The sequence below is a fragment of the Hominisplanchenecus murintestinalis genome, from assembly GCF_943193015.1.
GTDB lineage: Bacteria > Bacillota > Clostridia > Lachnospirales > Lachnospiraceae > Hominisplanchenecus_A > Hominisplanchenecus_A murintestinalis.
Genome location: NZ_CALPCM010000001.1, coordinates 57,672 through 173,014, shown reverse-complemented (window position 1 = coordinate 173,014; position 115,343 = coordinate 57,672). Strand labels below are relative to the sequence as shown.

Here is a 115,343-nt window from a genome sequence, read left to right as displayed (position 1 = left end):
ACTCCACAAAATCAGGCACTTCGAAAACCCCTGTGCTCACCGGAGTAATCTCCCGTACAGCGTCCCGCTCACCGGAAACCGGAGACGGCACAGAACTCCTTTTCTGGATGCTGTTATTCACAGGTTCGCTGCTTGGAGCAAGCATTCTGCTGGTCTCCAGAAAACGGAAAACTGTCTGAGATTTAAAATCCAGGGAATCTGCATCTTGCAGACCACCCTGGATTTTATTTTTTATGGTATAGGTTTTTGAGGGAATCTCTGATATAATAGGAAAAGCATCTATGTAAAGCAGTATTTTTATAAATGAAAGGAACAACATGAGAAAATTGACTTTGAATGATGAAATATTACTGCAAATCGAAAAGCCCGCCCGTTACATCGGCAATGAAGTAAATTCCGTGATGAAAGACCCTTCCAAAGTAGACGTGCGCTTCGCGATGTGCTTTCCCGACGTATATGAAATCGGTATGTCGCATCTGGGGATACAGATTATTTATGATATGCTAAACAGGCGTGATGATATCTGGTGTGAGAGAGTATATTCTCCCTGGACAGATTTGGACAAACTCATGCGCAAAAAGAAGATTCCCCTGTTTGCCCTGGAATCCCAAAGTCCCATCACAGACTTTGATTTTCTGGGAATTACCATTCAATACGAAATGTGTTACACCAACATTTTGCAGGTTCTGGACTTGAGCGGGATTCCACTGTTGGCAAAAGAGCGGGACGAAGACGCGCCCATTGTTATTGGAGGCGGCCCATGTACCTACAACCCGGAACCTCTGGCTGACTTCTTTGATATTTTCTATATCGGAGAAGGAGAGACTGTTTATTTTGATTTGATTGATTTATATAAGGAATATAAGCAGAAAAGACTTGGCAGGAAAGCATTCCTGCATGAAGCTGCAAAGATTCCGGGAATCTATGTGCCGTCCATGTACCGGGTTTCCTACAAAGAGGATGGAACCATCGCCTCCTTTGAACCTATTTATGAAGATATCCCTGCACGGATTGAAAAGCAAATTGTTATGGAACTGACAGATACCTATTACCCGGAAGCTCCGGTGGTTCCTTTTATCAAGGCCACACAGGACAGAGTCGTTCTGGAAATTCAGCGCGGCTGTATCCGGGGATGCCGTTTCTGCCAGGCGGGAATGATTTACCGCCCCCTGCGTGAGAAAGATTTGCCGGTATTAAAAAACTTTGCACGGAACATGCTGAAAAATACGGGACATGAAGAAATTTCCCTCAGTTCTTTAAGTTCCAGTGACTATTCAAATTTAGAAGGCATCGTAAATTTCCTAATTGATGAATTTAAAGGTCAGGGCATCAATGTTTCGCTGCCGTCCCTGCGCATTGACGCCTTTTCCCTGGATGTGATGAGCAAGGTGCAGGACGTGCGCAAAAGCAGCCTGACCTTTGCACCGGAAGCCGGCTCTCAGAGACTGCGCGACGTCATCAACAAAGGACTAACCGAAGAAGTTATCTTAAACGGAGCCGGACAGGCATTTGAAGGCGGCTGGAATCGGGTAAAACTATACTTTATGCTGGGGCTTCCCACAGAGACAGAAGAGGATATGAAAGATATCGCGCGCCTGGCAGACAAAGTTGCCAGACGCTATTATGAAATCCCAAAAGAGCAGCGGAACGGCAAGTGCCAGATTACGGTAAGCACATCCTTTTTTATTCCTAAACCGTTTACGCCTTTCCAGTGGGCGCCTATGAATACAAAAGAAGACTTTCTCGGAAAAGCGAAAGTTGTTAATCAGGAAGTAAAAGAACAGTTGAACAAAAAAAGTATCAAATACAATTGGCATGAAGCCGATGTATCCGTGCTGGAGGGCGTGCTTGCAAGAGGCGACCGGAAAATTGGGAAAGTTATCCTGCGCGCTTATAAAAAAGGTTCCCTATATGATGCATGGGGTGAAAATTTTGATAACGAATTGTGGATGTCTTCCTTTGCAGAAGCAGGAATAGACCCTGATTTCTATGCGATGAGAAACCGGGACAAATCTGAAATCCTGCCCTGGGATTTTATTGACTGCGGCGTGACAAAGAAGTTTCTGTGGAATGAATGGGAGCGCGCGCAAAAAGGACAGATAACCCCAAACTGCCGTATGGGATGCTCCGGATGCGGCGCAAAATCTTACGGAGGTGGTGTGTGCTATGAAGATTAGAATAAAATTTTCCAAACACGGCGTTATGAAATTTATCGGCCATCTGGATATTATGCGCTATTTCCAGAAAGCTATCCGCAGGGCAGAGATTCCGATCCGTTTTACGGAAGGTTTCAGCCCCCATATGGTGATGTCATTTGCATCCCCCCTTGGCGTAGGATTGACCAGCGACGGAGAATATATGGATATCGAGGTAAATGAGACAATTTCTTCTAAGGAAGCCGTCAGGCGTCTGAACCAGGTTATGGTTGAAGGAATGCAGGTATTGAGTTACCGGAAAATTCCAGAAGGAAAAGCAAGCAATGCGATGTCGCTGGTAGCGTTCGCCGACTATACCGTCACATTCCGCGAAGGAAAAGAACCATGTACCGGCTGGAAAGAACGGCTGTCTGAATTTGCATCCCTTCCAGCTATCTTAATCCTGAAAAAAAGCAAAAAAAGCGAAAAAGAAGTAGATATCCGTCCAATGATTCAGGAACTCCACCTACAGGAAAACGGGAAAATTTTCATGCGTTTGTCCTCAGGCAGCGCCAGTAACTTAAAGCCAGAACTGGTAATGGAAGCTTTCTCTGCTTATCTTGGTGCCGAGCAGGAACCTTATAGCCTTCTGGTCAACCGTATAGACCTGTACGATGAACATATGATATCGCTGGAAGAACTGGGGGAAGAAATTGGAGAGTAAACTGATTGTAGTCAAAAAAGACCGCCGGATTTTTACGGCTCTGACAGAAAACGGGAAAGTATGCGCCCTGTCCTGTTATGGAGAAGAAGAGCAGCCCCTTCTCGGAAATATTTATATCGGGCGGGTGCAAAAAGTAGTCAAGAATATTGGAGCGGCTTTTATTGAGATTGAAAAAGGGTTCCCGTGTTATTATCCGCTGAACGACTGCGAAACGCCTGTTTATACAAAAAAAATCAATTCTCCCTCCATGACGGCGGGAGATGAGGTACTGGTTCAGGTCAACCGCGAAGCTCACAAAACAAAGCCGCCTTCACTCACCACAAACCTGAATTTCACTGGAAAATACCTAGTGCTTACCACTGGAGCGCTGCGCATCGGAGTTTCTGCAAAATTAGACGGTGAAACAAGAACCCGTTTAAAAACACTGATTAGCGAAATTGCTGGGGGAAAATATGGATTCATCGTCCGCACAAATGCAAAAGACGCCCGGGAAAATGAAGTTTTGAAAGAAGCAGATTACCTGATTTCTCTCTGTGAAGATACAATAGAAAAGGCAAAATACCGGAGCGCCTTCACCCAAATCTATCAAACAGCCTCTCCCTGGCTTTCCCAGCTCCGCGACACTTATGGAAGCGGACTGTCCATTGTGACAGACGATGAAAAGCTGTATGGACAAATGCACGAGTATCTACAGACTATGCAGCCGGAAGATTTGCCGAGGCTTTCCATGTACAAGGACAAGCTGCTGCCACTCTCCAAACTTTACTGCCTGGAAAAAGCGCTGAAAGATGCCCTGAGCGAACATGTATGGCTGAAATCCGGCGCTTACCTTGTAATTCAGCCTACAGAAGCCCTGACTGTTATTGACGTAAATACCGGCAAATACGAAAGTAAAAAGAAGAAGCAGGACGCCTTTTTGAAAATAAATCTTGAAGCCGCACAGGAAATTGCAAGACAACTGCGGCTCCGGAATCTGTCAGGAATCATTGTCGTGGACTTTATCAATATGAATGCCGCAGAAGATAAAGAAACGCTGATGCAGACGCTAAAGGAATTCCTGCGCCATGATCCGGTAAAAACCGTTCTGGTAGACATGACTGCTTTAAACCTGGTAGAAATTACCCGAAAAAAAGTGCGAAAATCCCTGGCAGAGCAGGTAGGGATAAAAAAGCAAAATCAGTAGTTGACGCAATTTGGAGAATATGCTAGAATACAAAAGATGCCGCTTAAAGAGGTTTAAGCGCTATGCCCATAGGAGGATAGCCACCGTATTTAGCGAGTAATGATAATAGGAGGTGCCATATGTACGCAATTATTGCAACAGGTGGTAAACAGTACAAAGTAGCCGAAGGCGATATCATTAACGTAGAAAAGCTTGGAGTGGAAGCAGGTGAGACTGTAACATTCGACCAGGTACTTGCAGTGAGCAATGACGGACTGAAAGTCGGCGCTGATGTAGCCGGCGCAACAGTAACTGCCAGCGTGGTTAAGAACGCTAAGGCAAAAAAAGTAATTGTTTACAAGTACAAGAGAAAAACCGGATATCACAAGAAAAACGGTCACAGGCAGCAGTACACCCAGGTTAAGATTGAAAAAATTAACGGTTAATCTATATGATTACCATTGAGATTCATAAAATCGAAAACCAATACAGCGGGTTTCTTTCTAGCGGACATGCCGGGTATGCAGATGACGGATACGATATCATCTGTGCGGCAGTATCTGTACTTACTGTAAATACCATCAATTCCATTGAGACATTTACCGGCGATCCTTTTTCTGTCCGACAGGAGGACGGGCTGGTGGAGTTAGTTCTGGAGGGGACGGTTTCAGAGAAAACTTCGCTGCTTCTGGATTCTATGATTCTGGGTTTGCAGGAAATTCAAAACAGTTACGGTAATGAGTATATTGAACTGATATTCAAGGAGGTGTAGACAATGATGACAATGAACCTTCAGATTTTTGCCCATAAAAAGGGTGTTGGTTCTACAAAGAACGGCAGAGATTCTGAGTCAAAAAGATTAGGAGCAAAGAGAGCTGACGGACAGTTCGTAAAGGCTGGAAATATTCTTTACAGGCAGCGCGGAACAAAGATTCATCCGGGCGTTAATGTTGGACGCGGCGGCGATGATACTTTATATGCTTTAGTTGACGGCGTTGTAAGATTCCAGAGAAAAGGAAGAGATAAGAAACAGGTTTCTATCGTTCCGGTTTCAGAGTAAGCAGATGCGGCTTCAAATCAATTTGGTTTGAAGCCCTTTTATATAGAAGGAGATTATGTATGTTTGCAGACAGAGCCAAAATCTTTATCCGCTCAGGAAAAGGCGGAGACGGCCATGTAAGCTTCCGGCGGGAGCTGTACGTTCCGGCAGGCGGTCCTGACGGCGGAGACGGCGGAAAAGGCGGAGATATTATCTTTGAAGTGGATAAAGGCATGACGACTCTCGCTGATTACCGGCACCGCGGAAAATTTTGTGCCGGCGACGGTGAACCGGGAAACAAGAAACGCTGCCACGGAAAAAACGGCAATGACCTGATTCTGAAAGTGCCTGAAGGAACAATAATCAAAGAATCAGAATCAGGCAAAGTAATTGCAGATATGTCCGGCGGGAATAGCCGCCAGGTCATCCTAAGGGGTGGAAGAGGCGGCCAGGGAAACATGCATTATGCTACAGCAACGATGCAGGCGCCCAAATATGCCCAGCCAGGCCAAAGCGCCCGGGAGCTCTGGGTAAACCTGGAGCTGAAAGTGATTGCGGATGTAGGGCTTGTAGGATTTCCGAATGTAGGAAAATCCACCTTGCTTTCCCGTGTAACAAATGCACAGCCCAAAATCGCGAACTACCATTTTACAACCCTTAACCCGAATCTGGGCGTTGTAGACTTGGAGGGGGGAAGGGGATTTATCATTGCAGATATCCCCGGACTGATTGAAGGCGCTTCCGAAGGCGTCGGACTGGGACACGAATTTCTCCGCCACATCGAACGTACCAGGGTCATCATCCACATGGTAGATGCAGCATCCACCGAAGGCCGTGACCCTGTTGACGACATTTATAAAATTAACGAAGAGCTGCGGGCATACAATCCTGAAATCGCCGAACGTCCACAGGTCATTGCCGCCAACAAAATTGATGCTCTTTATGTTGGAGACGAGGATCCGATTCAGCGTATCCGGGATGAGTTTGAGCCAAAGGGAGTAAAAGTATTCGCCATTTCCGCCGTCAGCGGCAAAGGACTAAAAGAACTTTTATACCAGGTACGGGAAATTTTGGACAATCTCCCACAGGAAACAGTAGTATTCGAGCAAGAATTCTTTCCGGAAGATATGGCAATCGACAGTAATCTGCCTTATACGGTAGAAAAATCAACCGAAGAAGAGAATACTTATATTGTCGAGGGGCCCAAGATAGAAAAAATGCTGGGTTATACAAATCTTGATTCTGAAAAAGGCTTTGCTTTTTTCCAGAAATTCTTAAAAGAAACAGGAATCCTGGATGAGCTGGAAACAGCAGGCATTCAGGAAGGCGACACTGTCCGCATGTACGGACTGGCGTTTGATTATTATAAGTAAGATAGAAACGAGGGAAAAACATGACAAGCAAACAGAGAGCCTATCTGAAAAGCCTGGCAATGACTATGGAACCCATTTTTCAGATTGGAAAAGGAAGTCTGACTCCGGAAATTACACACGCAATTTCCGAAGCACTGGAAGCCCGGGAACTGATTAAACTAAACGTACTAAAAAACTGTCTGGATGATCCTAAAGCATTGGCTGAAATAGTAGCTGAACGCACCCGTTCCCAGGTTGTACAAGTTATCGGCAAGAAAATTGTCCTATACAAACCCGGCAAAGGGGACAAGAAAAAAATCATGCTGCCACTGTAAAGTGAGGAAAAATTATGAGTAAAGATTCCCGCAGAAGAGTAGGAATTATGGGAGGCACTTTTGACCCCATCCATATCGGACATCTGATATTGGGAGAAAATGCCTATCAGCAGTTTGGACTGGACTGCGTGCTGTTTATGCCTTCCGGTAACCCGCCCCACAAAAAAGAGCGGAACGGGCGGGCTTCTACGCAGGAGAGGATTGACATGGTAGCGCTGGCTATCGCAGACAATCCTCATTTTGTCCTGTCATTAGAAGAAACCCATGAGAACGGCTACACTTATACAAGAGAAACCCTGGCGCGCCTTACCCGTGAAAATCCTGACACAGATTACTATTTTATTATGGGAGCAGATTCCCTTTTTGCATTTGAGAGCTGGAAAGAGCCGCAGGGAATCTGCGACTTATGTACAATTTTAGTTGCTGTGCGGAATGACGTAAGAACAAAAGACATGGATTCCCAGATTGCATATCTTACAGAAAAATACCACGGACAAATACAAAAACTGGATACGCCCAACATCGAAATTTCTTCCGAAGCTCTCCGGGAGCATATCAGCCAGCGGCGTTCCCTTAGATATTATATGCCAAGCGATGTGGCAAAATATATTTATACTCATCATCTTTACAGCTCATAAATGCGCATATCTTTGCATAAGCCACGCAAAATACTTTCGTATGGATGATATCAGACCATATGCCAAAGCTTTAGGAGGTAAGATATGGGGCGCTACCATTTAAAAAAAATACAGCACAAATTGAAAAAAAAATTAGATGAGGACCGTTATGAACATACGCTGGGGGTACGCTACACCTGCGCTGCTCTGGCGATGCGTTACGGATATGACATGGAAAAAGCACAGACTGCAGGTCTTCTTCATGACTGTGCAAAGTGTGTTTCCGATACAAAAAAGATAAAAATCTGCCAACAAAACAGTATCTCCATTAGCAAGTCAGAGGAGGACAACCCATTTTTGCTCCATGCAAAAGTAGGAGCATACCTTGCCCGTGAGAAATATGGAGTGGCAGAAGAGGAGATTCTGGACGCCATTGCTTTCCATACCACTGGGCGGGCTGACATGGCTCTTTTGGAAAAAATCGTATATATTGCGGATTATATAGAACCCCATAGGAACACGGCGCCGAACCTTGAAGAAATCCGTACCCTGGCATTCCAAAATATTGACCAGGCCATGTATGTAATACTGAGGGATACCCTGGATTACTTAGAAAAAAAAGGAAAAGGTATTGATCCCATGACACAGACTGCCTATGAATACTTTACCAACGTAATAACAAACTGTAAGTTTTCGGAATCTATGCCCAAAGAATAGGAGGATGCATATGAATTCAAAAGAAATGGCAAAGCTGGTTTGCCATGCATTAGAAGAAAAAAAAGCAGAAGATATCAAAGTTATCAATATTGAAGAAGTCTCTGTGTTGGCAGATTACTTTATCATCGCCAGCGGAACCAATTACAATCAAGTACAAGCCATGGCTGACAATGTAGAAGAACTTCTCGGAAAAGCCGATGTCACACCGAAGCAAATCGAAGGCTACCAGACAGCAAACTGGATTCTTATGGATTACCGTGATGTCATCGTACACATATTTGATGAAGAAAACCGTCTTTTTTACGATTTAGAAAGAATCTGGAGGGATGGGAAAAATATTGCAGTAGAAGCGCTGGCAGAATAAGAACACAGCACCGTGTTAAAAATTTGAGGTAGAATTTATGACGGCACAGGTATCAAAGATTGTTGAAAACGACTTTAGAAAGCGATTAGAACGTGTTCTGTACTTAATAGAATCTTATGGTATTCGATACTCGGAAATAGGTGTTTTTGGCAGTTACGCAAGGAATGACTATGTTGCTGCCAGTGATATTGATCTCTGTATTATTACTGATTACAGACCGGGGCTAAAAGTCAGCGGCTCCCTCAGAGAAGATGCTGAAGAATTGAATGTCGATATTGTTTGGATAACACCAGACAGTTTTCAGAACAGTGACAGCCGCTTTATGACAAATATCCGTAAAGATTACAGGAGGGTTGCGTGAGATGAAAAATGACTATTACGATGTAGCCATCAATGACCTGCTATATTTGCAGGTAACGCTGAACACCCCTTATTACAATAACATTGCGGTAAATGCCCAGCAAGTTGCTGAAAAGATGTTGAAATCCGTTGCGGAGCGAGTATGTGTTGGCGTGGAAAAACTTATGCACACCCACAATCTCAGAGCGCTCTATACAGAGATTCATAAAATCGAACCTGATTTTATTTTGGACAAAGGCAGCCTGTCTATGTTGAAAGATTTGTATTTTGACGCGAAATATCCTGGAGACAATTTTGTCACAGTTACACGAGAAGAGTGTGATGAGTGTCTGGAAATCATGTATGCCGTAATAGATGCTGTCCATTCTTTAAGAGCCAAATATAATTTGCCTTGCCAAGAAGTAGAAGAGAGATATATTTGTCAAAGCACATATTTGGATGAACAACAAAAAACAGGAGGCTTATGACGTGTTAAAAAAATATTTTATAGTTTTTCTGATATCAATGGTTCCGCTGATTGAGCTGCGCGGCGCAATCCCTTATGCAACTGGATTTGGTCTGCCTTTGGCGCAGTCCTATGTGATTGCAGTCATTGCAAACATGCTTCCTGTACCGATTATTTTCCTTTTTGCACGCAAGGTTCTGGAATGGGGAGCGGACAAGCCAATTATAGGAAAATTCTTTCGTTTCTGTCTGGAAAAAGGACATAAAGGCGGAGAGAAGCTTAAAGCAAAAGCTGGAAAGGGACTTCCAATCGCACTGTTGCTTTTTGTAGGAATCCCACTGCCCGGAACAGGCGCCTGGACAGGAACTCTTGCTGCCAGCCTGCTGGATATGGACTTTAAGACAAGTATCATCGCTGTTATGTGCGGCGTGCTGCTTGCAGGAATTATCATGGCAGCTGCCAGCGCCGGATTATTCGGGGCCATAGGCGCTGTATTTTCATAAAGGTGAGAGAGAAGCGCAATACTCATATAAAAGTAAAAAATTTAAGGAGGCTGAATGAAACAGCCTCCTATTTTTGCAGAAAACTCTAAATCAAAAAACGGAATACGCCGATGACCTTTCCCAATACGTCCATATGGTCTACGATGATAGGCTCCATCGTATCATTCTCCGGCTGTAAACGATAATGCCCGTCTTCTTTATAATAAGTCTTTACGGTAGCAGAATCATCAATCAAAGCAACAACCATATCGCCGTTTTCAGCCGTTTTCTGACATTTGACAAGCAGCCTGTCGTTTTCAAAAATACCTGCATTAACCATGCTGTCACCTTTCACTTTCAGCATAAACGCATCTGTGTCAGGGATAAATTCTGCCGGGATAGGAAAATAACTTTCAATATTTTCTTCAGCCAAAATCGGCTGTCCGGCGGCAACACGCCCCAAAACCGGGACATTTACCATCTCTCTCCGCAGCATATTGAAATTATCATCCAGTATTTCAATCGCCCGGGGCTTTGACGGATCACGCCGAATATAACCGTTTTTTTCTAATGTCTCCAGATGAGAATGTACGGAAGACGTTGATTTCAATCCTACGGCTTCGCAAATATCGCGGACTGCCGGCGGAAAACCCCTATTAATAATTTCACTCTTAATATATTCCAGGATTTCTTCCTGTTTCTTTGAAATTTTACCATTTCCCATAATCTTACCAAGCTTTCTTAATCTTATAAAAAGCCTTTTCCTTTCTTTGTTGTTTCTTTCCGTAAGCGTTTTATACCAGGCAACTCTGCCAAAAGTAAAATTTAAAAACTTTATTTTCTATTATGATAACACATCTTAATTAAAATTGCAAACAGAAGTTCAGAAAATTTGTTCGCATTTTTGCTTGACAAACGCGTGTTTGTACGTTATAATAAATCAAACGAAAGTTCGGAACAAATATTCTATAAAAAATTTAAACATAGAAATTGAATTCGAACTGTATAGATTGGGGAGGTACTCACAAATGAATGAGAGAAGAATACGGCAATTAGAAAGAAGAAAAGAGAGAAGAAAACGAAAAATACTTTTTGCGGCAGTTATGACAGGCGTCTTTCTTTTAGGGCTTGCCTGCGGCAGATGTATTGTCAGTGCATCCAAACCGCAGCGAACCAGCTATAAACATTACAAAATTATAAGAATAGCTGCAAATGAAACCCTGTGGGACATCGCAAATATTTATATGAGCGAAGAATACGGAAGCGTCTATGAATATATCCGGGAAGTAAAGGAAATCAATTCCATCAACGGCTGCAATATCCTTTATGGGCAGCGTCTCCTTGTCCCTTATTATTCCACAGAAACCGAATTGCCGAATACCTGACGAAATTATCCAAAGATACTCTGGTCTGTCCATTATTTTTCTGCTATACTTGATTTATAGAAAGAGCTGTATTTGACAGCTCTTCATAAATCAAGTCCATATGAAAGGAATACTTTATGCGCCAGGAAAAATTTAAAATGGAACGCCCCAACTTAGTTCAGCCGGGGCAAAAAATCGAAATTACAGAAATCCAGACAAATATGAATTACAGCTATATCATTGAACCCGCCGTCGCTATGTCCGGATGTTTTAAAGGAAACAACCGTATCAAGTCCAAAGAGGGCACGATTGTCAGCATTGAAGACACGCCCCGTGGATTCATTGTCACTGCTGAATTTGAAGAATAAACCCGACAAGAGCAGCAAGCCATCTTTTCTTATGTCTGATATATCTATTCCAGAAACACATGTTTTTCGAATAGATTGGCTTCATCTGTTTCATATTTGGACATTTTCCACAGATTTTTTATCTGTGGCTGCAGTACCTCAAATTCCCACAGCTTTTCACTGTTGGCATAGCTATATGGATCATTGACTTTTATCTTTCCGTCTTTACAGCCTACAAGTACAATAAAATGTCCATTATCAGTAAAGTCGCCGGGGCCTACGCTGCATATGATTGGATTTCCCTCCATTAAAGTTTCGGTGACAGTTTCTTCATTTAATGAAATCGTCTGTCCCTGTACCCCAAATTCTTTGCCGCCTTCCGTAATAAAGCTCCAAATGGTATTCCCATCATCGGTCAGATAACCGTGTTCCTCACTATAGACAGCCAGCGTATATGGTGTAACTGTAGTATTTCCGGTCAGCCCTGCGATAACCATTGCCATACATGTGGGACCGCATCCGCTTGTGGCCACAATATTTTCGCCATACTGACCATAGCCCCAACGTTCATCCCACTGAATCAACAGAGGGATTTCCCCTGGTTTGATATCCTTATCCAAATCCAATTGGCTTGTATACACATGTCCTCTTTTTTCCAGGTAATCATATACAAAATCCACGGTTTCCATATTTTTATCCATCATTCCAAGAATCTTCTCAGGATAACGATATCTATTCGCTAAAACTTCATTTCTCTTTTCTTCGGATGTTTTTTCCAAAACCTCTGTTTCCGGCACGGCTTGTGTTTCCATTCGTTTACTTTCGGAAGCTTCCGTTTCCTCTGTATATTCTGACTGTTCCGTATCCTGTAAAACGTTCGTTTCTGACTCTTTAGATATTTCTGCAAGCTGCTCCGAATCCGCATAACTCTCTGCAAAAGCATCCGTTTCTGCTACTGCTGCATGTTCTATAATCTCCTGTGTACAGATCAGGGCTACACAAATAACGCCTGCTGTTATCACAATGCACTGCAGCATCAATACTATTTTTTTTAATTTTTTATTTTTTCGTCTATTATTCGTCCTCATGTCGACATTATACCACTAATTTCGCAGAATCACAATTACAACAAAATTTTGCATCCTTCTGCTTTTTTTGTTATACTAGTATAAAGTACCAAATCAGCCTCAAAAACAATGCTATCAGGAGAATTTATTATGGGAAAAGACATCACATATCATGAACAGACAGACATGGAAAATACACTGAAACTGAGAGATATCCTGCAAACTCTTCCGGCTTTTTGCAGAAACTACTTCCGCGCAATGGAACCTACTACTTCTACCAGTACGCGGATTGCCTATGCCTACGATATCCGGGTGTTTTTCCGCTTTTTAATGGAAAATAATCCCCTATTAAAAGGAAAGGATATTACTGCATTAAACATCGGCATCCTGGAACAGCTCGGCGCCGAAGATATTGAGGAATATCAAGAATACCTAAAACTATATGAATCAAAGGATAAACATTTGACAAATGGAGAACGGGGACTGAAACGAAAAATGTCAGCGCTCCGCAGTTTTTATGCTTATTACTATAAACATCAGTTTATCACCAGCAATCCCACTCTCTTGGTGGATATGCCAAAGCTCCACGACAAAACAATCGTCCGTCTGGATGTGGATGAATCTGCGGCACTCTTGGACTATATTGAACATTGCGGGGATCACCTTACAGGACAGAAAAAAATTTACTGGGAAAAGACCAAACTCCGTGATTTGGCTATCGTTACGCTTCTGCTCGGAACCGGAATCCGCGTATCTGAATGTGTAGGGCTGGATATACAAGATGTTGACTTTAAGAATAATGGAATCCGTGTTGTCCGCAAAGGCGGAAATGAAATGATTGTTTACTTTGGCGATGAGGTGGAAGAAGCCCTAAAAAACTACATGGAAGCACGCAGTAATATCACTCCTGTTGTCGGAAATGAAAATGCTCTTTTCTATTCCACCCAAAGAAAGCGCATTGGAGTAAAAGCTGTAGAAAACCTTGTAAAAAAATACGCCCGTGAAATCACTACCACAAAAAAGATAACTCCCCACAAATTGCGCAGCACTTACGGCACAACACTCTATAAAGAGACAGGAGATATATATCTGGTGGCAGATGTCCTCGGGCATAAAGACGTCAACACTACAAAGAAACATTATGCTGCTATGGATGAAGAGCGCAGACGGAAAGCTGCCTCTGCCGTCAAACTGCGAGGTATCTAAACTTTGGGCGTGTTTGATAATTTATTCCTGTAAATGCCGGCCTGCATCTGCAAAGATCTATTTTCAAACACGCCCTGTACCAATCAAACACTTATACTTCCCTTAGCTTCTCTCACCAGCCGGCTGGTTCCCAGCCTTTCAGCTCCAAGTTCAATAAATTTTTCTGCATCGGCGAAAGATGAAATCCCTCCTGCCGCTTTTACTTTTTTTTCATCTGCTGTATATTTCCGCAGCAGCGCCACATCTTCCGGCATCGCGCCATTTGTAGAAAATCCAGTAGATGTTTTGATATAATCCGCATCCGTTTCTGACACCACCTTGCACAAAGCGATTTTCTCATCTTCTGTAAGCAGGCAAGTTTCGATTATGACCTTTAGTACACGTTCTCCACATGCCTCCTTCACTGCCTGGATTTCCTCTTTTATCCGGCCATACTGCCCTTCTTTCACCCATCCCAGGTTAATGACCATGTCAAGTTCCTGCGCGCCGTTTTTGACGGCTTCCCGAGCCTCTAAAACCTTCACGGCTGTGGTATGATATCCTGTCGGAAACCCAATAACTGTGCAGACTGCCAATCGTCCTCTAAGATACTCAGCTGCCTGCTTCACAAATGTTGGAGGGATACATACAGAAGCAGTATGAAATTCCACCGCATCATCACACAGTTTTTTTATCTGTGCCCAAGTCGCTGCCGGTGATAACAGCGTATGGTCTACCTTGCTCAAAATATACGTTTGCTCCATCTTATTTTCTCCTTATTTCTCTTAGCAAAGCTCTTCTAAGCAAGAATTTCCTATCGTCCCCTCTGGCATCGGAACTTCGAAATTCTCTGCTGCTGTCGCCCCTATACGGGCAAAATCCGGGCTTTCCGGCAGCATGCCTGCCCTCGTCATAGACGGCGACCACGCTAAAAACGGTACTTTTTCTCTGGTATGGTCAGTTCCCGTATGAACAGGATCATTCCCATGATCAGCTGTCAGTATCAGCAAATCCTCCTCACAAAGCGCAGCCAAAAGCAATGCAAGCTTCTCATCGAAACGCTCCAGTTCACAGGCATAGCCTTCCGGGTTTCTTCTGTGTCCCCACAGCGCATCAAAATCCACCAGATTCGTAAAACAGATTCCCTCAAACTCTCTGGAAGCAAGCTCTATCGTTTGCTCCATACCCTGTACGGAACTTTTTGACTTATATGCTTCTGTAATGCCCTCTCCGCCAAAAATGTCATTGATTTTTCCAACAGAAATCACATCCAGCCCTGCATCCTTAAGAGCATTTAAAACAGTTCTCCCAAAAGGCTTCAGCGCATAATCATGCCTGTTTGCCGTTCTCTTAAACTCACCCTTTTTCTTTCCCACATAAGGTCTTGCAATTACCCTTCCTACCATCCACTCCGGCTTCATAGTCAAATCTCTGGCAGCCTCACAGTATCTGTAAAGTGTTTCCACCCCCATGATATCCTCATTCCCGCAAATCTGCAGGACTGAATCTGCAGAAGTATAGACAATCAGATGTCCTTTCTCTATCTCTTCCTCTCCCAGTTCCTCCAGGATTTCTGTACCGCTCGCACTTTTGTTTCCAATGATTTTCCGTCCCGTAAATTTTTCTAATTCTGTAATCAGCTCTTTCGGAAAACCATTAGGAAAGGTGAGGAAAGGTACTGTCGTATTCAGCCCCATCATTTCCCAATGCCCTGTCATCGTGTCCTTGCCGCAGCTGGTCTCCTGCATAAGTCCATAATATCCCACAGGGCTTTTGCATGGTTCCATGCCCTCCAACGCCGTCAGGTTAGCAATTCCCAATTTCCAGAGATTAGGAATGTTCAGCGCCTTCTTTTTCTGATATCTGTATGACGCGATATGCCCTAAAGTATTTACGCCGGCATCCCCGTATTCTGCTGCATCCGGCATCGCACCGACTCCCAGTGAATCCAGTACCACTACAAAAATTCTTTTATATTTTCTCATGAAATATCACCTTTCCCAAATCCCTGGGGAAGAATTTCTCCCAAGGTATACTCTTTATACTCCAGATTTTCTTTTCCCAGAAGAATCCGAAAGGTTTCCGGAGCACAGAATTCTGCCATAACCTGGCGGCACACCCCACAAGGGGCACAGAAGTTATCTGCCGTTTCTCCGGCCTTTCCACCCACGATTGCAATCGCGGAAAATTCCGTAACACCTTCACTCACCGCCTTGAAAAATGCAGTTCTTTCTGCACAGTTTGAAGGGGAAAATGCTGCATTTTCAATATTGCATCCCGTGTATACCTTTCCGGAACAAGACAACAAAGCCGCTCCCACTTGAAAGCCGGAATATGGAGAATAAGAAAACCTCCTTGCCTCTAATGCTATTTTTATCAATTTTTGTTCTGTCATCTGCCACCTCAAATCCCAAGACAAGTTTACATAATTATATTATGTAAACTTGTCTCCATGAAACACTATTTATCCGAATCCAGCACAATTGTAAATGGTCCGTCATTGCAGAGCTCTATTTTCATCTCCGCTCCAAACCGCCCAGTCTCCACTACAGCAACCCGCTTCCTGCATTCTGTAATCATATACTCATACAGTTCCTCAGCCAAGGCCGGCGGCGCCGCCTCAGTAAAACTTGGCCGATTTCCCTTTTTACAATTTGCATACAGTGTAAATTGTGATACCAGAAGCAGTTCTCCCTTTACATCTGCGAGTGACAAATTTGTCTTTCCTTCACTATCCTCAAAAATCCGCAGTCCAATCATTTTTTTCATAAGGGCATCTGCCTGTATCCGGCTGTCCGCCTGCCCGACTCCAATCAAGACTAAAAATCCCTTTCCGATTTTTCCTACTGTCTCTCCCTCTACCGTAACGCACGCATGAGTCACCCTCTGAATTACAAGCTTCATTTCTTTTCCTCTCTTAATGCAACATAATCTTTCAGCAGCCGCACAGTGCCGTCAATTCCCAACACACTGCTATTTACACTCAGGCTATAACCTGAAACATCTCCCCATCTTTTGTCAGAATAATAATTATAGTAGCTCGCACGCTTCTTGTCTGTCTTAATAATCATTTCTTTTGCTTTAGCGCTGCTTACCTGATATTCTGACGCAATCCTAGCTACCTTGCACTCCATATCGCCATGAATAAATACCGAAACCAAATTCGGAAAATCTGCCAATGCATAGTCTGCACAGCGCCCTACAATGACGCAGGCTCCTTCTTCTGCAATTTTCCTAATTGCATTAAACTGCGCCAGAAAAATTTTATGGTTAATCGGCATGTCAGTAAATGCTGAAGACGTATAGCCTCCGGAATAAGTGTCCATCACAAGAGAATAAAGAAAGCTGTTCGTAGGCTTTTCATCGTGGTTCTCAAAGAGCTCCCTACACAACCCACTTTCCTTTGCCGCTCGTTCTAAAAGTTCCTTATCATAACATTTTACTCCAAGCTCAGCCGCCAGTTTTTCACCGATTTCACGTCCGCCGCTTCCATACTGTCTTCCAATTGTGATCACTGTTTTACATGCCATACATTTCACGTCCTTCCTATATTTCTTATTGCTTAAAATATAGCAATAGTATACAACAAAACGCCGAAAAAGTATATGGTTTTCGTAAAAATATACTACAAAGCAGATTTCCTAATGCCGCAGCTTATTCAGCATCCCTTCAAAATATTCCGGCAGGGGCGCCTCAAACTCCATATATTCATGAGTATGCGGATGTACAAAACCCAAAACCTGTGCATGCAGCGTCTGTCCCTGCAGCTTATATGGACTGGCAGACGGGCCGTACACCTCATCCCCCAACAGCGGATGCCCTATGCCTGCCATATGAACCCGTATCTGATGTGTCCGCCCTGTTTCAAGCTGGCATTCAATATAGGTAAATTTGCCCAAACGCTCCAATACCCGGTAATGAGTCACTGCATTTTTTCCATTCTTATGGTTCACCGACATTTTCTTCCTGTCAATCGGATGACGCCCAATTGGTGCATCCACAGTTCCTTCATCTTCTTTAAAACCTCCATAAACAATCGCTCTGTATTTTCGTGTAATCGAATGTTCCTTCAGCTGCTCGGCGAGACAGCTATGGGCAAAATCATTTTTACATACCACCAGGGAACCTGTAGTGTCCATATCTATCCGATGAACAATTCCCGGACGCAGCACCCCATTAATTCCTGACAGTTTTCCGGCGCAGTGATACATCAGTGCATTAACCAATGTACCGCTGTAATGGCCGGCACTCGGATGTACAACCATTCCCTTGGGCTTATCCACTACCAATAAGTCCTCATCTTCATAAAGAATCGACAATGGGATATTTTCAGGGCAGACATCCGGCTCCTCCATATCAGGAATTTCTACAGTAATAGATTCGCCGGAAACCACCTTATAATTTGCCCTCACAGATTTTCCCTGCACCAAAACCCGCCCTTCCTTCACAAGCTTTTGAAGGTAAGAGCGGGACTGTCCATCCAATATATCAGCCAGGAACCTGTCAATCCTCTGTCCGGAAATGCTCTCCGGCACACAAATATCTATCTTTTCCATCGCATCACCAAATGCCGCAGTTTTCCTGCGGAGCTCATAATTCTTTATAATAACATAAAAACAATATCAGAAAACAGCCCATAGAGACTGTGACATAAATATCCGCTACGTTGAAAATAGGAAAATCTATCAAAGAGAAATAAAAGAAATCCACTACAAACCCCCGGAACATCCTGTCAATCGCATTTCCTATTGCACCTGCGCTGATAAATACGGCAATCAGCCGCAAAGGCAGATACCGCCCGCTTCCCGGCATACGGTAATAAAAGTAAGCGGCAGCTCCCAATACTACGGCGACACATATCAAAAACAGCCACTGCTGATTCTGCATCAGCCCAAAGGCCGCGCCTCTGTTTTCCAGATACTGCAGCTCAAATATGCCCTTTATCCATATAATAGACGGCTGCCCTTTCAATTCTGCAATCGCCCATAATTTCGTCAGCTGGTCAATAACCGTCAATACTATAACCCCTGCAATTCCGGCGGTTATCTGCTTCATGGTAACTCTGCTTTTTTCCATATCAAACCTCGATTTCTCCAGTATAGCGACTTCCTATGCCCACTAGTCCATTATATGGCAGTCTGCGTTTATGTAATTAACAGCGTCAAGTATTTCTTCGTCTGTCACCGTCTTATCAATAAATGCGTGGCCAATCCCTTTCAGCAGTATAAACTTAATTTTTCCTGCCTCCATCTTTTTATCAGATTTTGTAACTTCAAGAATTTTATTCGTATCAATCCCATCAAAAGAAATCGGAAGATTAAATCCCACATTCATATCACGTATTTCAAAAAATTCTTCCGCACTCAACAGCTCCCGTTTATATGAAATATAAGATGCCGCCACATATCCAAGCGCTACGCACTGCCCGTGCAGCATCTTAAAATCCATCAACTTTTCAATCGCGTGTCCGATTGTATGACCAAAATTTAAAAGCGCCCTGTCACCTTTTTCCGTGGGGTCTTTCTCCACAACTTCTCTCTTAATTTCACAGCTTGCCGAAATCATTTTCTTTAATACATCAGACTTTCTCTCACTGATTTCTGACATATGCTCAATTACCCACTCATAATAATCAGCGTCTTTTATAAGGCCATGTTTCAGAATCTCACCCATACCGCAGAAAAACTGCTCATCGTTCAAAGTATTCAAAGCAGTGATATTCATGTACACCAATTTAGGCTGGCAGAATGCTCCCACCATATTTTTATAACCATCAAAATCCACGCCTGTCTTTCCACCAATACTACTGTCCACCTGAGAAAGCAGCGTAGTCGGCACCTGGATAAACTCTATCCCTCTTAGATAAGTAGCAGCCGCATAGCCCGTTAAATCACCTACGACTCCTCCCCCCAAAGCTACCAGCATATCGTTTCTGTCAAAACCATTTTCAATTAGTTTCCGGTACAGAAGCTTTACCGTATCCAGAGTTTTATGCTCCTCACCCGCCGGAAAAACAAAGCGTGCCACCTTAGAACACCTGTCGTTAAGCAACTCTGCCACTTCATCTCCATACCGCGCATTCACGGTACTGTCACTTACAATACACAGTCTCTTATCCTGTACTCCCAGCATTTCCAGATACTCCGGAAGCTTCGCGAAGGATTCCTCCAGATAAATATGATAAATTGTCTCATTGTCTTTTTTTACAGGAATACACATCCGCTCTTTCCCTTTGCCCATGACTGCCTCCAATTCATCTTCACCTATAGATTACACATATTTCTCAATCTCAACATAACAGCGTCCCTTTTTCGTTTGGGCCGTCATTCCCAAGTAGCGGAACTTTCCCATTCCTCTGGCTGAAATAATATCGTTTTCCTTTAAATTATATCCATTAGATACTACCATTTTTCCATTGACGAACACTTTTCCCCCTTCAATCAGCCCAACCAGGCTGCTTCGGGAAGCACGGAACGCAAGCGCAAGCACACTGTCAAGCCGAACAGATGCCACCGTTCCCCTGAGAATTTCTGTTTTCGGCTGAAATGTGAAGCTTTCCTGAAAAACTTCACGGCATATTACTGATGTGTGGCGTATCCGGGTCAACTCACTTGAAATAAATCCGGCCATCTTCTCTGTACAGAATAAATAAGCGCCGTCCTCTTCCACCAATATATCTCCCAGTTTCAAACGTTCAATTCCCAGATTCAACACAGCGCCGAGATAATCCCTGTGGTTCAGAGCATCTGCAAATTTTCTGTTTAATGGACTGATTTTCAAACAGGAAATCGGGTAAGAAATACCGCCATTCTGCCATGAATCTGTCTTCTCTTCATAATAAAGAGCATCAGGAATAAACGCTGCTATCTGACGCTCTGCTGTTTCATAGCCGCCAAAAACTCCCCACTGTACATGAGAAAGTTTCCGAACCGTCTTATGAAAAATATTTAATTCATTCAAATTCATAAAATCTGAAAAAACAGGTATTCCTCTCCTGAATGCAGCATTTGCCAAATCCAGGAGATGTTTTTGAAAAATTTCTTCTGTCTTGTCCATAAATTTAATAACTTGAGCGTATCGCCGGAGCATCAAACGCCCCATTCAGAATCTGATTAAAATCTCCTGAAATATCTACTGAGGAAGGCGTGATAACAAAAATATAGTTGCTGATTTTCTGGAGGCTTCCGTCAACTGCATAACAGGAACCGGATACAAAATCAATAATACGCTGAGCAGTATCTCCGTCCATACCTTCCATGTTCAGCACAATCGTGGAATTTGCAAGCAAAGTCTCTGTAATTGCCCCCGCATCCTTGAATTCATTTGGCTTAATTACACATACTTCCATGCCACTGTTTCTTTTGGGGCGCATAGGTGAAATTTTGCTGTTTGTTGGAGCTGAGATGCCGGACTGCTTTGGCTGACGTGTTTTGGATTTCATTTTTCGCTGCACATCTGCGTCAAAATCGTCGAAATCATCAAAATCGTCCTCTTTTTGCTTTTTCAACTTACGTCTCTTGACCGGACGTTCCTCCTCATAATCATCGTCTATTTCATCATCCAGGAAATCCTCGTCATCATAATCATCCTCGTCATTCAACCTCATAGCATTTAAAAATCTGTCAAGTACTCCCATTCTTATCTCCTATCTATTGCTTATAATTTCGTTCACCAAAGATTCCGGTTCCAACCCGTACCATCGTGGCGCCCTCTTCAATGGCTACCTGATAATCACCTGTCATGCCCATACTCAGATTGCACATAGTTACATTATCAATGTTTTTGCTTTTTATGTCAACATATAAATTTCTTAATTTTCTAAAAAATATCCTGTTTTCTTCGGCATTTTCCACAAAGGGGGCAATTGTCATCAGCCCTTCCACACGGATATTCGGAAGAGCCGATATCTTCTCAATAAATGCGAGCGTGTCTTCCTCATATATGCCAAACTTTGATTCTTCCCTGGCAATATTTACTTCCACCAGCACCGGCATCACAATCCCGCGCTTTCCTGCTTCCAGGCTGACTGCCTCTGCAAGCCTTTCTGAATCTACCGAATGAATCATACATGCCTTATCAATGATATATTTGATTTTATTCCGCTGAAGATGCCCTATCATATGCCAGCGTATATCTGTTGGCAGCGTCTCCTGCTTCTCCCTCAGCTCCTGGGGCTTATTTTCCCCAAAGTCACGGCTGCCTGCCGCATATGCCTCCTCCAGCATACTTATGGGCTTTGTCTTGCTGACAGAAATCAGAGTTACATCCTCACGTTTTCTTCCGCTCCTGCTACATGCGGCACATATATTTCTTTCAACCTCTTCCAGATTCTGCTTAATCATCCTATTACCTCGCTATAATATCCTGGTCGTTTACTGTTGATGCGTCCAGTGCAATATGGTCATATTCTGAGAGTCCAAAAGTCGCACCTTCCTCTATAATGCAGTATTCTTCATTCTTATCCAGTATCGTAATCTCACGGAATACAGCATATCCTTTGTTAATATTATAAACACCCTCCAGCGTCTCGCTGTCGCTAATCGTATAGATTGGTTTCTCATCTGCCAAAATAACATCTCCATCCGAAACCTGTGTACTGTCTATCAGAAAATATGCTTTCTCATCTTTATATACCGTCGCAGTAACATATTTTGGAGCCTTCGAACCATCCTTTTTTTCTATCTGTTTTACGATGCTGATTTCCTTTGGTTTTTCCCCGTCATACGTGGCAAATTCTTTCGGTATTTTATAGAACGTCTTATTTGCTATCGCTGAATTCGGAATCTTCAAGCCTGTCGTCCGGTCAAGCAAAAGTTCAATTTCCAGAAAACGCTCCCCGGAATATCGTATTAACGATGTTTCCATATCAATTTTTCCGAAACTGCCGTCATTATTGTGAAGAATGCTAAAGTCTCCGCTAAAAATAGTACCATCCTTCAAAAAACGGAAACGGATGGATTTCCTTCCGTCAAGCTCGCTTTCCATCTCCTTGTTCACTGGAAAAAGCAACGACCATTTTTCATCCGTCAAAAGCTTGTAAAGACAATCTCCGTTGGATACAGTGCCATTTACCCGGAAATTTGTTTTCTGATAAGCCATCTGGTCAAAGTCTGCCTGTTTTACACTTTCAGCCTGCATGTTTTCATAGCCATCCATAGAATAAACCACAATCCCTTCCTGCGGGGCAGTGTACAAATTTTCTATCCCCCAGGCTTCCGGGTCGGAGAGACTGCTCACATTGGCAAGCTCCAGAATGCTGCTTTCCACATCTGATCTGAAATTGTAAACTGCCTGATAGGATACAGAATCATAGTTCATGGCAAACGTAGACATCTGACTGCGAAGCTTTAATATCATCTCAGGATTATCTCCTGTCAATCCTGCCTCCATATTCTTCACAATATCCCTTTGCTTTCCCGACACATCAACGGAACAGACGCCGTTTCCCATTCCAACTTTCTGACCTTCCCGCGCATAATAGCTGACCGTTCCGCTCTGGCTTGCCTTCACAAGCACTTCTGATTTCAAAGTGAGCGCTGTATAACGGTAATTTCCTGTCAGAGGTCCTGCTGTTACTTCATAGGCTGTCACATGCTCTGTCTGCAGATACAGCACAAGGCAGATAACCATATAAACAAAAAGGACGCCAAACATAATCGTGCCTATATTAAAAAAGGAATATTTTTTGTGTTTCGAAATCTTACTTTTTTTATCCTTCACCAAAGCAAAACCTCCTTTTCCCAATTATTCTAACACGAACAGAACTCTGGGACAAGTGAAAAGTTCGTGGTATAAAAACACCAAAAGCGGTAAAAATAGGATTATTACATGACAAGGAGGCATTAGAAATGGACAGTAGAGGAATCGATTATACTTGTCTGACACTCATAATCATTGGCGCTGTTAACTGGGGACTCATTGGCTTCTTCAAATTCGACCTGGTTGCTTTTCTGTTCGGGGACATGAGCTGGTTATCCCGAATTGTCTATGGCCTGGTAGGTGTCGCAGGACTTTATATGCTCAGCACTTACGGCCGTATCGGCAAAATGGGTACGGAATAATATCCTGCTGTTTTGTTACAGGGCAAAGGTTCTTATACGAAAAGCGCAGCACGGTCTTGCATATACAATGCCGCGCTGCGCTTTTTGTTCTGTGGTATGTATTACAACGAAACGATAACTTTTGATTTAGCTGTCTCTGGCAGTTCTGATGCGTCCAAAGAAATACCTAAAACAAAAGTAACGGAATATTTATCTCCTATCTCTTCTAACCGTGCCAGCGCTGCTTCAATATCACAATCCTCAAGCTTCGCAATCTTTAAGAAATTGTCAAGGTACATCTGCTCCAAATCATGATCCTGTGAAATCAGTCCGCAGATAAATCCCATAAATTCATCACCATTCTGAAGGTCGAATTCAGAGACGTCAATCAAACGGATCTTATTGTTCAACTCATACATGTGCTTACTGCTCTTATCAAGGTAAACAATGTTTCCATGTGCAGCCTTAATCTCTGCGTTTACCTTATCCAGTAACTGTTTCGTTTTTCCCTTGCCCTGTCTGCCTGCTATAATCTGTATCATTGTAATCTCCTCCTTTAGTCTTCTCGACACAAGTATTATGGTAAAATTATAATATATTATTCGAAAAAACACAACCTCTAATTGTTACTTTTAGACAATAATTCATTCATTTCTTCATAAAGGGTATCCTTCGATTCCGATTTCAGGATGATTGAGATAAACGGATCACCATATTTATTCTGGCTGTACAGGCAGAGACACGCCCCTGCCTCATCTGTCGTTCCTGTCTTTCCTCCGGAAACCATTACATCCGAGGGAGGAACTGCTTCATTTATAAAATAATGATTCGTGGATTCCCACATGACTCCCTTTTCTTCCCCTGCTGCGTCCGTATATTCAGCATAATAAGTATGCTGCCCAATGATATCCCGGAATTCTTCATATTTTAGCGCCTCATGAAACATCAGGTATATATCATAAGCTGTTGTATAATGATTCTCGTCCTGAAGTCCATGCGGATTTACAAAATGTGTGCCTGACGCGCCAATGTCTGCTGCCTCCTGATTCATCATTTCCACGAACTTCTCCACACTCCCGGCAATGTGTACGGCAATCGTCATCGCCGCATCATTTCCTGAATTAATCATTAATCCATACACAAGCTGGCGCAGGGTAAAGTGATCCCCCACATGGATTTCACATACAGAAGAACCAAATTCAATATTCTTGCATTCCTCGCCTACTGTAACCATTTCATCCAGATTGCCATACTTCAAGGCCACCAGAGTCGTCATAATCTTCGTAATGCTTGCAGGATATCTCTTCGCATGAAGCTCTTTCGCATAAATCACTTCATGTTCGGCCTCGTTAAACAGAGCTGCTGATTCTGCCGGCGCCTCAAATCCTTCCAGAGGCACATCGACCGCAGACACACATAAGTCACTTGCAAAAGACTCTGCCCTGCCATTTTCCTGCGTCATCTTACCGATGCCAAATATAGAGCTTGTCTTATCATACGCCATATCCAGAGAAATATCACGAATACGGAAAAACAACAGATATATGACAGCTATCAATACAACAATCAGAAACGCCACCAATATCAAAAACCTGCGTGCCGCTCTTTGTTCTTTCTCTCTTTGATTCATATTGGTTTCCTTATCTATACATTTCTCGCCATTCCAAATCGCCTCTTTCCAGAGACTTCACCATCAATTCTGCCGTAGCCAGATTCGTAGCCAACGGAATATTATACATATCGCAAAGACGCACCGTATGCATAATATCCGGCTCATGAGACTTTGGCTGCAGCGGATCCCGCAGGAAAATCACCAAATCCAGCTGATTATGCTCAATCTGCGCCCTCATTTGCTGTTCTCCCCCCAAATGCCCTACCAGGAATTTATGGATATTCAGATTTGTAACCTCCTCTACCAGCCTTCCCGTAGTCCCGGTTGCATATAACTCATGCCGGCACAAAATTCCCCGGTAAGCAATACAGAAATTCTGCATCAGCTTCTTTTTTGCATCATGTGCAATCAGTCCTATATTCATATTGAACCCCCCATCAATATTTTTTCATTTGAAGCCCCACATTCAATACCATCCCTATACCAATACAAAAACTTACTAATGAAGTAAGACCGTAGCTCACAAACGGAAGCGCTATTCCTGTATTCGGCAGCAACCCTGTGGCCACCCCAATATTGATTCCTGTTTGGAAAAATATCTGTGCCGCCAATCCACAGCAAAGCAGCATCCCGGCTAAATCCCTTGCTTTTTTGCCTATGCGTACACACTCAATCGCAATAATTAACTCCAGAATAATAATGATACAGCATCCTAAAAAACCTAATTCCTCTCCCGCCACTGCAAAAATAAAATCCGTCTGCGGCTCTGCAATAAAATTGCCGTTTTTCACTGAAGATACCACATTATTATTCAAACCTTTCCCATAAAGCTGCCCGGAACCGATAGCTATCTGGGAATTCAACTGCTGCAGCGCTGTATCAATATATTCCGGGTCTGTAGGACGCAGCCACGCCATAATTCTGTCATGCTGATAGCCCTTCAGAATTGTCTGATCCGGCTGCAGGATTAAACTGAAAAAAAGAATCACAAGCGGAACCGCTACTGCTATAATACCACCAATTATTTTATAACTCAACCCTCCAATAAAAATCATTGCACAAAACACCATCATAATGCTGATTGTTGTGGACAAGTCCGGCTGTTCCATAATAAGCACAAGCGGAATTCCAAGGCAAATTAAAGAAAACAGAATGATTTTCACCGTACTGATTTTTTCCTCATACTTTGAGAAAAGTTTCGCAAAAAACACAATCAAGACAATCTTCATGACATCGGAAGGCTGGAACCTGAAAAATCCTATATCAATCCAGCGCGTCGCACCATTTACATTTGTTCCGACCAGAAGAACCAGAACAAGCATACCTGTTCCAAGGACATAATAAATCCAGTAGAAATTCATCAGCCAGGAATAATCAATCAGAGATGCCGTAACCATCAGCACTAATCCGATTCCCAATCCGAAAATCTGCTTTTTCTGCACAGAATCCTGCGCACTGCCGATTACCATAATCCCAAGTACGGAAATCGCCGCCACCCAAAGAATGAGCCTGAATTTATAGTCCTTTAATTTGTATTGTCTTAACATGTTTTACACCTCGTCCTGACTCTCTCGAAATGTCCAATCGTATCTTTACTTTCATATGATCCAATTCTATGTATTTTGAAAGAACCTGCGATATGTCCTTCTTTATCCTGTCAGTAGTTTCCGGACTGCAGCACAGCCTGTCAGCAAGGATAACACCTTTCAGCCGCTCCCTGGCAATGCTCCCGGAGTTCTTCTTAAAAAATACACGGAAATCTCTCACTGTCCCATCCCTCTCAATTCTTTCTAAACAAACCTGTCATTCTGGAAAAAAAGGTTTCCGGTTTGCTCAATTCCATGAGGGGGACGGCCTCCCCGATGATTCGTCTGCTGATATTCAGAAACGCCTGGCCTGCACGGGTTTCTTCCCCCGCCAGGGGCTCTCCCTGGTTTGTAGAAATCACTACCCCTTCATCATCAGGCACGGCGCCAATTAAGTTTGCCGCCAGGATTTCCACTACATCATCTACAGACATCATATCGCCGCGGCGGATCATATCCATACGGAGACGGTTAATCAAAAGCTCTATCTTCTTAATTTCATTTGATTCCAGAAGCCCAATGATGCGGTCAGCATCACGGATAGCAGATACTTCCGGTGTTGTCACTACAATCGCTCTGTCAGCTCCGGCTATCGCATTTTTAAACCCCTGTTCAATCCCTGCCGGACAGTCAAGCAGGATATAATCAAAATGCTCTCTCAGCTCATCCGTAAGTTTTTTCATTTGCTCTGGGGTCACCGCCGTTTTATCGCGCGTCTGCGCCGACGGCAGCAGATAAAGGTTCGGAAAACGCTTGTCCCGAATTAATGCCTGTTTCTTCCGGCAGTTCCCTTCTATCACGTCCACCAAATTGTAGACGATTCTGTTTTCCAGTCCCATGACTACATCCAGGTTTCTAAGCCCGATATCGGTGTCAATCATGACTACCTTATGATTCAGCTTCGCCAGCCCTGTGCCGATATTCGCTGTGGCCGTTGTCTTGCCGACTCCGCCCTTGCCGGATGTCACTACGATTACTTCACTCATACTCTTATCCTCCTAAACCAGCGGCGTTCCCGGCGCCGCCTAAATCATTTCCGCAAAATCATTGCACGCTGTCTGATGTATTTTCTTCCTCCTCGGAAATGTCATTTAGAGTATCTCTGGAAATCTGCTTTACGTAAATGTGATTATCCTTTATGTATGCAATCTTAGGATCCATGCTGTATTCGCACGTATCCACGCGTTTCACGATCGCACTCCTTGCGATTTTATCTGCGATGCGTACCTGAATCGGTTTCATGACCAGGGCTGCCACTATGCACCCTCTGTCACCGCTCGCACCGGCGTATACATTGCCGCGGCAGGAACCGAGCACAATAATATTTCCTTTTGAAATTACATTGGCTCCGGGGTTTACATCCCCCAGAATTATCACACTGTGCTCCGTCTCCAGCACCTGCCCGGCGCGGAGGGTTCCGCGGTGAAACATCCCGTCACCCTCCTCTTGTTTTTCCTCTGCCAATTCTACTGCCTGCCGATAGTATTCCTCATGCTCCGGGATCTCATCTACAATACACAAAATATGGATGCCGGAATTGTTTACAATCGTATCTACTACCATCTTTTCCTGAGGCTTTGTCATCACCCTGCCCCGGAAGCTGACTGCCATCTTGGCATTTTTAAAAAAATTTGCGGATTCTTTAAATTTATCTGCAAGATCCAGCAACAGCTCATCAAAGGGGATTTTATCATCCAGTATGACAATAAGCCCATATTTATTGCTTTTTATGATTACCGTATTCCGGTTCATACTGTATGCCTCCAAACTCATTAATCCTGCACGGTATTATCCTCTGCCACTATTGTAGCGCTTCCTGTAATAATATCATTCTCCTCTTCAAGATTAAAGCGGTATTTCATAATATCTTTTGCTACCAACGCGGCATTCCGCGAAGTGTAGCCGTTCGTAATACGAATTGCCATCGCTATCTCCGGATTGTTGCACGGCGCATAGGAAATAAACAGCGCATGGTTTGCCTTATCCTCCCTCTGCTGCGCAGTCCCCGTCTTGCCCGCCATATCAAAATCGCCATACTCCTTGTTCATTTCCTTTATGGCAGAGCTGTTATTAACCACATCCCGCATCCCTCGATGAATCGTATCCCACAGCTCTGTGGGCAGCTCCAGTCGGTTGTGTACCACGGGCTCTGGCTCATCCAACGTCTTGCCAGAAGAATCTGTTACTTTTTGAAGCAGTGTCAAATCATAGCAGGTTCCGCTGTTCGCCAGAGTCGTCACATACCTCGCAATCTGGGATGTTGTATACGCCTGGTTCGACTGCCCCATCGCCGAACGGGTGGTATCTGCTGTCGCCATACGCGGCGCTATCTCGTCAATTTCAATCCCTGACTTTGCGTCAAATCCGTACATAGCGGCATATTTAGACAACCTCTCCATACCTTTGGCGTCGCTGTATTTCTCTTCTTCGTTGTCCGTTTTACCCAGCAGATAGCCAACTGTATTAAAATAGTAGTTACAGGATTCCTTGATAGCGTCTGACATTGCCAGTGGGCCGTGGGTACTAGGCGCTGACGGGGAATAAATCCAACAGTTGATCGGCGGATTTTCAGGAATCAAATCAAACTTTCCCTCGCAGTTCACATAGTCGTATAGCCCGATTACTCCCTCCTGGTATCCGGCGGTTGCCGATACCAGCTTGAACGTGGAACCGGGAGCCGTTTGCTCCTGCGTCGCCTTATTGTAAAACGGGCTGGACAAATCTGTGTTCAGCTTGTTATAGTAATCTGAATCCATATCGTTTGCCAGACGGTTATTATCATACCCCGGATACGTCACACACGCAAGAACATCTCCATTATCAGGATCCGTAATCACCACTGAACCGGAACACGGTTCCAGTGCGAGCTGTCCCGGCGTAATTTCCAGATTCAGTATTTTGGAACGAATAAAATCATAGGCGCTTATACCACCGGAAGACAGCTGATTGTAACTTTCATCATCCTGCTCCAGCACTCCCTGGTCATAAAGCAAAAGACACACATCTGCGCCGCTTAAGCTTCCTTCCATAATCATGTATTTATATATTTTTCGGCTGAACGTATCATCTTCAGACAGCTGTTCTTCAATAAAATCTGCCAGGGCATTGTTGGTTTCAGTGATATCCATATATTCACTGTCCACATCAAGTCCTGAAACATCCAGCCATCCTGCGGATATCGCATAGTCTAGATATTCCTGCATACTGATAGATTCATCTGTCGTCCACGCTTTATAGGTTTCATCATTTTTATCAATTTTATCCGCATCCAGAATTCCGGTACTTTGCGTCAGAAAATCATTTACAATATAGGACATATACGCCTGCCACTGCTCGTCCTCCATAACTTCGTCATAATCCTTATACGGCCTGGGATTTGCTGTGGTAAGCTGTTCTCTGATTTCCCGGAACACGGCCTTCTGTTTTGAGAGAAACGCCTGGTATACATTCTTCTCATTTTGCGTAGCATCGTCTGACGCCAGATGCTTGGCATCCAGCACATTATTCTCAAACAGAGCATAATATGCGTCATAAACGGCAATACGGATATCATCGCTGGAGTTTGTCCATTCGGTATTGAACTGCTTTTCATCAATCATATTCGCATAAACAATACCCGCAATGTACTGTTCCAGTATCTTATAAGCTGCAATCTGAAGCTCTCTGTCAATTGTAATATAAATATCATTTCCGGCCTGGGGAGCAACTTTTGAATCCTTCATCAGTACCTTTCCCATATTGTCCACGTACATCGTCTCCGATCCGTCTATGCCTTGAAGTTGGGACTCAAAAGACTTCTCCAGTCCTGATTTCCCCACTATGTCCGTATATTTATATATTTCATTGTCTTTATTCAGCGCTTCCATCTCTTCCAGGGATATCTGTCCCGTATATCCTATCAGCGGAGCGAAATACAGGCTGTCATTGTAAATGCGCAGGGAGTCCTCCACCACATCCACACCTTCATAGACATCTTTATTTTCCATAATAATGGACATTGTGCGCTCATTGATATCTTTTGCAAGGGTAGTGGACATATATTTTTGATAGCTGTTTGCCGCCACTTTACTCCGCATGATTGCCAGTTTCAAAATGGTTTCCTTACTCATCTCTGACTGCCGGGGAAGCTTTGCCTCTATAAGCTCCTCATCTGTATAATCAGGATTCAGAATGCCGTACATCTTCTCGCCGCACATATCTTCCATCATCTTATCGGGCGTGGCATTCTTCTGCTCATCATCCAGATCCTCAACATATGCCTCTCCATAGATGTCAGCTTTGAAACGCAGCAGATTTACGCCTTCACGCGTAAATTCATATTCATCGTTTTTGTTCAGGCGAATACCAAAATCCATCAGAATACTGTTTCCATTATCTTCTATTACACGCAGGATTCCATACATGCTGCTGTTCAGCGCTAGATTCTTGTCACGTTGTCTGCTATAGCTGCCATTATCTTCAAAAGTCACGGAGTACGCCAGCTTATTATATGCTAATGGATATCCGTTTCTATCGTATATTTCTCCACGTGTACTCTTTATCGTTCTTTCCTTTTTAATCTTCATGGTAAAGTCGGTCAAATAGCTTTCACCTTTAACAATCTGCAGATGAAAAAGCCTCTGTACCAGCGCAAATGCCAAGAGACAGAATACAAAAACAAGAATGGTTCCTCTCGACTCTCCCACCTTCGCAAGCTTTTTTCCCATAAATTTAAACAAGACTATCAACACTCCTTTGTTCTGCTTTCTCCAGTTTACGGTTCAACGCCAGCAGCAGACGATAGCAAAGCATCGTCAATATTGCAGTATAGATAACGCCGGGAATAATAACACGTCCCAGGTAGAAAAAGAAATCTGTCCGTCCCCGCAAAAGGAACCGGAATACATACTCCAGTATATGAAACGCCAAATCGCTGGCACAGACCAGGATAATGGGCATCTTGATATCATCATCATAAAAAATACGGAAACTAAATCCGTTAATATACCCTGTATACGTATAAAGCAGGGTATACACTCCAAGAATTCCCCCGCCAAAAAACACATCTGTGAGAATTCCACTCAAAAAACCAACGAACATCCCTTCCCTTTTTCCCCTCATCAGTGCAAAAGATACTGTGAACACCAGCATCAGGTTCGGCGTAACGGAAGCGAGGGATATCGTTTGGAGCAGCGTTGACTGCAAGAGAAATGCCGCCAAAACCAACACGAACATTACGATTCTTCTCTTCAATTTGCTGCCGCCTCCCCTCTTTTACTCTTCGTTTTGAGATTCACTTTCTGTTCCTGTTCCGCTTTCACTCTGAGAAGTATCCGGCGTAGCCGCGCCTTCCGTGTCAGCCTGGGCATCCAGGGACACTTTTGCATCGTCAATCTCTTTCAGTTCCTTAATTACAAGCACCTCATGGAGATGCCTGAAATCTACCATCGGCGTTATCGTTCCTGACTTTGTCAGATTATTAGAATCCATTCCCACATCACTGATATAACCAATCAGTATTCCCGGCAGGAATCTGTCGCTCACATCGGATGTCACGACTTTATCCCCCACTTTAACCCTGTCAGACTCATCTGTCAGCTTCACCAAGTTAATCTTTCCTTCATCTATCAGGCGCAAATCGCCAGCTATAATGCAGTTATCAGAAGTGGAGGTTACAGTTCCGGTAACGTTACTGTAATCATCAATAATAGAGCGCACCGTCGCCCAGTTTGGTCCCGTCTCTGTAATAATGCCCACCAGTCCTCCCTCTGTGATAACATTTTGGTTTACCAGAATCCCATCCTTAGACCCTTTATCAATCGTAAATACATTGAACCAGTTCCCGGTATCCTTTGCGATAATCCTGGCTCCTATTTTTTCATAATCATCATACTGCTGATCCAGCTCAAACAGTGCCTGCAGGCGGCTCAGCTCTTCCTTATCCTGTAAAAGCTGGCTGTTCTCTGCAGTCAGTGCGTCTACTTTTTCCTGCAATTCTTTGTTTTCAGCTACCAGGTCTGTAGAACTTTGAAAATATGCACTTTTATCCGTAATCCAGTTTCCCACTTCATTCAACCCATTCTGCACAGGTGTAATCACATATCCGGCTATATAGCGCAGCGGTCCTGTCGCTGCGTCCGTCACAAAACTCAAGACAATCAAAACCAGGCAGAATGCTGTAATCCCAGCCAGAATATATTTGCTTTTTAATGAATCATTGAACTTTTTCATGAAATTCCCTCTTTGCCATCCCTATTTGGTATTTTCGTCCCGCTACAGCTCCCTCAGCGGAAAGGCAAGCTTTCCGAGCTGCGGGTCATTCATAATCCGAACCAGCCCCCTGACAGTCGAAGCTGTCGGCTGCGGCACCTGATAAGTCGCTATTTCCAAATAACGTCCTGCATATTCCGCAAAATTTGGTATCTGTGACACACCTCCTGTCAAATATACCCCATTCCTCTGGATATCCGCTGCCAACTGGGGTGGGGTGCGCTCCAGGGTAATCTTTACGGCATCAACAATCTCTTTCAAAGAATCTGCAATTGCGTCATTTACATCCGCAGATGTAACAAGCACCGGAACCGGAAGCCCTGTTACGGTATGAATACCGTACACTTTCATCTGCTTTGGCACGCCATGAAGCAAATACGCCAGATTATTCTTCAGGATTTCTGAGGTTCTGCGCCCGATGCTCAAATCGCACCGACGGCGCACAATATTCCGTATATCTTCATCAAGCCGGTAACCGCCTATGCCAAGCCGTTTCCCCACAATAACTTTTCCTTCAGAAACAACACTGATATCTGTGGCAGACGCCCCGATATTTACCACTACGTTTCCCATAGGATGAAGCACCGGCATCCCGATCCCCGCCGCATCTGCCAATCCATTCTCAATAAGCGCCACGCGCTTTGAGCGGATACCTCCGGTCAAAAGCTGCTGAAATGCCATCCTTTCCAATTCACTGATACCAACAGGAACTGTCATAAGGATATCCGGATACTTTGTCACCGGATTTGTGTAACGTTTCAGCAAACGGTTCAGCACAATCCCCATATTCCTGACGTCTGCAATGCCCCCATTCTTCATAGGGCTCCCTGCTTCCACGCTCACCGGAGCCTTCTCATACATCTCAAAAGCTTTCAGACCGATAGCAATTACATGTGCTTTGTCCCGAACCGCAATCATATTTTTTTCATGTACATATTTTTTTTCATTTTTATCGCAGATTTTGATGGTATCTGTCCCCAAATCAACTCCGCAAATCTTCCGAAACAGCATATACATCCCTCTATTCAGCTTTCCAGGATACTGCTCTCCCGGAAACTCATGTATTTTCTATCCCCGATAATCACGTGATCCAGCAATTCAACTCCAAGAAACGCCCCTGCTTCCCTTACTCTTTCTGTAAACGCCAAATCTTCTCTGCTTGGTGTGGGATCGCCGCTTGGATGATTGTGTACCAGCACAATAGAAACTGCATGGTAATGCAGCGCTTGAATAAATATCTCTCGCGGTGAAACGGCAGAGGCATTGACTGTGCCTTTGGAAATAATCTGTTCCCCCAGAAGACGGTTCTTCGTATTCAAAAGCATAAGCGCCACCTGTTCCTGGTCGCTGTGCCGAAAATCTTCCATATAATAAGCGGCAATCGTGGACGGTTCATTAAAATGCAGCGCCTTTTCCGCTTTCTGCTTGGCAAGCCTCCTGGACAGCTCCAGCATACACTGAATCTGCACTGCCTTCACTTTCCCAACCCCACTGTGTTTCATTAAATCCGGAATGGTCAGCCTGTGAAGCCCTAAAATTCCTTCTTCTCCGGGAGTAGAAGATAAGAGACGCTTTGCAAGTTCAAGAGCCGGAAGCCCTTGCGCCCCTGTCCGCAGGATAACGCTTAAAAGTTCTGCGTCTGTAAGCATCTCTGCGCCATAAGCCATGCATTTTTCGTAAGGCTTGTCCATAACCGGAAGCTCTTTCATCGTATACTTATTATTCATAAATGTGCTTTTTTCAAACCCTCTCCCGTCTGAAAACTCAACTGCGCACTATAAACATGGTACATTCTAACACAAAATCCCCTTAATGTATACATGATTAATCTTAAATTTTTGTGTACTGATTCATAATCAATGCCGTCCCCGCATATCTGTGAATTTTCAAACACGCTCTAAACTACAGACGGCGCATATCTCCGCATCACAGCCTCAGCTACCTTTATGCCATCCATGGCAGCCGAAGTAATCCCTCCGGCATACCCGGCACCCTCGCCGCAAGGATAAATTCCTGCAACGCTGCCCTGCAGCTCTTCATTCCGCGGTATCTTTACAGGAGATGAAGTCCGGCTCTCCACCCCTGAGAGAACAGCATCTTTCCTGTCAAATCCGCGGATAATCTGTCCGCATCCCAGGATTCCCTCTTTTAAGGATTCATATAGTTCCTGCGGAAAACAAGACTTTAAATCCGCATATACAAATTCCCCTTTAATACCGGGTTCCACCTCTCCTGCCGCTCTGCTGGCAATACCCTGGCAGAAATCACCCAGAAGCTGTACGGGAACCTTCCCGTCCCCCGCCCGGTAAGCGGCCTCTTCCAGCTTTCTCTGAAAATGCATTCCCGCCAGCACATCCTTCCCTCCATAATCTGCAGGATTTACCGTTACGACCATAGCGCTGTTCGCATTTGCGCCGCCGCGGTCATGGTAGCTCATGCCGTTCACTGCCAGCATTCCCTGCTCTGAGGATGCATTCACTACATATCCGCCCGGACACATACAGAAAGAATAGCACCCTCTGCCATTCTCCAGCCGTCTGGTAAGTTTATAGTCTGCTGCCGGAAGTACATTCCCCCGCTCCCTCCCATACTGGGAAAAGTCAATCATATTCTGCGGATGCTCAATACGCACGCCAACTGCAAAGGATTTTGCTTCCATAGCCACAGCTTTCCGGTTCAACATCTCAAAAGTATCCCTGGCGCTGTGTCCAATCGCCAGCACCAGTACGTCACAGGGAATCCAGATTCCATGATTAATTTCCACTGCCGAAACCCCGCCCTTTTCTATTTGTATATCTGTCATCCTGCTTCGGAAATGCACATCCCCGCCCAATGCAAGAATCTCCTCCCTGATATTTTTCACTACATCCCGAAGGATATCCGTACCAATATGCGGTTTATTCAGCCACAAAATTTCTTCCGGGGCGCCGGCTCCCACAAAACTCTCCAGCACATAGCGGTTCCTGCCCGTAGAATCTTTCACTGCTGTATTCAGCTTTCCGTCTGAAAATGTCCCTGCGCCTCCTTCCCCAAACTGAACATTCGATGTTTCGTCAAGTATCCCTGTCTTCCAGAAAAATTCCACTTTTTTCTGCCTCTCCTCTACACAGTCTCCCCGTTCCAAAATCACCGGGCAGTATCCTGCCCTCGCCAGGGCCAGACCGCAAAAAAGCCCCGCAGGGCCTGTACCAATGATAACAGGGCGCCGTGAAAGGCGGCAGCTTCCCTGCTTCGGAAAATGATATTCCTTCTTTTCTGCTTTCTGGATATTCGCAGCTTTCGCACGCCTGAGCACGCTTTCCTGTCCTTTCACTTTCACGTCTACTGTATAGACAAATTTAATTTGAGGCTTTTTTCTGGCGTCAACAGACTGCTTGACAAGCTCCCAGGAAATAAGGTCACTCTGTTTTATCTTTAATACCTTTAAAATTTCCTGCTCCAAATCCCCCTGCGTATGGGGAACATTTACCTTCAACTGCCCGATTCGAATCATACTTTCCTCCCTGCACTGCTTCCTGCTATATGCCCGCTCGCCCATGCCCACTGTAGATTATATCCCCCGCACGCCCCGTCTACATCCAGCAGCTCCCCCGCCAGATATAACCCCGGAAATATTTTGGATTCTAATGTTTCTGCACAAATTTCCTCTGCCGGAACGCCGCCTGCGCATACTTGCGCCATCTCAAATGACTTTGTCCCCATCACTTCCAGCGTCAGGTTTTTAATAAACGAAACTGCATTTTCGCAAAAATTCTCTCTGTTTTTCCCATACAATTTCAAAAATGCCCGGATAATCTTTTCCTTCCATACCCCCGCCAGCAGTTCTGCCGCCGATTTCTCCGGGAAACAAGCACTTTTTTGTTCCATCAGCTCTTTAATCTCTGTTCGGCTATACTCTGGCATCATGTCCACATGCAAGCGCACATTCTTCTGTTCACCTAAAGCTTCCGCTGCAAACCGGCTAAGCTGGAATACCACAATTCCAGATACTCCATAGTCTGTCCACTGCAGCTCCCCGGAATCCTGATACACGGTTTTTCCATCAATTTCCAAGGCAAGCTTCACATAGTTTCTGGTTCCTGAAAGCATACGCGGAATACTTCCCCGGACTTTCAGCGGAACAAGCGCCGGATAAACCGGGCGCAGGCTATGCCCGCATTTCCTGGCCAGCTCATAACCGCTTCCGTCAGAACCAGTCTGCGGCGCTGCCATTCCTCCGGCACACAGGATTACATCATCACATACATATTTCCACGCAGCCGTGTGTACAGCAAAGCCTTCCTCTGTCTGACGGATTTCCGTCACCCGCTCCTTATATTTCATTTTAACCTTTAAACGCCGGATTTCCTGCATCAGAACCTCCAGCACACTTCCCGCCTGGTCTGTATAAGGATAAATATATCCATCCCGTTCCCGCGTCAAAAGCCCCAGTCCATGAAAAAATTCCAGGGTTTTTTCTGCCGGAAACTTCCTCAGAACCCGGCTCACAAAATCTTCTTCTGCTCCCCGGTATGTGTTCTTTTCCGGCGCTTTCCTATTCGTAAGGTTGCACCTGCCGTTTCCGGTAACCAGTAACTTTTTGCCCGGCTTTTCCATCTGTTCCAGTACAGTCACAGCAGCGCCCTGCCGTGCCGCAGTAATGGCTGCCATCAGTCCCGAAGCCCCTGCGCCTACGATAATGACTCTTTTCATAATCATTTTCTTTCCTTTTTACAGTTCTTTCACTACCCCTGCATCCAGCAGATTCTGCAGCGATTTCAGAATCCCCAGCTTCGCATGATACCATGTCAGACCGCCCTGGAAATACACTGCATAAGGCGGTTTTATCGGACCGTCGGCTGAAAGCTCAATCGAAGAACCCTGCACGAACGCGCCCGCTGCCATAATAACATCACTATCATATCCCGGCATCGCCCACGGTTCGGGAGTCACATAACTGTCTACCGGAGCCGCTGCCTGGATTCCTTTACAAAATTCTACTACGCCCTCAGGACTTCCAAATGTTACCGCCTGGATAATATCGTGCCGGCTCTCGCTTCCATTCGGCACCACTTCAAATCCCAGCCTTTCATAGATATTCGCCGCAAATACTGCGCCCTTTAATGCTCCTGCAACCACTGTAGGAGCCAGGAAAAGCCCCTGGTAAAAGGACTGCATCACCCCCAGGGATGCTCCCACCTCACGCCCCAGTCCGGGAGATGTCAAACGATACGCCGCATTTTCAATGCATTCTTCCGTTCCTGCAATATATCCGCCAATGGGCGCCAGCCCGCCGCCCGGATTCTTAATTAAAGAACCCACTACCATATCAGCCCCCATATCCGAGGGCTCCTTGATCTCCACAAACTCCCCATAACAATTGTCCACCATACAGAGGATATCCTTACGTATACTCTTTACAAAAGCAACAGCTTTGCCGATTCTCTCCACCGAAAGTGTCGGGCGCGTCTGATACCCCTTCGAGCGTTGAATCGCTACCAGTTTCGTTTTCGGTGTGACTGCACGGCGGATTTCCTCAAAATCAAAGTTTCCGTCCCCCCGCAAGTCTACCTGGCGGTACGTAATGCCGTACTCTGCCAGCGACCCTTTGGACGGCCGGATACCAATAACTTCTTCTAATGTATCATAAGGCTTTCCTGATATAGATAAAAGTTCATCTCCTGGTCTTAGATTTGACATGAGCGCCAGAGCGAGCGCATGGGTTCCGCAAGTAATCTGCGGCCGCACCAGCGCTGCCTCCGTATGGAACACAGCTGCATACACTTCCTCCAGCTTGTCACGTCCTAAATCATTATAACCATATCCGCTGCTGCTGTTAAAGCACTCTGCCCCTACCCTGCACTCCTGCATAGCTCCAATGACCTTTAGCTGGTTGTATTCCGCTACAGCGTCAATTTCCCAAAACCGTGTTTTTAATTCTTCTTCTATTTTCTGCCCAAAATCCAATACCGCTTCGCTGATTCCCAGCCTGCGGTAGCTATTCTCCAATATATCCATTGCCATCTTTGTCCAAAATCCCTCGTTCTTTCAGGACTTGTACCATCCTTTCTAAGATTTCTTTATCATCATATGCAAACGCCTCTTTGTCAATCCTGCAGACGTCCCGCTCCCTCCGGAACCAGGTAAGCTGCCGCTTGGCAAAGTGGCGGGTATCTCTTTTTAAAATATACACAGCCTCTTCAAGCGTACATTCCCCATCCAGATAACTCAGGATTTCTTTATATCCCAGCCCCTGCATGGAAACCATGTCTCTTGTATACCCCTTTTCCTTTAACGCCTTTACTTCATCAACCAATCCGTCCGCAAGCATCCTGTCTACCCTCGCGTCAATCTTCTGATACAGCCTGTCCCTCCTGTCATCCAACACAAAGTACGCAAACTGATACGGTGATTCCTTCTGTCGTTCCTTTGCATTATGCTCTGAAATCGGTTCCCCGGTCTCATGAAAATATTCCAGCGCGCGGATTACCCGTTTTACATTATTCGCATGAATCTGCCGGGCAGACGCGGCGTCCACTTCCGCCAGCATCCGGTGCAGGTATTCATTCCCCTTATCCTTTGCCAGCGCTTCCAGCTCTCTCCGAAACCCATTGTCCTCACCGTTTTCCGTAAAATCAATATCATAGAGCACAGCCTGGATATAGAATCCGGTTCCTCCCACCAGAATAGGAATCCTGCCTCTCCCATAAATTTCTTTGATGCACCTGTCTGCATACGCTTTGAACTTCACGACATGGAACTCTTCATCCGGCTCCAATATATCCACCAGATGGTGAGGGACTCCCCCCATCTCATCCGGCATAATCTTGGCCGAACCGATATCCATATGCTTATAGACCTGCATAGAATCCGCAGAAATGATTTCCCCACCCACCAGCTTCGCCAGCCGTATCGATAGTTCTGTTTTTCCCACCGCCGTGGGCCCGGTCAATACAATTAATGGCTTTTTCATATCACACAATTCTCTTAAACTTTTTCTCCATTTCATATTTTGTCATAGAAATAATGGTAGGCCTTCCGTGTGGGCAGTTGTAAGGATTCTCTAATCTCAGCAGCTCATCAATCAGGGCGTCCGCCTCTGCCGCAGACATCTGATGATTTCCCTTCACCGCCGCCTTGCAGGACATGGACGCAATCTTTTCATTAATCATCTCCGCCTGCACACGCCCTGGCTGCTCCGCCATGCCGTCCAGCATCTCCAAAAATAACTCTCTCTGCGCGATTCCATACAGATTCGCCGGAACTGCACTCACAGCATATTCCCTCCCGCCAAAAGGCGAAATTTCAAATCCCAGCCGCGTAAAATGCTCCATGTAACGTTTCAGCAGTTCTTCCTCCTGCATACTCAACGTCAGAATCATAGGCGGGGAAAGCTGCTGGGAAGTAAACTCCTTATTCTCCAGATTTTTCATCGTCCTCTCATACAGCACCTTTTCATGGGCGGCGTGCTGATCAATGATATAAAGCTTTTCATTGAATTCTACCAGCCAATAAGTACCGAATACCTGTCCAATCAAGCGGTGCTCACGTGCGCTTTCCTGTGAGAGAAATTTCAGTTCCATCTGCCGTCCCGCCGGCTGTGCATGTGCCGCTTCCTCTTTTCGTTCTCCTGTATCCGGCGCTTTCACAGGCTCAGCTTCTGCTCTCCCCTCCTGCGCCGTCCCCGGAATCTCCGCCGAAACCCTTGCCAGTGTCCCGGGCTTTTTCTCCGTAAGATAAGGCTTCATCATCTGCTCTGGAGACGTACCCTGCCCGGCCGAACCATATTTCATAAACGCATCTATTTCCTTTGGCGTCGGCAGCACGCCCTTCTTTTCTCCATCATAAAGGGAACGCTCTTCACGTATCTGTTCCCGCCTGTTTTTCTCAAAAGGCTCGGGAATAGCGGATGGCTTCTTCATCTGCGGTACATCTGTTTTTCTCTTTTCATCTTTGACAGATACCTCCGGAATCATTTCCCGGTGGGAAAGCCCTTGTTTTACCGCATGGTACACCATCTGATACATCTTCTGCCCGTCGGCAAAACGCAGTTCCATCTTTGTAGGATGGACATTAATATCCAGGATTCTCCCATCAACTGTAAACTGCAGCGCTGTAAACGGATATTTATGCTGCATCATAAATGTCTTATAGCCGTCCTCAATTGCCTTGGCGATAATACTGCTTTTGATATAACGCCCATTGATAAAATAATTCTCATAATTTCTGTTTCCCCTGGAGATGACAGGTTTTCCGATAAATCCATCAATAGAAACATCCTCATCCTCCACATGGATTTCTACCAGATTGGCCGCAATATCCCTTCCGTAAATACCATAGATAATGTCCTTCAGGTTCGTATTCCCCGACGTATGCAGCTTCGTCTGATTGCTATTTATAAATTTAAATGCAATCTCCGGATGGGACAGCGCCATACGCTCCATCAAATCGCTGATGTACCCCGCCTCGGTCATAGGGCTCTTCAAAAATTTCTTTCTCGCCGGAGTGTTATAAAAAATATTCCGTACCAGAAACGTCGTCCCCTCCGGCGCGCCAATCTCATCCATCCCTTTTTCCGTACCGCCCTCAATGAGGTACCTGCATCCCATCAGGTTCCCTGCCGTTTTCGTAATCAGCTCTACCTGACACACAGCGGCAATACTGGAGAGCGCTTCCCCCCGGAAGCCCAGTGAGGCCACATTTAGCAAGTCCTCTACCTTAGAAATTTTGCTGGTAGCATGGCGCAGGAAAGCCAGCGGAACCTGAGATGTTTCGATTCCCTCCCCGTTATCCGTGATTCGGATGAAAGAAATGCCTCCTTCTTTGATTTCTACCGTAATGGCATTTGCCCCCGCGTCAATCGCATTTTCCACGAGCTCTTTCACAATGGAAGCTGGGCGTTCTATGACCTCGCCCGCTGCAATTTTATCAATGGTATTCTGGTCTAAAACTGCGATATTTTTCATCTTCCCCACCTGTTTTTCAGTTTCTGCTGTAAACGGTAAATTGTATTTAACGCGTCAAGCGGCGTCATATTTCCCACATCAATTTCACTTAATTCTTTCATAATGTCCTCTTCGCGCACAGTCTCAAACAAGGACATCTGCGCCACATCCACCTGGTCATATTTCTTCTGCTTCTTCGGTTTCTTCTTTTCTCCGTACTCTGCTTTAATTTCGCTGACTTTATCTGTGATATCCGCATTGCTCAGCTCCTCAGCCAATTCCTTGGCACGCTCAATCACCGTATCCGGGACTCCCGCCAGCTTCGCTACCTGGATACCGTAGCTCTTATCCGCGCCTCCCTTTACGATTTTCCGCAGGAATACAATGTCATCACCTTTTTCTTTCACAGCAATGCAGTAATTATGAACAGCGTCTATCTTTCCCTCCAGCTCAGTCAGCTCGTGGTAATGGGTCGCAAACAGGGTCTTTGCTCCCAGAAGCTTCGGATTGCTGATATGCTCTACCACTGCCCAGGCAATGCTCAAACCGTCAAAGGTGCTGGTTCCCCTTCCAATTTCATCCAAAATCAGCAGACTGTTCCGGGTAGCGTTCCGAAGGATATTCGCCACTTCCGTCATTTCCACCATAAAAGTACTCTGGCCGGAAGCCAAATCATCCGACGCGCCCACACGGGTAAAAATCCTGTCTACAATTCCAACCTTTCCGCTGTCTGCCGGGATAAAGCTTCCAAGCTGCGCCATCAGCACAATAAGCGCGGTTTGGCGCATATAGGTAGATTTTCCAGCCATATTCGGCCCTGTGATAATAGATATCCGGTTGCTTCCATTATCCAGATAAGTGTCGTTGGAAATAAACATATCATTGTTTATCATTTTTTCTACCACCGGATGACGGCCGCCTTTAATGTCAATCATACCCTTTTCATTCATATCAGGCCGCACGTAATGATTATGCTCCGCCACCAGGGATAGGGACGCAAATACGTCCGTCTGCGCAATCGCCTTTGCCGTCTGCTGAATCCGCACCACTTCTTTCGCAATCGTATCGCGGATTTCACAGAACATATCATACTCCATCGAAAACAGCTTGTCCTCCGCGCCCAGAATCATATCTTCCAGCTCTTTTAGCTCCGGCGTAATATAACGTTCCGCATTCGTCAGCGTCTGCTTCCGTGTATAGCGTTCCGGCACCAAATCCTTAAAAGAATTTGTCACTTCAAGATAGTATCCAAATACTTTGTTATATTTGATTTTCAGGTTCTTGATTCCTGTCGAATCCCTCTCCTTTGCCTCAAGCTCTGCCAGCCAGGTTTTACCTTCCGTTTTGGAATTCCGCAGCTTGTCAATCTCCTCGCTGTACCCGGTTTTGATAATGCCGCCTTCTTTGATGGCAATCGGCGGCTCCTCCGTAATCGATGCGTCAATCAAGTGAAAAATGTCCTCCAGCGCATCCAGCTGTTCCTCTATCTCCAGCAGAAGCTCTGATCGAAACCCTTTCAAAATATACTTAATATGCGGAAGCATTTCCAGGGAACTTTTAAATGCAATCAAATCCCTGGGATTTGCCGATTTATAACTGATTTTGCTGATTAAACGCTCCAAATCATACACTGGGTTCAAATATTCCCTGATTTCTTCCCGACAGATGGCATTTCCATTTAACTCCTCCACGGCGTCCAGCCTGCGGTTAATTTCCTTTTTGTCAATCAAAGGCTGTTCAATAAAACTGCGCAGCATTCTCGCACCCATAGCGGTCTTTGTCTTATCCAGCACCCACATCAGAGAGCCTCTTTTCTGCTTTTCCCGCAGAGTTTCGCACAGTTCCAGGTTTCTTCTCGTGGAGCTGTCAAGAATCATGTATTTTCCAGTCACATAGGGAGTCAGCCGCGTCAGGTTTGACAAAGAACTTTTCTGAGTTTCAAGAAGATACTGCAAAAGGGCTCCCGCCGCAATCACACCGCAGTTATAATCCCCAAGCCCCAGCCCCGCCAGAGTCTTTACCTCAAAATGCTCCATCAGGGCACGCCTGCACAAATCATCGTCAAAATACCAGGATTCCAGGGAATACACGGTAATCCCCATCCGGGACTTCATATCCTCCACATCTATACCGCTCACATAAAACGGCTCATTGCAGATAATCTCTGCGGGAGAAAACTTCGTAATCTCATCCATAAGCTTTCTGGAACTGTCAAGCTCCGTCATAAAATAATCTCCTGTGGTAATATCTGAGACTGACACTCCATAGCGGTCTGCCATGTAGACAATACACATAATATAATTATTTTTCGTCTCATCCAATGCCTGAGTATTCAGGTTTGTACCCGGCGTAACGATACGTATAACTTCCCGCTTCACAATCCCTTTCGCCTGTTTTGGATCCTCCACCTGTTCACAAATAGCCACCTTATATCCTTTGGATACCAGCTTATTCAGATATCCTTCCACTGCATGATAGGGTATCCCGCACATGGGCGCCCGTTCTGCCTGCCCGCAATCCTTCCCGGTGAGGGTAATTTCCAGCTCCCGTGACGCCGTAACTGCATCGTCGAAAAACATCTCATAAAAATCTCCCAGCCGATAGAAAAGAATGCAATCCTTATACTGCTCCTTTGTGCTCATGTATTGCTGCATCATCGGCGTCAAACGTGCCGCATCTACTCTCATCTTTTCCCCTTTCTGATGCACTTGCCGCGTCATCTTTCCTCTAAACCGTATATTATTTATAGCTCCCCATATAATAAAACCCTTTGCTTTCTTCCAGTTTTACATCTATAATCTTCCCGATGAGATTTTCCGTTCCCGGAAAATGTACCAGCAGGTTATTGCTAAGCCTCCCTGTCAGCAAACGGCTGTCCTGCTCGTTTACCTGCTCCACCAGCACCGGCATCGTCTGCCCTTCAAAACGGCTGCTGGTTCTCTTCGAAATCTCCTGTACCTTCTGCAGCAGCGTGTCAAACCGCTCTTTTACCACATCCTCAGGCACCTGATTCTCCATGACCGCTGCCGGAGTGCCCGTCCGTTTCGAATAAATAAAAGTAAACGCGCTGTCATATCGTACTTTCCGCACAACATCCAGCGTCTCCCGAAAGTCCTCTTCTGTCTCCCCCGGAAATCCTACAATAATATCCGTCGTCAAAGAAATGTCGGGGATTGCATTCCGCAGTTTTTCAACTAAAGCCAAGTACTGTTCCTTCGTGTATCGACGATTCATAATCTTTAACAGACGGCTGCTTCCCGACTGGAGCGGAAGATGCATATGGCGGCATATCTTTTCGGAGTTTTTCATAACTTCAATCAACTCGTCTGAAAGATCCTTCGGATGAGAAGTCATAAAGCGGATGCGCTCTAATCCCTCTATCTTTTCTACTTCCTGCAAAAGCTCTGCAAAGCTTATGGGATGCTCCAGATTTTTTCCATAAGAATTCACATTCTGCCCAAGGAGCATGACCTCTACCACTCCGTCCTGCACAAGCCGCCGGATTTCCTGCAGGATATCTTCCGGTTTCCTGCTGCGTTCCCTCCCCCTCACATACGGAACGATACAGTAGCTGCAGAAATTGTTACAGCCGTACATAATATTCACCCCGGATTTAAAGAAAAATTTCCTGTCAGCCGGAAGTTCCTCAACAATCTTATCCGTCTCTTTCCAGATATCAATAATCATCCTGTCTGATTCCAGACTGGATGCCAGCAGCTCCGCAAATTTATATATGTTATGGGTGCCGAAAACCAAATCCACGAACCGATAACTCTTTTGCAGCTTCTCCACCACAGACAGTTCCTGCATCATGCAGCCGCACAGGGCGATTTTCATATGGGGATTTTTTTTCTTAATGGTATTCAGAAATCCCAGCCGCCCGTATACCTTTTGGTTTGCATTATCCCTGACCGTGCAGGTATTGTAGAGAACAAGCTCCGCATGCTCATCTTCTGTCATCTCATATCCAATTTTCTCCAAAATACCGATAAGCTTCTCACTGTCCCGGGCATTCATCTGACACCCGAAGGTATGTACACTGGCAGAAGGCAGCCGTCCGTTTTCCTCAAAAAAACGCTTCGTATACTGACGGCATTCCGCCATAAAATAATATTGCCTGGCGGGTTCCTCCAACGGCGGTTCCTGCCTTAAATCTATCTTATCTAAATTTATCTCATTATACATTTTCCCGGCCTTTTCCTTTCTGTCATACGAATACTTTTAAGAACCGCCCCCATTGTAACACTTTGCTGATAGAAAAGCAATTCCCAAAAAGCAAGCGCAAAAAGAGGGCGATGGAGCTTCTGCTTTCCACCGCCCGTATAACTATCTGCGTTTAAACTATAACAGTTCAGCCTTCGGCTTCCTGTTACCTTATACTAATAAATTCAGCATTGTCCCTACCGCATAATAATTGCCAAGGTTGTACGCACCACTTCTTGCAAACCTTGCAAAATCCAGGAAAGACTCTGACATCGTCGAATTGGATGAAACTGCTCCTGAAGAACTTGCATTTCCCTTTCCAGTGCCAGAGCTTCCGGAAACACCTGCAATCTTATCGACCGGTGTGTCAAGGATAGCCGTTGCCTTTGTGCCGACACGCTCAGCCAATCCATACTGACCGCCTAAAAGATTCTTTGTCTCCTCATAATCCTTGTCTAAGGATTCCGTAAGTTTCTTCTCATCCAGCTGCATCTTTCCGTACTTGTCGATACTGATCCCCATAGCTTTCAGGGTCTTTTCTGACGGCACTGCCCGCTCAAAAGCTGCCAGATGAGAAGCTACAGTCGAACTACGGTTAGAATTGCTTGACAGATAAGATTTTGTCTCATTGTACTGATTTACAAAATCCTTTACTGAGGAAATGATATTGCTCTTTTCCTTTTCCATTGCCGCTGTTGCTTTCTCATAAGCCGCGTTATCGCCTGACTCCAACGCTTCTTCTGCATCTGCACGAACTGCCTCATACCTGGAAAAAACGCTGTCCGCACTGCCAACCTGCAGTTTTGAAGCCGCTGCTTCCATATCTTCCAACGTTGACCGATATCCCATCAGGAATGTTGTTGTGCTGCTGGCACTGCTTGTTGTCTTGTTTGCAGAACTGCCGGAAGAAAGATTCTTCACTGTTTCCTTCGCCTGATAGGAGGCAGTTTTGTACGTACTGGAATTATTGATGAGTGTGCTTTGATAATCATAAGCCCTGCTGCTTGATACTCCACTGATACCCATAAAAACATCTCCTTTCTGGTATAGCAATACCTAATTTCATATTACATAGAATATATCGGCAGTTTTTACCAGAATAATAAGCTGATAGAAAAATTCACCGGGACAAATCTTTATCCGTCAGTTGCCTCATAAATCTTTCTGCATGCGAACTGTCCCCACCGTACACTCCAAACCCTCGGAAATATGCACTCTCGGAACCCAGCCCAGCTCTCTCAGCATGGATGCGTCCAACATCGCCCTGGTTGCCGTAGAATAGCCCAGTTTCTCCTTTTCATCCGGAATCCGGAAAACCACCTCCGTGCCGGCAATCCGCGCCAGACAGCCCGCCAAATCTTTCAGCATAATATCAGAATCCTCATCCGCCACATTATACGCTTTTCCCGTCTGTCCCAAAAGCATCGTATACAAAACCGCTGAAATGGTATCCGTCACAAATGTATAAGAGTATTTTTGTGTTCCTTCACTCTTTAGTATAATATCTTCTCCGTCCGCCGCCTTCCTGATAAACTGGGAAATTGCTTTTGAATCAGAGGACAACATCGTAGGTCCGTAAACGCGGCTGAGCCTCGGTATCGTAAATGCCAGCCCATGTGTATGACAATAAGCATTGCACAGTGTCTCACCCAGCCGTTTACTCTCCGGATAACCTGCCCGAAGCGTATTGCAGTCCAGATAGCCCAGATAACCCTCCGAAAATTTATCCGTATCGCCCCTGTTTTCCCCATAAATTTCCACGGATGAGACAAAACAGAACTGCCTCGCATGATGGGAAACCGCATAATCCAGCAGATTTTTCGTACCGATAACATTCGAAACAATCGTCCCGATCGAATCTTCCGAATACTGCAGCGGATGTGTATTGCTTGCCGCATGGATGACGTAATCCACTGCGCCGCATTCCGGAATCCCATCGTTTACATCACAAGCCGCATAACCAAAGCATTCTTCTTTCCAATATTCCGCAAAGCGTTCTTCTGCCCTGTGCGGATTCCTGCTCAACGCAATAATATCCACCGGCTTCTCAAGCGTCTTATTCAAAAGCATCAAAAAATCAATCAGGCATTTTCCGATCATTCCCGTAGCTCCTGAAACCATCACTGTCCTGCCCTGCAGCTTCTCCCTGATAAATTCCTGTCCCGCCAGATACTGCAGCTCTCTTTCATAAAGTCCCCAGACGTTTTCCTTTTCTACACCGCTCAATTTACTTCTCACTTTCTCCATACTTTATCATCAATAATCCTTGTATAGCTCTGTATGATTTTAATCACTTTCATTGATACATTATCGTCTGCATAATCCGGCACTTCAGTCTCACACGGCTCCATATCCACCGCAATCTCTACCGCCTGCAAGATAGACTCTTCCTTGATGCCTCCTATCACAAAACACCCTTTATCTAAAGCCTCCGGCCTTTCTGTCGAGGTTCGGATGCATACTGCCGGAAAACGGCTCACCGCAGCTTCCTCCGGCATTGTCCCACTGTCTGACACAACACAGAAAGCATTTCGCATCAATTTGCTGTAATCCGTAAAACTGAAAGGCGGCATCTTTTTTACCAGAGGATGAAATTCAAAATGGTTCTTCGACATGATATTCGCACTTCTGGGATGCACTGAATAAATCACAGGCATCTGATACTTTTCCGCAAGGCTGTTCACTGCGCTCATCAGGCTCATAAAGTGCTGCTCATTGTCCATATTTTCTTCCCTGTGCGCGGACAGGACAATGTACTTCCCTTTCTTCATCCGGAGCTGCTCCAAAATCCTGCTGCCTTCAATCTCGCTCTCATGGGCGCAGATAATCTCCTTCATAGGTGAGCCTGTCACATACACATGCTCCTTCTTTACACCCTCGGCAATCAGATGCCTCCTGGCGTGTTCCGTATAAGGAAGGTTAACATCTGAAATATGGTCAACAATCCTCCTGTTGGTTTCTTCCGGAAGATTTTCATCAAAGCACCTGTTTCCCGCTTCCATATGGAAAATGGGTATCTTAAGCCTCTTAGCTGAAATCGCCGTAAGCGCCGAGTTCGTATCCCCCAAGATAAGCAGTGCGTCCGGTTTTTCTTTCCGCATCACCTCATAAGATTTCGCTATGATATTTCCCAGCGTTTCCCCCAGATGTTCTCCTACGACTCCCAGGTAAAAATCCGGTTTCCGAATTCCCAAATCCTCATAAAAAATCTCATTCAGCCTGTCGTCATAATTCTGTCCTGTGTGTACAAACACATGCTCAAAATATTTATCCGCCTTTTTTATAATCTCAGACAGGCGGATAAGCTCCGGCCTTGTGCCGACAATTGTCATTACTTTTAGTTTCTTCATGCTCTTCTCCTCCTTTTATTCTCAACAATGAATACATTGTCTCTTTTCCTATCCGATCCAGGTTCTGTTTTTTGCCGAACCGATCAGCACTTGTTTTCCCTGGAATGCAAATCCATATTTGCGCATACGCTCCTCGGGAATGCCTTTCGCTGTAAGCGCAGCTTCATATCTCTTCTGTTCAATCTGCAGCAGCGCCGCATTCACAGTATCTTGCAGCCCTGCTTCTTTCGCGGGCTGATGTACCTTGAATTCCAGAATAAATGCATCATCATCCTGATAAAGCGGCTCCAACATCACATCATACCGTCCGAAACCGCTTTCCCGATTCGACGTCAGCACATATCTGTCGGACAGTTCCACCATCAACCCCAGTACAAAACCGTGGTAAAAGCGCTCCGGCTCCTGGAAAGACGGATTTTTCCCGGTGTCAAAAGAGCTGAACGTTTCCAGCGCTACTCTATTTATATATTCATTCATCGCATCCACATCATCCAACAGCAGCGCCTTAATGAAATCATTATAGCTGTCCCCATACTCCGTAAACCAGTCCTGGACCATCGTTTCAAACATAACGCGCACTTCCCTGTTGGTAATTGCCAGGTAATAAGAAAACCTTCCCGTACGCTCCAAAAATTCCGTTTTCACTACTTTCAGATAACCGCCGGCTAGCAGCAGGCTCCAGATGGCGCTTTCCCTTCCTGTCAAATGATTGTAAACAATCTGTTCCTCTATCTGCGTTTTCAGAATCCCTCCCTGCAGCAGCCGTTCGAACTCCAGCTTTACATTTTTATTCCCCTCACGCAGCAGCTTCCCCACCAGGCTGTTCGAGCTGGTATTCGCCCAGTAAGCGGCGATTTTCTTCTTATCAAGGTAATTCAAAATCGACCACGGATTATAGATATCCTTACAGCTCCCAAACGTAAAGCCGTCATACCAGTTTTTCACTTCCTGCCTTTTCTCAGATAGTCCGAATTCATCCAGGGATGCAAAGACTTCCTCTTCCGTAAACCCGAAACTATCCCCATACTTCTCCGAAGTCGTCGTTACCACCTCCAGGTTATTCAAATCCGAAAAGACAGACTCCTTGCTGACCCTGGTAATGCCCGTCATTACAGCGCCTTCCAGATACGGGTTCGTCTTGAACGTTGCATTAAAAAAGCCTCTCATAAAAGATATCAGCTCATCCCAATATCCATTTACATAAGCTTCCTGCATGGGCGTATCATATTCGTCCAGCAAAAGAATTACCTTTTTTCCATAATAATTATGGAGATAACCCGACAATGCTTTCAATGTATAAGTCGCTTCATTGTCCTCCATATCTACAGAGATATGCCTGAAATCTTCTTTCTCACTTTCATTCAGGCTATTCCCTTCCAGCAGGAAGTCAAATCTGTTGTAAAGACTTTTAATAATCCGGCAGATTTTTTTCCGCGTCTGCTCAAAAGATGTCTCTTTTATATCTGCAAAGCTAAAGAAAATAACGGGATATGTCCCCTGCAGCTTCCGGTACTTCTCCTCCTGCCATATAGACAATCCCTCAAATAAATCTCCTCTTCCAGCATAGTCCACGGAAAAGAACTTCTCCAGCATACTCATATTCAGCGTCTTTCCAAAACGCCTTGGGCGGGTAAGCAGCGTTACGCTGTCCCCGTTTTCCCACCATTCTTTAATGAACTCCGTTTTGTCCACATAAAAGTAATTTTCTTTTCGTACTGTTTCAAAATCCTGATGTCCGATTGCCACTGTTCTTCCCACGGCTCTCTCCCTTTCGCCATTCCGTTTTGCAGAAAACGTTCTGTTCTTAACGCATGTCACAAAAAGACTCTGTTTCGATTCAAAATGCTTATGTATACTATAACACTGTCTAAAAGAAAAGTCATCCCTTTTTTAAAAAAGAGAATGACCTTACTGTTCTGAATTTTACGGGCAATATCCCCGCTTTTTTAAATATCCCACAATCTTTTCTACAGATTCCTCCACTGTCAGGTGAACCGTATCAATCACCAATTCTGAGTTTTCCGGAATTTCAAAGGTATCGCTTACACCGCTGAAGTTTTCCATTTTTTCTTTCTTTTTATAATAACCTTTTACATCTCTTTTTGCACACTCTTCTACCGGGCAGTCCAAATATACCTGTATATAGCCTTCACCCAAAACCTCCCTCATCTGCCGGCGCATATCTTCGAATGGCGCAACTACCGCGACAATGGTAGAAATATCATTTCTATTCAAATATCCTGCCAGTACCCGGACAATTCGATTCTGCTTCATCCGTTCCTCTCTTGTATAACCAAACAGATTTCCCAGTTCTCCCCGCAGGATATCGCCATCAATGACCTGAACGGGTATCTCACATCTTTTCAGATATTCCCCTACTCCATTTGCCAAAGTCGTTTTGCCGCTTCCGCTGATTCCTGTAAAGCACAATGTAAATACCTTCATGCCGTCTCCTCCCGCTGTGTCTTACAGCTCTCCAAAAAGCTCATAAAATTATTTTTATTTTCCTGTGCCGATACCGTCGGCCTGCCCAAATCCTCTCGCGCGCCGATCGCACATAGAACTTCAATCATCCGCAGCCCTCTGTGCTCTTTTGCTTTTGCCAGCTCCAATTTAAGCTCTTCCTCGCTATCCACACACACAGCGTACGGATAACCGCAAGCTCTCGCAACTTCAGATAAACGGATCTTCCGCGCCGCCGTCGGCATTCCCCCTACTGTCTCATGCGCTCCATTATTAATTACTACATGTACCAGATTGGAAGGCGCCGCTTCTCCGATAACTGCCAGAGCGCCCATATGCATCAAAACGGCCCCGTCCCCGTCAATACACCAGAAACGGAGTTCCGGACGGCTTATGGCTGCGCCCATGACAATAGAAGAACAATGCCCCATAGAACCTACCGTCAAAAAATCATATTTATGGCTCTGGTTCTTCTGCTCACGAATCTCAAATAGCTCCCGGCTTGCTTTACCTGTCGTAGATATAACAGGTTCTTCCCCTGCTGTTTCTGTCACATACCGGATAATTTGTTCACGAGTCATCTGATTGTCGTTCTTATACATGACCTTTCCGTCATAAGTCAGCGCATCTTTCTTGACTACGAAAGCAGCCTGCTTCCCGCAGCTCAGCGCTTTCCTGAACTTTTCCATAACTATTTCCAGTTCTGCGCTATCTGTTTCACGACTGACTACAAAATAGGAAATGTCCATATCTTCAAGAAGTTTTAAAGTCACTTCTCCCTGGTATCTGTGCTGTGGTTCGTCATGAACCCCCGGTTCCCCCCGCCAGCCAATAACAAATATGCACGGAATACCATACACTTTATCGTTGAGCAGTGAAGCAACAGGGTTGATTGCATTCCCTTCCCCGCTGTTTTGCATGTAAACTACAGGAACTTTTCCCGTCGCCAGATGATAGCCCGCCGCCAGCGCCGTACAGTTTCCTTCATTTGCCGCAATAATATGGCGCCGGGAACCCTTGCGGCAGTCGGCCTCCAGGTAATTGCACAGCGCTTTAAGCTGTGAATCAGGAACCCCCGTATAAAAGCCGGAACCAATCATGCTAACGAAATCTTCTGCTTTCATGCCTATTCCTCCTTCTGCTTTTCTGACAAAATTTCATGATACAGCCTGTCAATATCATGCTCTTTTAGACAAACCGGATGATTCTTCAATCGACCGGAATTCACCGTTTTCCTCAATAATTCAAAATCTTCTTCCCGCTCCGGTACAGGTGCTTCCAAGCCCAAATCATCCAGCAGTTCCTGAAACTGTCCTGCCGCTGACTTTTCATCTTCTGCTCCCATAGCTTCCGCCAATCCCCGGAACACCGTATTCAGATACTCTATCCCTCTGAAATCCGTACATTGGCTTGTGTGTTCCAGCATATACGGCCATAACTTCGCCACGCACAGCGCCGCAGCATGACCATGTGCAAGCCCATACAAGCCCGTAAGTTTGTAGCACATCGCATGGCCTGCAGTCGTCTGTGCAATATTAATAGCCTTTCCTGCAAGGTTGGCGGCTTTCAGCATCTCGACGCCCGCTGCATATTCTCCGTCTATATATGCTCTCTGATTTTTCAGGATTATCCGTATCGCTTTTTCAGAATTTTTTCTGCTTTCTTCTGTAGAATGAACCGACCAATATGCTTCCACCGCATGGCACAGCGCGTCCATCATGGCGGATTTTTTCTGATATACAGGCAATGTCTCAAGCAGCATAGCGTCCATATATACCGCTGTTGGAATGCAGTTTTCATCTGTCACCGACTGCTTTTCCCCGTCTTTATATATAACTGCAAAGCGTGTCGCTTCGCTCCCTGTACCCGCCGTAGTCGGAACTGCAAGAAATTCCATATGCAAATATTTCTCCGGCTCTTCCCTGCCCGCATACAGTTTAATACACTTCGCCACATCCATAGCGCTTCCGCCTCCTATGGCAGCAATCATATCACAGGACTCTCTGAGAAAAATATCCGTTCCTTTAACGACGGATTCATATAATGGATTGGGCTGGAAGTCTGAAAAATGTACGATTCTCACCCCCAGCCGCTCCCCCAGTTCCTTAAAATATCTTCCAATCTCAAGTTTTGACACAGAATTTCCGCAAACCAAAAAAATGCTTTCCGGCCTGCGCTCCACAAAATACGTTTCCAGTTCTTGATAATCCCCATTTCCAACCATAAATCTTTGTTTCGCCATACCTCTTATACCTGCTCTTCTTCCGGAATCAGCGTAATGATATCTTTAATTGACATGCACATATCATCACATTCTTTTGCTCTGTGATTTTCCAAAATCATTTTTGCGGCATTCTGCATAGCCGGGACTCCGGCTCTTATGAGCTGGTTGGCGTAGATTACTATATTTACGCCCCGGGCTTTAAATTCTTCTTCGGTGACTTTGTTAAATGTAGTAGGCACGACCACCAGCACCGTATTCTTATCCTCCTGCCGGAACTTTTCTACAAATTCAAAAATCTCATCCGGCTCTCGTTTCCGGCTGTGAATCATAACCGCATCCGCACCTGCGTTCACAAACGCAAACGCCCGCTCCAGCGCATCCTCCATTCCCTTTTCAAGAATCAGGCTCTCTATGCGTGCGCAAATCATAAAGTCCCTTGTTTTCTGCGCTTTCTTTCCGGCAGCTATCTTCTCGCTGAACTTTGCAATCGAATCCTGCGTCTGGCAGACCTCGTTCCCAAACAGAGAGTTCTTTTTAAGCCCAATCTTATCTTCTACAATCACCATAGAAACTCCTATGCGCTCCAATGTTTTCACCGTATACACAAAATGTTCCGGCAGTCCCCCCGTATCTCCGTCGAAAATAACCGGTTTTGTCGTGACCTCCATAATATCATCTATCGTACGGAAACGGGAAGTCATATCCACCAGCTCAATGTCCGGTTTCCCTTTTGCTGTAGAATCACACAGGGAACTCACCCACATAGCGTCAAACTGGCGCGCCTCCCCATTCTGATAAACCACTGTCTTTTCTGCAATCAGCCCGGTAAGCCCGCTGTGCGCCTCTATTGCAGTTACTGTTCCCTTCATTTCGATGGTTTTCCGCAAACGGGCACGGCGCATATCCGGCAAAGAAAGCTCTGACCTGGCACGTTTTTCAAGTATCCGGTACTTCTCATCATCCGAATAGGGAAATTCCACCAGCATTCCCCCATAAGAATCCAGAACCTTGGCCACTTCATCACGCACCGGCTTCTGGAATCCACTGCGCCAGTCATCTCCGTGAACCACAAAAGACGGCATATACCTCTCCAGATTCTCTCTGTAGCTAAGCGATTTCTGCTCGACTACCTGATAGACTCCGGCAATATTCTCAAACATAACTTTCCGCTCTGAAAACGGTAAAAGCGGAAACCTTTTATAACTTGCCACTGCTTCGTCCGACAAAACGCCAATCATTAGTTTTCCCAGTCTCTTTGCCTTCTTTATAATGGCAACGTGCCCGCTGTGAAGCATATCTGTAGAAAAACACATATAGACCAGCCTGTTTTCCAGCTCCCCCATTTGCATAGACAAAGCTTCCAAATCTTCCGGCGTATCAATTTCGCTGCACAGCAGTTTCCCTATATCCATAGGGAAAACGGAACATGCATCCGATATTTCGTTAAAAGCCTTTTCTGCGTAGCACTTCACATCGCCCCGTTCACAGCAAAAAACTATCTGCTCCAGCCAGACATCCCAATCACGTTTCTTTAACATATACAAAGGCCATGCTGCGGCTGCCCTGTCAAAAAATTCCACTCCTATCTTTGTAATCCTGCCGTCTTCAATGACCGCTTTAAAGTCCTTATCCGGTAAAGAATGCATACGGCTGACAGCCATACAGCTCTTTTCACTTGCAAGCACTTGCCGGAGCACTTGTTCTTCAAAGACCAAATCCCCATGCATCAGCAGGATATCATCATCCAGATATTCTCTTGCGCAATAAATAGAATAAATATAATTCGTATCCTGATACGCTTCATTTTTTACAAATGTAATATCTGCCTGCAGCTCCAAACTCTGGCAATAATCAACCAGAACATCATCAAACAAGCCTGTCGTTATAATAATCTCGCAGACTCCCGCCTCTTCCAGCATTTTTAACTGCCGGCTCAGAACGGTATACCCCCCCCCCGGGTATATCCGTCATGCACTTTGGATACCCGGAAGCTGCCGCTCCCATCCTGCTTCCCATGCCCGAGTTTAAAATAAGTGCTTTCATACTTTCCTCTTTCTGCCTTTATTTCTCCAAGTAGCATCTATAGAAATCTCTATGGTTTTCCATCCATTCCGCCTGTTCCTGAACCATAATCCTGTAAGACGGAACGATATGATCCAATTCCCGTCTCGTATCCAGCAGCGACTTATTATTCACGAAAGTATCCTTCGCATGAATCACAGTTCTATTCCGGTTCGAATATTCGTTAAACAGGCGCAGCAGATCATACTTCGAAATCTCCTCGTTATTCACCAGATGATAAAGCCCCGTCAGGTTCTGGCGCATAGCAGCTTCTATGGACTTTGCCAGTTCCAGCGTTGTCACACCGGACCAGATTGCCTTCGTAAAGCCGTCAATCTCCCCATCCTGCCCCATAAACCAGTGAAACAGCCCAATTCCGTCCGCTTTCAACTCCGGCCCGACAATAGATGTACGAAGCGTCAGATTCCTGTCGTCTGTCAACTCTCCCAACGCCTTTGACCTTCCATAGTAGGACTCCGCATCCGGTGTACTTTTCTCCGTATACTGCCCTTTACTTCCGCTGAATACACAGTCCGTACTGATATGTATTACCCTGGCGCCCGCATCCTCTGCACATTCCGCCAGGAAATGCGGAAATACACTATTTAAATAAATCCCTTCTGACAACTTAGCATCCACAGCCCTATTCAGGATTCCGATACAATTGACCGCCGCATCATACGTTCCTTCTGCCAATACACTCCTAACCGAATCCTGATTCAAAGCATCTCCCTCTATACAGACGATGCCTTCGCCAAGATTTTGGAGACGCCTTGCAAATCCCGTTACCTGATGCCCGCGTTCAGCCAGATACAGAGCGGCCATATGCCCCGCCATGCCATTTACCCCAAATATGATAACTTTCATCTGCTTTTCTCCTCCCGGGCTATTTTGCTGTCTCCAACTCTCCTTGTACATACTGCAGCTCCAGAAGGCGTTCTTTTACCTGATCCCTGTCCAGAATCTGCGTATTGCTGGAATTAAATTCCTTCAGTTCCCGCACATCTACTTTACCCTTCTCAAAATACTGCTCGTAGTTCAGCTCCCTGTTATCCGCAGGCACCCGGAAAAACTGCCCCATATCCTCCGCATGGATATACTCTTCCCGCGTCAGCAGCGTCTCATACATCTTCTCGCCATGACGAATTCCGATATAATGGATATCTGCCTGCCCTTCTGCAAAAATATCCGAAACGGCGTGCGCCAGCGTATCAATCGTGCACGCCGGAGCCTTCTGCACCATGATGTCGCCTGCCTGTCCGTTCTTAAACGCGAAAAGCACCAGGTCTACCGCTTCCTCCAGGCTCATCAGGAACCTGGTCATATTCGGCTCTGTAATCGTCAAAGGCTTCCCGGCTTTCAGCTGTTCAATAAACAGAGGGATGACTGATCCTCTGGAACACATCACATTCCCATACCGTGTCCCGCAGATTACAGTCTTATCCGTTGTCCTTGATTTTGCCACAAACACCCTTTCCATCATGGCCTTGCTGATACCCATAGCATTAATCGGATAGGCTGCTTTATCTGTAGACAGGCAGACCACCTTTTTTACCCCTTCTGCAATCGCTGCGGTAAGTACATTATCCGTTCCCATGATATTTGTCTTGACCGCTTCCATCGGGAAAAACTCACAGGAAGGAACTTGTTTTAACGCCGCAGCATGGAACACATAATCCACGCCCCGCATCGCCTCCTGTACGCTCCGAAGCTGGCGCACATCGCCAATATAATATTTAATCTTGCTGTTGTTATAAAATCTGCGCATATCATCCTGTTTCTTTTCATCGCGGGAAAAAATGCGAATCTCTTTGATTTCTGTATTCAAAAAACGTTTTAATACCGCATTTCCAAAAGAACCCGTTCCTCCCGTAATCAGCAATGTCTTTCCTGCAAAAATATCCTCTTGTTTCATCATAGCGACTCTTCCTTTCCCTGATTTAAATTTTCATATATCAACCGTACATTCTCAAACTTAGGTTCCGCATAATCTTCAATAAAGAAATCCCCTGCTTTTTCCCGCAGTTCCTGAATCCTATCCTGATACTTCTGTTCACTTATATGATTTGAAAAATCATCCGGAAATATATGATAGATTTCTTTACCGCTTTTGAGCAATACATATCTATCCTGTTCTGTTACCGCTCCCCGGAACGACTGCAGATATTCCCCAAAACCAGCTTTTATAAAATTCTCTATCGTAACTTTATTGTAAACATCTACGGATTGCAGCTTAATATAATCACAGAGTACATCCTCATATAGACACTCATTCTCTTCGACAACATATTTCATAAATTCCAGGAAATTATACAAACTGAAAAGTCTTTTCTCACATTTTACAGGAATTTTCCCTCCCCATGCAATAAAGTTAAAATAATTCGCATCTTTATTCCAGCGTCTTGATTCTTTTGTCATAATAGAACCATGATCGCTCATAAATATCTTCACTGCATGTCTGCCAAGCATTTCTCCCATCCATTGATTTTGCCGGTCTAAATATCTGCATGTTACTTTAAGATTTTCCAGAAGTTTTCTTCGCTTTTCCGGACAAAATCTGGAGGTAAAAGATGCCAGGCTTGAATCGAACTCCTCTAAATCCGGACTGCATATCGGCTCATGAGCCTCTAATACAGAGTGAATCAAAAGAAACGCTGGTTTTTCCGAATTCAGTATGACCCGTAAAGCATTCCAGTTTAGTTTGCTTGTGGCCGTCTCAAACGAAGATATCTTTTCTTTTTTAAAATTAAATGCATTCAGGCTTTTTGTTTCAAGATGCCCGCCATTACCGACTCTAATGCAAACATACCCTTTATCCTGCAAATAATCTATCAGTATATGGCTCTCCCTGCCTTTATCCTTGTAACTGCAATCATCAATCTCATATTCTTTATCAAAAATCAGAGAATACATACACCTTGTCCAGACAGAAGAGGAATATGTATTCTCAAAACGTATTCCTTTCTTCCTGCAGCCTTTCGTATAGGGCATATATTCTACCCATTCCTGATTCAGCGCATCCTGCCAGAACCAGATAATATCACGCTCTTTCCGCCGCTCCAATTCATTCTTTATCTTTATAAGCAGGGCGTCCAGTTCTCTTCCCAGACTGGCAATCTGCTCCCAGCCGGAGAATTGCCGGTCTGTATATTCCCGGATACATTTTTTCAACATAAACATATCTCTATTATTTATATGGAGACTTATAATTTTTTTCAGTATTTGCGCGCGTTTTTCCGGTGCTTCTTCCATTTTATATCTGTTATTCAGGATTATTGAACCAAGATAAGGATTTTCAGCCCAATAATAATATGCAGAATTCAGATAAACTCCGTATTTCTCCAGCAAATCATTGACGTCCACAACCTCTATTTTTTCGGGAAGCCCCTTTTTCAATTCATCCCGAAGTTCATACGAGCCAATCACTGCCACTTCCATGTCCTCATTCAAGTAGGACATATCACGGACAGGAATCCTTGCTGCTGCCTCGGGAATCTCAAGTGACTCCTCCGCCGGATTCATATCCACGATACATTGAGGGTTCAGCACAGGATAGAGTTCCGAAAGCATTCTTTTCGCATAAGCTCCCGCACCTCTCATAACGACACGTTTCCCCTCCGTCCGCTCCCTCAATAATTCTCCCAAAATTTCCATAAAAGAATTATAATGCTCTGCAAACCCATATTTTATAGATAAATCCTGTATTTCCTGCTCTATATCTATCATCATCTTCCACCTTATTGAAGCTGTACCCCAGGCTCTACTCTATGTTGGTTAATCGTTAGATATCCGAAACATTTTGCACACATATTCAGGTATCCTTTTTCTGAATATCCCAGGTTCCACTCCATGATTTCATTTTTATCTCCGCTTTCAAAGCAGCAGTCTGTATCAACCGGCTCATTTTCATATACTGCCCTGGACGCATACATCGCAGGTACGCAGAAAATAAATTTCCCCTCATGGAATGCCCGGCAGGTACTGCGGCATGCGTCAAACATATCAATAAGCTCTTCACTGCTCTTTTCCGGATGGTCTTTCGCACGAAACCCAAAATCGCACCAGGAATCTACCTGTGGGATTTCATAACGGATGCCATAGGTATCCATTTTCTCCGTAAACCGGGAGAGTTTATTTTTCAATCTGTCATTTACACAAGTATAATCACTAATAGATATATACCCCCCCGTACTTTTCAGTGTTTCACAAATATCATCCGACGGAATAATGGTAGCATTTGAAATAATCTGTATATGATGATATTGTGAAGCATAATGCTCCATAACATACTCCAGCATTCTGCCAAACTCTTTATTTAAAAACGGTTCTCCTCCTGTAAAAATCAAATCCCATATATAATCAGCTTTCGAGAAAAGCAAATCTATATCCTCTTTTACTTCCTCAAAGGAACGGTGCCGCGCATTTTTCAAATACGGATAACATGGCGCGCAGTCACGGCATTTCAAGGTACATTTTTCAGTCACCAATATCGTAATATCCTCAAAATACAGTTTCTTCTCTACATAACTGGTATATAGGTGAAGCGGAAGCGCCAAAAAACCTGACGCCGTAAATACGTTTACGCCTTCTCTATATTCCCCACCGCTGCTGCATGTTATATTTTTAATAATAGTTTCCGTGTTATATTTTGACGCCGCCACAACAATCACAGAACCTTCATGGAAGATTTTCTTTGGCGAAACTACGGAAACACCTTTAAACCCCTCGTTCTGTTTTTGTGGAGAAGAATCTGCAAACTCAATGGGAATATCCAAAAACTTTATTTTATCGTACACTTCTTCCCCAATCATCCCGGCGCCATATATATAAATTTTTTCCAAGTGTGGATGCGAAACTTCTCGCCCAGCGCTTCCAGTTCATGCCCTCTGTTTTTCCATTTCATGCTGCTTTCCTCCTGCGATAATCTTATGCCCCATTTAAAATTTCATATATAACTCTCTTACCTTCCCCTGGAGCCTTATATTCTCTTTCTCTAATACATCGTTTTTCTGTTCAGCAGCCATAAGCATTTTAGTCAGTTCTTCTGCTGTCAACTCGCTATACAAACTTCCATTTTGCGCTTTACAAATCATTTCCCCACAGAATTTCGTTGTCAGCGGATGCTTCTCTGGTGACACTCTCGCTTTCATTTTTCTAAAAAATGATAATACATTTCCGCCAAAACAGGCGCATTCCACCAGATTTAATTGACGCAGGCACGCAAAGACAAATGCATCTTCGTCAGGATATATATCTTTTGTCTGGCTGTCCTGTTGTGGGTGGTAGCGTTTGGACGAAACGGTTTCCCCGCAGAATTTAATCTTTGAATCCCGGAAAATCCGGAACCACATCTCATTATCCTGCGTAATCTTTAGCTCCTCATTAAAATATCCTACTCTTTCAAAATGACTCCTATGTACTAAAAGCGCGCACCCATTGACGCATCCTAAAATAACAGGATACACAGACATCTCCATGACTTCCGGCGTATAGAGCGCCTCAAAATTTGTCCAATTGTACACCCTTCCCTCTTTATCCAGAATATCGTAATTTCCATATACGAGCGTCTCTTTTTCCTCGCCCTGCAGATGCCTCACATAAATTTCACACGCATCCGGTTTCATCAGATCGTCATGGGAAAGCCATGCAAAATACTCTCCTGACATATGCGCAATTCCCATATTCAGCGCCGTGGCCACTCCCCCGTTTTTCTTATGAAGCCCGATAATCCGATCTCCATAAGCGTTCATAATTTCCCTTGTTCCATCCACTGAACCATCATCCACCACAAGAACTTCTACGTTTTCATACGTCTGGTTTAGCGCGCTGTCAATCGCCTCTTTCAGATAATTTTCTCCGTTATATACCGGTATTACGACGGATATCCTGGGTTTATACATTTTTCTCTTCTCCCCTTGGCAATTGTTTCCCTACAGGTTTTTTATACGGATTGATGGGCAGAAAGCCCGCACAGTGCTTGCAGAAATTCACATACCCTTTTTCTGTATAACCCATAATAAACTCCACGAAAACTACTTTATCTTCTACTTCACCGCCGCTCAGATCAAACGAATCGTTCGACTCTTCTGTTTCCAATCCGGCTTTTATACCAAAATTCGCATAGTTACATGCATATAACCTGCTATGGTACAATTCCCTGTATGGCACTGCACACCTGTCCCTATAGGCAATTAACTCTTCTTCACTCATTCCATAATTATCTGTTTTAAGAGGTTCCAAGTCGATCCAATATGCTTCATCCCCTGTATTTACCGCATATTCTACGCCATACTTCTGCAATTTCTCTTCTATCTCAGGCAAGATCTTTTTAGAACGTTCTACATACTTTGAATAATCGTCAATCAGAAAACAGAATCCATACCTGGCGCATATTTCGCATACCCTGTCTTTCGGAACAATCGTGCAGTTAGTTGAGATTCCCAAAGAAACAATCTGCTTCCTGTAATGGCTCCCGATATACTCCAGGATTTCATCCGCCTCAGGATGAAGAAACGGTTCTCCCCCTGTATAAGAAAAGAAATCCACCACATCAACATTTTTAAAATAGTCTGCAAGCGTCTTTTTTAAATCCTCTACATTCTCATTCTTCTGATTCTTATTGTAAGCTGTAAAGTTCAGGCATCCGTCACAGTTCAAATTACAGACGGTCGTTGATAAAAAACCGACGCTAGGCATATAAATCTTCCCCAGCGCATACCATGCATAAACCGGAAGCACTGACTGTTTAAATTCTTCCATATACCAGAAATCCCTGTTCTTTTCCATCCCATGCTTTTCCAATATCCGGCGCATTTCCAGCATCGTGTTTTCCATTGCGGCCAAAATAATCAATTTCTTTTCGGGCCTTTCTACTAATTCTACCGGAGAAATTACTTTTTTCCCTAAATAGCCGTTCTGCTGTTTGTCATAATTTCCATCCACAAACGCAAACTCTATCCCCAGTTTTGAAAGAGTCCTGCTCATCCTGGCTCCATAGTCTCCCGCGCCATAAATATAAAAGCATCCGCCTTTTAACGCCTCCCATTGTTCTTCAAGTTCATGTCCCTTTTTTGTCCATTTCATATTAGAAACTTCTCCTTTCCAGTTCTTCTTTCATATGCTTCCAGATTTCTTTTCCTGCCGTGCCATCTGCAAAATTTACATTTCCTCTAAAAAAACCTTTTCTTTTATCTATGTGAATATCTTTCCCCTGCGCCACAATATCCAGAAAATCCTTCAAACTGCAGTAAGACTCCCGATAGACAGGATTCACGGAAGCCTGCATCACGGATTCCATAATCTCCTTTTGCTGATTTTCCATGAATGGAACAAACTCCATACTTACCGCCCGATTTCCATTCTTATCAATGCACACAATTTTATCGCTCTCTCTTGAAAACAGATATTCATAATCTTCATCATGACATCGGCCGCCAAAAAATCCGCCTTCCTTTCCATTCCCTAAAAGCTCCTGCGTCCCAACCGGAACCTTCGCATGCTTTCCTGTTTTTCTATCTATTTTTATAAAATGATCCGCCTGGAATGGGATAAACCACACGCTATCCCCCATGCATGCAAGTCCAGAAAATGCAGGACTGCTCCCGTCCAGAATATGGTACGCGGCAAAATCTTCTGACACTACAGAAAATCCTTCTTCTTTGTTCCATCTCAAAAGCATCACCGGGTTATTTGACATAATCCATATATTTTCATCATCCGCCGCAATCCTATAAAACGCCGCTGTCCCTTTGTACCTATGGACTTCCCAGCTATCCGTTTCCGGCGCATATTCTGCCAGAAACGGCTTATTATCACATACCAAAAAGATATGTTCTTTAAACAACAGGCCATCAACAAAAACCGGCTCTTCATTTTTATAGCCTAATTCCTTTGACAAAGGACATTCTGCTGCTTCTACCGTATTATCTTCTGCATCAATCACAAATCTCCGGCTGCTGAATAAAATCGGAAACAGATATATCTTTTTTCCATGCAGTATCGGAATATACTGGTTATTTAGTTCTTTCTCTTCCAATACAACTCTTTCCATATTACCGTTTTTGGTGTCAACCACCAATATGCAATCACAAAAATACGGAATAAAGAAAATTTTCTGCCCATATGCCACCGCATTCTTAAACATATAGTTTTTGCTTTCTGCGCCTTCCAGCGCCCCGGCAAACTCTATCTGTTTTGTCTGCAGATGCAATTTAAACACCGCGTTATATTTATGATGAAACATCCATAAAATATCTTCCTGAACTGCACAGCTGATTGTTCCCATACGCGTATTATTATAGTCTGTAATCAGGATTGGTTTTCCGGTAACGCCAAAAGATTTCAGCATGGAACTGGTTTCATCTCCGATATATGCGTCTGCCAGCAGGAGCGCCCGCTGGCTGTCCTGGCTGTTATCATAAATCACATTGGGAAGCGTCTGAAACCGTTCTACAATGTCCATATACCGCTTCTCATAATGAGGACGCACACTTTCTATGGTACTGATGCTCAAAGGATGCGGACGCCACAGCAATACCATATCATCTCTCTGCGGAAATATCTCTATGAAGTCCTCCAGCTTCTTCATCACGCCCTCTGTATAATTAAGCAATTCCACTATTGTCGAATTATACAGAATCACTTTCTTCTTCGGAGAACCGATTTTCCTTTTCCACGGTTCAGGAATTCCGTCAGCATCATAAATTCCTGAAATCATTTTATCTAATTTGGGAGAACCTAACGCCAGGTATCTATCTTCCAGCCCGCTGTTCCGGAACCTCTCTTCGCTCATATCCAGGGCTTCCCTTAATCCCCTGATAAAAACATCCCTGAGTTTGTCAGACTGAAGGATTGTCTTATGAGCATACAATACGCCGCTTGTCAGACACTGCAGCGGATTCACTGAATCATTATTCGCCACAAAGTAAGGCACATACACCAGGAGCGATGTGTATTCCCGTATTTTCCGGCTATAATAGTCCGGATGGATACTTGTCACTGTGTTCTGATCGTCATACGGATTATGAATAAAAATAATGTCCGGCCTTTCCGTTTCCAAATGATATTCTGTATATTTCGTAATTGGCACATATCCCGGAAATTCCCCGCTTTCATCGTACCAGTTCCTTGGGGTTCCATCCGGTTTCCTGTCAAAATACGGAATGGGAATCACCCTGCAGTTACAGTCAGGCGCTTCTTTTGCCGCCATCCATATACTTTCCAGGGAATCCCACATAGACGCCTTGTACGGCAGAAACACGACCTCATACGTAACAGGTATATCATATTTTATGCTGTTCCGTATCTGAAGCAGCTGCTTATTCATCAGCTTCATGCGTTTCTGGGGATTCTCAGTTTCCACATTCTCATAAAGCCCCCACACAAGCTCACACAGGTTCTCCAACTGGCTGACCGCTGCCGTGCCTTCCCCTTCTGTTTCCTCGATTTTATTTCCAACAGTAAGCGCTGCCTCCTGCACAATACCCAGAAGCTCTTTAAACTGTGCATATTCCTTTTTTCTGTACAGCTCGTCCAGAGTTTTCGCCGCTTCCAGCATAGAATCCGTCATCTCCAGTAACTGCTGCCTGATTTGTGTTCTCATACATTAGCCCCTTTCCAGCAACGCCAGTTTTTCTTTCAGTGGCGGCGCCATATCCAGATACTCCTCTATCTCAGCTTTTGTGAGATAATCTGTCACATGTGCTTCTTCCAGCTGCCGGATGACAGCCTCCTGGGCATCCGGCGAAACAAGAATGCATTTCTTTCCCGGATGCTTCATGGCACATTCTAAACTTTCTATCTTTTTTCCATCCAAAATCTGATTTTGCTTTTCCTCTGCATTATCAATAAATCCCTCTATCAAAATCCCCCTGAGCATAAGCTGCAGGTTCAGGTTTCTTCCATTTCTGCCAGCCCCAAACATAAACAGCTTCCCTGTTCCAAACTTCTTTTTCAATTCCAATATCCTGCTTTCTAAATCAGCAGGCTCCTCCAATGCCAGGATTTTTCCCGTCACATGCTCTTCAAAAGCCCGATAAGGGGTTTTTCTTGCAAAATCAAGCATCTCCCAATAAAACTCATAGGGACTCCCATACAACTTATACATCTCTCTGTCCGTCACCTGATTCACAAAACGAATCCACAGCTCGTTACACTCCCTGATATGGCTTGGTATCGTCCTGCTCCCCTGCTCTGCATGAATTCTGGAAATAACCAGAGGCTCCTCCAAATACAGGATTTTCTGTCCCCGCAATATCCGAAACCACAAATCATAATCCTGCGTTGTGCGCAGCGTCTCGTCAAACACACCGCACCTTTCAAAATGGCATTTATGTATTAATGCATCACATCCATGAACCATTTGCGCTAACACAGCCGCAAGCCCATCCTGACGCATCCTGCGTTTCAGCTTCTTTCTTGGCTTCACCGCCTCATCCAACAAATTTTCTTCCACAAATAAAAGCCTGTATTCACTGAGCACAATCCGCTGATCATCACCGCATTCCTCCAACGCCTGTATCTGCTTTTCACATTTATCTGGCAGAAACATGTCATCATGGGAACACCAGGCAAAATAGTCCCCGTCCATCTCACGGATGCCTAAGTTCAATGCAGAAGCCACGCCTCCATTTTCTTTATAAAAATAACGGATACGTTCTCCATACTCCGCCGCTATTCTTTCCGTCGCTCCATCATCCGAAGAACCGTCATTGATCACGAGCACCTCACAATTGTCATATGTCTGATTCAGTGCGCTGTCTATGGCATTTCTTAAATAATTTGCTCCATTATAAACCGGAATAATAATAGAAATCTTTTTGTCATTCATATCTTTTCCCTTTTCCGTCCAAGCTCTCTTTTAAAATACTCTCATACAGCTCCTGATGCCTTTTTACATACGTGTCAAATTGATATTTCTGTTCCACCAGCTGCCGTCCCATCCTCCCTTTTTGCCGAATTTCCCTCGGATTCCGGGACAATCTCTCAATTTCATACGCCAATGCAGAACTTGATTTATACTCTACAGAACTTCCACATATTGGAGCATTTGTAATATCTTCCAATACCGTCCCCTTAAAACAAATAACTGCATTTCCGGCGGCCATAGCTTCAATCGCCATAAGGCCAAAACTTTCTGCCAGCGACGGCATAATAAATATATCACAGGCTTCCTGAAAATCAATCATTCCCTGTTTATCATTTATCCAGGAATGCTCCTGTACTTTATACATTTTCCGAATATCCTCCGGGATTACCCCCGCGCCTACTGTCATAAGGAATATTCTGTCCTTATCTGATATCTGTCTTAATGCTTCATATATGTATTCGCATCCTTTCACCGGCGCGTTATCTGCCCTGAATCCAATAACAATATGGTTTTCATCTGCTAATTCTTCTCTATCATGATACGAACTGATATCAACCCCAAAGGGTATCACATGAATCTTATCAAAATGTTCAGTCAACGGACTTTCCTTCATATATCTCTTCATAAATTCTGAAGCAACCACAACGTGGGGATTCATTTCTCGAAATACCTTTCTTTTAACCTCCCACATAAAATTTGTATTATCCTGCTCCATCTCATAATATATTTCATCCAGCCGTTCACAATTTCCACAGCCGGTTCTCCATTTCTCACAGGTCATTGGATATACACAATTTCCCGTGACAATCCAGGGATCATGTATCGTCCATACACTATTCCCCTTCATTAAATCTGGATAATCATACAAGGAAAACATTCTATTATGCAGAATGTGATAATGTTTAATATCTGCATTTTGAAATTCCTCTATTCTCTTTAACTCTGTTATGTAAGGCATCAAAAGATTGCTAATCGAATGCTCTTTCTCATAATGTGCAACCTGCTCATGAAGCATCCAGCTATGCTTTAAACAGATAACGCTATCCGCGTCGCTTCTTTTATCCATCACAATCTGTTTTGCATCTATTCCATTTTCGCGCAGCTTCAAATGCAAATCATATCCATTAAAGTTCCTTCCCACCAAATCCCAATAATTCACCTCTACGACTTTCATTTGCCTAGATTTCTCCTCCCCTGGCGCTTTACACAATCTTCTAAAAGAATCTCCGCGCTTTTACGCCTCTCCGTCTTTTTGTAAGGATATCCGCAAAAAACTTTTTCAAGATTGTCCTTCAAATCCACAATTTCCGTTTCATCCAGCAAATCATTCCTCACACACGGCTCCTTTTTATCCAATAAAGCGTATAGCTCCTCTCTGCTATATACGTTCTCAAATCCCTCCTGGCGAAACTGATTTACCAATGCCGCTGAATTTTTCATACTAACAATAATAACAGTTTCCCTTTTATCCAGTTCCAGTACCTCTTCATAAGATTTACAGAATAACCCTTCCAACGCATAACCTTGTTTACTTTTATCCGTATCTCCAAAACATCCAACTGCAATTCCATATTTTTTTAACTTGAAATATGTCTGTATCCCATATTCTCCCATGCAATAGATACATACCTGCTTTTTATCTCCATCCATTTTCCTGATACCTGCCAATTATCTTTTCTACAATTTTATTTTGGGGTGAAACATCCATAAAGATCTTATCCAAATCCTCTTTAAATACATAATTACTAATTCCGGCTCTTCTTAATTCCTGCGCAATCTCTTCTCTATATAAAGAGGCAATGATAATTCTGCCCCGAAACATTCCCTGTTCCCCTAATCCCCGACATATAATCCCATCTATTTTCTTGCCATGCAGCTTCTTGTTTCCATCAAGAAACCCTTCAACAGCAAAGCCGCGGCAGCGCAAATCAAATAAAAGCCTTTTTCCATAAGCGCCCGCCCCATAAATCCAAATCGGCGTTTCTATTTTTTCTTCTATCTCACCCGCAATGCATGTGTTTAAGCGCATTCCCTGCAAACAGGCAGAATAACTTTTCTCCATGCCTGGTATCGGAAAAATCCTCAGCAGCATCTGATAAAAAAAGTTATAATCACTTCCGTATAACTCCACTCTCTCCTGATGTGTAAGTTCATCTAAAAACATACGGTACATTTCATCCCGTTCAATGTCTACACTTCTTATGGTATTGCTTCCCTGCTCCGCATGGTATCTGATGCCATAAAGGCGTTCATTAGAGAATTTACATTTTTCCTTTCTTAAAATCCTAAACAGGAACTCATAATCTTGCGTTGTGCGCAAATCTTCACGGAATGTCCCATATCTTTCAAAAATACATTCGTGGAGAAGCACACCGCCAAATTGTATAAGCGATTGTATTACAGAAAATACATTTTTCTCTAAATTTCCCTCTTTGTAAAATTGTAATAACGGAACCGCAACCCTTCTTCCCGAATCCGTAAAGATATCGTAAGAACATGCTGTCATCCATACATTGTTTTCTTTCACACATTTAACCTGCTCTTCAATCTTACGGGGATAGAAAACGTCATCATGAGAAAGCCAGGAAAAATACTCTCCCTGCATTTCTCTTATGCCTGCATTTAATGCCGTTGCCACTCCCCCATTCTCTTTCCTGAAATACCTGATTCTGCTTCCGTATGACAATGCAATCTCTTCCGTTTTTCCATTATCGTCTGAACCATCATTCACAACGATAACCTCACAGTTCTGATATGTCTGATTTAACGCACTGTCAATCGCCTCTCTCAAATAATTTGCTCCATTATAAACCGGAATGATAATAGATACTAAAGATTTCTGCACTGTCTTCCCACCTCTATATAATGTGTATTGATATCACATCCGCCATTGCACCTCCGGCACATTGTTAAATAACCTCTGGCATTATATCCCAAATCAAATTCCACAATTTTTGCCTTTTCTTCTATCCCATTCCCAAGCTTCCCAAGCTCCAGCATATTGCTTTCATCATATGCAAACTCCAGCGCTTTTTCCGCAAATCTTGCATTAATGCAGTACCATATTTTTCCATCGATATACCCACGGCAATTTGTATGGCAGTAATCAAAAAAGGCTTCCATGCTGCTTTCTGTATCTTCCTCATGATGCAGCGCCTCAAACCCAAAATCTACCCATTGCGCAGAACTTAACAAATATGTCCTAATCCCGTTCTCCCTGTATTTTTCATAATTTTCCATGACTCTCTGTTTCAGTTCAGGGTTCGTAGCCGTATAATCACTGATTTCCACATACATACCATATTTCTTCATACAGTTTAATAGCCTTTTTCCCGGCTCTATCATACCATTGGTAATAATCTTTAAACTTCCTATCTGTTCCAGATAGTTTTCTGCTATATACCCAAGAACCTCTTCCAACTCCTGGTTTAATAACGGCTCTCCGCCTGTAAAAGTAAAGTCTCCCACGAAATCTATTTTGCTAAATGCCAGATCAATCTCTTCTTTTATTTTTGCCGCCTCATATTTCTTCACATTTTTGAAATATGGAAGCATAATCGCACATTTTTCACACCTCAGCGTACATCTCTCTGTCACGATACAGGAAAGGGAATTCACAACAACTTTTTGATATTGATGAAGCATCAGGAGCGGAAAATCATGCCGCATAAATTCATTATAAGTTTTACAGATACTGCGCTTATTCTCCAAAAAAACACTAAGTCCCTCTTTTACCTCTTGTCCAATATCGTCATGTAAGGCAATTAACACCAGGCAATCAGCATTTGCTCTTCTTGAGAACTCCTCCAGACTCAACACATCCAGACCCTGGCATATATCTCCTGCTTTATATTTATCAATAAATGCCTTTACCGTCCAATCCGTAAGTCTCTGTATTGCATAAAAAAATCTTTCCCCAATAATCCCGCTGCCATATATATATATTTCTTTATTGGCATATTCTTTCGCGATAGCCTCTTCTGTCCCGGCAAGTTCCCTGCCCTGCTTTGTCCATTTCATGTCACTCCACTCCACTCATATCAATCTTCGAAATCTTTGAATGAGGCACTCTCTCTTCCACCGGAGGCAACTTCCTGTAATCTCCGTAATGCCTGCGCAGATAGACCTCATAATCCTTAAAAGCCTGAAACATATGTCCCTCAAACTCCAGCTCAATAAACTCTTCAAAACACCGCCGCGGAAGGCCGTACCGGCAGCTTTTCGGATACTCCAGCGTATAGTGGCTGATAAGCTCGGTATCCCTCCTGTTGCACGCCCACGCCAGTCGGTCGCGCAGCGCAAATGCGCTGTCCCTCGGTATCCTGCTCAATATACGGTACACTGCTCTTTCCCTGCGCTTTCCTGCCTGCCGTACTCCCAATGGCGCATATAGGACTTTCCGAATAAAAAAACACAGGAAATGGTGCAGCCGCCGCATAAGAAAACTATCCGGCACATTATCCGCCACAAAAATGTCAATAAAAATCCCTGTTTTCTGTTTCAGGAATTCCTGCCCCAGCCGCACATGTTCCGTATTCTCCCGCCGTATCTTTGCCCAGCCCCAGCGGTAATAAGGATCACTCTTATAATCTTGAAGAAAAAAACGCGCCGTATCCAGCTCTTTCTTACATACCCTTCGGAACTTTGCATACTCTTTTCTGAGCATAATCACATCAATATCATCATCCCACGGGATAAATCCTTTGTGGCGGACTGCGCCCAGCAGCGTACCGCCATCCAGCGAATACTGAATATTGTGCTTCCGGCAGATTCTGTCCACCTCAATCAGCATTTCCAGCTCAATACGCTGTAACTTTCTCAGTTCTTCCGAAGATAATTTATATTCCTGAGCTTTTCTCATCACGCATCTCCTTACCACTGTTTTCTATATACTCTGTTTCCAGGCTCTGTAAACCGGGTTCCTCACCTCGCTGCCTGCTTCGCCGGCTCTACTTTGTTCGGATTGATATCTATATATCCACTGCAATTCTTACAAAATTCCACATATCCTTTCACATTGTACCCCATACGGAATTCAATCAATTCCTTCCGTTTCTCCGACGTATAGCTCCTCAAATCAAAATACTCAGTCTCATCTGTCTTTGCCAGCCCTGCTACCATCGCATAACTCGCATAATTACAGCTAAAAAGCTTTCCGTCCCTCAGCTCCTGCCACGGCACATGACAGCTCTCAAACTGATTCTGCAGCCGCTGCTCGCTCCAGTCCTCATGATGGGTTGTAAGCGGCGCCAAATCAATCCACTCGTCCACTTTATTAATTTCATATTTTACCTGATGTTTCTCCAAACGCTCCAGCAATTTAGAAAATGTTTCCACACTGTTCGGCACTGCTTCCCGATAATCATCCACCGTCACTTCTACATTGTGCTCTGCCAGCGCATCCAAAAGTTCCGGCTTGGGAAGCACCGTCCCATTTGTCACTGTCCGCAAAATATGGATTTTCTTCCGGTAATTCGTATCAATGTACTCCACCAGCTTCTTCATATGCGGATACAGCATTGGCTCCCCGCCGCTGATATGAAAAAGCATAATATAATCAATACATGAAAAAAATGTATCAACATCAGCCTGAATCTGCTCCCACGGACGTTCATCAAAGTGCTTCATATACGGAGTGAAATTCAAGCACGCCTCACAGCGCAGATTGCACCTCGTACTGGGCAGGAAAGATATCGACGGAATGTATACTTTGCCGTTCTTGTACGCGGCATATACCATCATGAACATCTCCATGGTAAAGACCTGTTTGTCCTGCGCCAGCCCTTTTTGCATCAGCTGCTGCATAACCGGCAGCCTTGTATACGGCGATACCGTCACGATGATTCCTGTAGTTTCGTCCAGCTTTTCTTCCACTTCATCTAAAGAGTATATCATTTTTCCGCAATACAGCGTATGCTGCTTTCTGCTGTCATTATCAAGAAATCCCAATATCATAAGCTCTTTCTCTAAAAGCCCGCAAATCTGTTCCCCATACTCTCCTGCACCAAACAAATAGTATTTATCCAGCTTCTGTATGTTATCATACACGCCGTCAAATTCATGCCCTCTGTTCTTCCACTTCATACGCCTGTCTCCTAATCTTCTACTTTAACCACTCGTCCTTTTCCGTCCGCAGATATCCTTTAAACAACTCCAAATCATCCTTTGTCGTCAGCTTAATATTTTTATCCGAACCTGCAGCAAAATACAGCACCTCGCCCAAATCCACCATCATGGTATTCGTATAAGAAGAACCGTAGATACCGATTTCTTCTTTAAACGCTTTCGTATAAGCCCATACCAGTTTTGCATACATATAAGCCTGCGGAGTCGATACCCGCCGCAGCGTTTCCCGAGGGATATACTGGCTGGTACATTTTTCATCCTTTATCACAAAAATCTGCTCATTATATGGAAGGGATGTTACCGCATTCCCATATTCCCGGCATTTCAAAATCACATCAGACAAAATGCTTTCATCCACCAAAGGCCGGATTCCGTCATGGATAATAACAATATCATCATCCTCACATTCCTCTTTTAATGCAAACACGCCGTTTCGGATGGATTCCTGCGCCGTGCTCCCTCCGCTGACAATCCATTTTAATTTCGTAATGCCAAACTGCTTCGCATAAGCCCTCAGCAAATCCTGCCAGCCGTCCAGGCACACCACTTCGATAGCGTCTATATCCGGATGCCGCTGAAAGCTCTCCAGTGTATAAATCACTACAGGCTTATCATACACATTGATAAACTGTTTCGGAATTTCCTGCCGCATCCTGTGCCCCTGTCCCGCTGCAATAATAATCGCTACATTCATTTTCCCAGCCACTCTTCCTTTCTGGAGACTGCCGGCGGCGTATTCAGCAGGATGGGATCAATCTCCTGTCTTGTCACATAATAAGGTATCCCTTCTGCTTCCAGTTCCTTCACCGCTTCCTCACAATTCCTCATCGCGATTACCACCAGCGTATCTCCCTTCTGCGCCAACAATTCCTCTTTCGATTTACAGGGAATCCCATCAATGACCGTTCCCTGTTTCTTTGGGTTATTATCCATAAAATATTCCGGCGCCGCCAAACGGCTCTCCAAATCATATTTTACCCGGATTCCATACTGCCCGGAGCCGAATATCACAATCCTTTTCGCCTTGTTCTGGGAAAAATCAGACAGCTTATCATAAAATTCCTTCAATCCCTGGCCTTCCTCAGAATCTTTCTCCATATTCCATAGCCTGTTCTCTATTTCTCTCAGTTCGTCTCCGCCGCCGTAACTCTTCACAAACCCGGCCATACGGCATAAAAACGCTCCCGCATTTCCAAACACCTGCCGGATTTCCTCATTCGGCATCTGCCGGACAAGCTTTGCGTATTCCTTCCGCGTTTCTTCATGATAACAGGAAATCGTGTTGGAGCCTGCCTCCCGGTGTTCCCTTACCATATGAAGGATATCCGCCAGGAACAAAGATTTCTGTCCCCTAAAAATCCGGAACCACATATCAATATCCTGTATCGTTTTCAGGCTTTCATCAAACAGCCCCGCCCTCTCAAAATGGCTCTTATGTATCAGCGCACTGCACGCATGGCTCTGGAGCTGCAGCACGGAAAAGCAGGAATTTGTAATCTGTTCCGGTCTATAATGCTTCAAAAAACGCGTCGGCGTCCTTGAACCCGTATCCTCATTGTAAAACTCATATTCAGCCTGCACCAGAGCCGCCGGATTTCCCGACTGTAAAACCGCCTCCAACTGCTTTTCTATTTTCTGAGGACTGTATACATCGTCGTGGGAAAGCCATGAAAAATACTCTCCCTGCATTTTGCGGATGCCGAAATTTAAAGCGGATGCAACTCCGCCGTTTTCCTTTTTGAAATACCGGATTCTGTCTCCGAACTTCAGCGCTTCCCGTTCCGTTTCCCCCTGATCACTGGAACCGTCATTGATAACAAGAACTTCACAGTTCTCATAAGTCTGCCCCAAAGCGCTTTCAATCGCTTCTTTTAAATAATTCGCTCCATTATAAACAGGTATCACAATGGATACAAGCGGTTTTTGCCCTGTCACGAGTCACATTCCTCCATCCTGCAAAAGCTTTTCCAGAACTTCTCCATAACCTTCCTGCTGCCCAGAGTAATCCTGACCCAGCCGCCCAGCATCCCTTTGCGGTATGTCTTTATCAAAATGTATTCCTTTTTCAACGCTTCTGCTATAACCTGCGGTTCTCTCTTAGGCTTAATCAGAATATAGTTTCCTCTTGATGCATAGTAGCGATACCCGGCGCTTTCTAATTGAGAAACCAGATAGTCCCTTCCCGCTTCCATCGACTGCCTCAAACTGTCCAGAATGTCCTCCCGTTTCAGCAGTTCTTCGGCAAACAAAATCCCCACCGAATTTACATTGTATGTGGACTGAGCATTTTCAATCAGATGGATGCATTCTTCACTTCCAATCAGATAACCCACCCGTAAAGCTGCCAGGGAACACCATTTTGAAAAAGTCCTCATTACCATCACATGAGGGTGTTTCCTGCAATACGCCACCTTCGATTCCACTCCAAAAGGATAATACGCCTCATCCACCAGGACCACAGCGCTTACAGCTTCCGCCTTCGCCACAATCCGTTCAAATTCCTCTTCCGTAAACTCTGTCCCAATCGGGCTGTTTGGATTCAGAAGAACCACCAGATTCGTATCTTCCTTAATTGCCCCAAACAGCTCCTCTGTCTCTATCGTAAAATCTTCTTTAAAAGGAACCGTATCCAACTCAACGCCAAACATACTTGCATATACCTGATACATCTCAAACGTAGGTGTAACTGTTAAAACCCGCCCCCCTGCATGGGTAAATGTTTCAAAGACCAGGCGCATGCCCTCATCGGAACCATTCGTCAGCGTCACATTCTGTACGTCTACCCCTTCCCGCCCGGCAATAAGCCCAAGCAGATTATCCTTCTGCGGATAAGACGCCAGAAACTCCGGCGTAATTTTCTTCACTGTCTCGCGCACAAAATCTTCCGGCAGCCCTTCGGGATTCTCATTCATATCCAAACGCAAATATCCTCTTCTGTCCGTATGGTCTTTGATACGATATGTACTGGCTATATATTTATCTCTATACATCTCTGCACCTTCACTTTTCATTCTTAGACTGCCCATTGATATAATTCAGAATTCTCTCATAATCATCAAAGAAATCTATCTCTGACCAAAATTCCTTCCCCACATCCATCGTATAAATCGGATGTTCCTTTTCATCTGCAAACGAATACAAGACATTCTCCCACCAGAGATTATACTGCTGTCCATCAATCAGGGCTTCCAGCCGTTCTTTAAACCGCGGTGTAAAAACGGATGCTACCTTCGCCATTCCCACATACTCACAATCGCGCTCCTGCAGCGGGATGTCCTTGCCATATTTACGGATAATCCCACTCTCCGTTGTCGAAAAAAAGTAGTCTCCCGTCTTGGTTCTTGTCACATCAATTGCCATTACATTGTCACGTGTATCCGCCAGGATTCCCCTGAGAATTTTTTCTGATACAAACACATCCGCATTCATAATCAGTACGTCGCCCTCCAGCTCATCTTTTGCAAACCACAGGCTCGCAATGCTGTTCGTAAGCTTATAAAAAGGATTTGTATAATACGTGACGTCCAGGCCGTCCAGCGCCTCAAAAATCTTTTCCTTCTGATATCCTACTACTACTACAATTTCCATCCCCATCCCAAGCAGCATTTCTGCGGTAATTCTTATCAATGGTTTGTCGTTGATTGGAAGCGTTGACTTGGGAACATTCTTAATCATTCTTGAAATTCTGTTGCCCACACCTGCCGCTAATAAAAATGCTTTCACGTTCTCACCCTCTTTTTGTTCTTTTCAGTATGAATATCCACTGTTTTGTCTCTTTCATCTTCTTAATATCGTTCTCGAAAAATTCCTGACATACATCTAATTCAAATCCCTGATTTAAAAACGCAGAAAACAGCTTTTTATACTCATCCACCGTCCGGTAAATCGCACTGTAATTATCCTGTATCGTTTCTGAATAAAACGAATTCAACGTAAGTCTCTCCTCTATCGCAACCGGCTCTGATATATATATCACGCACGAGTCCTGCAGCATATCCTCCAACTGAGCCATACACTCTTCCAGCGTGCAGTCATTCATATACATAAATACTCCGCCCGACAAAAAAAGCCTGTTAAACCGTTTGCTGTAGCGGCTGTGGTTTTCTGCGGCAAACTGCTCCAATGGCATATGAAGGAAAACCGTATTCTCTTTCTTGACAATATCCTCACGCTTTTTCACCGTATCCACAAATTCTTTTACATAATCAATACCTACATATTCCCCTGCTTTTGGAGTAATATACCTGGTCATCCTCCCCGTGCCAAATCCAATTTCCAGCACAATGCTTTCATTGTCAAGCGGAAACTGCGGAAACCATCTTTCCAATTCTTCCTTTGTCCAAAGCTCTATATTTTCGATATTCGTATCGCTGCTCAGCACCGTAGGCGCGTCAACCGGCCTGTCCCCATTCTTCTCCGAACGGGCGCTGTACAGATTCTTCACCGCATTGCTGTCAATATCTACATTTTTTCCATAAATCCTTGTTTCAGGAATATTTCCCATGATATCCTCCGTTCCGCTGCCATACAGCCTGAAATCCAGAGCATTTTCTCCAGTCTGCCCATAAACCCTTTTCTTATATTATCGACCGTAACGATATAAAACTTAACGCTTTCCACCCCTTTTACCAATATGGCAGAATGATGCAGCCATTCAAATACTTTCACTGAACAATACTACAGCAGCCGGACAAGACCGGCATACGAAGCGCCTTCTGCCGCCTTCTTCACAAACTCCGCCGCCTCTGGCTGGCGCAGATCATAGAGACTGCCAAGAAATGCCTGCACCTGCGCCGGAGACGCCGCTTTCCCTGGCGTTCCTGCTGCTCTTGCGCGCTCTTCATCTGTCTTGAATGCCAGCAGCAGCTCCTGCAGCGTTCCCATCCGCCAGGGATCAACCCTCAAGACTGCCACCGCACAGTTTACGCATTGCTCTAAATCTCCACTTTCAAAATGGCATACTGCCAGCAGCTCCCATACCCGCATCAGATTGTGGGTAAGCATGATTGCCTTATTCTCACTACCATACAAATCCAGCAGCGTCAGCGCTCTCTGCAGATGCTCCGCCCCTTCCTTATAGAGTCCAAGACTTATACACTTCCCTCCCAGGATATAGTCATAGTCCGGCTCTTTGGGAAAACGCTTTACCGCGGTTTCATATACTTTCTGTACCGCAGAGACATCCTGCCGCATAACATAAATCGCCATCAGATTCCTAAATATTCCAGAGCACAGCGCATCGTTTTCATCCGGACGTTTTGGCATACAGGAAACCGCCTGCTCATACCACCGGGCGGCTTCTTCCTTATTCCCCTGCTGGCTGTAGGAATCTCCCAGGCAGGACAGCATCACATGGTCTTTCGGATTGGCTTCCAGCTCTTTCTTAATCAAGGCAATATTTCTTCCGGCTTTATCCTTCTCCTTCATCTCCGCTTCACTGTAGCCTGTATGCAGGATGGACAGCTCGCCGCCCGCATCCGATTCCCACAATTTCCCATGTTCCACATAGAGCTTCTCATGAACCCTTCCACGATACCGCAGCCCCGGCTGGTTCCTGAATATCCTTGTCTGTGTACTGGAAAACAGTGTGCCTGTACTCCCGTCTGCCCGAACCGCTGAAACCCACTGGGTGTTCCCCTGCGGCCCGCCGCTTGAAAGCTCCTCACTGCCCTCCACCTGCACCCATCGGGTGACAAGCGCATTGTACTTTGTCCCCTCAAGCTTCTCCAGCAGCGGAACAAGACGTTTCGCATCCTCCTCCAAAAAGTATTCATCAGCATCCAAAAACACAATCCAGTCCCCCTGCGCCTGGCTGACTGCATAATTTTTGGCCGCCGCAAAATCATCTATCCATTCAAAATGATACACCTTCGCACCCAGACGCCTGGCGATTTCCACTGTGCGGTCTGTGCTCCCTGTATCCACCACAATCTGCTCCCACATAAAGCTCTTTCCCCAGGAAAGCGCACGCTCAATATTTTTCTCTTCATTTTTCACAATCATACACTGGGAAAGCCTGATTTCCTTTTTCAATTTTCCTGTACCTCCTGTCCCATCGCCCTGTCAAAGCTCTCCAGCTCCTGCGGAGCCATAAGCTGACGAAACTCCTGTACCAGACCTTCATATCCGGCTGCCATCGCCGTTTTCAGAACAAAAAGCCTGTCTTTCAGTATCTGAAAGTTATAAAAATTTCCGAGAAACTCTCTTACTTGCGCCGGGGATGCCGCCTGATATACTCCGTTCCCACCCGCCTGTGCATTCTGTTCATCCCTTAAGAATGCCAAAAGGAGTACTTGGAGCATACGCATATTCCAGGGATTTGCCCGTAATAGTGCAGTTGTACAGTTCACACACTGACTCAAATTCCCGATCCCGTAATAACAGAGAGCCAAATCCTCCCAGGCTTTTTGAAGATTAGCAAACAGTAAATCCGTTTTCTGCGTGTTCCCAAACTTTTCTAAGATTCCAATGCCACGTTCCAAATGATATGCAGCCTCCTCCTGCCGCCCGAGCCTTATATATTCCTCACCTATCACATAGTCAAAATCCCCGTTCTTTGGAAGGCTTTTAACAGCCTGCTGATATACGTTCTCTGCCGCGCGTATATCTCCTTTGATTATCATTAAAACACGCATCAGATTTTTAAATGTAGCAGCGCTCCGGGCATCATATTCACTTAATTCCTCTTTCACAAGATACCCAATCGCTTTTTGATACAAATCAACAGCTTCATCATAACGTTCCAGATTTACATAACCATCTCCTAAATATCCCATCATAACATAGTTATCCGGATCTTCCTCCAGTGTTTTTTCTATCAGAGGTACATTCCTTTTGCTTTTGCGTATATCCCCTTCCGCAGACTGAAGATATCCCGTATGATAGATAGACAAATCCTTCGTGCCGTCAATAAACTGAATCGTTCCGTTGTCCGAATCAAGCTCCTCATGAATCCGCCCCCGGTAGCGCAGCCCCGGGCAATTCCTGAATATCCGCATGTATGTACTACTCTCAGCCACTTTTCCATCTTTATCTAAATGAAGGATATTCGTCATCAGAACCTCATATTTGCTATGCTGTAAATCCCGCAAAATCGGCATCAGCTTTGCTGCATCTTCCGGCGGAAAGTATTCATCTGCATCCAGAAATGCAATCCAGTCTCCCTTTGCCTGTTCAATTGCATAGTTTTTCGCTGCTGCGAAATCATCAATCCACTCAAAATGGTAAACCTTTGCCCCCATCCCCTTTGCAATTTCTACCGTGCGGTCTGTACTTCCTGTGTCTACCACAATTTGCTCGTACATAATGTCTTTCCCCCAGGAAAGCGCCCGCTCAATATTTTTCTCTTCATTTTTTACAATCATACACTGGGAAAGCCTGACTCCCCGTCTCATATGCCATTTCCTCCCTGCTAATCTTTCATCCTTCTATATTAAAAAGGGCTATTTCTCCGCTTTACACTTTGAAATAACCCTTTCCTATTTTCATTCTTTTAAAGCCTCTGCTTACACTGCATTACTGCAGAAGGCTTAATACGCTCTGCGGCACTGCATTTGCCTGTGCCAGCATAGACTGTGATGCCTGTACAAGAATATTATTCTTTGTAAACGCTGTAATCTCTTCCGGCATATCTGTATCACGAATACGCGATTCTGCATCTGTAAGATTCTCAGCCGTAACATATAAGTTGTTATACGTAAACTCCAGTCTGTCTTGTTTTGCACCAAGCTCCGCACGAAACTCAGATACTGTATTAATCGCCGTCCGAATGGTAGACATCGCCGCATTTGCAGCCGATACACCTGTCACATTCAGAGAGCCTCCCAGTATGGCAGATGACATATCACGCGCCTCTACTGTCATGATTTCCGGTGCAGTTGTACCAATCTGAAGCTGCGTACTAGCCGCTCCTTTCAATGTATACACACCATTAAAATTTGTATTTGCCGAAATACGGTCTATCTCCTCCAGCAGCTCGTCAACCTCTGCCTGAATATTTTTCTGTGCCACACTATTATATGTGCCGTTTGCACCCTGGGTTGCCAGCGTAGTCATACGCTGAAGCATAGCATGAATCTCTGTCAAACCACCTTCAGCAGTTTTAATCAATCCCACTGCTTCCTGTGCATTCCTTGCCGCCTGATTCAATCCCCTAATCTGCGCCCTCATATTCTCGGAAATCGCCAGACCTGCCGCATCATCACCAGCACGGTTAATTCTATAACCGGAAGATAATTTTTCCAGATTTCCATTCAATCCCCCCTGGTTAATCCCCAAGTTACGGTATGCAGTAAGCGCGCCAATATTATGCTGAACTACCATAAAGTATACCTCCTTGTCTGAAAATATCTGCAGAAACTTCCCTGTCTCTGCCGCCGTTTATATAAGCCCTTATACACTTGGCAAATAAATTCTGTAGACCTATACGGATTCCCCCATATACATATCTTACATTACATTTATCGCCGCATTTCCAGAAAAAATAAGCATTTTTTCAAAAATTTTTCCTTCTGCAATGCATCTTGTATATAAGAGGAAAGAGCTATTTCTCTGCTCTTACACTTTGAAATAGCTCTTTCTTATTTTCCTCAATTTACGGAATATCAGCTATACAGTATTCCCAGTCAATCCAGGAAATTACTGCAGAAGGCTTAATACGCTCTGCGGTACTGCATTTGCCTGAGCCAGCATAGACTGAGAAGCCTGCATAAGAATATTATTCTTTGTAAACTGCGTAATCTCATCCGGCATATCTGTATCACGGATACGGGACTCTGCGTCTGTCAGGTTCTCAGCAGTGATATCCAGGTTTGCAATCGTATGCTCAAGCCTGTTCTGCTTAGCACCAAGCTCTGCACGGAATTCAGATACTGTATCGATAGCAGCCTTAATTGTAGTAATGGCTGTATTCGCTGCTGTTACGCCTGTTACATCAAGGCTGTCAACGCCAATCCCAGCTGCCTTCATATCCGCACCTGTCAGTGTCATTGTCTCGCCTGCACTCGGTCCAATCTGGAACTGGGCTGTCTTAGCACCGTTCAGTGAGTAAACGCCGTTAAAGTTTGTATTTTCTGCAATACGGTTAATCTCAAGCAACAGCTCGTCAACCTCTGCCTGGATATTTCCCTGAGCAGTCGTATTATAAGTACCGTTAGCGCCCTGGGTAGCCAGTGTTGACATACGCTGAAGCATAGCGTGAACCTCTGTCAGCGCACCTTCTGCTGTCTTGATTAAGCCGATAGCATCCTCTGCATTCTTGGATGCCTGGTTCAGGCCTCTGATCTGAGATCTCATCTGCTCGGAAATTGCCAGACCTGCTGCATCATCGCCTGCACGGTTGATTCTGTAACCGGAAGACAGTTTCTCAAGATTTCCGTTCAAGCTAGACTGATTGATACCTAAATTTCTGTAAGAGTTAAGTGCTCCTATATTATGCTGAATTACCATAAAATGTACCTCCTTGTTTTATAAATATCTGCGGGAACTTCCCTGTCCCCATCACTATATATGTGGGCCCTGCATATATAGCCAATACCAATGTAAAGTATGAACATTGTATTCCACTTGATTTACCTTACATTTATATCTATCGTCATCTTCCAGAAAAATATAAGTACTTTTATAAAATTTTTTTTAAATCGTTCTACGTAAAAGAAGAGCTGTTTTTCCACTTTTACGCTTCAAAACAGCTCTTCCTCACTTTTCTAATTTGCAAAGCACCAGCTATGCAGCCTTTTTTGCGCTAATATCTGAAAAATTACTGCAGAAGGCTTAATACGCTCTGCGGTACTGCATTTGCCTGAGCCAGCATAGACTGAGAAGCCTGCATAAGAATATTATTCTTTGTAAACTGCGTAATCTCATCCGGCATATCTGTATCGCGGATACGGGACTCTGCGTCTGTCAGGTTCTCAGCAGTGATATCCAGGTTTGCAATCGTATGCTCAAGCCTGTTCTGCTTAGCACCAAGCTCTGCACGGAATTCAGATACTGTATCAATAGCAGCCTTAATTGTAGTGATTGCTTTATTCGCTGCTGTTACGCCTGTTACATTAAGGCTGTCAACACCAATTCCATCTGCAGTCATAGCCTGACCTGTCAGTTCCATTGTCTCGCCTTCACTTGGTCCAATCTGGAACTGAGCTTTGCTAGTACCATTCAGTGAATAAACACCGTTAAAGTTTGTATTTTCTGCAATACGGTTAATCTCAAGCAACAGCTCGTCAACTTCTGCCTGGATATTTCCCTGAGCAGTACTATTATAAGTACCGTTAGCGCCCTGGGTTGCCAATGTTGACATACGCTGAAGCATAGCGTGAACTTCTGTCAGCGCACCCTCTGCTGTTTTGATTAAGCCGATAGCATCCTCTGCATTCTTGGATGCCTGATTCAGACCTCTGATCTGAGACCTCATCTGCTCGGAAATTGCCAGACCTGCCGCGTCATCGCCTGCACGGTTGATTCTGTAACCGGAAGACAATTTCTCAAGATTTCCGTTCAAACTAGACTGATTGATACCTAAGTTTCTGTAAGAGTTAAGTGCTCCAATATTATGCTGAATTACCATAAATGTACCTCCTTGTTTTATAAATATCTATGGGAACCTCCCTGTCCCCATCACTACCCACGCGGGCCCTGCATGTGTAGCCTACATAACTGTAAGGTATAAACTGTAGTATTCCCACTTGATTTACCTTACATATACATCTATCGTCACTGCTTCGGAAAATATAAGCATTTTCACAAAAAAAATTAAACTTTTTTCCCAAGGCTTTCCATCCGCCTGAGCGCCGGCTCATATCCCTCTTCTGCCGCAGCCTGGTAACAGCGGATAGCCTGTTCTATCTGCCCGGACACTTCGTACCATACACCCAGATTATAATTTGCCAGAAAAGAACCTGTCCCTACCACACCTCTGCTCCAGGGCTGCTCCCCGATTTCCAGACAACGCAGATAACATTCCCGAATCTTCGGGAGATATCCCAGGTATCTCTGAACATCCGACAATACCAGCTTCATATAAAAGAGTCCGCACACAAACATAAAATCTGACAGCTGTGCAAGCTCTTTTTCTTCCTTTTGAGCCACTGCCAATGCTTCCCTCAGCGAATCACTATCCCCTGCATCCATCAATGTATATAAATACAAAACAATTCCCTGTCTGCGATACTCTAATCCCGGAGATGAAAGCCGGTAAAATTCCCTGAAATGCACTAAACTCTCCTGTGTTCTCTTCAAGTTCCGCAGCGTATATGCCAGTTGAAACCGACAGTACCCATCTCCAGGACTCTCTTTTACCATTCGCTCCAGATAAGGAAGATTTCTCTCGCCCTTATCCGTATACAAATAGCCGTCGTGATCGACGGCCAAAGGAAGCGGAAAACACGGCCAGGAAGTATCCGGCTGTTCATGAATGATTCCTTTATATCTGATTCCCCGCGGAAGCATTCTTGGAATCGCATCCACGCTTACACGAATTTCTTCCCCTTCCCGATAAGAATTGTACTGAAGTATTCCTCCCATCCAGCGCTGCCCGTGTTTTCGCACCAAACTTTCTATTTCCTCCCTGCTGCACGGCCGAAGAATCTCGTCACCGTCCAACACCAGATTCCAATCAGCATCCGAATGGGACAGCGCAAAGTTCCTGGCCGCTGAAAAATCACCTATCCACGGAAATTCCAGCACCTGCGCTCCCATCCGGGATGCAATCTCCCGCGTGGCGTCATCCGATCCTGTATCAGCGATAATCATATGATCTACCAGAGGCTTTGCCGCCCTTAAGCACTTCTCCAGCGTACGTTCTTCATTTTTTACAATCATTACAAGATTCAGCTTCATATTCTTCCTTTATCTGATATCAAGTTCTCCTGTGTGTAACTGACGCTGGTATACAAACTGCCGGATATCCATCTCCGCTCCCTCAGGCAAGTCCGCAAACCGGCATCCATATCCAAAATAATCATCCGTGATTCTCTTTGCCCAAAGCGTCACCGCCTGCAGCTTCCAGTTCTTTCCCACAAAATTGTGATAGAATGAAAAAAGCTCATTCTTACTCATAGGCTTTGAGGTCGTAATGTACACACCCCCGGCGCTGATATTCTCTATGACACCGTAGAAATCTCCCTGCTTTGCCGAGCTGAACAGTTTCTCCAGCTTCAGCTTTACCCGAATATCTTTCTGCCGCTGTACAGTCTCAAGCACCTTCAGTATTTTACATCTGCCTTCCCAGGCTTCCTTTCTTTGCAGATAGTTTGGATTCTTTCGGAATGTAATCTCACAGAAAGTTCGCAAATACCCCAGCTGCGTATCAAAAAAATCCACGAGAAGCTTGCCCTTCGCAAATTCCGGATTCTTTTCAAAATAAAGCATAATGGACTCCCCGGCAACTTCCACCCGGCCTTTCATCAGAATCTTCCCGCCTGGTCCATACAAAATACATCTCTCACATTCTTTCAAAACCATAGAAGCAAACACCTCCTTCTTATACATAAAGTATCCGTCATATACCGATTAGAGTGTCAGTGCTCCTATCTGGTTATCCATATTTATCATCATCTGGATACGCATGAGCTGTATCATATTGACGAAAGTCGCCTTGTCCATCGTGATGCTCTCGCCGTCCTGGGATATTCCAAAGCTTCCCCAGCCTCCCATTCCTAAACCGGAAAGACTGTAAGAGGAAAGATTGGAAAGTCCTGTCCCCTGGTTTATGTAGGCAGAATTCAATCCTGTATCTGTAGTTCCGGTATTTACGGTGCGGTTCGCTGAAAGTGAGCTGTCATCCATATAAGAAAGAACTGTCTTCACATAATTCTGAGTTTCTGAATATGGGGGAATGCCATTGTATTTCTCAACGGCATTTGGCCCCGCATTATAAGCTGCCAGCGCCAGGCTCGCGTCGCCGTTAAACCGTTCCAAGTTTTCTTTTAAGTATTTCGCGCCGCCCATGATATTCTGTCGGGCGTCATAAGGGTTCGTGACTCCCAGAGACTGGGCTGTCGCCGGCATCAACTGCATCACGCCGATCGCTCCCGCTCCTGAAACTGCGTTTGGGTTGAACCCGGACTCCGCTTTTGCAACTGCCTTAAGCAACTGGGCAGGTACTCCGTAAGTCTTTGCCGCTTCCTCAAAAATATCGTCCATGCTTGTCTGGCCGCTTGCCTTTTTCAAAGCTGTCTGAAAATCTGAGTCAGCCGTTTTTATTGTAGGAGATGTATTCGTTGTATTTAATGCAGATGTGTTCAATCCCGCCATCGCCAGCTTAATGCTGTCTGCTGCAGATAATGTACTCATTCCTATACTCCTTCCTGTAATTGCGCTTCTGCGTCTATACTATAAGCATTGCTGTACACTCTATATTAATTACAGCAACCCATAATATTTATTATATTATCTTATCTATTGCTGAATTGCAAGGATTTTTCATCAGATTCCCTCTGTTTCTTTCTCCTCCTGTAGTTCAGGAACTTTCTGTCCCCCCGTAAATCCCAGAAAATAGATATAAATATCCACGATTGCCTGATACAACTCCTCAGGTATTTCTGCCCCCAGCTTCAGCTGTGTCAACAGTGTAGCCAGGGAACCGTCCTCATAAACAGGAACCCCTGCTTCCATGGCTGTTTCCGTAATTTTCTCCGCCATATATCCCATTCCGGACGCTACGATTACAGGAGCCCCGTTTTTTTCCGGGTCATATTTCAGCGCTACGGCTTTCTGTTTCATTAGAGCATCAAATTCTGACATTAATTGTTCTCTCCTTTTCCCTGATTTCCGGGAACACTTCTTCTATCCGGCTTTCCCTCACCCGTTCCTGCACCTGGATACGTTTCAGATCCATACCATTATCTTTCATGATTCCGCCCACTTTTTCCCGGATATCTGATTCTTTCTTCTGCAAAGCCCTCGGAACATAAAGCTGCATATCCACCTGCCTGTTCTGCAGCGCCAAAACCATTTCAAATTTCCCAAGGCTCTGTATATCAAACTTCAGAAGCATTTTTATCTTTCGGCTTCCTGTTTCTACTCCCCGCTCACTGTCCGGATCTACCCAGGCTTCCGACATTACTTTCTGTTCCTGGTATTGAAACGGAAATAAAATATGCATTAAAGGCATGTATACGCTTTCATTTAATAAAAGTCCATTCAACATCGTGTAGAACTGCTGGATATTCTCCAATCCTGCCTGTCCGTTTGCTCCACGCAGCAGCATTTCCGCCAGTGCATCAGCCGGAAGATTTGTATGCCCTCTGGATGCAGCCAGCAAAGCAGACATATCTGCGCCCGCATCTCCCGGATAAAGCCTTGCAAATTCCCGATTTGCCATCATGCGTTCAAACAGGCGGGTCAGCTGCTCCATCCCGCCATTTTCATACCGTACCGCATTAAATATCAACAGCATAGACGCATCTCGTATAGAGCCGAAATCATGGGTTTTCGATATATAATCGGATAAAAACGGAATTAACTTTCCATTTAATATACCTGTATTATACTGTGTATCACCGTTCATCGCTTCCCAGTTCATAGCGTCCGCCAGCTGACGGAACTCTTCCCGGAACTGGCTCAGCATCAGCTTTTCAATATCTCCTGCCAAATTCTGCATCTGCCTCAGCAAATGTGTCCCTGATGAATAATCGTTATAAACTTTCAAAAAATCTCCCAAAGCTTCCCGCAGACTCTCTGAAATATTTTGTGAAAACAGGGAGCGCAGGCTGTCAAACAACGTCCCTGAGAACTTAAGCTGTCCTCCTGCCTGCCCTTTCAAATATGCCATCAATTCTTCCGGAGAACTTATCTGCAGGGAAGCCAGAAAATTTCTGGCAGCCTCCTCTGCCTGTCCTGCCTCCCGAAATGCCGCCATATCTGAGAAGAAAAGCCTCTCCAGAGCTGCCGGAAGACCACTCGTTCCTTCCTCCAGGCTTTTTATGAAAGCGCCATAATTACTCTCGTAATCGATAACACTGTACGCTCCTTCTCCTGCACCTGAAGTCCTGCCGCCTTCCCGTCCGTCCGTCCGGACTACCCGGGTGGGGTCAATCGGATTTTGTATCCGCGTATTGTTCTGACTGGTTCTTGGATCCTGTGTGTTTATATTCGCCCGGTTATCATTCATGCCAGGATTAGTTACCTGTAAAATATTTGCCATAACGCCTCCATTAGAAATAAGGTCACAAGTATATCTATATATATCGGCAATTCCCTATTAAACATTAGGTTTTCAAGGATTATTTTTTTATCCTCTATGTTTGATTTCACTTTTTTATGCAAAATCCTTATTTTGTGCCGGAATGTGCCGATATAAGAAAATATAGTGTAGTTTGTATTTAACAGGAGAAGAGAAGTACTCTGCTCCAGAAGGGAGGGTGCCATGAACATCACATTTCAGACTACCAATGTAAATTATCAGCTTCAGATGCCTGCAATTGAGCTATCAAATGAAAGAAAAGCTCCATCCCTTGCAGAACCATCCGAAATATCCAGCAATTATGATAAGGTTACGATTACAAAAAATCAGCCAAGGAAAATTTTATCGGATGACAGTGAGTTTGCCCGTATACTTTCCCGCCGATGTGCAAATGCCCTGGACAGGGAAGCAGATACAGAGAAAGTTTTTCAGCTGCAGAATGAAGTTGCCGCAGGTGCATACCGGATTGATCCGGAACGTATAGCCGAGAAGCTTTTAGGCTACGCATAAGCCATTTATTCATATATTAATATAGGAAGGCAGGCAGGATTATGACAGAGCATTCTTTTGAGGACTTTACTGCTGTTATACAGTCTTTAATCAAAGTCACCGATAAGATTACCTTGATTGAAAGGGAAAAGGCGGCAGCGGCAGCAGATAGAAAACATGAGTTACTTGATAACTGTATTCAGGAGGAACAGGCTGTCCTGCTCCAGCTCCGGGGACTGGAACAGAAACGTTTCCGGCTGATGGAAGGGCTTGGATGGAAGGATTTGACATTTCGCCAGCTTCTGAAACGGGTCTCCCCGGAAAAACAGCAGATTCTTTCACCGCTGTTTGACGATCTGGACAGAAAGCTGAAAGCTCTGACATCCGCAAAAGAAGATGCCGACAGGATGATACTTACCAGGGTTCGGGAATTGGAAATTTTCTTGTCCCGCAGTGAGAATCCATCTTACAGCCCTGACGGTACAGCGGAAGCTCCGCGGTCTTTTTCCCAGAAAGATACTTACGTTTAATATTTCTCATACAGGAGGATTTATATTATGGTACGAGCAAGTTTTGCAGGTTTTACCACTGCTCTCTCAGCCCTTCAGGTCAGCCAGAAACGGCTGGACATTACAGGGCAGAATTTAGCAAATATGCACACGGAAGGATATACCAGACAGCAGCTGGACGTTGTCAGCATTAACAGCACCAGCCCATCTTCTGCTTATATCAGCCGGAATACCGCTTTTACAGGATTTGGCGTAGGGATTACGGGTGTTTCACAGCTCCGTGATCCGCTTTTGGACGCCCAGTACCGCTCACAGATGACGAAATCCGGCTATACTGACGCCTATCAGAATTCCCTGGATAGCCTGTCAAATATTCTTGATGAATCTCAGATAAAAGGGCTTCGTCAGGCGCTGGCAAACATCCGCTCTACCTTGACTGATATGCAGGATCCTTCAAAAGCGCTGGATTCCGCTTACGAAGTAGAGTTAAGGAATGACATGGAGTCTTTCACAAATCTTTTAAACGACGCCGCCAGAGAAATTAAAAAAGCGGAACAGACCGAGTATGAGCGTCTGGACGGTGAAACTACAAACCGAAACGGCGCAGTTCAGACGGTAAATGATATGCTTCTTCAGATTGCCACCCTGAATCGTCAGATTAAGGGAAATGAAGTCGTAGGACAAAACAGTAACGAGCTTAAGGATACCAGAAATCTTCTTCTTGACAAGCTTGCAAGTTATCTTCCGATTGAAGTAACTTATTTTAAAGATTTTTCTCATGATGGCCTTGACGCTGACGGAAATGCCCTTGATAATGAGCTTTATGATATCTCTTCTGCCGGAAACCTTCTGGCAAAAAAAGACTGGCCTGAAGATGTCAGGGTTGATCTGGTTTATAAAGATGAAAACGGTGTAACGCAGCGTCTGACACTCGTAAACGGCTCCGAAGGAACGGTTGCCGAAAATTATGGAAATCTCTCCATTACACGACCGGATGACGATGTGCATCAGACTGCGATTACGATTACAGGCTCTGCAACCGGACCGGACGGAAAACCCCAGAACCCTGCTTCTATCACTATCACTGCTCCTGCAAACGACGGCCCGGAACTTACCGGCGGTTCTATTCAGGCTTCTCTTGATATGCTTGGACATGATGGGGTAAATACCGGACTTACAAGAGGGTATCAGTATTATATGGATCAGTTGGATTTGCTGGCGAAATCCTTTGTTGACACAATTAACGGTATTAATACGACCGGAGCAAATAACGGCAATATGATTTTGTTGGAAGGCGATAAAGCTTCTAATGTTGGAATTACTAAAGAATGGTCTGCGGGTCTGGTGCACATAACTTCTCCTGAGGATAGCAAAACCGGAAATATCCTCAATATGCTGGAAGCCATGTCATCACATTATGACAGTCTGAATGGAAACTCCTTTTCAGGATTTATCAGCCATGTTTCCACGACCCTTGCCAGTGATTCTTACGCAAACCTGATGAATGTCAAATCAAATAGCATCATGCAAAACGGAATTCAGAATGCACGGGACTCTGTCTCCGGCGTTAGTATGGATGAAGAAGCTGCTGGCATGATGACTTATATGGCCGCGTACAATGCAGCTTCCCGTCTGATGACCACTTTGGACGAAGCGCTTGATAAACTGATTAATGGCACCGGCACTGTCGGACGTTAATAAAAAAAATAAAAGGAGGTTTACACCATGCGTGTTACAAATACATCAATCTATCGGAATTTTACTTTCACTGCTAATGATTTGCACAGCAAACTTATCAAAAGTTTCTCTAAAATCGGCGGAAACAGTAAAAAATATGAAAGCGCTGCTGAAAATCCATTAGCTTACTATGAAGGGCTTAATATGGATACTCATTTCCAGGATTTAGAGAGCAAAGTTTCACTGATTAAGGATGTAAAACACCGTATGTATCAGCAGGAGCTGGGCGCCCGCGCTATCCAGTCGGCTCTGACTGGTGACAAGGGCTCCAAGTTCCAGATTGAAAAGGCGCTGAATGCAACTTCAGATCATACTTCTACACTTAGCGCTGTCAGGGATGAACTGACACAGTCACAGCACGAAATCGTAAATGCCCTGAATGTACAGTATCAGAATATTTATGTTTTCGGCGGGAATGACTCTTCCCAGGCTCCATTCTATCTTAGTGAAGATGGAAAAACTCTCACCTACCGTCATCTGTTCCCCGGTGACAAAACAACTACAGACATCACTATGACCCTCACGAAACAGACTGACGGCAGTTATGAATATGTGATTGATGATATTGACAGTGTCGTAAAGGCTATGACTGAACAGGGTGTGATGGACTTAGGATATGGCTATATCGGTGACAGGGATTCTCTGATTGATACCTACACTGGCGGATTGAATGTTCTTACAGGAATTACCTCCAAAACGGCTCGCGATATGATAAGTCTTGGAAAAACAGATGATTTGAAAGCTCTTATCCAGGAACGGATGAATGGCAGCGCCATCGCACTTACAGGGCAGGCAGCTTTTGCTGTTCAGGATTATATTGATAATCCTACGCAGGATGGATTAAACACTATGAATAAAGTTCTTGGCGACACTCTGTCAGAGATAGATGCATCTTCTATCCGTTTAGGTACTATTTACGAGGAGCTAGGTATTAAATACAGCCGTTTGGATGATACACATACACGATTGCTTTCTGTTCAGGATTCTCTGACCGAAGCTTATGCCGATAAACTGGGCGCTGACCCCTATGAAGCAATTATGGAAATGGTTTCTAACCAGTATTCTTATAATGCTGCTCTTCAGGTTGGTACTAAATTAATGGAAACATCTTTATTTGATTTTATGCGCTAAAAATATAGTTACTTGTGAAAGGAGGTAACAATTATGGCACAGCTTTTAAACATTTCGACGGATTCTTTTAAAGCAGTGAGGTTCTCTGAAAATGCACGTCTTGTTTCAGAAGATTCTTTGGATATTGAGAGAAGGAAGGCTATGGCACGCCATAAGGCGTTTGCACAGCGTGTCGGAGCAAGTACGAATGTTCGTGATGTATCTAACATTAACCGTGCATTCTCTGGTTCTCACCGTGCTCCGGCGCCGAAACCTGTACACACACCTCAGTCTTTCGTATCCGGTACGGCCGCACAGCCGATGACTCCTGCTCCCTCTGCCAACCGGATAAATTCCGGAGCCGATATTGTACAAAAAGCTCCTATCTCTGTTTCGGATGCGAATATTAATTATTCGCCTGATCAGGCACAAGCTTCTTACAATGTAGAAAGAGGCGCTTTTGAGATGCGTGTTGCAAGCGGCAGCTTATCCTTTGTTCCGGCTCTTTCTATGACAATTATTACTCAGTATCCGGATGTGCATTTTGAATATACAGGCGGTTTTAATTATTTCCCTGAATCGGCAGATCCCGGACAGCAGCTCAATTTATCTGTATAGGAGAGTTTTGCTTATGTTGATACAAACTGATTATTATGGTGAAGTTGAATATACAGAGGAAGATCTTATCATATTCCCGGATGGTCTGTTTGGCTTTCCAAATTTGAAAAAGTATCTTCCCCTGTATCTGAGTCACAATGATGATTCTATCATTTTACTGCAATCTGTAGAGGAGTCTTTGATTTGCTTTGCTATGTTGAATCCGATATATTTATGTCCGGACTATACTCCATACCTTAGCTCAGAAGAATTATCTTTTCTTAATGTTTCAGACAGTGAAGAATTGTGCTATTATACACTATGCACCGTGCGAGATAATTACTTGGATACTACAGTAAACCTGAAAGCTCCTCTTGCGATAAATCCTGAAACACATATTGGTATGCAGGTAATTTTGACGAATTCCGAATATGGAATTCGTCATCAGATACGTTCTTTCCAAACTGTTTGCCCAGCAGAAAATTCAACAGATAGGAGTGCTGATTATGCTGATTCTCAGACGTAAGAAGAATGAAAGCTTTTTAATAGGTGGAAATGTCCGTATTACGATTATTGACTGTGCTACTGATGGCGTACGTGTCGCCATTGATGCGCCAAAACAGATTTCTATTCTCCGGGAAGAGCTTTCAGAAATGGAACAAGCTACAAAGAGCGCTGTCATCCCGGCGGATATCCATTCCTTATGTTCCCTGCAGTCTATGCTTCATTCCAATGAAACAGATGATTGTGATGCATAAGCAGAAAAAGCAGTACGGAGAAATATTTCTTTTTTAAGAAAACATTTCTCCGTACTGCTTTTTCTAATCTTCATGATTACTTCTCTTGCCTTTTTAATGCTCTTTTCAATATCCGCAATCCCCTGCAGCACCAGAAAAATGGCAGCAACACAGGAAGTCTCTCCAATTTAGGATAAATCGTACACATATAATGATAATCCGGAAATACCCAGCGCAGCATCTTACGGAATTCTGCACGGCTTTCCTTCCGCTTCTCTTTTAAAATATTCTTCTCCTCTTTCTTCTGTGCCTTGGCTTTCGCTTTCTGAATCTGTTCTGCCAATTGAAGCGCCTGCTCATTTTTCTCCTGATTATCAGAATCTTGCCCCATAAGCAATATACGATTTTCCAACATGTCAAATACAGTCATATCCTCTTTCTGCTCCAGCTTTTTAAGCTCTGCTTTACTTCCAAACCAAAAGTATGAAAGCTCCAAAAGCTTCCAGGATAAATCCTCTATTCCCAAATCCTTCATCTGAGCCTGGATATTTTCCAAGCTTAAGCTGTCCTTGATTTTTCTATGGAACATCATCAAATCCAGCATCTCCCACAGCTTTAAACTGTCCGTCACGTAACGGTATGATGCGCGCGCCATGCGGAACAGGAAATCACTTTCCAAGGGAAGTACAGGTATCCCTTCCGGAAATCCCTCTTCTTCTTCTGCCGTATCCATCAGCCACGAAGCCTCCTTCTGGAAGGCCGGAACTATAAAAGGCAGTGTATGATAAATTTCCACTTCAATCCCCTGTTCTTTCACCATAGACTCCCCAAACCCCTGAAAGGTGTTTGCCGTCTCATATCCCAAATCAATCAAGAAGCCTTTCACCATAGAGTAACTGGATTTGTCTGTCAGAAGGCCCAGAGGGCGCTTTCCTGCCATTTCAGGCAATGGGTACAAACTGCGTACCCTGGAGTTTGAAAACACAATGCAGAATGCCTTTTTCTCACTAAGCAGCTTCAGCAGCGTCTGCTCTTCCGCTTCACACTTTACACCATATTGCAGAGCCTCCTGATAACGCAGAAAAAAGCGTTGACTCCATCTGTCCGGCAACACTTCTCCATTTCCTAATAGACCAAGGTACATAACAGGCGCTATCCGATGATAATCTGCCAGCCGATATATCCTTTCCCAGTCGATTCTGTTATGTACAATTTTTAAATTCTCCTGCCGAACGACATTGGCAGTAATTTCTGCCAAAAAGCGTCCCTCATACAACAATTGTTTCATCCCTGTTTTCTCCTTAACGCCAGGGTATTTGCAATAATACACTGTCCTCAGGCATTTTGCCGGGAATCAATCATAAAATGATTGATTCCCGGCAACACTCCGATTGATTTTTCTATCCTCTTCCTGAAGCTTTTTAATCAACGCCTGTGTCTTCTGCCTAATTTCAAAAATTTTCCGTTCCTCATACCCTGGACCAGCTGTTTCACGAAATGGATCACAAGTCAATAAATGCCTTAATTCCTCTGTCTCAGAGACGCCTTCCTCCCCCGTCTTCCAGATTTCTTCCATGCACTCATCTAATCTTCCCATCTCATCTGCACGCATTTGAAGCAGCATATTAACGGATACTTCATCCCTTCGCGAAAGGGCATCTGCCAGTTCAGCAGTCAGCCGGCTTATCCCCTGGATAAGTGACAACCGCCGCTGAACCAAAATCATAACTTTTTCTTTGTTAAGAGCCATCTTCTCTCCTATCCCCGGACTCCAAGATCATGCTGCATCGCTCTGCCACCGCTCATACCTACTGTATGCCATGCCTGGTCGAAGGCTTCCTTCAAACCTGATAATATCTGACGAATACGTGGAATTTCATCCTTCCGTCTTTCCCGTCCGGCCTGCAGACGGCCAATATCATAAAGCACATACTGATAAATTTCTCTTAATTCCTGGCTAATTGGCTGTTCCAGATCTAAAATCTGTATCAAATACTGCACAATCATAAACGTCCGATTTAGCGCTTTATCAAAATTCCCGTAATCTTTATCTTCCAGCGCGTATCCTGCTCTCGCTAACCGCTTATCTGCTTCTTCAAACAACAGAAGCACCAGCTCCGGTCCCGACATAGAAAGAATACTCTTTTCCTTATATTTCTGATATGCGTTCATCTAATCCTCTCTTTAGCCCTGAAGCTGAGACAAATACCCCGACTGCGTATTCAGTTTATTAATCATCGTTTCCATGGAAGTGAACTGTTTAATATAACGATCTTCTTCACTGGAAAGCCTCTCCTGAAGAGTTGCAATCATATCCTGAATAGATTCAATCTCTCTGTATATATAGTTATCCATGACAGACATCGGTACTTTAGGCGAACCTGCTTCCTCTACCAGACGTCCATAAGAACCGCCATTCCTGGTTCCGTAACGGGTCGCATACGGCGTCATCCTATCCTGCATGGACTGGGCCAAGCCCTTTGAAGAAGTCCCCTCTCCAGTAAATACCTTTGCAACCTTATCCGGTTCTGTAGACATCGCCTGTTTGAATTTCGTCTCATTAAATTCAATCTTTCCGCCATCCATATAATTGCTGGAAACGCTGATGCCCATTTCCTCCAAATCATCGTAGGAAATACCGGTTCCCATCAAATCCGTTAAAAAGCTCTGAAGGCTGCCGCTCAAATCACGCATCGTACCGTCGTTAAATAGCAGACCCTGTTTCGCCTTTTTCTCCCAACGCTCAATTTCTGCTTCCGTCATCTCTGCCTTCTGTTCATCCGTAAGCGGACCATAAGATTTATCCGGCTTTGAAGTAATCTGTGTATTTACCTCTTCTACCAGCGCATTATATTCCTCGAAGAACTTTGATACAAGTTCTGTCACTCCATCCACATCTGCCTGTGCATTAAAAGTAACTGCCTGGGAACTATCCAGATTTCCTGCCGCGTCATATCCAAATTTACCTGTTACGGATACCTTTAATCCCTCTAAATCGAAAGTATTGGAGGAACGCGTTAAATTCACTACAGTCCCATCTCCATAGCTTACGGCAATCTCCGCATCCTGTCCTGCCACAAATCCGGCGTCCTCATTATCCGGATCTGCCATAAAGAGCTTCTTTCCCAGTTCACTTCCGCTCACATCAATCTGCCTGCCCGCGCCCGTCTCAGACGATACCAGCATCAGCTGTCCTGTAGAATCTACATAAGAAGCTTTTACGCCTGCCTCCGGCGTTGCATTAATCTTAGATATAATATCCTTGACTGTACTCTTCGCAGTCAGTCCCTCAATCTTTACACCATTGATCACCAAATCCAGATTTCCGTTGGCATCTGTATAATTACTCATATCATCCTTGCTGATTCCCAGGTTTGCCTTATCCAGCGTAGCATAAGTATTCACTTTGTTTGACGCACCGTACATAATGCCAAGCGCATCCTTAACATTCGCGTCAAAAGAAGTGATTGTAACCGTAGAAGCATCATTCTTTGTACTGAATGCCAATGTATCCTTTCCGTCAACATTTGTAAGCTCTGCCTTTACATTGCCCGTACCAAACGCCCTGTCAAGACGCACCTGGAGATTCTCTGCCATCTTTGCAAGCCTCTCTTCTCCGGTTAATGTAGAATCTTTAAATAAAGTATCATATTCTTCCTGGGTAATCAACTCTATATCTTTTGAAGTACCGTCATAATTAAAAGTAACTTTCTTTCCGGTAAAGTACTCGTCTGCCTTATAGGTCTTGCGGTAAGAATCTGCAAAATTTCCTACATTGTCATTAAACTTATTGAAAGAAATCCCTTCCTTATCTGCCTCCGCATCTACCTGATACCCCAATGCTCCTAATGCCGTAGAAGTTGAACGCATCACATAATTTGTAGACTTTTTACCATCCGTACTGATATTAATCTTTCCATTTTCATATTTAAATTCCATGACATCGAAAATCTTATCTTCCCCAAGCATAACATCAGAATTTTTCAGCGCTGCATTCAGCTCGTCTACCAGTCCTTCGATATCATCTGTCGTATAATCAATGTAATGTTCTGTTCCACTCTCATCCTTATAAGATGTTGGCATGGTAAATGTAGTGGTATTATTAAATTTACCTCCATCTAACGGAGTCCACACGCCAAAACGAAGCTGCGTATCCTTCAGATTAGAAATATTTACTTCCTGATCCATCGAATTTAGCGTTGTAGAAAGTTTTCCGACATTGCTTGCTGATCTTCGGCTGGCGGTAGTTGCCAGCTGCTTTACGCCTAATATGGACAGATTATCTATCATCGAGGAAGTCCCTGATGCTTTCACAAACCTTGTATACTTCTCATCCCCAATAGCTGTAATCTGATTTCTTGCAAATAATGATGCACTCTTTAAACATTTAGAAGATGAATATGTGAAATATTTGTCATCCAAGTCAATAATCTTACCGCTGACGCTCTGGTATGCTTCCTGTTTCCACAGGAGGGTCTGCATCTTATTCCGCTGTGTTGTAATCTTTGAGGTTGTCCCCGCTGTCATCGCTTCAATCATCGCATCCCTGTCGATTCCTGACGCCATGCCGCCAAATCCTCTGAGGCTTGTATTTCCCAAACTATTTACCTTTGCCATATAAATATCTCTCCTTTCAAGATAGTTTGAACAATCTTAATATACTTAATATACAAAATTCTATATTGTATTTATCGGCAAATCCCTCAAAAAGATAATACCCGACAGATGATTTTCCCGCGATTAATCATGACGGGGGTGTTCTCTCACTGCAACGCAGGAACGTATGATTTCCGTCAAAATCCGTATTTTATATTTATTCTCATAGTAATTCATGCCAGATGTCCCGAAGCCGCTCTTTGCTGCCACGTATTTCGCCGGAAGCCGCGTAAGCGTAAGCGCTTCTACATCTGCCCGACATCTCTCGCACCGGCACACTTTGTACTGTTCCATATATTTATTAATATCCTGCCGTTTCAGCAGTTCTTCCATCACATTTATAAAAGAAGACTCCTTCACTGCAGTCTTTTCCGGAGCTGCTTCCTCCTTTGCTTCCACATCTGCTGTTTTTCCTTCTGCCGTCACGGTCGGCATTTCTGTCCTCTCCGGCACTGAAGCTTCCTCTTTTATCACCGGAGCTTCCGGCTGTGCCGCAGGCGTCTCTGTTGGGGACGCTGAAACTTCCTCTTTCACGGCAGGTATCTCTGTCTGCCCCATAGAAATCTCCGGTTCCGGCATGGAAACCTCTTCTTTTGCTGCCGGAATCTTTGCCTTTGCTGCAGACGCAGGTTTCACCTCTGCTGAATCTGCCTGGGAAACCTCATTTTCCAACTGTTCCAGAATACTCTTTTCCAACTGTTCATTGCCGCTCTCGTCCACTACTGTGACTGTTGCAGCAGCAGCCACAGGAGCCGCGGCCTGATTTTCCGCAGGAATCTTATTTTCTTCTGCGCTTCCTTCGTCCTGGGCCGCCGGACTTTTCGTCAAAAGATTCAGTACGTGGGCAGTTTTATTCGTTTTCTTCGCCATGTTCTGTTCCTCCCTTTAGATGAATCGTCTCCGCTATCTCATCAATAAATTCCAGATAATCCTGTACAGCTCCGGAACGCGGATTATATGTAAAGATACTCTCGCCGTGAGCCGGCGCTTCTGCGATTGCCACTCCCGGACGAATCTTACTCTTAAATACTACCGTTCCCATCTGATCCGCAAGCTGTGCCGCAAGTTCATCTACATCTCTCGACAAAAGAGTCCTGCGGTTATAGCGGGTAAGCAGAATTCCCAGAACCTTCAGCTCTGAATTGAAAAGGCTCCGAACAGATTCCACTGTCTCCCAAAGCTGGGAAAGCCCCACCAGGCTAAGGATATCAGCCACCATGGGGATAATCAAAAAATCAGAGACTGCATACGCATTAGCCGTCAGCAGATTCAATGCCGGCGGCGTGTCAATAATAATATAATCATATTGTTCCTGAACAGGAGCTATCGCTTTTTTTAGTATAAATTCCCGTTCACTGGAAACCTGTTCCATCCCATTATTACTCAGAGTAATATCTGAAATCAGCATATCGCAGGTGTCAGCATGGCACACCGCCTCCTCTATGGAAACCGTGCCGTTCAGCACATCCAGCACTGTATGTGCATTTTCCATATCGGCTCCCAGACAGAATCCCAAATTTCCCTGGGGATCTAAATCGATACATAGCACTTTGTTTCCTCTGTCCGCAATGCCGGCGGCCAGAGCCGCAGATGTGGTAGTTTTTCCCACTCCGCCTTTCTGGTTTGATACAGTAATAATCGTAGCCAATTTGACACCTCCAAAATTTTCTGACGCGCTTTATCCTTTCAGCGAATTAATCGTACCTACAATCTCATCCGATGTAAGAACCATCTTCAAAGCATAAGAATATGCTCTCTGGCTCTCAATCATACGAGTAAGCTCCATGGACATGTCTGTCCCCGAGCTTTCCAATGCACACTGAGCCAGTTCCGGATTTTTGACAAGCGAAGGTCGCATTGTGTCTTCGGACGGCACATACTCATTATTGCTGGTACTCATCAGACGGCTCGGATTCTCAAAGGTGTAAACCCCAACCTGCTGCAGAAGCGGCGTATCCTTTGCCCCCCGCCCTTCTACCACAATTGGTTTCTTATTTCTGTCCAGAACCAGCTTCCCGGCATCTGTCATCAAATAGAATCTATCGCCAATCTGACCTCTGTGAAAATGTCCGTCCCTGGTATAACTTACTTCATTTGTGCCTCTGTCCCTTACCATAAAGAACGAATTATCCTCCATGATAGCAAAATCCAGCTCACTGTTCGATGCAACCGGCGTCGATGCCGCAAATGTAGTATATGTATTCTGAGTGCGCACACCGGCTCCGGCCTGAAGCTCTGTAACTGCATCCTCTGAATCGTTCAGATTATACTGTATTAAATCAGAAAACACCGCTGTCTTGGGCTTAAACCCTCCATTATTAATATTTGCAAGGTTATTGCCCACAACATCCAACTTATTCAGGCTTGCCTTAGCTCCCAGTGCCCCTGTATAAAATGATGAATACATTGCTGATTTTCCTCCTTAATCGGTTTATAAGCTTCCAACTTCACTTGCTGATTTTCCCATCACCTGGTCATAAAGCCTGAGAACCTGGGCGGCACTCTGCAGCGCCCTCTGTGATGACATCATATTTGTCATCTCATCCACCATGTTCACATTCGCCCTCTCCAGGCATTTCCAGGCAATCGCCGTGTCATTTCCTACCTGTCTCCCATTCTGGTCTGTAGAAAACATGCCGTTGTCTTCTTTGTGAAGATTCTCATAATTCTCAAAATCCACCACCCGGATACTTCCCAGGGTAGTTCGCCTTACTTTTCCCCTGACAGTCTCCTCTACCGTGATGTTACCTCTATTATCTACGTTAAAGTTCTCATTGTCAATCTTTATCGGACGATTATTTTTACCCAAGACGCGTCCCTGGTCATTCAGTACCAGATATCCCTGGTTATCCACGGAAAAAGAACCGTCCCTGGTATATCTCACTCCATCTTCTGTCTGTATACAGAAAAATCCTCTTCCCTGGATGGCAAAATCATAAATCCCCTCTGTAGGCTCCATAGAACCTTGTTCATAATCCACATATGTCCTGCTCGCCGTCCGTATTTTTGAGGTCACGGCCAGTTCTTCCCTATTTTCTTTCGCCCGTCTGCCTGTACGGTAAAGCATTTCTTCCTGGAAGGTACTGCTCACCATTGTATCTTTCTTGTAGCCCGCCGTCTGAATATTTGCCATATTATTGCTGACTACATTCAGGTTTCTGCTCTGGGTAAGCATACCGGATGTTAAATTATAAAATCCCTGATACATATTTTCCTCCTTTCCACCCGCACTTCCTGCGGCTGGCTATCACATATATTTACTCATATATTGTTTTAACTTGCGTATGGCAGCGCTGTGAAGCTGCGAAACCCTCGGCTCACTCACCGCCATTACCTGAGCAATCTGCCCCATGTTCAGTTCTTCCACATAGTACAGGGAAACTACCAGCTTCTCTTTCTCCTTCAAGCTGTTAATCGCCTCCACCAGCATCTGGCGTGTCTCCCCTTTGATAAATACTGCCTCTGGCTGAGAGCCGGGCGCTTTGTCCGCCAGCTGTATAGACTGGTTCGTGTCATCATCCTGAATCATATCCAGGGAAAGCACATTCATGATACTGCTCATGCTCTGTATCTTACGGAATTTCTTTACGTCTGTCTGAACCGCCTGTGCAAGCTCTTCTTCCGTAGGCTCACGTCCCAGCGTACTCATAAGGGAAACTCTCGCTTCCTCTATCGCCCGGCTGTTCTTCCTGAAATCCCTGGGCATCCAGTCATTTTGGCGCATCAAATCAATGATCATTCCCCGGATGCGCCTTGAGATAAAGGTTTCAAATTTAATATTCATCGCAGGGTCATAACGTTCCAGCCCTTTCATGATGGCAATTACGCCCTCATTGATGATATCTTCCATCTGCAGGGAGCCGGCATACGTATTCCTCATCTGGACTGCTATACTTTTTACTATATACAGATAGCGCATCGTGAGTTCCTGCTTAACCTCTATCTTCTTTTCTTCCAGATACATATGCAGCAGCTCATCATTGGTCTTTTCCTTTAAGTAATCCCATTCTCCCATATCTTCACCCACTTATCGTCTGTTCTAACGCCTGCTTGTATTGTCAAGAACCAAACTTCCTATTGACTGGATTTGGATATTATTCGCTATTTCGTTAAAAGACAGGACGCGGACATTGGGATAAAACTGTTCTATCAGGCGGTAAAAGTGTACCCTCATAACCTGTGAAGTCAATACCACCGGAGTCTGGGACAATCCTGCAAACTTCCGCATCTGTACGGCCATCTGTGAAATAAGGCTCTGAAGGATATCCGGACTGAGCGCCAGATAATAACCGCCCTCTCCTTTGGTAAGAGAACCTACCATAGTGCGTTCTAATTCAGAATCCATCGTAACTACCTTCATGCTGCCGTCTTCGCAGTACAGCCGGGTAATCGTCCGCTTAAGCGCTGTCCTGATATCTTCAATCAATGTATCTACATCACGCAGCCCTTTCTCGGATGCCGTTTCCAATATCGTCTCCACAATGATTTCCAAATCCTTGATAGGAATGCCCTCTTTCAAAAGGCTTGTAAGTATCTTCTGAAACAAACTGTAGGAAATCACATTCGGGAATGCTTCTTCTATCAGCTCCGGCGATACCTTCTTAGCATTTTCCACCAACCGTACAACTTCCTGTCTGGTGATCAGCTCATAAGCATGCTGTTTGATAACCTCGGACAGATGAGTAATCATAACAGACAGCGGGTCAATAACCGTATAACCGTATATTTCCGCCCTCTCCCTGTCCTCCGGCCGGATCCATCGGCTTGGGATGCCGTAAGCCGGCTCTATCGTCTCGATTCCGTCTACTTCTCTTTCCGGATTTTCCGGCTCCAAAGCCAGATAATAATCTGTCAGGATTTCTCCTCTTGCGACCTCTTCACCACGAATCTTAATGCTGTACTGGTTTGTATTCAGCCCGGAACTGTCACGCAGGCGAATTGACGGGATGACAAAACCCATATCCTGCGCATACTGCCTTCGGAAAATAATAATCCGGTTAATCACCCGCCCGCCTACCGATTCATCCACCAGCGGAATCAAACTGTAGCCAAACTCCATTTCCACCGGTTCCACCGTGAGCAGAGTATAGACGTTATTAACATCTTTATAATATTCTTCCTCGGTAACAGGAGGAGCCTCCTGGGACTGCTGCTCTTCCTCATGCGAAGCCTCCCCGCCGTCACCAAAAGCACCGCCGGGCAGCGCCATAGCAGGGCCTGCCTTTATCTGTCTTGAGAGGTAATAGCCGCCTCCTACCAGGATTCCGGCAATCAGCAGCATTGTCAGCGTCGGCATCCCTGGGATGACGCCCATGACTGCTACTGCGATTCCGCTGATCATAATAGAATATGGCTGTGCCAGGAACTGCCTGGAAACATCCTCATTCAAGCTGCCCTCAGAAACTGCCCTGGTTACAATCATACCGGTAGCCGTGGAAATCAGCAGCGCCGGTATCTGAGATACCAGCCCATCACCTACTGTAGCAATGGAATATGTATTCAATACAGTCGTAAACTCTCCGCCGCCCATTACCATTCCGATAATTGTACCGCCTACCAGGTTAATTCCGGTAGTGATCAGAGACATGATGGCATCGCCTTTTACAATCTTTGTAGCACCGTCCATTGCCCCGTAGAAGTCCGCTTCCCGCTGTACTTTTTCCCGTCGATGCTTCGCCTGCTGTTCATCAATCAGACCTGAACTTAAATCCGCGTCAATCGCCATCTGCTTACCTGGCATAGCATCCAAGTTGAAGCGGGCTGCAACCTCAGCCACACGTTCCGCACCCTTGGTGATAACCAGGAACTGCATCAACAGGATAATTATGAAGATTATGAAACCTACGACTACGTTGCCGCCCAGCACGAAATCACCGAATGCCTTGATAATCTGTCCTGAGGAACCCATATTTGATAAGATATTCCTGGTCGTAGACACATTGATTCCCAGTCGGAACAACGTCGTAATCAGCAGCAGCGATGGAAAAATAGAAAATTCCAACGGCTCATGGATACTCATCGTGATAACCAGAATCATCATAGACAATGCCATGTTAATCACAATTGCAACATCCACCAGCCCGGCCGGCAACGGTATAATCAATAGCAGGATAACAGTCAGTACAAAGAGTACTACTGAATAACTCATTATCTTTTTCATCTGAAACTCCATCCGTCCTGTTTTTGTTCAGGTGTACTATTTAAACATTTCCTCTCTGTGAGAAGCTTTGTAAATATACACCAGGATTTCGGCGATAGCGCCATAAAACTCTACGGGAATTTCCCGGCCTATCTCACATGTATCATACAGCGCCCTTGCAAGGGGCCTGTTCTCTGTTATAAAAACGCCATTTTCTTCCCCTACTTTTACAATCCGGAGCGCCAGTGCATCCTGGCCCTTTGCCAGCACCACCGGAGCGCCGTTCTTCTCAGGGTCATATTTCAAGGCAATTGCAAAATGCGTAGGGTTTCGGATAATTACATCCGATTCCGGAACTTTCTGCATCATCCGGCTCATGGCCATCTGCCTCTGTATACTTTTAATACGCCCTTTAATCTCAGGATTACCTTCCATCTGTTTAAACTCTTCCTTTACTTCCTGCTTCGTCATCTTTAAGTCTTTTTCATAAGACCATCTCTGATACATAAAATCAAAGAATCCGATAACGGCAAAAGCCAGGCTTACATTACGCACCAGCTGAAAAATCATATCAAACATATAGGAGGCTGACGCATCACTCTGCATATCAATCATCTTGACAACAGACGCCAAATCTCCCTGCAGCGTGCTGTATAAAAGCACAATCAACAGAATTGCTTTGGCAATATTTTTAACCAGCTCCACCAGGTTTTTCATAGAAAACATCCGCTTAATCCCTTTCAGCGGGCTAAGCTTACTGAGCTTTGGTTTCATCCTCTGGAAAGATATAAGGAACTTTGTCTGTATGCCATATGCCAGGATTCCCAAAGCCATAGCCGACAAAAGCAGTATCAGTGAGCTTCTGAAAAATGCACTTATGAAAGTGGCAAAAAGCTGTGGTGTTGCCACTGTAACAGGGTCTCTCCCGATTTCCGACAAAATCTGCATCAGAAACTGGCGCACATTTTCATGTATGGCAGGTATCATCCATTGAAGCATCGTAAACATACCAAACAGGGTAACTACTGTCGCGACATCCTTACTCTGAAAAACGTTACCTTCTTTCCTGGCGTCTTTCCGTCGTTTCGGGGTCGCTTGTTCGGTTTTTTCCTGCCCATTCGCCTCGGCCATGCTTCATCCCCCCTTTCATACAAAAAGGCTCCGTAAGTTACCAAAGCTATCCCATGATCGTAACCAGCTCCTGCACCCATGCAAACATCTGATCCAGAAGCGTATAGAACCTATCCGCCATGGGAGTAAACAACAACAGCAAAATCATCATTCCTACGATAATCTTAAGCTGGAAGTTTACAACAAATACATTAATCTGCGGGATAATCTTCATCAGAATACCTACTGCAAATTCTGTCACCAGCTCCATAGCCAGCAGCGGAAACGCAAACCGCAGTCCGAGCACAATTGCCTGGCTGAAAATCCCCAGCATAGCAGCTGACAGCTCGCTATTTATCTTTACCATGCCGAAGGGAATGACCTCCGACGAGCGGTAAAATATCTCAATCAATTTCACATGTCCGTCTACCGCAAAAAAAAGCAGTACGAAAAAAGCATAATACAGACCGGAAGTTACCGTAACCTGCATATTGTACTGCGGATCATACGTCTGTGCCATAGAAAGCCCCATCCCAAAATCCATCACGGACGAAGCAAACCTGATGACCAGCACCGTTAGTTCCATGCAAAATCCAATCACAAACCCAAATGCCAGCTCTGTAATAAGCAGGAACCCAAACTCTAAAAGACTCTGCGGCTCATGCTGCAGTTCCCCCCCTATTCCCATATACATCATCAGGGATAACATAAACACGAACGCTGTCTTAACAGCGCCCGGAATATTGCTGCGCCCCAAAATAGGATTAAAGAAAACTGCCCCGCTCATTCGCATGACAATAAAGGAAAACAGGATAAACATAATTCCTTAACCTCCGGCAATCATGCTGAATATCTTCTGGACAAACTCCTGCATTCTTCCCAGCATAGTGCTTCCCAGGAAACCTAAAATTGCCAAAACTGCAAGCAGCTTTGGCACAAATGTCATAGTCTGCTCATTAATCTGGGTCGCAGCCTGGAAAATAGCAATGATAACACCTACAATCATACTAACCACAAGAAACGGCATCGCCATCTGGAACGCCATCTGAAAGGTTTCATAAACAATATCCAATACTTCTGCCTGTGTCATCTGTCTCCTCCTTTGTCCGCGTCATACGCAGATCCATCCTATTGCAGCTATGGGATATTAACCCCGGCTATAATATTCTCAAACAAGAGCTGCCATCCGTCTACTGTCACAAACAAAAGCAATTTAAAAGGCAGAGAAATCATCGTCGGCGGCAGCATCACCATACCCATAGACATCAGCGTAGTAGCCACTACGATATCAATGAGCAGGAATGGCAGATAAATTAAGAAGCCTGCCATAAATCCCCGTTTTAGCTCACTGGTCATAAATGCCGGAGTCACCACCGTAATAGGATATTCTTCTGTATTCTCCTTTATTTCTGTCCCGGACATTTCTACAAACTTATTCAGTGTACTAATCTCTGTGTTCCTTAACATAAAACGTTTAATAGGCACCTGCATCTCCTTTAATGCATCTTCCTGGGTCATTTCTCCCGCTAAATAAGGCTGGAACACATCTTCATTTACACTGCTGATTACCGGACTCATTGTATAAAGAGTCAGGAACAGAGCAATCCCTACCAACACCATATTCGGCGGCGTCTGCTGGACACCCAGCGCGTTCCTGGTAAAAGACAGGATAATGATGGTCCTTGTAAAAGAAGTCATCATGATGACAAGGGACGGCAGGAGTGCCAAAAGCGTCAGCATGTAAATCAATTCCAGTGTAGGTACGCTTCCTCCGTTTAATCCTCCTAACAGTTCATTCATCTTTATCCTCCTCTTTTCGGCGGTGAACCGAAGCATAATTTCGGATAATCTCTTTAAAATCCATCGGCTTTTCCGTCGAAAGCTCCGGATCTGCAAAATCTCCTTCCGCCTCTGTCAACAGTGTAATCCCTGCCTGGCTCACTCCTATCAGGTATGTGTGCTCTCTAAGCTTCACCAGCAAAATCCTTTTGTCCTGACCTATCTGAAGCTGGTCAATGACCTTCAGTTCTCTTGTGCCGGAAACCCTGCTCCAGTTCTTTCCCAGAAACCGGCTGCACCAGTAAGCTAACAGCAATACCAGGATTACACACCCTAATGCACTTATCAGATTCAGACCGCCCATTACAGAGCCTCCGAACTAAGATTTCGGGATACAATCTCCGTAATTCGGATTCCGAAATTATCCTCCACTACTACAATATCACCTTTTGCAATGCATTGTCCATTGACAAATAAATCCACTTGCTCTCCAGCCATCTTATCAAGCACTACAAGCGATCCCTGTGTGAATTCCAAGATATCCCGAACCAGCCTCTTGGTTCTTCCGATTTCCACTGAAACCTCCAGCGGAAGCTGCATCAACATCTCCTGGTTTGCTTTATCTTCGACCCTTGGGCCTCCCTCATCAACCAATTCTCCCGGAGAGATTGGCCGGATAACTGTATTACTTTCCACTCTTTTGTCCTCTTTTTGTGTATTCTGCGTCATATTGTTCTGCATCATATTCATGATTTGCTGCTGGGTTTGCTGCATCTGCATAAGAAGCTGCTGAGTCAGTGAATCCTGTGCAGGACTACTCTGTTCCTGTGCACGAGCATCTTCTTCTATACGCTCTGGCTGTACAGGAATTTCGCTGCCCTTTTCCGTAATATCCGCAGCAAACGGCTCCAAAACCGTCTTCGCCATATCTATCGGCATAAGATTTAAAAATGTACTTTTTACCTTGCCTTCGATGTCAAGCATAAATCGAACGGCTACCATTGGAGATTGATCGTCAAAGTACATCGTTTTAAAGCTTTCTTCATCTTTGACTTCCATGGGCTTTGGCTCGGAAATACGAATCTTTTTCCCCAGAAACTCTGAGAGCGATGTAGCAGATGCTCCCATCATCTGGTTCATCACCTCACAAACAGCGCTGACCGTCATCTCATCCAGCACAAATTCCTCATTGGCAGGCTCCTGTCCGTTAAGCATCGCCACAAACAGACGGAGGTCATTCTTACGAAACATCAATATGCTTCTTCCCTGCAGCCCTGCCGCATAGCTGATGTCCACGCTGATTGCCGGCTCCAGATCCTTAAACTCAAACTCATCCTTTGTCTGGACCTTTACCATCGGCGTTGAAATCCTGACATTCTTTCCCAGCAGTGAAGATACAGCCGATGCGGATGCTCCCATGCTGATGCTCATGATTTCCCCGATTGCGTCCATTTCCATTTTACTTAAACTCCAAACGCCCATTTCCTCAATCTCCTTTTATCTTTATCTGCCTCTTCTGGAAATTACCTTCCGATTTCCAATGCTTTCTGAGCCATGAGCTTCATTGCGTTCAAAGCCGTTACATTTGCCTCATATGAACGGTAAGCTGCCATACTGTCAACTGTCTCTTTCAGCACATCTACATTCGAAAGGGTTACATATCCATCCTCATCCGCATCAGGATGTTCTGGATTATATACTTTCTGCATTTCCCGGTCATCTTCCGTGATAGCAGATACCCGGACACCCGCCTTTCTGCTGGCGATTCCTCTCCCATCCCGTGCACTTTTCAGTACATCCTGGAAAGACCTGGTTTCATAACTCTGGAAGGAAACCAGCTTCCGCTTATACGCACCGCCGCCTTCCGTCCTTGTTGTATCCATATTTGCTATATTCTCAGACGCTATATCCATCCTGAGACGCTGTGCGCTCATTCCCGAAGCGCTGATATCAAAAGAACTTAAAAAAGCCATCGTCGCATCCTCCTTTCTTTTCTACTGCTCTTCAAAAACTGCATTAACAGCCTGTGCCATACGTTCCGGGTCAAACGGCTTCACAATAAAGTCCCTGGCCCCGTTCTGAATGGCCTCCGCCATAATTCCTTCCTGTCCCATCGCCGTACACATGAGAATCCTTGCTCCCGCATCGGCCGCCATGATTTCCCTCAATGCCTGCAATCCGTCTTTGTGGGGCATCGTAATATCCATAATCACCACATCTGGCTTCTCCTGAAGATATTTTTCTACAGCCTCGACGCCGTCACCGGCTTCCACAAAATCTCTGTAACCGTTATACTTCAATATATTCCTTATATGTGTCCGCATAAAAGCCGCATCATCAACAAGCATGATCTTCGCCATAGCACTCTACTCCTCCACTTTCTACAGGACCTTCGGTTTCTCTATATCCATCTGACCATTTTCCTCTGTCATTTCCCGGTCATCCTTATTTATCCTGTCACTAATCCGGACAGCTACATTTTTCTTATATGTGCCCATCTTTCCCGTAAACCAGGGCCGTTTCCCAATGAACAGCTTCACATCACCGTTCCGCGGTTTATTCAAATCAATCACATCGCCCGGACGCAAATGATAAATGTCCTTCAAATCCAGCTCTACCGTAGCCAGCTGTCCTGTGATCTGCAGCTGCGACATGCGCAAATGCTCCATAATTGTTTCCTGGTTATCCTCAAATGCAAAACCGCGTCCTATATTCCTGTGGCTATCCATCAGACGGAAGATCATTTCCAACAGTGTTCCCGGAAGACATATCTGGATCGTTTCTGTCCCCAATCCTGCCATATCCGCATTTAAAGTGATAAGAGCTACTGCTTCGTCTAAACCGATATCCTGCAGAAGACTCGGATTCTGCGCTATCCTTTGAACCTGAAACTCAATATTTACATAATTTGCAAATCCATCTTTCAGTGCCTGTATCATATAGTCTACAATCCGCCCATATAATGCAAGCTCTACATCAGAATAGCGGTAATCCTCTTCCACATGTACTGCTTCATCCCCGCCGCCCAGCATATGGGTAACCAGCGTGATAACCAATCCCGGTGTGACATACATCATCAAAGGAACCTTTGCCTTGTTTTTTTCTTGTGTATAGGCATCTGCCAGCGTAATGCTGTCATTTTCACTGAGTTTACCTACAAACTCATAATAGCGCCCCTCCTGAACATCCTTAACCGTAATTTCCGTGCTCACACGAAAAATGCCATTAAGCTGAGATGTAATAACCCTGGCATAATTCTCAAACGCACTGGTGAGGATTTTCATCTTGTCCTTTGTAAATTTCCTGGGACTGTAAAAATCATATTTACTGTATTTTGTCTTTTCTCTCTGTCCGCTATTTCCGGATTCCTGTTTTGCTGCCTTCTGAACCTGCATGGTGCGCAACAGCTCATTAATCTGATCCTGTGATACCGTATCTGCCATTGTACAGCCTCCTTTTTCTTTCCATGCAGCAGAGCCATGTTCCTGCCGCCCTGTTCTGGCAGCTTACTGTGCTGCCGGCTCCTGCGCCCCACTTCCCTCAACGTCTTGAGGCATCATCCCGTCCTCCGGCCCGGACTCTGTAGATTTGAATCCATCCGTTGAAACAGTCCTGTCCGCATTAACCCCGCTGGTATATTCTTCATAATATTGATTTAGAGATTTGATGTCGGCCCCCTCGTCAATCATCAGTATCTCAACCCTTCGATTTTTCGCCCGCCCTTCAAATGTCTCAAAGGTATCAACTGGACGGAACTGCCCGAATCCGGTACTTATCATCTTTTCCGGCTGAATAACATTACTTTCCTGAATATAAATCGTAACCTCTGCCGCCCTCATAGACGACAGCATACGGTCTGTACGAGGCGTATTCGGTCTCTCCGGATCTCCTTGGGAGGTGTGTCCCATAATATTAATCTGAGATATCTTATCTTTCAGCGGCGCAATCGCCTGACAGAACACATCCAGAGTCTGTCCGCCCTGTTCTGTAAGCTCTGAACTGTCTCCTTCAAAAAAAGTCTTGTCTTCAAACGCAATGAAAGTATAGTCCTCACCTCTGGACAACGTGACACCTTCAATTCCCATGGAATTAAACTGCTCTGCCAAAACCAGATACAAGGTTTCCATCTCGTCATCTACCAGCTCTTCCATTTCTATGTTCCCGTTCACGTCATAGGTTCCTTCATCTATCGGCTGGTTAATCGCTATTTCCTGTTTGTCAGAGGAGCTTGGATAAATACTTTTTACAAATATTTCCCATTTCTGCTGATCCAGGCTGGACATTGCATAAAGCATAACGAAAAAAGTCAGAAGCAAGGTAACCATATCTCCGTATGTATCCATCCAGTTGGCGCCACCGCCGCCTGAGCTCTTTCTTCTCTTCATTGCTTATTCCTCCCCACCGGCTGCAGCGCTTCCGGCAGAAGCGCCTGCTTTTGCAAGCAGCTTCTTCTGCTGAGACTGCTTCAGGGTAGCAAGCAGATGTTCGCGCAGAAATTTCGGGTTCTCTCCTGCCTGAATAGCCAGGACTCCTTCGATAACCAGCGAGCAGTATAACTCTTCTTCCTGATGGCGTATCCGAAGCTTGCTGGCTATCGGGTTAAAAATCAGGTTCGCCAAAAGACATCCATAAAAGGTGGTAATCAACGCCACGCTCATGTCCTCGCCCAAGCTGCTCGAACCGCCGCCGCCATCCATGTTCAGTCCCTTCAGCATGTTAATCAGACCAATCAACGTACCAATCATACCAAACGCAGGCGCTGCCGCGGATGCTTTCTCATACATTCCCGCCACTTCATCATGGCGTGCCGCCAGGCTGTCAATCTCCAGCTCCATCATATGGCGTATCTTATCCGCATCTGTAGCGTCTACCAGCATCAGCACACCCTGCTTCAAAAATGGGTCTTTAATCTGTTCCGCCTGTTCCTCTAAAGCCAGAAGCCCGTTCTGCCTTGCAGTGGTAGCCAAATCCACCATTTGATCTACCAGCTTCGGGATGCTGTACTTCTTTTCTCGTGTAGTAACCAGAATGTGCTTTGGGATTCCAAGCAGCATTCGCAGGGGATAACTCGCGATAACTCCGGCCATTGTACCGCCCAGTACGATGATAATACTTCCTGTCTCAAAGAAGTTTCCCAACTTACTCGTACCGATACCAAAAACCATCAATGCAAACCCTGCAATCATACCGATCAGCGTTGTTATATCCATTACTATTTGCCTCCTATGTAAAAAATATTCTTAAATGTTATTTACATTTGTTTTCATAATATAGACAGCCTTTCAAGAATGACTGTATCTGCTGATTGATGGAATCTACCGAATCCCTTACTACATAATAATCTCCATTCATCAGCCTGATTTTTGTCTCGGGAATGCATTCAATCAACTCTATCTGTAAATAATTCAGATAAAGAACCTCGCCGTTTAAACGAACTACACGGATCATAGCTGTTTCTCCCCTGCTTTTACCTTTCTGAATCCGAGATGCCCTAAAGCACCTCGGATTTCACTTATTTTTCATTATACTATTTTTTTGAATTCAACACAAGCCTTATCGTTTCATATTTACAAGCTCATTCAAAATTTCGTCACTAACAGTAATGATTTTTGAATTTGCCTGGAAACCTCTCTGAGTAGTAATCATCTGCACGAACTCATTCGCCATATCTACGTTGGAACCCTCCACGTATCCTCCCATAAGCATTGGGGTCGAACCGCCCGGTACTGTAGCGCTTGCTTCACCAGTGTTGTCGTTCTCCTTCGCGTTAAAAGTATTGTTTCCTCCCTTGCTGAGACCCTCCGGGTTCTGGAAAGAAGCGATTGCTATCTTACCGATGCTGACTACCTTACCATCCTGCGCCGGATCGTCTGACTGTACTTTTACGGTAATCTCGCCTGCATCATTGATCGTTGTGCTGGTAACAATCATTTCCTGTGCAGCTCCACTGTTATCAATATTGACTTTTGGAGCATTTGGATCCGTAAAATCTATAGAAGACGGTACACGCAGAGGAACTAACTTACCCTTAGGTACTGTAATTGTCTCATCCCTCATAATCGGCTTTCCGTCTGCGTCCACACCGTCCTGTACCTGTACTGTACATGTCTGGTCTGCAGATGTCGTTCCGGTACCGCCGTCGCTGAAGGTTTTTCCATTGTCCATGCTTACAAAGCCATACACAAAGTTGTTCTGGGAATCCACTACATATCCGTCGCTGTTCAGCTTGAACTGTCCCACGCGGGTATAAGCAAAATCTTCTGTTTTCATAGCAGCCGCATCTACACCGTCCGGCTTAATCTGTGGCAGTGTGATAAAAAATCCCATACCACAAATATGTGCGTCAAATTTACCTGTATAGGTAGGCGTACTCTCTGTCATATCCATACTGATAGACCCCATCAGAGAACCATATCCGTACTGAGCCGCATTTGCACCACCCATAGTCTGTCCCGGCTGCGTACTTCCTGCCGTGGACTGGGTAGACGTCTGATACATAGCCTCCTGGAAATTGTAACTCTGGGTCTTGTAACCTGCTGTATTACAGTTTGCCAGGTTATTTCCGATTACGTCAAGTTTATTCTGATGGGCACGAAGACCTGCCACTGCTGAATCCATTGCTCTTAACATTTTCTTTTCAATCCTTTCCGCCGTCCGCTCTGCCTGCGCTTCAGGCTGGCAGATAAGCACCCTTACGGTCCTGCTACATCAAGACGGCACTATCAATATTTGTAAATACTCTCTGTTTCATATCTTCCTGGGACATGGTGGTCACCACCACATTATTGGGGACATTTACAATGAATACGCCTTTCGCTCCGATAACAGCCAGTTCCCTGGCTCCTTTCTTCCTTGCGCCTTCCACTGCATTCTCCAAATCATTCATAAGACGGCTGTCCATGTCAATCCCCCGCTCTTCCAAACGCTTTGCGGCATGCTTGGAAAAATTCAGGCTCTCCCCGGCCCGCTCCTGAAGCATTGTCTGAAAATCAAGCCCGGTTCCTTTTTTCGCCTGCTGTGCCGTTCTGGCAGGCTGAGCGGAAATATCGGTCTGGACGATTCCCAGGTTTCCTAACCGATTCATGTCCATAGTTCCTTCCTTTCCAGCCATCCGCTTTTAATAACTGCTCCCTCTCAAACGCTAAACTTTCTCAGTGCCGGTATCATCTTTGTTGCCGCTGTCCTCTTCGTCATCTTTACCGTCTGTATCAGGCTCTTTATACGGATCATCTAATTTCCCTACTCCTAATATATAAGACATAGAATAATCTTTTGGATCATTCTCCAGCCGGATAGTAGGCATCCCGCTTGTAAAGTCTACAGATACTACCTTGCCATATTTTACCCCTACCGGAGTCTCGCGTCCTGCCGCATCTTTCTCTGTGACTGCTACGGTTATTTCCTGCCCAATCATGCTTGCCGCATAGGTCTGCGTAGAAACTGCGGTAGAATTATCTATCGCCTCCGTCATGGTAGTCATGGCCTGCATCATTCCCATCTGAACCATCTGCGCCATCATATCGCCGCTGTCCATAGGATTTGTCATATCCTGATTCTGGAGCTGGACTGCCATGAGCTGAAAATAATCTGACATGCTCAGGGTATTCTTATCCGTCATTGCCGCTGTAAATGTACTGCCTGCATACGGATTACTTGCCACTCCAACTGATGATAAGTCTGCCATTGTATTCCCCTTTCTGTTCGTATGTTAAATTAATCCCAGCCGAAGCTGCTGCATAAAGGAATCTGTTTCCTTGTTTTCTTTTCTCTGTTCTTGCTGCTGCCTCTCCCTGCCGCTTTCCTGGTTCTGCTCATAGTAAGCTCCCTCTTCACTCGGCTGGTATGGCTGTACAACGGTTTCCTGCCCTGTGCGCTCCTCCAGAATTGCTGCAATTT

Annotated in this window: 122 protein-coding genes (2 of these 122 cut by a window edge); 26 read left to right on the top strand and 96 right to left on the bottom strand. The window is 44.7% G+C overall.

The annotated features are described in order from the left end of the window. The 15 genes from NFR99_RS00805 to NFR99_RS00735 form a co-directional block, all read left to right on the top strand. Positions 1–179: the 3' portion of an InlB B-repeat-containing protein gene (locus tag NFR99_RS00805; protein WP_251352211.1), read on the top strand. The gene continues 4,969 nt to the left of window position 1, outside the view; 179 of the gene's 5,148 nt are visible here — the last part of the coding sequence; the start codon falls outside the window, past its left edge; the stop codon is at positions 177–179. A 138-nt stretch (positions 180–317) separates the two neighbouring features. Then, positions 318–2,177 (top strand): TIGR03960 family B12-binding radical SAM protein, encoded by a 1,860-nt coding sequence (locus tag NFR99_RS00800; protein WP_251352209.1) that lies wholly within the window; start codon positions 318–320, stop codon positions 2,175–2,177. Then, positions 2,167–2,859 carry a TIGR03936 family radical SAM-associated protein gene (locus NFR99_RS00795; RefSeq protein ID WP_251352207.1) on the top strand — a complete coding sequence of 231 codons (693 nt, stop codon included), beginning with the start codon at positions 2,167–2,169 and terminating at the stop codon, positions 2,857–2,859. The genes NFR99_RS00800 and NFR99_RS00795 overlap by 11 nt, the downstream gene beginning before the upstream one ends. Continuing rightward, positions 2,849–4,042 carry a ribonuclease E/G gene (locus NFR99_RS00790; RefSeq protein ID WP_251352205.1) on the top strand — a complete coding sequence of 398 codons (1,194 nt, stop codon included), beginning with the start codon at positions 2,849–2,851 and terminating at the stop codon, positions 4,040–4,042. Before NFR99_RS00795 ends, NFR99_RS00790 begins: the two co-directional genes overlap by 11 nt. A 119-nt stretch (positions 4,043–4,161) precedes the next feature. Then, positions 4,162–4,467: a 50S ribosomal protein L21 gene (gene rplU, locus NFR99_RS00785; protein ID WP_120481337.1), complete on the top strand. Its 306-nt coding sequence runs from the start codon at positions 4,162–4,164 to the stop codon at positions 4,465–4,467. A gap of 5 nt (positions 4,468–4,472) precedes the next feature. Beyond that, complete coding sequence (locus NFR99_RS00780; protein WP_120481338.1) at positions 4,473–4,793, top strand: ribosomal-processing cysteine protease Prp; 321 nt, start codon at positions 4,473–4,475, stop codon at positions 4,791–4,793. A gap of 3 nt (positions 4,794–4,796) precedes the next feature. Beyond that, positions 4,797–5,081 (top strand): 50S ribosomal protein L27, encoded by a 285-nt coding sequence (gene rpmA, locus NFR99_RS00775; protein ID WP_120481339.1) that lies wholly within the window; start codon positions 4,797–4,799, stop codon positions 5,079–5,081. A gap of 59 nt (positions 5,082–5,140) precedes the next feature. Next, positions 5,141–6,433, top strand: a complete 1,293-nt coding sequence (gene obgE, locus NFR99_RS00770) for a GTPase ObgE (protein ID WP_120481340.1) — start codon at positions 5,141–5,143, stop codon at positions 6,431–6,433. A gap of 20 nt (positions 6,434–6,453) precedes the next feature. Further along, positions 6,454–6,747, top strand: coding sequence for a ribosome assembly RNA-binding protein YhbY (yhbY, locus tag NFR99_RS00765; RefSeq protein WP_120481341.1), 294 nt, complete (start codon positions 6,454–6,456; stop codon positions 6,745–6,747). Between the two features lie 14 nt (positions 6,748–6,761). Beyond that, positions 6,762–7,385 carry a nicotinate-nucleotide adenylyltransferase gene (gene nadD / locus NFR99_RS00760; RefSeq protein ID WP_135974804.1) on the top strand — a complete coding sequence of 208 codons (624 nt, stop codon included), beginning with the start codon at positions 6,762–6,764 and terminating at the stop codon, positions 7,383–7,385. 84 nt (positions 7,386–7,469) lie between these two features. Beyond that, positions 7,470–8,081 (top strand): bis(5'-nucleosyl)-tetraphosphatase (symmetrical) YqeK, encoded by a 612-nt coding sequence (yqeK, locus tag NFR99_RS00755; protein WP_120481343.1) that lies wholly within the window; start codon positions 7,470–7,472, stop codon positions 8,079–8,081. Positions 8,082–8,091: 10 nt separating this feature from the next. Beyond that, positions 8,092–8,445 carry a ribosome silencing factor gene (gene rsfS, locus NFR99_RS00750; RefSeq protein WP_120481344.1) on the top strand — a complete coding sequence of 118 codons (354 nt, stop codon included), beginning with the start codon at positions 8,092–8,094 and terminating at the stop codon, positions 8,443–8,445. A 37-nt stretch (positions 8,446–8,482) separates the two neighbouring features. Next, positions 8,483–8,806, top strand: a complete 324-nt coding sequence (locus tag NFR99_RS00745; RefSeq protein ID WP_120481345.1) for a nucleotidyltransferase family protein — start codon at positions 8,483–8,485, stop codon at positions 8,804–8,806. Position 8,807: 1 nt separating this feature from the next. Beyond that, positions 8,808–9,272, top strand: coding sequence for a HEPN domain-containing protein (locus tag NFR99_RS00740; RefSeq protein ID WP_120481346.1), 465 nt, complete (start codon positions 8,808–8,810; stop codon positions 9,270–9,272). A gap of 1 nt (position 9,273) precedes the next feature. Next, a complete protein-coding gene (locus NFR99_RS00735; RefSeq protein WP_243126507.1) occupies positions 9,274–9,753 on the top strand; it encodes a COG2426 family protein in 480 nt (159 codons plus the stop codon). 85 nt (positions 9,754–9,838) lie between these two features. On the opposite strand, the gene lexA is transcribed toward NFR99_RS00735, so the two are convergent. Then, complete coding sequence (gene lexA / locus NFR99_RS00730; RefSeq protein WP_120481348.1) at positions 9,839–10,456, bottom strand: transcriptional repressor LexA; 618 nt, start codon at positions 10,454–10,456, stop codon at positions 9,839–9,841. Positions 10,457–10,760: 304 nt separating this feature from the next. Here lexA and NFR99_RS00725 point away from each other — a divergent pair, with 304 nt between their 5' ends. Together NFR99_RS00725 and NFR99_RS00720 are read left to right on the top strand one after the other, a co-directional pair. Further along, a complete protein-coding gene (locus NFR99_RS00725) occupies positions 10,761–11,117 on the top strand; it encodes a hypothetical protein (RefSeq protein ID WP_120481349.1) in 357 nt (118 codons plus the stop codon). 116 nt (positions 11,118–11,233) lie between these two features. After that, positions 11,234–11,464: a hypothetical protein gene (locus NFR99_RS00720; protein WP_120481350.1), complete on the top strand. Its 231-nt coding sequence runs from the start codon at positions 11,234–11,236 to the stop codon at positions 11,462–11,464. Positions 11,465–11,508: 44 nt separating this feature from the next. Here the strand turns inward: NFR99_RS00720 and NFR99_RS00715 are convergent, their stop codons facing one another. Then, a complete protein-coding gene (locus NFR99_RS00715) occupies positions 11,509–12,465 on the bottom strand; it encodes a C39 family peptidase (protein ID WP_251352203.1) in 957 nt (318 codons plus the stop codon). Between the two features lie 195 nt (positions 12,466–12,660). On the opposite strand from NFR99_RS00715, the gene NFR99_RS00710 reads away from it, so the two are divergent. Further along, positions 12,661–13,716: a tyrosine-type recombinase/integrase gene (locus NFR99_RS00710; RefSeq protein ID WP_251352201.1), complete on the top strand. Its 1,056-nt coding sequence runs from the start codon at positions 12,661–12,663 to the stop codon at positions 13,714–13,716. Between the two features lie 83 nt (positions 13,717–13,799). Here NFR99_RS00710 and deoC read toward each other — a convergent pair whose 3' ends face one another. From deoC to NFR99_RS00650, 12 genes are all read right to left on the bottom strand, one after another. Beyond that, positions 13,800–14,459: a deoxyribose-phosphate aldolase gene (gene deoC / locus NFR99_RS00705; RefSeq protein ID WP_120480953.1), complete on the bottom strand. Its 660-nt coding sequence runs from the start codon at positions 14,457–14,459 to the stop codon at positions 13,800–13,802. A gap of 21 nt (positions 14,460–14,480) precedes the next feature. Then, positions 14,481–15,680 carry a phosphopentomutase gene (locus tag NFR99_RS00700; protein ID WP_251352199.1) on the bottom strand — a complete coding sequence of 400 codons (1,200 nt, stop codon included), beginning with the start codon at positions 15,678–15,680 and terminating at the stop codon, positions 14,481–14,483. After that, entirely contained in the window at positions 15,677–16,090 is a 414-nt protein-coding gene (gene cdd / locus NFR99_RS00695; protein ID WP_120480955.1) for a cytidine deaminase, read from the bottom strand. Before cdd ends, NFR99_RS00700 begins: the two co-directional genes overlap by 4 nt. Before the next feature lie 65 nt (positions 16,091–16,155). Continuing rightward, positions 16,156–16,599, bottom strand: coding sequence for a D-aminoacyl-tRNA deacylase (gene dtd, locus NFR99_RS00690; protein ID WP_120480956.1), 444 nt, complete (start codon positions 16,597–16,599; stop codon positions 16,156–16,158). Next, positions 16,596–17,225, bottom strand: coding sequence for a cytidylate kinase-like family protein (locus NFR99_RS00685; RefSeq protein ID WP_251352197.1), 630 nt, complete (start codon positions 17,223–17,225; stop codon positions 16,596–16,598). Before NFR99_RS00685 ends, dtd begins: the two co-directional genes overlap by 4 nt. Positions 17,226–17,336: 111 nt before the next feature. Next, entirely contained in the window at positions 17,337–18,251 is a 915-nt protein-coding gene (locus NFR99_RS00680) for an RluA family pseudouridine synthase (RefSeq protein WP_120480958.1), read from the bottom strand. Positions 18,252–18,285: 34 nt separating this feature from the next. Beyond that, the gene (lspA, locus tag NFR99_RS00675; protein WP_120480959.1) at positions 18,286–18,771 is read right to left on the bottom strand and encodes a signal peptidase II; all 486 of its coding nucleotides are present in this window, start codon (positions 18,769–18,771) and stop codon (positions 18,286–18,288) included. A gap of 42 nt (positions 18,772–18,813) precedes the next feature. Further along, on the bottom strand, positions 18,814–19,935 hold the full coding sequence (aroB, locus tag NFR99_RS00670; RefSeq protein WP_251352195.1) for a 3-dehydroquinate synthase: 1,122 nt from the start codon (positions 19,933–19,935) through the stop codon (positions 18,814–18,816). Positions 19,936–19,965: 30 nt separating this feature from the next. Beyond that, a complete protein-coding gene (locus NFR99_RS00665) occupies positions 19,966–20,751 on the bottom strand; it encodes a YlmH family RNA-binding protein (protein WP_251352193.1) in 786 nt (261 codons plus the stop codon). Positions 20,752–20,755: 4 nt separating this feature from the next. Continuing rightward, positions 20,756–21,331, bottom strand: coding sequence for a cell division protein SepF (locus tag NFR99_RS00660; RefSeq protein ID WP_120480961.1), 576 nt, complete (start codon positions 21,329–21,331; stop codon positions 20,756–20,758). Positions 21,332–21,344: 13 nt separating this feature from the next. After that, positions 21,345–22,037 carry a YggS family pyridoxal phosphate-dependent enzyme gene (locus tag NFR99_RS00655; protein ID WP_120480962.1) on the bottom strand — a complete coding sequence of 231 codons (693 nt, stop codon included), beginning with the start codon at positions 22,035–22,037 and terminating at the stop codon, positions 21,345–21,347. A 4-nt stretch (positions 22,038–22,041) separates the two neighbouring features. Next, the gene (locus NFR99_RS00650; RefSeq protein ID WP_135974817.1) at positions 22,042–23,415 is read right to left on the bottom strand and encodes a biotin/lipoyl attachment domain-containing protein; all 1,374 of its coding nucleotides are present in this window, start codon (positions 23,413–23,415) and stop codon (positions 22,042–22,044) included. Positions 23,416–23,543: 128 nt separating this feature from the next. On the opposite strand from NFR99_RS00650, the gene NFR99_RS00645 reads away from it, so the two are divergent. Continuing rightward, positions 23,544–23,756 carry a DUF378 domain-containing protein gene (locus NFR99_RS00645; protein ID WP_120480964.1) on the top strand — a complete coding sequence of 71 codons (213 nt, stop codon included), beginning with the start codon at positions 23,544–23,546 and terminating at the stop codon, positions 23,754–23,756. 101 nt (positions 23,757–23,857) lie between these two features. Here the strand turns inward: NFR99_RS00645 and NFR99_RS00640 are convergent, their stop codons facing one another. The 56 genes from NFR99_RS00640 to NFR99_RS00370 all read right to left on the bottom strand — a co-directional run bounded on the left by NFR99_RS00640 (position 23,858) and on the right by NFR99_RS00370 (position 88,545). Further along, entirely contained in the window at positions 23,858–24,277 is a 420-nt protein-coding gene (locus tag NFR99_RS00640) for a twitching motility protein PilT (protein WP_120480965.1), read from the bottom strand. Positions 24,278–24,354: 77 nt separating this feature from the next. Beyond that, positions 24,355–25,365 (bottom strand): D-alanyl-D-alanine carboxypeptidase family protein, encoded by a 1,011-nt coding sequence (locus NFR99_RS00635; protein ID WP_120480966.1) that lies wholly within the window; start codon positions 25,363–25,365, stop codon positions 24,355–24,357. Positions 25,366–25,375: 10 nt separating this feature from the next. After that, positions 25,376–25,771, bottom strand: a complete 396-nt coding sequence (gene mgsA / locus NFR99_RS00630) for a methylglyoxal synthase (protein WP_120480967.1) — start codon at positions 25,769–25,771, stop codon at positions 25,376–25,378. Between the two features lie 13 nt (positions 25,772–25,784). Next, entirely contained in the window at positions 25,785–26,894 is a 1,110-nt protein-coding gene (locus tag NFR99_RS00625) for an FtsW/RodA/SpoVE family cell cycle protein (RefSeq protein WP_120480968.1), read from the bottom strand. Next, positions 26,863–27,114, bottom strand: coding sequence for a cell division topological specificity factor MinE (gene minE, locus NFR99_RS15520; RefSeq protein WP_158604762.1), 252 nt, complete (start codon positions 27,112–27,114; stop codon positions 26,863–26,865). The genes NFR99_RS00625 and minE overlap by 32 nt, the downstream gene beginning before the upstream one ends. Positions 27,115–27,127: 13 nt before the next feature. After that, on the bottom strand, positions 27,128–27,919 hold the full coding sequence (minD, locus tag NFR99_RS00620; RefSeq protein ID WP_120480970.1) for a septum site-determining protein MinD: 792 nt from the start codon (positions 27,917–27,919) through the stop codon (positions 27,128–27,130). 58 nt (positions 27,920–27,977) lie between these two features. Then, complete coding sequence (locus tag NFR99_RS00615; protein WP_120480971.1) at positions 27,978–28,685, bottom strand: septum site-determining protein MinC; 708 nt, start codon at positions 28,683–28,685, stop codon at positions 27,978–27,980. A 20-nt stretch (positions 28,686–28,705) separates the two neighbouring features. Beyond that, positions 28,706–31,651 (bottom strand): penicillin-binding transpeptidase domain-containing protein, encoded by a 2,946-nt coding sequence (locus NFR99_RS00610; RefSeq protein ID WP_251352190.1) that lies wholly within the window; start codon positions 31,649–31,651, stop codon positions 28,706–28,708. Continuing rightward, on the bottom strand, positions 31,644–32,165 hold the full coding sequence (mreD, locus tag NFR99_RS00605) for a rod shape-determining protein MreD (protein WP_120480973.1): 522 nt from the start codon (positions 32,163–32,165) through the stop codon (positions 31,644–31,646). The genes NFR99_RS00610 and mreD overlap by 8 nt, the downstream gene beginning before the upstream one ends. Before the next feature lie 21 nt (positions 32,166–32,186). Beyond that, positions 32,187–33,143, bottom strand: coding sequence for a rod shape-determining protein MreC (gene mreC, locus NFR99_RS00600; protein ID WP_120480974.1), 957 nt, complete (start codon positions 33,141–33,143; stop codon positions 32,187–32,189). A 42-nt stretch (positions 33,144–33,185) separates the two neighbouring features. After that, positions 33,186–34,193, bottom strand: coding sequence for a rod shape-determining protein (locus tag NFR99_RS00595; RefSeq protein WP_168354715.1), 1,008 nt, complete (start codon positions 34,191–34,193; stop codon positions 33,186–33,188). A 14-nt stretch (positions 34,194–34,207) separates the two neighbouring features. Next, a complete protein-coding gene (gene radC, locus NFR99_RS00590; protein ID WP_135974822.1) occupies positions 34,208–34,909 on the bottom strand; it encodes a RadC family protein in 702 nt (233 codons plus the stop codon). 170 nt (positions 34,910–35,079) lie between these two features. Continuing rightward, positions 35,080–36,675, bottom strand: a complete 1,596-nt coding sequence (locus tag NFR99_RS00585; protein ID WP_120480977.1) for an NAD(P)/FAD-dependent oxidoreductase — start codon at positions 36,673–36,675, stop codon at positions 35,080–35,082. Further along, positions 36,672–37,880, bottom strand: a complete 1,209-nt coding sequence (locus tag NFR99_RS00580) for a BaiN/RdsA family NAD(P)/FAD-dependent oxidoreductase (protein ID WP_251352188.1) — start codon at positions 37,878–37,880, stop codon at positions 36,672–36,674. Before NFR99_RS00580 ends, NFR99_RS00585 begins: the two co-directional genes overlap by 4 nt. Positions 37,881–37,892: 12 nt before the next feature. Then, complete coding sequence (locus tag NFR99_RS00575; RefSeq protein WP_330571528.1) at positions 37,893–39,185, bottom strand: methionine gamma-lyase family protein; 1,293 nt, start codon at positions 39,183–39,185, stop codon at positions 37,893–37,895. Then, positions 39,160–40,134, bottom strand: a complete 975-nt coding sequence (miaA, locus tag NFR99_RS00570) for a tRNA (adenosine(37)-N6)-dimethylallyltransferase MiaA (protein WP_135974826.1) — start codon at positions 40,132–40,134, stop codon at positions 39,160–39,162. The genes NFR99_RS00575 and miaA overlap by 26 nt, the downstream gene beginning before the upstream one ends. Before the next feature lies 1 nt (position 40,135). Further along, a complete protein-coding gene (gene mutL / locus NFR99_RS00565) occupies positions 40,136–42,127 on the bottom strand; it encodes a DNA mismatch repair endonuclease MutL (protein ID WP_251352186.1) in 1,992 nt (663 codons plus the stop codon). Next, positions 42,124–44,763, bottom strand: a complete 2,640-nt coding sequence (gene mutS, locus NFR99_RS00560; protein ID WP_120481087.1) for a DNA mismatch repair protein MutS — start codon at positions 44,761–44,763, stop codon at positions 42,124–42,126. Before mutS ends, mutL begins: the two co-directional genes overlap by 4 nt. Positions 44,764–44,845: 82 nt before the next feature. Further along, complete coding sequence (gene miaB / locus NFR99_RS00555) at positions 44,846–46,291, bottom strand: tRNA (N6-isopentenyl adenosine(37)-C2)-methylthiotransferase MiaB (protein ID WP_251352184.1); 1,446 nt, start codon at positions 46,289–46,291, stop codon at positions 44,846–44,848. 189 nt (positions 46,292–46,480) lie between these two features. Next, the gene (gene fliD, locus NFR99_RS00550; RefSeq protein ID WP_135974833.1) at positions 46,481–47,335 is read right to left on the bottom strand and encodes a flagellar filament capping protein FliD; all 855 of its coding nucleotides are present in this window, start codon (positions 47,333–47,335) and stop codon (positions 46,481–46,483) included. Between the two features lie 126 nt (positions 47,336–47,461). Beyond that, positions 47,462–48,556, bottom strand: a complete 1,095-nt coding sequence (locus NFR99_RS00545; RefSeq protein ID WP_135974835.1) for an NAD-dependent epimerase/dehydratase family protein — start codon at positions 48,554–48,556, stop codon at positions 47,462–47,464. Further along, positions 48,544–49,659 (bottom strand): non-hydrolyzing UDP-N-acetylglucosamine 2-epimerase, encoded by a 1,116-nt coding sequence (gene wecB, locus NFR99_RS00540; protein WP_251352182.1) that lies wholly within the window; start codon positions 49,657–49,659, stop codon positions 48,544–48,546. The genes NFR99_RS00545 and wecB overlap by 13 nt, the downstream gene beginning before the upstream one ends. A gap of 48 nt (positions 49,660–49,707) precedes the next feature. Beyond that, positions 49,708–51,417, bottom strand: coding sequence for an AAA family ATPase (locus NFR99_RS00535; protein WP_251352180.1), 1,710 nt, complete (start codon positions 51,415–51,417; stop codon positions 49,708–49,710). Positions 51,418–51,582: 165 nt separating this feature from the next. Continuing rightward, a complete protein-coding gene (locus NFR99_RS00530) occupies positions 51,583–52,104 on the bottom strand; it encodes an adenylyl-sulfate kinase (RefSeq protein WP_120480986.1) in 522 nt (173 codons plus the stop codon). After that, on the bottom strand, positions 52,101–53,246 hold the full coding sequence (gene aepY, locus NFR99_RS00525; RefSeq protein WP_120480987.1) for a phosphonopyruvate decarboxylase: 1,146 nt from the start codon (positions 53,244–53,246) through the stop codon (positions 52,101–52,103). Before aepY ends, NFR99_RS00530 begins: the two co-directional genes overlap by 4 nt. A gap of 2 nt (positions 53,247–53,248) precedes the next feature. Then, a complete protein-coding gene (locus NFR99_RS00520; RefSeq protein WP_251352178.1) occupies positions 53,249–54,364 on the bottom strand; it encodes a phosphonoacetaldehyde reductase in 1,116 nt (371 codons plus the stop codon). A 5-nt stretch (positions 54,365–54,369) separates the two neighbouring features. Beyond that, complete coding sequence (aepX, locus tag NFR99_RS00515) at positions 54,370–56,265, bottom strand: phosphoenolpyruvate mutase (RefSeq protein ID WP_251352176.1); 1,896 nt, start codon at positions 56,263–56,265, stop codon at positions 54,370–54,372. A gap of 142 nt (positions 56,266–56,407) precedes the next feature. Next, on the bottom strand, positions 56,408–57,274 hold the full coding sequence (locus tag NFR99_RS00510) for an SDR family oxidoreductase (RefSeq protein ID WP_120480990.1): 867 nt from the start codon (positions 57,272–57,274) through the stop codon (positions 56,408–56,410). A gap of 19 nt (positions 57,275–57,293) precedes the next feature. Continuing rightward, on the bottom strand, positions 57,294–58,325 hold the full coding sequence (locus tag NFR99_RS00505) for a polysaccharide biosynthesis protein (protein WP_330642074.1): 1,032 nt from the start codon (positions 58,323–58,325) through the stop codon (positions 57,294–57,296). After that, a complete protein-coding gene (locus tag NFR99_RS00500) occupies positions 58,322–60,133 on the bottom strand; it encodes an LTA synthase family protein (protein ID WP_251352174.1) in 1,812 nt (603 codons plus the stop codon). The genes NFR99_RS00505 and NFR99_RS00500 overlap by 4 nt, the downstream gene beginning before the upstream one ends. A gap of 11 nt (positions 60,134–60,144) precedes the next feature. Beyond that, positions 60,145–61,218, bottom strand: a complete 1,074-nt coding sequence (locus NFR99_RS00495) for a radical SAM protein (protein ID WP_251352171.1) — start codon at positions 61,216–61,218, stop codon at positions 60,145–60,147. 126 nt (positions 61,219–61,344) lie between these two features. Next, positions 61,345–62,307: a glycosyltransferase gene (locus NFR99_RS00490; RefSeq protein ID WP_251352164.1), complete on the bottom strand. Its 963-nt coding sequence runs from the start codon at positions 62,305–62,307 to the stop codon at positions 61,345–61,347. After that, positions 62,300–63,490, bottom strand: coding sequence for a radical SAM protein (locus NFR99_RS00485; RefSeq protein ID WP_251352161.1), 1,191 nt, complete (start codon positions 63,488–63,490; stop codon positions 62,300–62,302). Before NFR99_RS00485 ends, NFR99_RS00490 begins: the two co-directional genes overlap by 8 nt. A 1-nt stretch (position 63,491) precedes the next feature. Beyond that, the gene (locus NFR99_RS00480; protein WP_251352160.1) at positions 63,492–66,008 is read right to left on the bottom strand and encodes a hypothetical protein; all 2,517 of its coding nucleotides are present in this window, start codon (positions 66,006–66,008) and stop codon (positions 63,492–63,494) included. Between the two features lie 3 nt (positions 66,009–66,011). Next, a complete protein-coding gene (locus NFR99_RS00475; RefSeq protein ID WP_251352158.1) occupies positions 66,012–67,235 on the bottom strand; it encodes a glycosyltransferase family 2 protein in 1,224 nt (407 codons plus the stop codon). After that, a complete protein-coding gene (locus NFR99_RS00470; RefSeq protein WP_120480997.1) occupies positions 67,228–68,448 on the bottom strand; it encodes a glycosyltransferase in 1,221 nt (406 codons plus the stop codon). The genes NFR99_RS00475 and NFR99_RS00470 overlap by 8 nt, the downstream gene beginning before the upstream one ends. Further along, complete coding sequence (locus tag NFR99_RS00465; protein ID WP_135974849.1) at positions 68,445–68,924, bottom strand: hypothetical protein; 480 nt, start codon at positions 68,922–68,924, stop codon at positions 68,445–68,447. The genes NFR99_RS00470 and NFR99_RS00465 overlap by 4 nt, the downstream gene beginning before the upstream one ends. Next, complete coding sequence (locus tag NFR99_RS00460) at positions 68,911–70,119, bottom strand: glycosyltransferase (protein ID WP_251352156.1); 1,209 nt, start codon at positions 70,117–70,119, stop codon at positions 68,911–68,913. The genes NFR99_RS00465 and NFR99_RS00460 overlap by 14 nt, the downstream gene beginning before the upstream one ends. Then, entirely contained in the window at positions 70,104–71,294 is a 1,191-nt protein-coding gene (locus NFR99_RS00455; RefSeq protein ID WP_120481000.1) for a radical SAM family protein, read from the bottom strand. The genes NFR99_RS00460 and NFR99_RS00455 overlap by 16 nt, the downstream gene beginning before the upstream one ends. A gap of 1 nt (position 71,295) precedes the next feature. Continuing rightward, positions 71,296–72,135 carry a LicD family protein gene (locus NFR99_RS00450; RefSeq protein WP_120481001.1) on the bottom strand — a complete coding sequence of 280 codons (840 nt, stop codon included), beginning with the start codon at positions 72,133–72,135 and terminating at the stop codon, positions 71,296–71,298. A gap of 62 nt (positions 72,136–72,197) precedes the next feature. Then, a complete protein-coding gene (locus tag NFR99_RS00445; protein ID WP_120481002.1) occupies positions 72,198–73,358 on the bottom strand; it encodes a radical SAM protein in 1,161 nt (386 codons plus the stop codon). Between the two features lie 19 nt (positions 73,359–73,377). Then, positions 73,378–74,094 carry an IspD/TarI family cytidylyltransferase gene (locus NFR99_RS00440; protein ID WP_120481003.1) on the bottom strand — a complete coding sequence of 239 codons (717 nt, stop codon included), beginning with the start codon at positions 74,092–74,094 and terminating at the stop codon, positions 73,378–73,380. Next, positions 74,091–75,335 carry a glycosyltransferase gene (locus NFR99_RS00435; RefSeq protein WP_251352154.1) on the bottom strand — a complete coding sequence of 415 codons (1,245 nt, stop codon included), beginning with the start codon at positions 75,333–75,335 and terminating at the stop codon, positions 74,091–74,093. Before NFR99_RS00435 ends, NFR99_RS00440 begins: the two co-directional genes overlap by 4 nt. Then, positions 75,332–76,411 (bottom strand): pyridoxal phosphate-dependent aminotransferase, encoded by a 1,080-nt coding sequence (locus NFR99_RS00430; protein ID WP_251352152.1) that lies wholly within the window; start codon positions 76,409–76,411, stop codon positions 75,332–75,334. The genes NFR99_RS00435 and NFR99_RS00430 overlap by 4 nt, the downstream gene beginning before the upstream one ends. Beyond that, positions 76,401–77,123, bottom strand: a complete 723-nt coding sequence (locus tag NFR99_RS00425) for a phosphocholine cytidylyltransferase family protein (protein WP_120481006.1) — start codon at positions 77,121–77,123, stop codon at positions 76,401–76,403. Before NFR99_RS00425 ends, NFR99_RS00430 begins: the two co-directional genes overlap by 11 nt. Positions 77,124–77,127: 4 nt before the next feature. Next, positions 77,128–77,904, bottom strand: coding sequence for a class I SAM-dependent methyltransferase (locus NFR99_RS00420; protein WP_251352150.1), 777 nt, complete (start codon positions 77,902–77,904; stop codon positions 77,128–77,130). 173 nt (positions 77,905–78,077) lie between these two features. Beyond that, entirely contained in the window at positions 78,078–79,403 is a 1,326-nt protein-coding gene (locus tag NFR99_RS00415; RefSeq protein ID WP_465221053.1) for a glycosyltransferase, read from the bottom strand. A gap of 26 nt (positions 79,404–79,429) precedes the next feature. Then, positions 79,430–80,794 carry a glycosyltransferase gene (locus NFR99_RS00410; RefSeq protein ID WP_251352146.1) on the bottom strand — a complete coding sequence of 455 codons (1,365 nt, stop codon included), beginning with the start codon at positions 80,792–80,794 and terminating at the stop codon, positions 79,430–79,432. A 121-nt stretch (positions 80,795–80,915) separates the two neighbouring features. Continuing rightward, positions 80,916–81,722 (bottom strand): flagellin N-terminal helical domain-containing protein, encoded by an 807-nt coding sequence (locus tag NFR99_RS00405; RefSeq protein ID WP_251352145.1) that lies wholly within the window; start codon positions 81,720–81,722, stop codon positions 80,916–80,918. A gap of 315 nt (positions 81,723–82,037) precedes the next feature. Beyond that, positions 82,038–82,847 (bottom strand): flagellin N-terminal helical domain-containing protein, encoded by an 810-nt coding sequence (locus tag NFR99_RS00400; RefSeq protein WP_251352140.1) that lies wholly within the window; start codon positions 82,845–82,847, stop codon positions 82,038–82,040. 310 nt (positions 82,848–83,157) lie between these two features. After that, positions 83,158–83,967, bottom strand: coding sequence for a flagellin N-terminal helical domain-containing protein (locus tag NFR99_RS00395; protein WP_251352139.1), 810 nt, complete (start codon positions 83,965–83,967; stop codon positions 83,158–83,160). Between the two features lie 185 nt (positions 83,968–84,152). Further along, a complete protein-coding gene (locus NFR99_RS00390) occupies positions 84,153–85,238 on the bottom strand; it encodes a glycosyltransferase family 2 protein (RefSeq protein WP_251352138.1) in 1,086 nt (361 codons plus the stop codon). Positions 85,239–85,247: 9 nt separating this feature from the next. Continuing rightward, positions 85,248–85,889: a PilZ domain-containing protein gene (locus NFR99_RS00385; protein ID WP_120481013.1), complete on the bottom strand. Its 642-nt coding sequence runs from the start codon at positions 85,887–85,889 to the stop codon at positions 85,248–85,250. A 21-nt stretch (positions 85,890–85,910) separates the two neighbouring features. After that, positions 85,911–86,693, bottom strand: a complete 783-nt coding sequence (locus NFR99_RS15300; protein ID WP_158604766.1) for a lytic transglycosylase domain-containing protein — start codon at positions 86,691–86,693, stop codon at positions 85,911–85,913. Between the two features lie 132 nt (positions 86,694–86,825). Beyond that, on the bottom strand, positions 86,826–87,143 hold the full coding sequence (locus NFR99_RS00375) for an EscU/YscU/HrcU family type III secretion system export apparatus switch protein (protein WP_120481014.1): 318 nt from the start codon (positions 87,141–87,143) through the stop codon (positions 86,826–86,828). Next, positions 87,130–88,545 (bottom strand): hypothetical protein, encoded by a 1,416-nt coding sequence (locus NFR99_RS00370; protein ID WP_251352137.1) that lies wholly within the window; start codon positions 88,543–88,545, stop codon positions 87,130–87,132. Before NFR99_RS00370 ends, NFR99_RS00375 begins: the two co-directional genes overlap by 14 nt. 222 nt (positions 88,546–88,767) lie before the next feature. Here NFR99_RS00370 and NFR99_RS00365 point away from each other — a divergent pair, with 222 nt between their 5' ends. Genes NFR99_RS00365 through NFR99_RS00335 form a run of 7 tightly spaced genes read left to right on the top strand, consistent with a single transcriptional unit; the run spans position 88,768 to position 93,784 of the window. After that, on the top strand, positions 88,768–89,094 hold the full coding sequence (locus tag NFR99_RS00365) for a flagellar biosynthesis anti-sigma factor FlgM (RefSeq protein ID WP_120481016.1): 327 nt from the start codon (positions 88,768–88,770) through the stop codon (positions 89,092–89,094). Between the two features lie 41 nt (positions 89,095–89,135). Continuing rightward, on the top strand, positions 89,136–89,603 hold the full coding sequence (flgN, locus tag NFR99_RS00360; protein WP_120481017.1) for a flagellar export chaperone FlgN: 468 nt from the start codon (positions 89,136–89,138) through the stop codon (positions 89,601–89,603). 27 nt (positions 89,604–89,630) lie between these two features. Continuing rightward, a complete protein-coding gene (locus NFR99_RS00355; RefSeq protein ID WP_251352135.1) occupies positions 89,631–91,280 on the top strand; it encodes a flagellar hook-associated protein FlgK in 1,650 nt (549 codons plus the stop codon). A gap of 27 nt (positions 91,281–91,307) precedes the next feature. Next, positions 91,308–92,450: a flagellin gene (locus NFR99_RS00350; RefSeq protein WP_251352134.1), complete on the top strand. Its 1,143-nt coding sequence runs from the start codon at positions 91,308–91,310 to the stop codon at positions 92,448–92,450. A 33-nt stretch (positions 92,451–92,483) separates the two neighbouring features. Then, complete coding sequence (locus NFR99_RS00345) at positions 92,484–93,047, top strand: hypothetical protein (RefSeq protein ID WP_251352133.1); 564 nt, start codon at positions 92,484–92,486, stop codon at positions 93,045–93,047. Between the two features lie 13 nt (positions 93,048–93,060). Next, positions 93,061–93,552, top strand: a complete 492-nt coding sequence (gene fliW / locus NFR99_RS00340) for a flagellar assembly protein FliW (protein ID WP_251352128.1) — start codon at positions 93,061–93,063, stop codon at positions 93,550–93,552. After that, positions 93,533–93,784, top strand: a complete 252-nt coding sequence (locus NFR99_RS00335) for a carbon storage regulator (protein ID WP_120481022.1) — start codon at positions 93,533–93,535, stop codon at positions 93,782–93,784. Before fliW ends, NFR99_RS00335 begins: the two co-directional genes overlap by 20 nt. Before the next feature lie 76 nt (positions 93,785–93,860). On the opposite strand, the gene NFR99_RS00330 is transcribed toward NFR99_RS00335, so the two are convergent. From NFR99_RS00330 to NFR99_RS00205, 26 genes are all read right to left on the bottom strand, one after another. Continuing rightward, a complete protein-coding gene (locus NFR99_RS00330; RefSeq protein ID WP_251352124.1) occupies positions 93,861–95,051 on the bottom strand; it encodes a nucleotidyltransferase family protein in 1,191 nt (396 codons plus the stop codon). Between the two features lie 66 nt (positions 95,052–95,117). After that, positions 95,118–95,513 carry a hypothetical protein gene (locus tag NFR99_RS00325; RefSeq protein WP_251352122.1) on the bottom strand — a complete coding sequence of 132 codons (396 nt, stop codon included), beginning with the start codon at positions 95,511–95,513 and terminating at the stop codon, positions 95,118–95,120. Positions 95,514–95,521: 8 nt separating this feature from the next. Then, complete coding sequence (locus NFR99_RS00320; RefSeq protein WP_135974890.1) at positions 95,522–95,935, bottom strand: flagellar export chaperone FliS; 414 nt, start codon at positions 95,933–95,935, stop codon at positions 95,522–95,524. A 12-nt stretch (positions 95,936–95,947) separates the two neighbouring features. Next, entirely contained in the window at positions 95,948–98,380 is a 2,433-nt protein-coding gene (gene fliD / locus NFR99_RS00315; protein ID WP_251352120.1) for a flagellar filament capping protein FliD, read from the bottom strand. 123 nt (positions 98,381–98,503) lie between these two features. After that, positions 98,504–99,289, bottom strand: a complete 786-nt coding sequence (locus NFR99_RS00310; protein ID WP_120481027.1) for a late competence development ComFB family protein — start codon at positions 99,287–99,289, stop codon at positions 98,504–98,506. Then, positions 99,270–100,067, bottom strand: coding sequence for a ParA family protein (locus NFR99_RS00305; protein ID WP_120481028.1), 798 nt, complete (start codon positions 100,065–100,067; stop codon positions 99,270–99,272). The genes NFR99_RS00310 and NFR99_RS00305 overlap by 20 nt, the downstream gene beginning before the upstream one ends. A 30-nt stretch (positions 100,068–100,097) precedes the next feature. After that, a complete protein-coding gene (locus NFR99_RS00300; protein ID WP_120481029.1) occupies positions 100,098–100,826 on the bottom strand; it encodes a flagellar hook-basal body protein in 729 nt (242 codons plus the stop codon). A 24-nt stretch (positions 100,827–100,850) separates the two neighbouring features. Continuing rightward, positions 100,851–101,627 carry a flagellar hook-basal body protein gene (locus NFR99_RS00295; protein WP_120481030.1) on the bottom strand — a complete coding sequence of 259 codons (777 nt, stop codon included), beginning with the start codon at positions 101,625–101,627 and terminating at the stop codon, positions 100,851–100,853. Between the two features lie 39 nt (positions 101,628–101,666). Continuing rightward, positions 101,667–102,434 (bottom strand): sigma-70 family RNA polymerase sigma factor, encoded by a 768-nt coding sequence (locus NFR99_RS00290; protein WP_120481031.1) that lies wholly within the window; start codon positions 102,432–102,434, stop codon positions 101,667–101,669. Between the two features lie 24 nt (positions 102,435–102,458). Next, the gene (gene flhA / locus NFR99_RS00285) at positions 102,459–104,579 is read right to left on the bottom strand and encodes a flagellar biosynthesis protein FlhA (protein WP_120481032.1); all 2,121 of its coding nucleotides are present in this window, start codon (positions 104,577–104,579) and stop codon (positions 102,459–102,461) included. Between the two features lie 36 nt (positions 104,580–104,615). Next, positions 104,616–105,689 carry a flagellar biosynthesis protein FlhB gene (gene flhB / locus NFR99_RS00280; protein ID WP_120481033.1) on the bottom strand — a complete coding sequence of 358 codons (1,074 nt, stop codon included), beginning with the start codon at positions 105,687–105,689 and terminating at the stop codon, positions 104,616–104,618. Positions 105,690–105,735: 46 nt separating this feature from the next. Continuing rightward, positions 105,736–106,488 carry a flagellar biosynthetic protein FliR gene (locus NFR99_RS00275; RefSeq protein ID WP_135974900.1) on the bottom strand — a complete coding sequence of 251 codons (753 nt, stop codon included), beginning with the start codon at positions 106,486–106,488 and terminating at the stop codon, positions 105,736–105,738. A gap of 6 nt (positions 106,489–106,494) precedes the next feature. Beyond that, on the bottom strand, positions 106,495–106,758 hold the full coding sequence (fliQ, locus tag NFR99_RS00270) for a flagellar biosynthesis protein FliQ (RefSeq protein ID WP_120481035.1): 264 nt from the start codon (positions 106,756–106,758) through the stop codon (positions 106,495–106,497). Positions 106,759–106,805: 47 nt separating this feature from the next. After that, complete coding sequence (gene fliP, locus NFR99_RS00265; RefSeq protein ID WP_251352119.1) at positions 106,806–107,468, bottom strand: flagellar type III secretion system pore protein FliP; 663 nt, start codon at positions 107,466–107,468, stop codon at positions 106,806–106,808. Then, positions 107,461–107,811 (bottom strand): flagellar biosynthetic protein FliO, encoded by a 351-nt coding sequence (locus tag NFR99_RS00260; protein ID WP_120481037.1) that lies wholly within the window; start codon positions 107,809–107,811, stop codon positions 107,461–107,463. Before NFR99_RS00260 ends, fliP begins: the two co-directional genes overlap by 8 nt. Then, positions 107,811–108,929: a flagellar motor switch phosphatase FliY gene (fliY, locus tag NFR99_RS00255; RefSeq protein ID WP_120481038.1), complete on the bottom strand. Its 1,119-nt coding sequence runs from the start codon at positions 108,927–108,929 to the stop codon at positions 107,811–107,813. The genes NFR99_RS00260 and fliY overlap by 1 nt, the downstream gene beginning before the upstream one ends. Positions 108,930–108,970: 41 nt before the next feature. Beyond that, positions 108,971–109,420, bottom strand: coding sequence for a flagellar basal body rod protein FlgC (gene flgC / locus NFR99_RS00250; RefSeq protein WP_120481039.1), 450 nt, complete (start codon positions 109,418–109,420; stop codon positions 108,971–108,973). A 21-nt stretch (positions 109,421–109,441) separates the two neighbouring features. After that, on the bottom strand, positions 109,442–109,807 hold the full coding sequence (locus NFR99_RS00245; protein WP_120481040.1) for a response regulator: 366 nt from the start codon (positions 109,805–109,807) through the stop codon (positions 109,442–109,444). Positions 109,808–109,828: 21 nt separating this feature from the next. Further along, a complete protein-coding gene (locus tag NFR99_RS00240) occupies positions 109,829–110,890 on the bottom strand; it encodes a flagellar motor switch protein FliM (protein ID WP_120481041.1) in 1,062 nt (353 codons plus the stop codon). A gap of 63 nt (positions 110,891–110,953) precedes the next feature. Further along, positions 110,954–111,832: an OmpA/MotB family protein gene (locus NFR99_RS00235; protein WP_120481042.1), complete on the bottom strand. Its 879-nt coding sequence runs from the start codon at positions 111,830–111,832 to the stop codon at positions 110,954–110,956. 3 nt (positions 111,833–111,835) lie between these two features. Beyond that, on the bottom strand, positions 111,836–112,657 hold the full coding sequence (locus NFR99_RS00230) for a motility protein A (RefSeq protein ID WP_251352117.1): 822 nt from the start codon (positions 112,655–112,657) through the stop codon (positions 111,836–111,838). Positions 112,658–112,694: 37 nt separating this feature from the next. Continuing rightward, a complete protein-coding gene (locus NFR99_RS00225; protein WP_120481044.1) occupies positions 112,695–112,895 on the bottom strand; it encodes a flagellar FlbD family protein in 201 nt (66 codons plus the stop codon). A 105-nt stretch (positions 112,896–113,000) separates the two neighbouring features. Then, positions 113,001–114,077, bottom strand: coding sequence for a flagellar hook-basal body complex protein (locus NFR99_RS00220; RefSeq protein WP_251352301.1), 1,077 nt, complete (start codon positions 114,075–114,077; stop codon positions 113,001–113,003). 73 nt (positions 114,078–114,150) lie between these two features. Further along, the gene (locus tag NFR99_RS00215) at positions 114,151–114,537 is read right to left on the bottom strand and encodes a TIGR02530 family flagellar biosynthesis protein (protein WP_120481045.1); all 387 of its coding nucleotides are present in this window, start codon (positions 114,535–114,537) and stop codon (positions 114,151–114,153) included. Positions 114,538–114,588: 51 nt separating this feature from the next. After that, the gene (locus NFR99_RS00210) at positions 114,589–115,131 is read right to left on the bottom strand and encodes a flagellar hook assembly protein FlgD (protein WP_251352115.1); all 543 of its coding nucleotides are present in this window, start codon (positions 115,129–115,131) and stop codon (positions 114,589–114,591) included. Positions 115,132–115,155: 24 nt separating this feature from the next. Next, positions 115,156–115,343 carry the final stretch of a flagellar hook-length control protein FliK gene (locus tag NFR99_RS00205; RefSeq protein WP_251352113.1) on the bottom strand. 922 nt of this gene lie beyond the right edge of the window, so the window shows 188 of its 1,110 coding nt (coding positions 923–1,110); its start codon lies beyond the right edge, outside the window; it ends in the stop codon at positions 115,156–115,158.

Excerpts from the sequence above, each read along its gene's own strand:
- NFR99_RS00665 (WP_251352193.1), bottom strand. The coding sequence starts at position 20,751 with ATGGACAAGACAGAAGAAATTTTTCAAAAACATCTCCTGGATTTGGCA.
- NFR99_RS00385 (WP_120481013.1), bottom strand. The coding sequence starts at position 85,889 with ATGTATAAGAAGGAGGTGTTTGCTTCTATGGTTTTGAAAGAATGTGAG.
- NFR99_RS00780 (WP_120481338.1), top strand. The coding sequence starts at position 4,473 with ATGATTACCATTGAGATTCATAAAATCGAAAACCAATACAGCGGGTTT.
- NFR99_RS00415 (WP_465221053.1), bottom strand. The coding sequence starts at position 79,403 with ATGATTGTGAAAAATGAAGAGAAAAATATTGAGCGTGCGCTTTCCTGG.
- fliW (WP_251352128.1), top strand. The coding sequence starts at position 93,061 with ATGTTGATACAAACTGATTATTATGGTGAAGTTGAATATACAGAGGAA.
- flhB (WP_120481033.1), bottom strand. The coding sequence starts at position 105,689 with ATGGCCGAGGCGAATGGGCAGGAAAAAACCGAACAAGCGACCCCGAAA.
- NFR99_RS00520 (WP_251352178.1), bottom strand. The coding sequence starts at position 54,364 with ATGGCGAAACAAAGATTTATGGTTGGAAATGGGGATTATCAAGAACTG.
- NFR99_RS00405 (WP_251352145.1), bottom strand. The coding sequence starts at position 81,722 with ATGGTAGTTCAGCATAATATTGGCGCGCTTACTGCATACCGTAACTTG.
- NFR99_RS00225 (WP_120481044.1), bottom strand. The coding sequence starts at position 112,895 with ATGATCCGTGTAGTTCGTTTAAACGGCGAGGTTCTTTATCTGAATTAT.
- aroB (WP_251352195.1), bottom strand. The coding sequence starts at position 19,935 with ATGGGCAAAGGGAAAGAGCGGATGTGTATTCCTGTAAAAAAAGACAAT.
- mutL (WP_251352186.1), bottom strand. The coding sequence starts at position 42,127 with ATGAAAAATATCGCAGTTTTAGACCAGAATACCATTGATAAAATTGCA.
- wecB (WP_251352182.1), bottom strand. The coding sequence starts at position 49,659 with ATGAAGAAACTAAAAGTAATGACAATTGTCGGCACAAGGCCGGAGCTT.
- NFR99_RS00710 (WP_251352201.1), top strand. The coding sequence starts at position 12,661 with ATGGGAAAAGACATCACATATCATGAACAGACAGACATGGAAAATACA.
- NFR99_RS00235 (WP_120481042.1), bottom strand. The coding sequence starts at position 111,832 with ATGAAGAGAAGAAAGAGCTCAGGCGGCGGTGGCGCCAACTGGATGGAT.
- NFR99_RS00450 (WP_120481001.1), bottom strand. The coding sequence starts at position 72,135 with ATGAGAAAAGCTCAGGAATATAAATTATCTTCGGAAGAACTGAGAAAG.
- NFR99_RS00545 (WP_135974835.1), bottom strand. The coding sequence starts at position 48,556 with ATGGAGAAAGTGAGAAGTAAATTGAGCGGTGTAGAAAAGGAAAACGTC.
- NFR99_RS00395 (WP_251352139.1), bottom strand. The coding sequence starts at position 83,967 with ATGGTAATTCAGCATAATATTGGAGCACTTAACTCTTACAGAAACTTA.
- NFR99_RS00410 (WP_251352146.1), bottom strand. The coding sequence starts at position 80,794 with ATGAGACGGGGAGTCAGGCTTTCCCAGTGTATGATTGTAAAAAATGAA.
- NFR99_RS00745 (WP_120481345.1), top strand. The coding sequence starts at position 8,483 with ATGACGGCACAGGTATCAAAGATTGTTGAAAACGACTTTAGAAAGCGA.
- NFR99_RS00430 (WP_251352152.1), bottom strand. The coding sequence starts at position 76,411 with ATGAAAAGTGAAGGTGCAGAGATGTATAGAGATAAATATATAGCCAGT.
- minD (WP_120480970.1), bottom strand. The coding sequence starts at position 27,919 with ATGAGTGAAGTAATCGTAGTGACATCCGGCAAGGGCGGAGTCGGCAAG.
- NFR99_RS00505 (WP_330642074.1), bottom strand. The coding sequence starts at position 58,325 with ATGATGAAACAAGAGGATATTTTTGCAGGAAAGACATTGCTGATTACG.
- NFR99_RS00465 (WP_135974849.1), bottom strand. The coding sequence starts at position 68,924 with ATGGATGGAGATAAAAAGCAGGTATGTATCTATTGCATGGGAGAATAT.
- yhbY (WP_120481341.1), top strand. The coding sequence starts at position 6,454 with ATGACAAGCAAACAGAGAGCCTATCTGAAAAGCCTGGCAATGACTATG.
- dtd (WP_120480956.1), bottom strand. The coding sequence starts at position 16,599 with ATGAAGCTTGTAATTCAGAGGGTGACTCATGCGTGCGTTACGGTAGAG.
- NFR99_RS00295 (WP_120481030.1), bottom strand. The coding sequence starts at position 101,627 with ATGTATCAGGGATTTTATAATTTAACATCCGGTATGCTTACCCAGAGC.
- mreC (WP_120480974.1), bottom strand. The coding sequence starts at position 33,143 with ATGAAAAAGTTCAATGATTCATTAAAAAGCAAATATATTCTGGCTGGG.
- miaA (WP_135974826.1), bottom strand. The coding sequence starts at position 40,134 with ATGAAAAAGCCATTAATTGTATTGACCGGGCCCACGGCGGTGGGAAAA.
- NFR99_RS00325 (WP_251352122.1), bottom strand. The coding sequence starts at position 95,513 with ATGGCTCTTAACAAAGAAAAAGTTATGATTTTGGTTCAGCGGCGGTTG.
- NFR99_RS00725 (WP_120481349.1), top strand. The coding sequence starts at position 10,761 with ATGAATGAGAGAAGAATACGGCAATTAGAAAGAAGAAAAGAGAGAAGA.
- NFR99_RS00635 (WP_120480966.1), bottom strand. The coding sequence starts at position 25,365 with ATGAATCAAAGAGAGAAAGAACAAAGAGCGGCACGCAGGTTTTTGATA.
- NFR99_RS00740 (WP_120481346.1), top strand. The coding sequence starts at position 8,808 with ATGAAAAATGACTATTACGATGTAGCCATCAATGACCTGCTATATTTG.
- NFR99_RS00215 (WP_120481045.1), bottom strand. The coding sequence starts at position 114,537 with ATGGACATGAATCGGTTAGGAAACCTGGGAATCGTCCAGACCGATATT.
- NFR99_RS00210 (WP_251352115.1), bottom strand. The coding sequence starts at position 115,131 with ATGGCAGACTTATCATCAGTTGGAGTGGCAAGTAATCCGTATGCAGGC.
- NFR99_RS00335 (WP_120481022.1), top strand. The coding sequence starts at position 93,533 with ATGCTGATTCTCAGACGTAAGAAGAATGAAAGCTTTTTAATAGGTGGA.
- NFR99_RS00375 (WP_120481014.1), bottom strand. The coding sequence starts at position 87,143 with ATGTCAGAATTTGATGCTCTAATGAAACAGAAAGCCGTAGCGCTGAAA.
- miaB (WP_251352184.1), bottom strand. The coding sequence starts at position 46,291 with ATGTATAATGAGATAAATTTAGATAAGATAGATTTAAGGCAGGAACCG.
- NFR99_RS00240 (WP_120481041.1), bottom strand. The coding sequence starts at position 110,890 with ATGGCAGATACGGTATCACAGGATCAGATTAATGAGCTGTTGCGCACC.
- NFR99_RS00440 (WP_120481003.1), bottom strand. The coding sequence starts at position 74,094 with ATGAATGTAGCGATTATTATTGCAGCGGGACAGGGGCACAGGATGCGG.
- NFR99_RS00640 (WP_120480965.1), bottom strand. The coding sequence starts at position 24,277 with ATGATACAGATTATAGCAGGCAGACAGGGCAAGGGAAAAACGAAACAG.
- NFR99_RS00370 (WP_251352137.1), bottom strand. The coding sequence starts at position 88,545 with ATGGCAAATATTTTACAGGTAACTAATCCTGGCATGAATGATAACCGG.
- NFR99_RS00345 (WP_251352133.1), top strand. The coding sequence starts at position 92,484 with ATGGCACAGCTTTTAAACATTTCGACGGATTCTTTTAAAGCAGTGAGG.
- mgsA (WP_120480967.1), bottom strand. The coding sequence starts at position 25,771 with ATGAATATAGGACTGATTGCACATGATGCAAAAAAGAAGCTGATGCAG.
- NFR99_RS00800 (WP_251352209.1), top strand. The coding sequence starts at position 318 with ATGAGAAAATTGACTTTGAATGATGAAATATTACTGCAAATCGAAAAG.
- NFR99_RS15300 (WP_158604766.1), bottom strand. The coding sequence starts at position 86,693 with ATGAGTACATTATCTGCAGCAGACAGCATTAAGCTGGCGATGGCGGGA.
- NFR99_RS00365 (WP_120481016.1), top strand. The coding sequence starts at position 88,768 with ATGAACATCACATTTCAGACTACCAATGTAAATTATCAGCTTCAGATG.
- NFR99_RS00245 (WP_120481040.1), bottom strand. The coding sequence starts at position 109,807 with ATGGCGAAGATCATGCTTGTTGATGATGCGGCTTTTATGCGGACACAT.
- NFR99_RS00685 (WP_251352197.1), bottom strand. The coding sequence starts at position 17,225 with ATGGCATGTAAAACAGTGATCACAATTGGAAGACAGTATGGAAGCGGC.
- NFR99_RS00700 (WP_251352199.1), bottom strand. The coding sequence starts at position 15,680 with ATGAGAAAATATAAAAGAATTTTTGTAGTGGTACTGGATTCACTGGGA.
- NFR99_RS00585 (WP_120480977.1), bottom strand. The coding sequence starts at position 36,675 with ATGATTCGAATCGGGCAGTTGAAGGTAAATGTTCCCCATACGCAGGGG.
- yqeK (WP_120481343.1), top strand. The coding sequence starts at position 7,470 with ATGGGGCGCTACCATTTAAAAAAAATACAGCACAAATTGAAAAAAAAA.
- NFR99_RS00290 (WP_120481031.1), bottom strand. The coding sequence starts at position 102,434 with ATGGGAGAATGGGATTACTTAAAGGAAAAGACCAATGATGAGCTGCTG.
- NFR99_RS00480 (WP_251352160.1), bottom strand. The coding sequence starts at position 66,008 with ATGAGAACACAAATCAGGCAGCAGTTACTGGAGATGACGGATTCTATG.
- flhA (WP_120481032.1), bottom strand. The coding sequence starts at position 104,579 with ATGAAAAAGATAATGAGTTATTCAGTAGTACTCTTTGTACTGACTGTT.
- rpmA (WP_120481339.1), top strand. The coding sequence starts at position 4,797 with ATGATGACAATGAACCTTCAGATTTTTGCCCATAAAAAGGGTGTTGGT.
- flgN (WP_120481017.1), top strand. The coding sequence starts at position 89,136 with ATGACAGAGCATTCTTTTGAGGACTTTACTGCTGTTATACAGTCTTTA.
- NFR99_RS00320 (WP_135974890.1), bottom strand. The coding sequence starts at position 95,935 with ATGAACGCATATCAGAAATATAAGGAAAAGAGTATTCTTTCTATGTCG.
- NFR99_RS00420 (WP_251352150.1), bottom strand. The coding sequence starts at position 77,904 with ATGGGAAATATTCCTGAAACAAGGATTTATGGAAAAAATGTAGATATT.
- NFR99_RS00595 (WP_168354715.1), bottom strand. The coding sequence starts at position 34,193 with ATGCTGTTTCGGAAGATTTGCGGAGTTGATTTGGGGACAGATACCATC.
- NFR99_RS00500 (WP_251352174.1), bottom strand. The coding sequence starts at position 60,133 with ATGATAGATATAGAGCAGGAAATACAGGATTTATCTATAAAATATGGG.
- NFR99_RS00445 (WP_120481002.1), bottom strand. The coding sequence starts at position 73,358 with ATGAAGTGGAAGAACAGAGGGCATGAATTTGACGGCGTGTATGATAAC.
- NFR99_RS00510 (WP_120480990.1), bottom strand. The coding sequence starts at position 57,274 with ATGAAAGTTATCATATTTGGGGTAAATGGCATGGCGGGGCATATGGCC.
- NFR99_RS00400 (WP_251352140.1), bottom strand. The coding sequence starts at position 82,847 with ATGGTAATTCAGCATAATATAGGAGCACTTAACTCTTACAGAAATTTA.
- fliY (WP_120481038.1), bottom strand. The coding sequence starts at position 108,929 with ATGGGCGTTTGGAGTTTAAGTAAAATGGAAATGGACGCAATCGGGGAA.
- lspA (WP_120480959.1), bottom strand. The coding sequence starts at position 18,771 with ATGGAAAAAAGCAGAGTTACCATGAAGCAGATAACCGCCGGAATTGCA.
- NFR99_RS00330 (WP_251352124.1), bottom strand. The coding sequence starts at position 95,051 with ATGAAACAATTGTTGTATGAGGGACGCTTTTTGGCAGAAATTACTGCC.
- NFR99_RS00655 (WP_120480962.1), bottom strand. The coding sequence starts at position 22,037 with ATGATTAAGCAGAATCTGGAAGAGGTTGAAAGAAATATATGTGCCGCA.
- NFR99_RS00645 (WP_120480964.1), top strand. The coding sequence starts at position 23,544 with ATGGACAGTAGAGGAATCGATTATACTTGTCTGACACTCATAATCATT.
- NFR99_RS00680 (WP_120480958.1), bottom strand. The coding sequence starts at position 18,251 with ATGGAAAAGATAGATATTTGTGTGCCGGAGAGCATTTCCGGACAGAGG.
- fliD (WP_251352120.1), bottom strand. The coding sequence starts at position 98,380 with ATGGCAAAGGTAAATAGTTTGGGAAATACAAGCCTCAGAGGATTTGGC.
- radC (WP_135974822.1), bottom strand. The coding sequence starts at position 34,909 with ATGAATAATAAGTATACGATGAAAGAGCTTCCGGTTATGGACAAGCCT.
- NFR99_RS00220 (WP_251352301.1), bottom strand. The coding sequence starts at position 114,077 with ATGTTAAGAGCAATGGATTCAGCAGTGGCAGGTCTTCGTGCCCATCAG.
- aepX (WP_251352176.1), bottom strand. The coding sequence starts at position 56,265 with ATGCTGGAAGAGGCGGGAGTCTGCGAGATTATTATAACGACAGGCTTG.
- rsfS (WP_120481344.1), top strand. The coding sequence starts at position 8,092 with ATGAATTCAAAAGAAATGGCAAAGCTGGTTTGCCATGCATTAGAAGAA.
- NFR99_RS00230 (WP_251352117.1), bottom strand. The coding sequence starts at position 112,657 with ATGGATATAACAACGCTGATCGGTATGATTGCAGGGTTTGCATTGATG.
- aepY (WP_120480987.1), bottom strand. The coding sequence starts at position 53,246 with ATGAAAGCAGAAGATTTCGTTAGCATGATTGGTTCCGGCTTTTATACG.
- NFR99_RS00795 (WP_251352207.1), top strand. The coding sequence starts at position 2,167 with ATGAAGATTAGAATAAAATTTTCCAAACACGGCGTTATGAAATTTATC.
- NFR99_RS00300 (WP_120481029.1), bottom strand. The coding sequence starts at position 100,826 with ATGTATTCATCATTTTATACAGGGGCACTGGGAGCTAAGGCAAGCCTG.
- fliQ (WP_120481035.1), bottom strand. The coding sequence starts at position 106,758 with ATGACACAGGCAGAAGTATTGGATATTGTTTATGAAACCTTTCAGATG.
- NFR99_RS00355 (WP_251352135.1), top strand. The coding sequence starts at position 89,631 with ATGGTACGAGCAAGTTTTGCAGGTTTTACCACTGCTCTCTCAGCCCTT.
- fliD (WP_135974833.1), bottom strand. The coding sequence starts at position 47,335 with ATGGGTATCAGTGGAGTATCAAGCAGCAGGGCTTATGATTATCAAAGC.
- NFR99_RS00720 (WP_120481350.1), top strand. The coding sequence starts at position 11,234 with ATGCGCCAGGAAAAATTTAAAATGGAACGCCCCAACTTAGTTCAGCCG.
- nadD (WP_135974804.1), top strand. The coding sequence starts at position 6,762 with ATGAGTAAAGATTCCCGCAGAAGAGTAGGAATTATGGGAGGCACTTTT.
- deoC (WP_120480953.1), bottom strand. The coding sequence starts at position 14,459 with ATGGAGCAAACGTATATTTTGAGCAAGGTAGACCATACGCTGTTATCA.
- lexA (WP_120481348.1), bottom strand. The coding sequence starts at position 10,456 with ATGGGAAATGGTAAAATTTCAAAGAAACAGGAAGAAATCCTGGAATAT.
- NFR99_RS00350 (WP_251352134.1), top strand. The coding sequence starts at position 91,308 with ATGCGTGTTACAAATACATCAATCTATCGGAATTTTACTTTCACTGCT.
- NFR99_RS00495 (WP_251352171.1), bottom strand. The coding sequence starts at position 61,218 with ATGATTGGGGAAGAAGTGTACGATAAAATAAAGTTTTTGGATATTCCC.
- NFR99_RS00470 (WP_120480997.1), bottom strand. The coding sequence starts at position 68,448 with ATGAAAGTCGTAGAGGTGAATTATTGGGATTTGGTGGGAAGGAACTTT.
- NFR99_RS00260 (WP_120481037.1), bottom strand. The coding sequence starts at position 107,811 with ATGGGCGGTCTGAATCTGATAAGTGCATTAGGGTGTGTAATCCTGGTA.
- NFR99_RS00475 (WP_251352158.1), bottom strand. The coding sequence starts at position 67,235 with ATGAATGACAAAAAGATTTCTATTATTATTCCGGTTTATAATGGAGCA.
- NFR99_RS00625 (WP_120480968.1), bottom strand. The coding sequence starts at position 26,894 with ATGTTAAGACAATACAAATTAAAGGACTATAAATTCAGGCTCATTCTT.
- NFR99_RS00390 (WP_251352138.1), bottom strand. The coding sequence starts at position 85,238 with ATGAAGCTGAATCTTGTAATGATTGTAAAAAATGAAGAACGTACGCTG.
- NFR99_RS00455 (WP_120481000.1), bottom strand. The coding sequence starts at position 71,294 with ATGAAATGGACAAAGCAGGGCAGGGAACTTGCCGGGACAGAAGAGGCT.
- NFR99_RS00485 (WP_251352161.1), bottom strand. The coding sequence starts at position 63,490 with ATGAAATGGACAAAAAAGGGACATGAACTTGAAGAACAATGGGAGGCG.
- NFR99_RS00615 (WP_120480971.1), bottom strand. The coding sequence starts at position 28,685 with ATGAACCGGAATACGGTAATCATAAAAAGCAATAAATATGGGCTTATT.
- flgC (WP_120481039.1), bottom strand. The coding sequence starts at position 109,420 with ATGGCTTTTTTAAGTTCTTTTGATATCAGCGCTTCGGGAATGAGCGCA.
- cdd (WP_120480955.1), bottom strand. The coding sequence starts at position 16,090 with ATGACAGAACAAAAATTGATAAAAATAGCATTAGAGGCAAGGAGGTTT.
- mutS (WP_120481087.1), bottom strand. The coding sequence starts at position 44,763 with ATGATGCAGCAATACATGAGCACAAAGGAGCAGTATAAGGATTGCATT.
- NFR99_RS00530 (WP_120480986.1), bottom strand. The coding sequence starts at position 52,104 with ATGAAGGTATTTACATTGTGCTTTACAGGAATCAGCGGAAGCGGCAAA.
- NFR99_RS00490 (WP_251352164.1), bottom strand. The coding sequence starts at position 62,307 with ATGTATAAACCCAGGATATCCGTCGTAATACCGGTATATAACGGAGAA.
- NFR99_RS00660 (WP_120480961.1), bottom strand. The coding sequence starts at position 21,331 with ATGGGAGTACTTGACAGATTTTTAAATGCTATGAGGTTGAATGACGAG.
- NFR99_RS00575 (WP_330571528.1), bottom strand. The coding sequence starts at position 39,185 with ATGGCAATGGATATATTGGAGAATAGCTACCGCAGGCTGGGAATCAGC.
- NFR99_RS00310 (WP_120481027.1), bottom strand. The coding sequence starts at position 99,289 with ATGGCGAAGAAAACGAATAAAACTGCCCACGTACTGAATCTTTTGACG.
- fliP (WP_251352119.1), bottom strand. The coding sequence starts at position 107,468 with ATGAATGAACTGTTAGGAGGATTAAACGGAGGAAGCGTACCTACACTG.
- rplU (WP_120481337.1), top strand. The coding sequence starts at position 4,162 with ATGTACGCAATTATTGCAACAGGTGGTAAACAGTACAAAGTAGCCGAA.
- obgE (WP_120481340.1), top strand. The coding sequence starts at position 5,141 with ATGTTTGCAGACAGAGCCAAAATCTTTATCCGCTCAGGAAAAGGCGGA.
- NFR99_RS00275 (WP_135974900.1), bottom strand. The coding sequence starts at position 106,488 with ATGTTTATCCTGTTTTCCTTTATTGTCATGCGAATGAGCGGGGCAGTT.
- NFR99_RS00580 (WP_251352188.1), bottom strand. The coding sequence starts at position 37,880 with ATGATTATGAAAAGAGTCATTATCGTAGGCGCAGGGGCTTCGGGACTG.